Origin of the sequence: Vibrio taketomensis (assembly GCF_009938165.1) — a bacterium.
Classification (GTDB): domain Bacteria; phylum Pseudomonadota; class Gammaproteobacteria; order Enterobacterales; family Vibrionaceae; genus Vibrio; species Vibrio taketomensis.
This window is the reverse complement of the sequence record NZ_AP019650.1, coordinates 1,208,346-1,323,688: the sequence shown is the minus strand read 5'-3', so window position 1 is coordinate 1,323,688 and position 115,343 is coordinate 1,208,346. Positions and strand designations below refer to the sequence as shown.

The window sequence follows — 115,343 nt, the reverse complement described above, 5'->3', positions numbered from 1 at the left end:
AACAAGCCAGCCTAACTGTTCCTTTATATGGAGAGTCTGGTTCAAGCCCGGCAATCAATTGCGCTTCTAATTGTTGCTGCTTCTTCGCGTAGTCATACACTGCTTGACCTTGAGTGGTGATATCAAAACTTTTGTTGTTTCGCTCAATCAACAAATGTCCACATTCCCTTTCGAGTTTCTTTATGTGCTGACTGACCCCTGGTTGGGTCATAAACAGTTTCTCGGCGGTACGAGTAAAATGGCCAGTTTCTATCAGAGTGATAAACGTTTTTAACCAAACAGGGTTAAGCATGACGTGATTACCATAACAAACAATTATAGAAGTTAGGATAAACCATAACTGAGTTTGAAACGATAGGTTATTCAATGGCGTGCAAGTTTGGTATTAACTATCGTGCTTTTGATAGGGAAAGAGGGGAAATGTAGACAGTCACGCCCCAAAATAGGGGCGTAAATATGGTTACGACTTCGCTTGTTCTAAGGCATCAATGGCAAAAGAGAGCGCTTCTGTCCCCGCTTTGGCAAACTTACGCTCGGCTGGTGATAGCGAGGTATACATGAGAAACACCTCACTTTCATCGATGTGTGGTAAATGAATCACCAAGTCTTTGTATTTGTGCAGCCTATTTTGCGAGCGATGAATGAGCTCTTGCGTGTTGTTTCCTGATTGCTCAGCTTTGTCTTTAATTTCATTTAGCAAATGCGCAAAGAGTATTTGCAAATTGCAATGTTCATTTTCGCAACTTGCATCGGTGTGATTGTTATTTTTATCCATGTAATCATTAAGGTTATTTAGGTTAAGTGACTCAAAAAGAGACTATTTTCAAGCTGAGATGCGCTGCGTAAATAACCACTGGTTAACTTGGTCTACTAATTGCCTTAAATAGGTCAAATATGTCCGTTTCTGAAGGGGGAAAGATGATTGATCCTATCGTAAAGGTACTGATCGAGCGTCGTAAGGCAGCACATATGACGGGGCAGCAAATAGCGGAAATAGCGGGAATGAGCCTCAAGACTTATCAGCGAATTGAGCGTGGAGAATCAGATATGAAGTTGTCACAATATCGCTCAATTACACGCGCTTTAAACATGACTGATTTGGATGTTGCTTTAGATGTCAAAGAGGTACAGCCCATCACATCGGCCGATTTTTGCGCCGCTGCGCGTTTGCTTAGCCCTGAGGCGCAAGCGATATTGGTCCGTTTTATCATGCAAGTCGCGAGTCCAAAGCTGAAATAAATCGCCTCACTCATGTGGGCAAAAATCGCTTTTCCTATGCCTTGAATAGATGTTTTGCTTCCGTAGTAAATGGTCAGTACACTTCACCTTTAATTAGGTCAATTTTTAGGTGTAGTGTGGCTATTTGTTCTAATGCCGATTCGATTATTGTGCTCGACTTTGAAACAACCGGGCTTTCTCCACAGCAAGGCGATCGTGCCATCGAGATCGGTGCGGTTAAATTACACCAAGGTAAGGTCGTTGATCGCTTTCAGAGCTTAATGAACCCAGGCTTTCGCGTCAGTGGGTTTATTGAAAGCTACACTGGAATTTCTAACGCAATGCTGCATGGGGCACCCAGTTGCGCTGAAGTCATGGATCAGTTCGCTGATTTCATTCAAGGCAGTAATTTGCTGGCGCACAATGCGTCTTTCGACCAACGCTTTCTAGACGCGGAATTTGAGTTGATTGAGCGTAATTATGATGGTCAGTTTGCTTGTTCCCTACTTGTATCACGTCGACTGCATCAAGAACTGACGTCGCATAAACTCGGTGATCTAGTCAGTGCGCATCGCATTGATAATGATGGTGTATTTCACCGTGCATTAGCCGATGCTGAAATGACGGCACGTTTGTGGCAAATCCAACTTGATACTCTCAAAGTTAAATACCAGATCTCAGAACCAAGCTTTGAGCTGATGATGAAAATCGCTAAAACGCCGAAAGGAGCGATCGATAATCTGCTTCGAAAACAAGCTTTGCGTTACCAACCTCAAGCATAATTTGAGCGCAATCTAAGATCTCATTGCTAGTTATTGGCATATGCCAATAACTAGCAATATAGTGTGCTATCTGTTGACTAATATTCACCGATCAATCTTGATTGATTGCTCGCTTTGACGAATAGGTACGCCACTATGATTTACGCCATCCCTAGCCAAAATTTTGCCGTCGCCAACCATTTTTCTCGTTCACCGCATGTGGTGATTGTTGATGACCAAGCCCAGACACGCCACTTGATCGCCTTTGAAGAGACCCCGTCAACTTGCGGCCGTAAAAAACAGTGGATGCAAATTCTACAAAGCCACAAGGTGGAAGCTGTTGTGGTGCGTTCTATCGGTAAAAAAATGCTGCAGCGTCTGTTTGACCACAATCTCAAGGTACTGATGTCGCCACCAAAAGCACAGATCGAAGAGTTAGATTTTTCGCAACTTGATGTGGTAACGAGCATTGAGTATGGCCGCGAACCGCGTAAACAAGGCGGATGCTGTGGTCATAAAAAAAGCGCGACAAAACCCTCGTTGCTCTCCAGTCCACTTTCGGCAAGATTCGCTGCGATCAAAAGGATTATGAAATGACTTGGCTGCTGACGATTATTGGGTTTGTTGTGATCATTAGCCTGATGGCGATTGGTGTGATGTTTTCTCGTCGACCAATTGCAGGCAGTTGTGGCGGCTTAGCGCAACTGGATATTGAGCGTGAGTGTAACTGTGAAGAAGTATGCGATGAGCACCAAAAGACGCTGTATCAGATTCAAGAGCCGAGCGTTAAAGGTCAGTAGTCAGTTATTTGTTAAGCATTAATGCCTGACCTTCCACTAGGCACTGTGCCACTTTTTGACGCGCTCGTTTTACGATGTTGGCAAAGGTTTGTCTTGAAACCTGCATTTGTTTTGCTGCGTCTTGCTGACTCATTCCTTCCAAGTCAGCGAGTCGCAAAGCCTCTAATTCCTCAGCTAATAGCTCTATTTGCTGCAATTGAGGCATAGGTACGCCATTGGGCTTAAAACAAGAGTAAGGCGCTCTAGTACAGATTTGACGATGAATTTTAGGACGAGCCATAACCACTCCCATTTGGTAAGGGTAACCAATGACGTTTCAAATACCTGACAATCATACCCAATGTGTGGTGTGCCAACAGCCTTTTTTTTGCCAGCAATCGCTTGAATTTGTCATCACTGGTGAGTATCAAGTGCGAGCTGAAGTGTTAGCGACGCGCCAAGCGCAGGGTTTTACAGGTGTAATGCAAGGTGGTTTGATTACGGCGTTGCATGATAGTGCCATGCTGCACTGTCTGTTTGCTCACCAAATTTGCGCTATGACGGTTAAGTTAGAAACGCGTTTTCATCACCCCATCCCGCTTGGAAAACTGCTGGAGGTTGAGGCGCAATGGGTCAATACCCGTCGCAAGATCTATGAACTACAAAGCCAAATAGTGGTTGAAGGAAGAGTTTGCTCGACCGCTAAGAGTCAGTTTATTGAGTGCGAAAATGGAGAGAGGGGAAAATAAATGGCTCATATTGATTTTCCCGATGTAGACATCAATAGAGCCATTTATGGCATAAAACTCATACCTTAGCGGTTGCCTAGGTATCAACAGCCAAAGGTAGGATTATTTTTGAAGCTTCAGTTCGACTTCTTCACGGCTTGGAATGCCTTCACGACCACCGCGCTTAGTACATTTCACCGCTGCTACCGTGTTAGAGAAGATAATAGACTCACGAGTTGGCATCGATTCCGCAACGGCGACTGCCAATGCGCCGTGGAAAACATCACCGGCACCTGTTGTATCAACCACATCGACTTTTAGACCCGCTTGGTGCTGAATTTCGCCATTCTCAATCCAGTAACACCCTTTAGAACCAACGGTTACGTACACCATACCTTGGGTTCTTTGTTGTGCTGCTTTTAAACCTTCGATTGGGTCAGTAATGCCTGTAAAACGCTCTAGGCCTGGTTCAGAGAACGCAACGTGATCAGCAAGTTCTACTAACTCATCGATTGGATCCGGTGAAAGGTCAGCGTCTAGCACGGAAGGAATGTTGAATTTTTTTGCTTGCTCAAGTGCGTATTTTGCACCTTCTGGCCAGCGAACGTCAGTTAGGATCGTGGTGTATTTTGAAAAGTCTAAAGACTCTAATACTTTCGGATCACGGCTTAGAGAAGGATCTTGGAAGTTGATGATCATTCGCTCGCCTTCATCGTCAACTAAGATCGCTGAGAATGCTGATGATGCGCCTTCGATGCGTACGATATTTTCAACGTTTACATCGTAGCTGCTTAGCTCGGCAAGCATCGTTGTCGCAACAGAATCGTTACCTACACGGCCAATGAACTCAACTTGATGACCAAGCTTAGCAACCGCTACTGCCGCCGTTGCAGCTGGGCCACCGCCAACCTCGTAGTAATCCGTTGCTACGTACTTACCACCTACGGTTGGAAGCGTTGCAACACGCTGAATTCTATCTAGTACGGTAATACCTAAACATGCAATAGACATAATATTTCTCTTGTTCATAAACGTTATTGATTTAGGCGCAGTATACCTGATTTACGACATTGAGCTTTGCTAATAGTCACAAAAATTACTTTAAGTGACACATAATGACATTATGTGACATTGCTTACGTTTAGGTTCAGCCCACATTTGTTTGTGGTGTATTGCGGTGAGGTGGGCTGAATGGTTACTTGAGTATAGAAATATAAATAGTTAGCTTTCGACTTTACGGATAAAGGCCTCGCGTACGGGATCTGTGATATCAGAATTCCATAGTAGGCCGACTGACCACTCGGCATGCTCTCCGGTTAAAGGAATAAAACGGATTTGTGGTTGGCTGATCCGAGCCACACTTGCAGGAATGATGGTGTAGCCTAAACGCGCTGACACCAGTGCCAGTGCGGTGATCAAATCATGTGCCTCTTCAACCACGACAGGTCGCTGTTTTGCTTCCCATAAATAGGTGGCAATGTGCTTATTCAAGGTCGGGTTTTTGCTTTGGCTCAGCCCTAAATAGTTGTAGTGGCTGAGTGAGGCCCATAAATTGTCCAAGTTTATTTTTTCTTCTTCATGAATCGCGATCGCTAAGCGGTCAGAGAAGAGAGGAATGGCTTTTAAAGGGGCTTCAACAGGTAAACGGTCAAACCCGAGTTGCAACTGACCCAAACGTAATTCTTCAACTAGCTTGTGTGATGGGTAATCGTTAAGCGTAACGTGTACGTTAGGAAACTCTTGCTTAAATTTGGCGATGTAGTTGGGGGCTTCATGAAAGGAAGAAATACCAAAGCCGATATTAAGGTGGCCCGATGTACCCTCGGCAACAAAACTCGCCAAGCGTTGAAATGACTCAAACCCTTTTAAGACGCGCTTGGCTTCTGGCAGCAAAACCTTACCCATAGGGGTTAATTCCGCGCCATGGCGACCGCGATCAAATAATGCAACATTTAAGTTTTCCTCAAGGCGTTGAATCTTTTTCGTCAGCGCAGATTGAGTGATGTAAAGGTGTTGTGAGGCCACTCGAAAGTTCTTGTCTTCCGCGAGCTGACAAAAAGTGCGAAGTAAATCTATATCCATTCTAATTTGGAATCGAAAACTGAATTTTATTCATTATAACTAATCAAATATGTATTTTATAGTCATTTCATGTAAGAAAAACGACAAGTTCTAACATTTATAAGTTATTGAACTTTATGTATAACTTGCCGTTACCTTCAATCTATTACCAGATTGTTCGTCGAGAAATGAGCGTAGATTTGTTTATGAATGAAACTCTAGTTCAAGCATTAGGATTTGTAGCATTAGGTTTAAACCTATGCGTTTCATCCACAATAAATGATAACCGCATGCGCGCCCTCATTTGTTTGTCTTGCTTGACCTTTGCGGTTCATTACACCTTATTAGGCGCTTTGGTTGCTGGACTGAACTTATTCGTGAATTCTTTTCGCGCATTGGTTTCGGTCAAATATAAAGGTTACCACGTCTTCTGCTTATTCCTCATCGTGCAAATCGGCATGAGTATCTATTTCTACTCAGAGCCACGTGATCTATTACCTGCCATCGCGTCATGCATCAGTTGTTATGCCTTGTTTGTTGCGGAAGGTATGCGTATGCGAATCGCGTTTTTGATTTGCACGTTAACTTGGATGGTGAATGCGGCGTTAGTCGGTTCATACGGTGGGCTGCTTAACGATTTGTTCAATGCGAGCATGCTGACAATCACCATTTTTAGGTTAAGAAAACAACAAAAATTACAAGCTCAAACAAATTAGTTCCTATTTGTATCCACGGTTCTTGATGCTACTAACCCTACGAATCCTAGTTCAAGATCCGCACCAATAATGTATAAGGAAACAACATGAAGAAAACACTACTTGGTCTTGCCACTGCTTCAATTCTTGCAGCTGGTGCTGCAAACGCTGCGGAATACAAACTTACCATTCCACACGTAACGACAGCAGACAGCTACAACCACCAGTCGTTGTTAGTTCTTAAAAACTATGTTGAATCTCGTTCAAACGGCCAAATTCAAGTAGATATCTACCCTGCAGGCCAATTGTGTGCGAACGCGAAAGAGTGTATCGCTGGGGTACAAGCAGGCATGTTTGACTACTTCCAAACTACTATTCCTGAGCTCGGCAGCTTCTGGCAACCAGTAGGCGCATTTGACCTTCCATACTTGCTACCAAATGACCGCGTAGCAGAGTGTGTGTACGACAACGAACAACTTATTGCTGACGTACGTAAAGAGCTGATGCAACGTGCGCCAAACGTGCGTCTAATGGCGGTTTCTAACTCTGGTGGCTGGCGTAACATCGCAACCACTAAGAAAGAAGTGAAGGTTCCGGGTGACGTACAAGGTCTAAAACTGCGTACGGTTCCAGCTAAAACTCAGCAAGACCTAGTAAAAGCACTGGGCGGTGCACCAACACCAATCGCATGGCCAGAAGTATACACGGCGCTATCAACAGGCATGGTTGACGGTACTAAGAACGGTATCGTAGATATCATCATGAACAAATTCCATGAAAGTATCGGTTACATGATCCTTGATGGTCACGGTTACATGGGTGGCGCTTGGGTATTCAACGACATGAAATTCAAAGCATTCCCAGATGAGCTGAAACAAGTGGTTATCGATGGTATTGCGGCACAAAACCAATACCTACGTTCTTACCCTAAACACCGCGAATACGCAGCGTATGAAGAGTTTAAGAAAGCTGGCGGTAAAGTTTACAGCCCAACTGAAGCTGAAAAACAAGCGTTCATCACTGCCGCTGCTCCTGTAAAAGCTGAGTTCTTAGCAGCAACTGGCGCTGAAGGTGAGAAATGGCTACAACGTTTTGAAAATGAAATCAAAACGTGTGAAGCGAAGATCCAAGCTGATTACGACATTCAGTTTAAATAATTCTCAGGTACTTACTGTTTGACGCGGCCTCACAGATTACCGCGCGGCGGCAAACAGTAACCAACCAAATCCAGATATAAGCAAACTAGGCGCACGACTCTTGCGGTGAAAACCAAAAGTGCGCCCTTATTTTCTCTAAATTTCGGAAGCTGTTCGAATGAAACTTATCCAAACCCCTTCTGGCTTTACTATTAGCCATAAAAACAGAACTGTATTTGAACACTCACAAGTAAGCCCTGTGGTATACCTAGGTATCGGCCAAGGCACTTTTGACATGTACCGTGGTAACTTCGATATTTCTGATTACGTATCAGAGCGTCTGCCGCTTAAGAAGTTTTCTATCACTGAGAGCGCAGATCAAATCGTAGTGACTTTCAACCTTGACGGTGAAGCAGTACTAGAAGCGCGTATGTTTGAAACGACAGAGTCTCGTCTAAAAGTTGAATTCACAGCTCTGGATGAGAAATACAATCGTTTTTGGCTACGTGTAGCAGCGACAGAGTCAGAAGCGGTTTACGGTTGTGGCGAACAGCTAAGTTACCTAAACCTACGTGGTAAAAACTTCCCGCTATGGAGCTCTGAACCAGGCGTAGGTCGTAACAAGAACACTTACACCACTTGGCAAGCTGACGTCAAAGACAAAGCGGGCGGTGATTACTACACCACCAACTACCCACAACCAACGTTTGTTTCTGACAAGAAATACTTCTGCCACCTAGAAACGCGTGCTTACGCAGATTTCGATTTTACTCACGCTGAGTACCACGAGCTGCAATGCTGGAATATTCCTGAGTATCTACTGTTTGACGCAGAAGAATCATTCCCAGCACTGATGACGAACATCACAGGTGTATTTGGTCGTCAACCAGCACTCCCTGAGTGGGTTTACAACGGTGTGATTCTGGGTATTCAAGGTGGTACGGATATCACGATTGAAAAAGTAGAAGCAGCAAAAGCGGCAGGTGTTGAAGTTGCCGGTGCATGGTGTCAAGACTGGCAAGGCATCAAGATGACGTCATTCGGTAAGCGCCTACAATGGGATTGGCAGTGGAATGCAGACCTATACCCTGGTCTAGACACTAAAATCCATGAGCTAAAAGAGCAAGGCGTGCGCTTCCTTGGTTACATCAACCCATACGTTCTGGAAGACTTCCCGCTATACAACGAAGCGTTTGAAAAAGGCTACCTAGCTACAAAAGAAGACGGCTCTAAATACGTTGTCGATTTTGGTGAGTTTGACTGTGGCGTGGTTGACTTTACCAACCCTGAAGCCTGTGAATGGTACAAAGGCGTAATCAAGAAGAACATGATCGATTTTGGCCTTGATGGCTGGATGGGTGACTTTGGTGAGTACTTACCAACGGATTGTTCTCTATACAACGGCGTAAGCGCTGAAATTGAACACAACAAATGGCCTTACCGTTGGGCGAAAGTGCAACACGAAGCGATTGAAGAAGCGGGTAAAACTGATGACATTCTATTCTTCATGCGCGCTGGTGGCACCGGTATTCAAGGTTACTGTCACGCACTATGGGCGGGCGACCAATCGGTTATCTGGGAAAAAGACGACGGTCTAGCTTCGGTTATTCCAGCTGCGCTTTCTGCTGGCCTAATGGGTAACGGTATCAGCCATAGCGATATCGGCGGCTACACTACGTTACACGGTAACACTCGTTCTAAAGAATTGTTCCAACGCTGGGCAGAAATGGCGGCATTTACGCCAATCATGCGTAGCCATGAAGGTAACCGTCCAGGCGATAACCACCAATTTGATACAGACGCTGAAACGCTAGCTCACTTAGCGCGTATGACTAAGATTTACAAGCATCTTAAGCCGTACATCAAAGCAGCGGTAGAAGAGAACGCAACCCAAGGTATGCCAGTACAGCGCCCACTGTTCATGCACTACGAGCAAGACTCTGAAGCGTACCAAATTCAGTACCAATACCTATTTGGTCGCGATTTGATGGTTGCACCGGTGTACAACCAAGGTGAAACAGTGAAAGAACTGTACCTGCCAGAAGATGAGTGGGTTCATGTATGGACTGGTGAAACCTTCACAGGTGGCTGGGTGAGCGTTGACGCACCAATCGGTCAACCACCAGTGTTCTACCGCAAGCAATCTCAGGATGCAGAATTGCTAGCTGGCATCAAGCAATTCTAGTAGTACTCTAACAACTTGGCACCGCGAGTAACTTGCTTACTGCAATGACAAGTTGTCACGAAATGGGTTAGCCAGCCCGTCTTGGCTGGCTAACCAAATTCATTATTAAAACAACAATCAGTGCCATCAATTTTGAAGGTACTCCCCAAACTCGTTTGAACAAAATTTCTGGAATAACTATGGCTGATCTAATTTTAAATAATAAAGAGTCGTTCGTAATGGATTCAATCCAAGGCACTCTTTACACCTCTACTCTTGATAACCTAACTTTCCTCGACTTTGAAAATGACATCAAAGTTGTCGCTCGCAATGATTGGAACAAAGATAAAGTGGCACTGATCTGTGGTGGTGGCTCTGGTCATGAGCCAGCACACGCAGGTTTTGTGGGTAAAGGCATGCTAACGGCTGCGGTATGTGGCGACCTATTCGCTGCGCCAAGCGTCGATTCAGTACTTAACGCAATTTTGCACGTGACTGGCGATGCAGGCTGTCTTGTTATCATCAAAAACTACACTGGTGACCGTCTAAACTTTGGTCTGGCGGTAGAAAAAGCCAAAGAGATGGGCCGTAAGGTTGATCTGATCGTCGTCGGTGATGACATCTCTATTCCGGGCAACCCTCAACCTCGCGGCATCGCAGGTACATTGTTTGTGCAAAAAGTAGCGGGTTATGTGGCTGAAAACGGCGGCACGCTAGAAGAAGTAAAACAAGCGGCAATCGACGCACACCAAAAAACCGCTTCTATCGGTGTGGCACTGACTAGCTGTTCACTACCAGGTGAAAGCAACGACCGTATTGCACAAGGTAAAGCAGAGCTTGGCCTTGGTATTCACGGCGAAGCTGGCATCGAAACGATCGATCTGCCAAAAGCAAAAGATCTTGTGACCACTATGGTGAGCAAGCTACTTGAAGCGAAACCAACCACGGACAATGCGATTCTACTTAACAACCTTGGCGGCCTATCACCAATCGAGATGAACATTGTTGCAAAAGAAGTCATGGAATCTGAACTGGGTCAAAACACCAAGTTCATCGTAAGCGGTGCGCTAATGACGGCGATTGACATGAAAGGCTTCTCTATCTCAACAATTCAACTGACCGAAGAAATCGCTAAAGCGCTTGTTTCTCCAGTAGAAACAGCGGCATGGCCAGGTGCAGTTGCACGCCGTGAAGTGCCTGTGACTAAGTGCCAAAACCAAATCGCGAAGAAGGCTTACATGCCATCGCACGACCAAGAAACGGCACTTGTGCTAAGCAAAGTATGTCAAGCGATCATCGATATCGAGGGTGAGCTAAACCACCTAGATTCAATCGTTGGTGATGGTGATACGGGTTCTACCTTTGCAGCCGGTGCGCGCAAGGTATTGGCTCAACTCGAAGCAAACAATCTACCGCTTCAAGATAAAGCAAAACTGATGACGACGATTGCAGATTGCCTAACCTCTGTAATGGGTGGCTCTTCAGGTGTTCTACTTTCTATCATGTTCACTGCGGCGGGTCGTGACTTTGAACAAAACGGTTCTTTGCCACAAGCGCTACAAGCAGGTCTTGGTCAAATGATGGCTTACGGCGGTGCGAAACCGGGCGATCGCACCATGATTGATGCACTACACCCAGCACTAGAAGCTTGGGCACAAGACGGCTTTACTGCGGCAATCGCAGCGGCGAAAGCAGGTGCAGAAGCGACCGTTAATATGACAAGCGCGAAAGCAGGCCGCTCTTCTTACCTTAACAGTGACAGCCTAAACGGCACCAAAGATCCAGGCGCATTTGCGGTAGAAACAGTATTCAGCCAGTTCTAATCGGCACAAATAATTATATCGGGGCGCAAGCTGCGCCCTTCCAATAACGTCATTTTTTGATGACGAGAAACAGAATAATTTAAAAGGATTCCATCATGGATAACATCATCATCTCTCCTAGCAAATACATCCAAGGCGAAGGCTCACTAGACAACATCGGTAAATACGTATCGGTATTTGGCAAAAAGCCACTAGCAATCGCTGATGATTTCGTAATGGGCTTAGTACGTGACCGTGCGGAAACGAGCATTGTCGGTGAAGGTCTAGAAGTGAACTTCAATACCTTTGGTGGCGAATGTTGTCGCGTAGAGATTGAGCGTCTAATCGATGTGCGTAATGAGCAAGGCAACGATGTCATCATTGGCTTTGGTGGCGGTAAAACACTGGATACAGCAAAAGCGGTTGCTTACTATGCAAAAGTGCCAGTCGTTATCGTACCGACTATCGCATCCACTGATGCACCAACTTCAGCGCTAGCCGTAATTTATACGCCTGAAGGTGAGTTTAGTGAGTACTTACTATTCCCGCAAAACCCGAACATGGTCATTATGGACACGGGCATCATCGCAGCGGCTCCAGTACGCACGTTAGTGGCTGGTATGGGTGATGCGCTATCAACTTACTTTGAAGCACGTGCAAACGGCCTATCTGGTAAAGCAACAATGGCGGGTGGTGCACCAACTCGCTCAGCGCAAGCGCTAGCGAAACTATGTTACGAAACACTGATCGCTGATGGCGTAAAAGCAAAAGCAGCGGTTGAAAATGGTGTCTCAACCAAAGCGGTTGAGAACATCATCGAAGCGAACACTTACCTATCTGGTATCGGTTTTGAAAGCTCAGGTCTTGCGGGTGCACACGCAATCCACAACGGCCTAACTAAGCTTGAAGAGTGTCACCACCTGCTACACGGTGAGAAAGTGGCATTCGGTACGCTAACTCAGCTAGTACTAGAAAACGCAGCGCAAGCTGAAATCGAAGAAGTACTTAACTTCTGCCGCGCAGTAGGCCTACCAACTAACCTACACCAAATGGGCGTGAAAGAACTTAACCATGAAAAATTGATGGAAGTGGCAGAAGCATCATGTGCGGAAGGCGAAACTATTCACAATATGCCTTTCCCAGTAACAGCTAAGTCTGTTTACGCAGCGATTCTAACAGCGCATAAGCTAGGTCTATAAACCCTCTTGTTTGAGGTATAATAAAAGGCGTGAAACGGCTTCTTCGGAAGCCGTTTTTTTATGGCTGCAATCTAAGTGTCTAATTGATCTTTGTGCAAGCCAATCAGGTTATTTTAAGACCAGCGATTTATGATTGATAAAACTCAGCGGTGTTCGCCCTGTCTGTTTCTTAAAAAAGGCAATAAAGGCACTGTCAGAAGAGAACCCTAGCTGGTGGCCAACATCACTCACTTGCATTTCACGAGAAAGTAATTCAATCGCTTTGAGCAAGCGCCATTGCTGTTTCCAGTCTTGATACGACATTCCGGTTTCGGATTTGAATAAGCGCGTGATGGTTTTACTACTTGCCCCGATGGAGTTTGCTAGCGAAGTAAGATCCGGTACTAAGTAAGAATCCTGCATCAACTGTTCACGGAAGGGTTTGAGCCTGCGATGGGATGGTAAAGGCAGTTGGAAAGAGTGTCGTTTTGCCGCATAAAACTCCTCCCAAAATAGCGCCGTGGTTTTTGTTGTCTCCTCTTCAGGTTTATCCCATGCCCATAGTGCCATTTTATCGATAAGCGCTTTTAGTAAAGCATCGACTTCAATCACGGTAATCTCATGTGGGCAGTCAAATACCGAGCAATCGAAGTATAACGAGCGGTATGCAACGACATTGGTCATCATCGCTCGATGCTGGGTTGATGGTGGAATCCACACCGCTTTAGTCGGCGGTAAAATGCATAACGCATTGTCTAAAGCAAAGCTCATACACCCCTGAGGAGCAAAGAGTAATTGCCCTTTTTCATGATGGTGCATGCCTGAGTCATGTTTGCCTACGTCGGCTGCAATACCAATAACAGGGGCGTTTAAATGATCGGGATCGAATCCAATTTGCTGATCAATAATGGCCATTTGTCCGAATTTTGATGTTTTTGGTTTTTATGTTGTTAATGGGTAAAGGGTAGCCCCATTTATACTGCGCGCCAAGTTAATTAAGAATGAGGATTCAAGATGAATACCAAACCTTCATTAAGGTTGATGGTGGTAATGTTGATGTTTCCCCAAGTGGTAGAAACCATATATAGCCCCGCTCTAGGCTCGATTGCTCAATCGTTCGCAATCACTGACTCACAAGCCGCTCAGACGCTGTCGGTTTACTTTCTCGCTTTTGCGTTTGGCGTGGTTGTATGGGGAATATTGGCAGACAAATTTGGTCGACGACCAACCATGCTGGTGGGGTTACTGATTTACGCTTTTGCTGCTTTGGTGGCAATGCTGACTGATAACTTCGCTGTACTCATGCTTGCTCGTGCGCTCAGTGCCTTTGGTATTGCGGTTGGCTCGGTGGTCACACAGACCATGCTCCGTGATGTGTTTAACGGTGAAGAGCTCGCTAAAGTATTTAGCCTTATGGGAATAGGAATCGCCATTAGCCCTGTACTAGGTATGCTGCTAGGTGGTCAACTCACTGCGATTGCCGGGTATCACTCGGTGTTCTTGGCGCTTTTTGTGATGGCACTGATGTTATTGGGCTATAACCTGTTTAAATTGCCCGAAACGCGGCAAGAACCGCAGCCTGTAGCCTTGGTTCACTTGAGCTTTCGTATGCTTAAAGATAAACACATTTTGTACTCGGCGTTATTGGTCGCGCTCTACAATATTGCGCTTTTTGCGTATTACCAACTTGGTGCGTTTGCTTTTAGTGAATTAGGTTACGCTTCAGAGCAATTTGGCTACAGTGGCATTGCGTTAGGGCTTGGCACGTTGCTGGGCAGCTATTTAAATAAATCATTACTTGCTCGAAAAGTAGCGCAAGACGCTCGATTGCTAGTCGCAGCTATATTACTAACAATCGGTGCGGTTGGGGTTTATGCCCTGCAGGGTTCTATCTGGTTTGTGGCACCCATGATGTTCGTTGTGGTGGCATTTGGTATCGCGATCCCTAATGTATTGAGTGTTGCCTTGGTGAATTATAAGCAGCAAGTGGGCAGTGCAGGAGCATTGTTTGGGTTGTTGTATTACTTAATGATCGGCGGCGGTCTAGCGTTGGCTGGTGGCATTCAGCAGTTAGGAATCGTATTACTTGCTTGTAGTGTCGCGACGCTGTTGGTGACCGTCTTACGTAATAAAGGCAGTCGATGATAGTGACTCTAGGCTCTGGTCGCAGTGTTTACTTACCATGAATCTTAAAGCTGGCCATCAATCACCGATCTACAGAGACGAGTGTATCGTCTCTGTATTTACAGAACGGTAGATGCTGAATCTCACTAAGAGGCACAATGCATTTTAGTGAGAAACGAGTTTAAGCCAGCATGGCTTCTACTTGAGCATCGCTTGGCACTGAACCAGTATGAACAACCTTTCCGTCAATGGCGATGCCCGGAGTGCTCATGACTCCTGCTTGCATAATGGCCATCATGCTGGTTTCTTTACTTACTTCGATTTCGATGCCATTTGCTTGTGCAAAAGCCTGAAGTTTTTCCGCAGTGATTGTGCAATTTTTGCAGCCTGAACCGTATACAACGACCTTTTTCATATTACATTCCTATAAGATTAAACATATTAAAGAACCATCCGATCACTGACATAGAAATCAGCAGATAAACAAAAATCAGTCCAAGAAGCTTAAAAGTCATGACTTGTTTGAGCATGGTGAATTCAGGGATGCTCACCGCCACTGAACTCATACAGAATGCAAGCGTGGTTCCCAAAGGTAAGCCTTTGGCCAATAAGCTGCTCATAATGGGAATAATGGCTGTCGCATTGGTATACATAGGGATACCGACCAACGTTGCCGCAGGAACGCTCCACCATTGGCCTTGACCTAAATGTTGGGCAAACCAATCCGCAGGAACCATGCCGTGAATTAAAGCGCCGATACCCACACCGACAATTACCCATTTCCAAATGCGTTTGAAAATAGTCACCGCTTCATCCTGAGCGAAATCGTGGCGCTGCTTAAGTGATAGCTTCAGCGGTTGATGATTAATGGTACTAGGCTCCGTACTTTGCTGGTACATGCTGGCAAGTTCTGGAATGAGCCAGCGCTCGGCTTTAAACCAATCAATCACCAAGCCGCCAAGAATACCTAATGCCATCCCCACAACCACATACATGATGGTGAACTTGAGACCAAGCATACTGCCCAGCATCACCAACGCGATTTCGTTAATTAGAGGCGAGGTAAGCAAAAATGAAATGGTCACTCCAAGGGGAATTCGAGCAGAAACAAACCCTAAAAAGAGAGGGATAGAACTGCAAGAGCAAAAAGGTGTGATTGCACCAAAAACCGAACCTAAGAAATAGCCGAGAAAGCGATTTTTTCCTTGCAGATAATCTCTGACTCTTTCTGGGTTTAGCCCCGCCCTTAATAGCGCAATGACATAAATTAAAATCAGCAGAAGCGCGAATATCTTCGTCGTATCTTCAATGAAGAAATGCAAGCTGTTAGCCCATTTGCTTTCGGGTTGCATATTCAGCATCCCAAAAGTAATGAAATCAGCTAAGTGAGTGAATACTTCTAGCATCAGCAGCTACCACAAGTGCAAACATTTGGATTTTGTTTGGTATAGCTACACTCGATGAAATTGAGCACACAAGTCATTTCAAGTTTATAGAAAACGTTTTTGCCTTTGCGTTCAGAAGATAGGACTTTCACGTCTTGAAGTTGCTTCAAGTGGCGGGAAATCACTGACATATCAAGAGTCAGTGCATCATTGATTTCACAGACACATTTTTCACCTTCAGCGAGCAACATAATGATTTGCAGGCGAGCTGGGTGAGCGAGAGCTTTAAAAAAATCGGCTTGAATTGCGAGTTGTTGTTCGTTCATCGCTAACATCCTTGGTTCTAATCAGTAAGATAACATTTGCAGAATATTACAATTGTTTAATTCTGCAAATGTCGAATTTTGCAAACATAAGATTGTGCAAATGGAATGATTGGATACCAAAGATCAAATTAGCTTTTTAAACCTCGTTGTCACTTGTGCAAAATCTGCATAAGTGCTGTTCCGCTGCGCTAGTTTTTCTCCATTCTTTGCTCTCTATAATGCCCCTCATCCGCTGAGACGTACAAAATTTGTCAATTGAGAGAGTGAGTATGACGACGAAATATGAAAATGCAGTGCTAGATGACAGCGCTCTAATTGAAGGCTTGAAATCAATTAATCCAGTATGGGGAGATATGACCGTTCGTGTGGCCGGTGAAGCATGGGGTATGCCGCTTATCGATCAGAAAACCAAAGCGCTGATTAGTATCGCGATTGATCAAATGGCGCTTAATGTCACTGGTGAAGGGAACCCGTTTGGTGCACACGTTGATATGGCACTTAAGCAAGGTGTGACTTACGCAGAGCTTGAAGAATTGATCGTTTTCACATCGGTTTACACTGGCTTTAACAAAGGGGCAACCACCATGGGCGCGCTAAACAAAATCCGTCATGAACGAGGAGACATCTAATGGCGATTCCAGGACTAAAAAAACCGGATCATATTGGTTTCACGGTGCCGAATCTTGATCTAGCGATTGCATTCTTTCGTGATCATTTTGAGTTTGAATTGGCTTACGAATTTGGCCCGTTTGCTGCTGATGACAATTGGATGGCGGATCATCTAAACGTGAATCCACGTGCTGAAATCACCAAGATCGCTGTGATGAATGCTAAGGGGATCAACCTTGAGATCTTTGAATATGCAGACACGGTAGATCGTAACCAAACCGCACCGAATAACGCGGATATTGGTGGTCACCACCTGGCGTTCTACGTTGAGGACATGACGGCGGCAGTGACCTACCTGAAACAACAAGGTATTGAAGTTCTGGGCGAGCCAACAGTAATGACGGAAGGGCCAACAGAAGGTGAGTCTTGGGTCTATTTTATGGCGCCGTGGGGAATGCAACTTGAGTTGGTCTCATACCCAAATGGTAAAGCGTACGCTCGTCACTCATCTGTTGCTTTGTTTGACCCGCGATGAACGTTATTTACATTTTATTGATCGTGGTTGCCGGAATGGGCTTGTCTTTTGAGGCAGGCCTACTGGGACCGCTTGGCGAGCAAGTCGGTCATTTGTGGGCAACGCTAAGTATTTTTGGCGTTGGCACCGCATTGCTTTGGCTGATTCGCCATTTTACCCCGCACGGAAAATTTACGGATTGGAATTCGATTCCTAAGTGGCAACTGATTGGTGGCTTATTAGGGCCGATTTATGTGGTTGCGCTGACGTTATCCACGCCAATTTTGGGTGTCGCGATGAGCATGATCTGCGTGTTGTTAGGACAAGTAACCAAGAGCTTTGCGATTGACTATTTTGGCTGGTTTGCGATGCCAAAGCAAACGACCAACCCGCTACGGGTGCTGAGTTTAGTGTTTATCTTTTTAGCGCTTTGTTTTGTCTATTTAGGAGCTCAATCATGACCTTGATTATCATACTCGCGATTGCATCGGGTATGGCGCTCAGTGCTCAGGCGGCGATAAATGGTCAACTGGGTGCAAAAGTCGGCGTAATAGAAAGCGCTTTACTGACATTTAGTATCGGCACGGTCGTAACGAGTTTATTGATTTTCTTTTTTGAACCGAGCTATGAAGCAACATTGTTTACGGTGCCAAAATGGCAATTAGCCGGCGCATTATTTGGCATTGTTTACATGATCGTGATGGTCGCGGCAGTGCCAAAAGTAGGCGTTGCAATTGCAACGGTTTCGACCATTTTGGGGCAGATGATGATGAGCTTAGTGATTGATACACAAGGCTGGTTAGGCAACCCACCAATTGAACTCAATTATTGGCGTGTTGCTGCAATGGTCTGTATTGCGTGTGCCTTGTTATGTATTTATCTAGCCAACCGTCAAACGCAACGCTCAAGTAAAGCCGCTGCGTGCGACATAAACCCAACATCAACCGCTCAGACAAAGGATGCACTGCATGTCAGCTAAAACCTTAATGGTATTTTTTAACCTAAAACCAACCACTAACGAAGCTCAATATCTTGAATGGGCCAAGCAGTCTGATCTGCCAACCGTAAATCAGCTGACTAGCGTTTCCTCATTTGAAGTTTACAAGAGCATCAGTATGTTTGGTCAAGACAAGCCATCTCCGTGGGATTACTTTGAAGTGATTCAAATTGACTCGGAAGATGCTTTTATGAGTGATATTCAAACAGACGTAATGCAGAAGATTGTTGAGCAGTTCCAGTCATTTACTGAAGATGCGCATTTTATTGTCACGGAAAATATTCTCACGGCGTGATTGATAATCTAAAGACAAGTTATTTATTAGCTTGTCTTTTTTTATGTTTCGACCTTAGGCTTAGCTAACGCGATTAGGAGAATGCTTGTGAATTACGATGTGTCCTTGCTCGACATAAAACTGTTTTTGATGACGATTCAATATGGCAATTTTTCTGAGGTGGCTCGCCGTCAAGATATGACGCCCTCATCGGTTTCTCGCAAAATATCTCAACTAGAAGAGAAGGTTGGCACTAAACTATTACACCGCCATACGCGCTCCATATCATTGACGGATGAAGGGGCTGCATTTGGTAAGCATTGTGCAGAAATCATTGCACAGTATGAGCTGGTGGTTGAGCGTATAGAGCAGCGTGCCGACACGCCTCGTGGCACGGTTAAGTTAAGTGTCCCCGTCGCTTTTGGCCGATTGCATATTGCGCCCTATTTATCGGAAATATTAGAGCGTTATCCACTACTCAAAATAGAGATTCAGCAAACCGATACGTTTGTAGACCCCGCCGCAGAGGCGATTGATCTGATGATTCGCATTGGTGTACCTCAAGACTCTTCGCTGCGAATGAAAACCTTTGGTAAGCAGCGTTATGTGATGGCAGCAAGCCCCAGTTACCTTAAGTCTTATGGGGCGCCATTGGAGCCTAACGATCTTAAGCAACATAATTGCTTGGTGTTCAAAGGCACTAACGGTTTGCAGCGCTGGTTTATCGGGCGCGATAAGTTAGAACCGTATGAGGTTTCTGGCTCACTCTATAGTAATAATGCTGAAACGCTGGTGGCAGGCGCTGTTGGTGGCAGCGGCATTGTCGTTTTTCCTACTTGGTTGATCGGTGAGGAGCTAAAAAATGGCAAGCTGATCCCTGTGATGGAAGATTATCTCGTTTCGACCAGTTTAGAGCAGCAGTTGATCAGCGCTTTGTATCTCGATACTGATAACCTTGCCGCTAAAGTCAGAGTGGTGATTGATTTTCTCGCTGAGAAATTTACACATGCCAGTGATTCGACCTTGTGTTATTGGGATGTTTAGCTTCTGCTGTTTCCCATCGATAACGGGTCATTCCCGCAAGGGCGGGAATGTTTTAACGCTGAAACATTTGAGATCTGACGGACGTCGCTCCTAATGTTGTGATTCGATATGGCGCGCTTTTTTTCGAACTGATGAGTTTTTTACTCTTTAAGCGCTTAAATACCTCCATGGAGCAATCCGTCAGGATATGCCCTTCGCGGGAATAACAAAATATTTGACTGATTTTACTATTGTCACTGCGCACGTATTGGATTTCGCCACCTAGTGCGAGTACGTGTAGAACTCTCTGTTCGTGTTTTGAAATATTCATTGAATGTATCTCTAACTGTGTTGATGAAAGGGCAGCATTGTGCCCCTTCGCTTATTTATTCAACTTGTTCACTTGGGTGACCCCACATCAAAGGAGAGGCGTAAGGGCCTGTCACTGATGAGGTTGATTCACCGAGATTATCTAGCGCACCTGGTGTTAACTCTCTTGCGAACCAACATTCAAGAGGTGCAAGGGTTTTAACCGGCGGTAAGACGTTATGTGGCGTGTTATAGCGATTACCGTAATGGAAAGGTTCACCCATCACAAAGATCACATCAGCATCGAGTTCGCTTTCGGCTTGTTCCATTAGTCGTGTTGCGATTCCTTTACCTTGGAACTGAGGAAGTACCGCAAGCGGCGCTAATACATAACATTTCAGGTGCGGTGCTTTATCAATCGTGATTGGTGTATAGCAAGCGTGCGCCACACCTTCATACACGATGGAATAGCTTCCGTCGGCAATCAGCGCATCGGCAAATTCAGCATACAGTTTTGCATGTCGTTCATCATAAAGACCGCCTGCTGTTGCAAATGCCTCATATTGAATTTGATAGGGAGTGCTCATTCTATTTGTCTCTCTAATTATAAACCGACTGGTCAGTCGGTGATTTTGCTTTAAAAAAATCACGCATTGAGAAATGCGTGATCATCAGCGAAGTTAGCAATATTTTTTCGTAAACTCTTGCTTGATTTCGTTGATAGGGAAATCGTCGTTCAGCAGATAATTCATAGCAATGCCATCAATCTCGGCAATAAACATTTTGGTGATGACCGCCGGGTTTTCATACCCTAAAGCGTGAAACACCTCTTCTGTCGACACCTGCAATCCTCGGTATCTATCTTCGATCAAGTCAACCACGATAGCTCTGGTGGTCGGATGCACCATCACACTGAAGTTAAACTGGTACATCTTTCGATGTTCTGGCTTCATCATGCCTTCGAAAATCGAGTCGATTAATGACTCCATTCGAATCTCATTGGCATCAACATTTGCATCTTGTTGATCCGCTTCCTCGATGACAGATGTGATATGAACAAACACTTCTCTGAGCAGATCATTCTTGTTCTTGAAGTGGTGAAAGACGAGCCCTTTGGATACTTCTGCTTCTTCACAGATCAATGAAATCGGTGTTTTTTCAAACCCATGCTCTGCAAATAAGCGAGTCGCAACGTCAATAATGTTCTGTCTTTTGTCCATAGTGTTCACTTGTTGAAAGTTAACTGACCGTTCGGTCGGTTTGTAATTTAAGGATCGTCAATGATCTTGTCAAGCGTTTTGATGGATTGTTCATATGCTTGTCTGTCGAACCATAGCAAAGTAAGTGTTCGAGGTTTCTCTGGGGGTAAGTAAACCTCAAGATTAGGTTTGGTTGTCGACCAAAAGCGAAATATTTTCTTCGTTCGTGTTTTCTTAACCCTGCGTTAACTCGCCACCGCATATAGTCGCCAAAATTTGCCGATGTGCCCAACCCAATTGCGGTACATCCTCACGTCTTTATGAATGAATGTTGGAAAACAGATGCAAGCAAAAGGGTTTACGTTAATTGAACTGGTTATCGTTATTGTCATCCTTGGCATATTGTCCGTTACTGCGGCTCCGCGCTTTTTAAATCTGCAAGATGATGCGCGAGATGCGGCAATAAGTGGTTTGAAAGGGGCGTTTCTCAGTTCTATGGGGATAGTGTATAGCAAGGCGGTTGTCTTAGACGTTGAACATTTGAGTGAAACCAGTATCGATACCGATGCGGATGGTCGCGCAGATTTAGATATTGCTTATGGTTATCCAAAAGCGACGCTGGAGGACCTCTCGATAGTGATTGGTGGCTTACAACAAGATTGGCTGTATCGAACAGAGCCGATAAGCGGCGTGATTTATTTTGGCTTGTCAGGTTATGAGCAATCTTGTCTTAAGTATTCACAGGCGACTACATCGAGCGCCGCTGTTGCTGTCATTGTTGATAACTCAACAGAGTGTCATGACCTCATCCAGCCAAACTATCAAAATAGAATCAAGCAAAGCTTTACCGCAAGGATGCGTTTGTTTTGTTTGTGAATGATTTATTGAAACGATAAAAATAAATCATCAAAACAAGGTTTAACGTTAACTGAGCGTTAACCATCAAAAACTTAAAATATGAACCATATCACACACTGTGCCTCTTAAAGCAAAGGCTTTGAGACGGAATTTAACTTGTTAGATGGATGACAAGAAACAAGAGGCGAGTGAACCCAGGCTTGGAGCGACAACGGTCGTATTCCAACGGTTACTAAAGCATGAAGGTTTCTAATGTCTGATTTTTACTTGTTATACCAACCAAAGATGAACGACAACGTTATTGTTGGTCTTGAAGCATTGTTAAGACCCGTTAACGCGATGCAATCCGTACCAGAATACTTAGCCAATGTAACCAATACAGTGGCGTTGGATCTGATGGTGATGAAGCTATGTCTGAAAGACGTCGAGCAACATGGCATCAAGATTCCTGTTTCTATCAATATTCACCCAACATCTTTGTTGAACGATTATTTCGTTTTCAGTGCGATTAGGCAGTTAAAAGATCACCACATTGTTCTCGAATTGGTTGAACACCAAGACGTGGATTTGAATGATAAGTTTATTAATAACGTATCTCTGCTTAAACAAAACAACATCGAGATATCGATTGATGACTTTGGTAAAGACTTTGCGCGCACCGATCTCGCCTTAACGATTGGCGCAGATGAAGTGAAATTCGACCGTTCTTTGGTTCAAGACATCGAAACCAATTACAGCAAATTTAGACATTTATCTTTTCTTTACTCAAAAATCATCACCTTGTGTACTCGTAAAGTGATTTTGAAGGCGTAGAAAATCTGCGCCAGAAAGAGTTGATTGAATTGTTTGCTGAGAGCCCAGTGATTCAAGGTTTTTACTTTTATAAACCGATGCCGCTGGAAGAGATCGTTCAGTTAGAGAGCTTTGTTAATCAGGCGCCAGAAAGGCATTTAGAGGAAGCTCAACGTCTAGGCTTGGACTTGGATTACAAGCTCTATAGCTTCTTGGTAGAAAACGATGTTGGCTCACTCAGAGATGAGGCAGTAAACCGTTTTATTGAGCAAAACGATTTGTTGGGTTTGGTGCATAACCAAGACATCAACGTGACGCTGAAAAACTTGCGCGACATCTATTTCAATAATTCAACCATCATTGGTAATGGTGTGATGTCCTTGATTGATTCAACCGAAAAGCTGGTCATTATTCGTAACGAGCAAGGGGTTGTGATGTACGACAACACAGCGCACCGAGAATTGGTGGGAACGAGTATTGTCGGCGTCGATCCGCAAGACATCATCAGTGAGAACGAAAGCTATCGCCTGTGTTTAGAGAAAGATAAGTTCATCTTGTTTGATGACGAGTTGATGTTTCACAAAGATAAAGAGTTCTTTGATGGGGTTGAGTACGAGACCATTCGCGAGAAGATGGTCTACAACGATAAGAAATTCATCATTACCACCGTGTGCCCATCAAATGTGGGGCTAATGGATGTGAGCAAAGACGAGTTAACCAAGTGCTACACCCGATCGTTTTTAAAATACCAATTGAGCTCGTATGACGACCGTATCGTTGCGTTTTTAGATATGAATGGCTTTAAAGCGGTGAATGATACCTATGGGCATCGAGTTGGTGATGGCTGTTTGGTGGATTTCGCTTGTTTACTGAAATCATCACTGCGCGAGAAGGACTTGGTGATCCGCTATGGTGGTGATGAGTTTGTGATTATTTTTGATTCGTCCGCCTATGACGATATCGAAAACAGACTGAATTCACTGAATGCCAAGATGGCGTCTTACTTTGCGAAAAAAGGTTACGACTTATCGTTTGCTTATGGTCTCGCCAAAGTGAGTAATCACGATATCCATACGGCAATAGAAATTGCTGACAGAAATATGTACGCGGCGAAGCGTCAGATCAAACGCCAGCGAAGCGTTGATTTTGTAATTTAAGTGATTAGACAGGGACGTCTCAAATTTCTAGAGGTTTTATGAACAGTAAAGGTTTTACGCTGTTTGAGATGGTTCTAGTGATTGTAATTTTGGGCGTCTTGGCAGTGATTGCCGTGCCTAAATTTATGGGATTACAATCAGAAGCCAGAATCGCCACACTCAAGGCAACTCAAGGTGCAATCGACTCAGCATTTGCTTCGGCTGCGATGAAGTCACAGCTACCATCAGCGGATATTCAACCATGCCGATATCACAGCCAAATGCGTTGCTTGGTCGTAAACGGTCAACAAATTCGCCTAACTAACGAAGATAATTACCCTTGGTTTGTCATCTTTCCCGATGAAGCATTTGCGCAATTTAAGCAACTGGTTGATGCCGATGTCGCGCCGCTTAATGAAGATTATCATGGCGTTGCTGCCCTGAATTTTGAAACTGACTACGACGGTGGTTTTTGGATTTTTCCTCCATTTGATGGTGATTGGAATGAACTAACGGAGTTTCATTGCCGGATTCACTACACTCCTGCAACCGCTACGAGAACAGGTAAAAGTACAACAACCCTAGAGACTGAAGATTGTTAGTGATGGAATAAAGTAAATGGATGTAATACACAAACATATATTGTTGGTCGATGATAATATTGAGCTAGCGAAGACCATCATGGAATATTTTGAGATGCAGGGGATCAATTGTGACCATGTATCTAACGGCATGTTGGCCTTAAAACTCGCGCGCTCTGATGAATACGATTTGGTTATTCTCGATGTGAATTTACCGCAGCTATCAGGGTTGAGAGTCTGCGAAGAGATGCGTCTAGATGGAATTGATCTTCCGGTGTTGATTCTCACAGCGCGCAGCGGCCTGAATGATAAGCTCGCAGGTTTCCAAGTCGGCGCGGATGATTACATGATTAAGCCATTTGCGCTTGAAGAGCTAATGGCAAGGGTTCAGGTGCTACTCAAGCGCAGAAATGGCGCTCAAGCACAGTTTGTGGTTGATGATTTAGTTCTGGATCTGGAGAGCCGAACGGTGTTTCGAGGTGGGCAAGAATTAAATCTTTCACCCACTTGCTACGGCATTTTAAAAGTGATGATGAGAGCGAGCCCCTCTCCGGTAAGTAAAAGCAAAATAATACGTTTGGTATGGGGAGATGCATCACCAGAGAGCAATAGTTTGAAAGTGCACATGTTCAAACTTCGCCAAGCGGTTGATAAAGATCGCGACACCAAATTGATTCATACGCTACCCAATTTCGGTTATGTGCTGCGCGCAGAGCAGTAAAAATAGGATATGCCAGTGAAGATTAAAGAGAGCCTTAGAGTTTACGTCATCAGTGTTTCTGTCGCGTTGGGGATGATACTTGCGACAGTTGCAGGCTCTTACAGTACTTATAATCTTTACATTGGTGTTGATTTGGTGGTTAAGGGCGTGATGCTCATTAAGGCCGAAACCGAACACCCGACAGATGGCAAACCGATAATCAATTCTCCTTTCGTGATCACGTCAAGTTGGAATGACTTACCACTGATTTTCCAGTTAAAGTTCAACGAACATAGCATCAAGATGGGTGAGCTTTGTAAATCTACGGAAGTGTCCTACAGCGAAGATTTAGAACCTAATCGGTTTATCTATTTGTTGATTAAAACGGATGTTGCAGGGTCTACCAAATATGTGGCCGTGAAGATAAACAAAGATGAATTTGATGAATTGACCGATACGCTCAACATAAATTTATTGCCACAACTGGATTATATCTTGTTGTTTGTTGCCGTACTTTTGGCATTTTTCTTAATTGGTTTGTTCATCATTTTGCATAAAGTGACGAAGCCAGTAGAAGAGCTAAAATCTTGGGCGATGGGTATTCGAGAAAGTAGCGACTTAGCGACGATGCCTGACTTTAAGTTCTCTGAATTGAATATGATGGCTCGAGTCATTAATAACTCCTTGTCTGCGGTGCAAAAAAGCGTCAATAAAGAAAAAGAGTTTATTCGATATGCAAGCCATGAACTGCGCACGCCGATTGCCGTTATTCGATCAAACGCTGAGTTGATGAATAAAATGATCGCGAACGATATGCCTAAAGAGCGATTGTTGAAAAATCTGCAAAGAATCGAAAACAACAGTGTGGCGATGTCGAATTTATGCGAGAGTTTACTATGGCTCAACCATGAAAAATCCACCGAACTGAAAGAGACGATGACAAGTCTTGGTATGTTGGTGGAACAAGTTGTGAATGAGCAGCGTTATCTGCTGGATGGAAAATCCGTGGAAGTGGAAATTCACGTTGATAGCTATGAGTGCTTGCATCTTTCTGATATGTGTAAAATTGTGCTGACTAACCTAATTCGCAATGCTTTTCAGCATACGATCGAGGGGACGGTGGTCATCACTCAAAGTCATATGCAGGTTGAGGTTATAAATCAAGATGTGAGTAACGATCTGACCCATGAAACCACTGGATTTGGCCTTGGGCTAATGTTGATCAAACAAATCTGCGATAAGTACTTCTGGCACTATCAAGAGCAAGTACTGACAAATGGGCGCGTGGTTAAAGTGATATTTGCGTAAAGTGGGTAACGAATGTGAAGAAAAATGGTTTTACACTCATCGGGCTCGTCATTGTGCTCGTTATTCTGGCTATCTTGGCACTGCTAGCCGCACCTCGTTTTTCAATTACCAACGCGATTCTAAAGTTGCGATCATGGAAAGTGTCGCGGCAACAATGCAGTCAGGGCTCGAAATGGAGCATGCGCGTGTACTTGTTGAAGGTTTAGAGAATGGTGAGCAGGAAATTGCCATTAATGGCGTAATGATTCCGCTAAGAAATGGTTACCCAAGAGTCGATGGCAGTGATTCTTTTGATGAGATAAACCGACAAGTATTGGCGTGGTTAAATCTAGATGCTGTGTCACTCACCACCGCGCAAAAAGACCCGAGTGTGGCTGAGTTTTTTACCGACAAAAGCACACCAAACAATCATATTTATATTTTCTTTACCTCAGACTTAGACGCAAAAGCGTGAACTTTCAATGCCAAGTAAGGTATCAAAACGTGACTGGCCTGAAGTGCGTATTCAAACCTCGGCATGTTAAAACCCGCCACTATCTGAGGACAAAGCCAAAGCTTTTCACTGTGTGAAGCAGCTTTTCCTCATAGTTCGCATCAAGTGCGTGCCTCAATTTAAACATGTGTACTTTTAGGCTGTTGGTATCGGGTTGTTCGTCCCCCCACACCTTTTGGATCAAATCTTCTCGACTGATTGGGTTGGGTGTTGAGCGCAGCAACGCCTCGAGAATACGGTAGCCCGTCGGTGAGAGTTTAATTTCATCCATCCCACGCTTTACGTTGCGCTCTTTGACATTCATTTGCAGATCTTTGAGTGTGATGACGTTCACTTCACCACTGCGACGACGAGAGAGCACTCTGACTCGCATTAACAGTTCTTCAAAGGCGAATGGCTTCGTCAAATAATCATCAGCGCCTGCTTCAAATCCTGCAATTTTGTCATCCAATGAATCACGAGCAGTCAGCATAATGATGGGTACATCATTACCTTGTTCTCGTAATTTTTTACACACTTCCAAACCTGAAAAACGGGGTAAATTGACATCGAGAATCACCACGTCAGGGTGAGCTTTCACCATTACATCGAGGGCAGCGGAACCATTTGAGACGTGATCGCATCCAATACCCTCTAACTCAAAGTGCTCGATAGTCGTTTCAGCCAATTCAAGATTGTCTTCGACAAGTAACAACTGGAGTGTATTTGAGTGTGCCATAGCCATTTTCCTAAACAATGAGAGCATGTTATTGATTAGTAATAGATGTAACCGTATTGCAGTGAAGTAAATACACTAACCAAAGAGTTACACTTTGACAACTTAGAAATACGTATGCGTACCGTGATGGTGACGACCCAATTGGTGAATCGAATGTTTCAAAGGTATTTATTCCCGCTAATGCGGGAATCATGATTTGTAGTATGAATGATATTGGGTTGGATAGATTTGCTATCGGCTAGGGATATTGACTTGCCGAGCTCAAAGACAGAGTACAGGTCAGTTCATTCGCGTAATAAAGGTTTGTTCGTCATCGACAAACGCGACAAAGCCGCCGTGATAGATAAATACTCGACCACGCCCCTCCACAAGGCAAGCAAGCTGTGGATTCAAATCTTCTTCGTTATCCTTACTTTGAAACGTACCTGTATCGGTTATTCCTCCATCAAGTGAAGGTAAATATCCATAAGTGCGCTTGGCTTGATCAATCAGGCTCAGTTCACTGGCCGTAGAGAAGCAAGAGGGGATCGTTCCCGCATCCTCGATAAACATTGTTTTGAATTCTTCAAAGGCGGTAATCACTAGCCAGTCGATGCCATTTACATGATGGATAAACATAGATTCTCTCAATAATTCTGATGCGGTGATTTTATCACTATAAGGGGAGGACGTTGTAACGTTTTAGTGACTAAATGCGGTAACACAATGCCACCTCAAGCCAAGCCTATTCGACGAGATTTTTGTCGTCACAGTGCCGGTCTATTCTGTATTCACGTTGCCGAGAACGCTGCAACGTTCAATGATTAGCTCTTTCAGCCACACATGGCTAGGATCGGTATTAAAGTACTTGTGCCAAAATAGAAATAACGCTCCAGGCTCTAAGCTTATTGGTATAGGCTTCGCAATCAAAATACCATCCTCGATAATTTTCTTCACCGCGCTGTATGGATAGCACATAAGGAGATCGCTTTTCTGGCAAACGGTAATGGCGCTGCCTAGATCCGGCACATTCAAGGCGACATCAAGCTGTATATCTTTATTGTTGAGAAGGTCAAACAAAAGCCAACTTCCCACGCCTCCGGTAATCACATGTATATGACGAAATTGCAAAAATGTCTGTAGATTCCAGTCTAGTTTGGATGCAGGATGCTCCGGACGCATAAGGCAGACCGCATGGTCTCGCATTACCTCGACGCATTCTAGCTCTTTAGGGAGATGATGAACTTGGAGTTTCGCTCTTTCGTCAAATTCGACCATACCGATACCAAAATCAATATCTCGTTTTAATAAGCGCTCGAATGTGTCTTCATTCCATGTTTTTGTTTTTAAAGCAACCTTTGGTGCTTGGGTTAATGCTTCTACGGCGATGTTTGGATAAATTGAGTTGTATGCCGTTTCCACTAACTCTAGTTGAAATGATCGGGTACTTTCGAAAGGTGTGAACGCCTTTTCCCAATTCAACATTTCCACGTTGACGAGAATTTTTTGTATCTGTGGCGCAATGAATAGTGCTTTTGGCGTGGGTAACAAACCCCTAGCTGAGCGTTCGAAAAGAGGATCGTCAAACCATGTTCGAAGTCGAGTGAGCTGTTTGCTAACAGCAGATTGAGATAGACATAACCGCTGCGCAGCACGACTGACATTTTGCTCTTCCATTAGCACTTGAAAACAGAGCAATAAGTTCATATCACACTTTAGGAGGGTATTAATATTGACCACAATTATTCCTCAGATTCATAGTTTAATGGAAATATCGTCAATTCAAATCATACATTATTTTGGATAGATTAGCCGTCAAATCCACAAGTTAGAACCAGAGATATGAACTATTTAGCCCTGCCGAAAATTGATCTTCATTGCCATTTAGATGGCAGCGTTAGACCGGAAACGATTTTTGAACTCGCAGTAAAGCAAGGTTTGGCCAAAAAAGAGGATAAAGACGCCCTAGTAAGCGCTTTATCCGCTCCGGAAGACTGTCAGAACCTCGATGAATACATCGATTGCTTCGATTTACCAATCAAGGTTATGCAAACGAAAGACACGTTAGAGCGCATTTCTTTTGAGTTATTCGAAGATGCCGCAAATGAAAATGTAAAGTATCTGGAAGTTAGGTTTGGTCCATTACTGCATCAAAATTTGGGGTTAAGCATTTCCGACATCATTGAAAGTGTTGTCAGCGGGATGAAAAGAGCGGAGGCAATGTATGATATTCATGGTAACTACATTTTGTCTGTACTCAGAGGTATGCCCCAAGATCAGATCAAAGCGGTCATTGATGCTGGTGCTGCTTGGTTAAATAATGGTGTTGTGGCATTTGATATTGCTGGTGGTGAGAAGCCGGATTTCTGCGCTGATTTTCCAGAATTTACTCAATATGCCGCAGATAAAGGCTACCGATTGACCGTTCATGCTGGCGAACAGTGGTATGGAAAGAACGTTTATGATGCTGTTACTACTTTGAATGCTGAGCGCATTGGACACGGCGTTCATATGAAAGATCATAGCGACGCCTACTCAGTTGTAAAAGATCAGGCGATTGCTCTAGAAATCTGTCCAACAAGTAATGTCCACACCAAATGTATCGAGGCATTTTCGCATCACCCAATTGGCGAATTTTACCAAGATGGGATTGTAGTGACGATCAACACTGACAATAGAACGGTTTCTAAAACCACGATGACAAATGAGGTGAGAAAGGTTATCGAAACCTTCAAGTTGACCAAAGAAGATTACCAACAAATATACACCTACAGTGTAAATAGCTCTTTTGCGTCAGATGAGGTAAAGCAGCACTTACTACATTTCAATAATCAAATTAGTTTGTCATAAAGTAGTCTTGAAGCTAGGTATGCCTTGTATGAGTATACCTAGCGATTTAAAGCAGACACTTTTTAATTGAGCGATTCCATAAAACACTCGTGCCGAAAAGTGAGTTTGGAAGGTGTGAAAATGGGCTCAGTAATTATTGTCTACTAGGTTTATTTCGTTCGATAACGCTCACCGCTATTGCTAGAAATAGAATGTCCTTCACTAAGAAAAAATTGGTCACTAATACGCCGTCGGAGACCTTCCACGTGTTTGGCGTTGTCAGAAGAAAGCTTAAGGTAACGACAAAGATAAGTGCGGCCGCAATACCAGAGAAATAGGCTATTTTGGTGTACTTGATACCAATAATAAGACCAATAGCAACAATGATTTCAGTGGCTCCAATAAGATTGGATACGGCTTGAACGGAGATGAGGTTATACAACCACCCCATGGCGAAATGATTTTCAACCAGCGGCTGAATGAGTTTAGCTTCAGTCGGTGTGAATTTGTAAATTCCAATCCAAGCGAGAACCAGTGAAACGCCAAAAACACCGATTAGGTATCCGATGTTGTCTCTTCTAGTGTCGTCTCTTCTAACGTCGTTTTCTACAGCATGCATAATTTATGTACCTCATTGTTTGTGTGTAGGAAAAGACCTAAAGGACGATTAAAAAATTTCATTGATGGCGGTTATGTAACAAGCCAAGAGTGGACGGTGTTTAACAAAGGTTATCTTCCTTCGTTTTATTCTTATGCACTCATCATTTGCATCAGGATGTGTATACCCACAATGATGGAGTCTCGCGTTTATTGTTATGCTGTCGCGTTTGATCTAGCATGATAAAAACAATGACTTAACTTAAATATGTAGCAATTTTGGGAGTTCCCCTTTGACTTGCAGTCCGGAGAGCCCTCGTTTGTATTGCAATCTGACAAGCTAAGTGAATGAAAATAAGAGATAACGATTGACTATTGGGAGCTAAACTTCCGATAGGGTATTTGGCAATTAACGAAATAATTCGAATGAAAAGGGGGAAGATGATGAGGTTAAACGTTGGATGGGTAGTGCCGATATTACCTGTGGTGTTCCTCTCTACCTCCCATGCAGAAGAGAGTCGTTTTTCTGCCAATAGAGATAATTATTTATTGCCGGTTTACCACGAAAGCAAAGTAAATCAAGCCCGCTATGAACCGCTCAACCCAAATGGGCACGCAGCAAAAGATACCTTTGTTCAATTTCAATTAAGTGTGAAATACAAGCTGCTAACATGGGATGAACACGGTCTATTTGTTGGCTATACGCAGCGTTCAAACTGGGAAGCGTATGACGATTCCGCCTACTTTCGAGATCATGAGTACAATCCCGAACTCTTCTATCAATTGGTGTATGACATTTGGCAAGTCTCACTGGGCTTTGAACACCAATCTAATGGTGCGGGTGGCGATGAAGAGGTCAGTTGGAACCGAGCCTATGCCGATGCGAAGTGGCAATTTGATCAAGGCTTTTTACGCTTTAAGCCTTGGGTCAATGTGGGTAGCAAAAAATATAACCCAGATATTGTCGATTTCTTAGGGTATGGGGAGGTTGAACTCGGTTGGCAGCCATCTTCTAATCAGGAAATTAAGCTGACCATTGCCAACTTATTTACCGAAGACTGGGAGAAGGGGTTTTACCGTGTGTCGTGGCGTTTTCCGCTTTATCAAGGTTTGAATGGCTATGTCAAAGCTGAAACGGGTTACGGTTTAACGATCTCCAACTACAATTTTGATGAGAGTGCTTTAGGGGCAGGGTTTGCCTTCAATTTCTAAGTGAGACGCTGTCTCCCATGAAGTCGACTTAATTGACTACGAGTACCTAAACAAAAACGGCAGTGTGATGACTGCCGTTTGTTTAAAATCCACCAAAAATTTCGAAATGTCTAAAAACTTACATTTTTGAACACAAGCATAAAGCCCATGACGAGTAGGAAGCTATGCACAATCTTGTGGTAGTCGATCTTGTACTTCTGTAGGAAGTGGTAACCGATCATACCGCCTGCCAAACCAATTGCGAAAGCAGGTAGAGCAGAGATCACGTGTGAAACAACTTCGTCTGTAATCAAGCCTTCATTCCAGAAGCTTACGTTGGCACCAATCATTTGTAGCATAAAGAAGAACGCTAACGTTGATTTGGTTTGGTCCGCTGTCCAAGGCTGCATTGATGTGTAAGCAATAACTGGTGGACCTGACTCACCAACACTTGCTCCAAGTACGCCTGAGGTAAAACCAGCACCGATCGTTAGTGGCATAGAAGCCTCTTTAAACAAAGGCTTAGTTGCACGTAACGAGTGAATGCTTGAGATAATGAGCACCGCACCCATCGTCAACAAAATGTATTGAGACGGCATGCTTGCCAATAGTTTTGCCCCAACAAAAGAGGCTGGTACAGAACCCGCAAACAGGATCAAACCGGTTTGACGTTGAATTGAATGTCGCATTTTCCACACGATTGGTAGTGTTACCAACCAGCCAAAAATACCCGCAATTGGCACTGCCGTTTGTGCACCTACGATCAGAGAAAGTAGGGGAACGGAAACAAGTGCAGACCCAAACCCAGTAAGACCTTGTGTAAAGCCTGCCAGAGCTATGATCAACGAGATGAGAATTATCGTGGTGTCCATATATCCATTTGATAGAGCGTAGTGAATGAAGCGTCACTATAAATTTATTAGGATTAATTACCATTGCATCTGTCACATTTTGTTGTTTTTTGTCTATATGGTTTCGATTTGTGACCATCGCCCCAGACAAAATTGAGCGGTTTTTTATAATGGCTTGGTGTTTTAGGCCTTAATACGTCGTCAAAATGCCAATGTTTGAATCGCTCGTAGAAGACCAATCTCCAATGAGTAGGCGCGAGCATTGGCATTTTGATTCTATATTTCATGAGGTTAGCTATGGAAAACTTCCAAGCAGACAAAGAGAGCTTGTTTGAGCTAAAAACGACAGCGCACACCGATGCGATTGGTACTGAAGCCGTAGATAAGGTGTACGGCCTTGGTTATGAAGTAGGTCATGCTGATTGGTCTCCGTTCCCGCGTGTTAACCGCCTACGTCAAACATTTTTAGATAGACCATACGACATTGACGTAGAGAGATTACGTTTAGTCACCGAGGCATACCGTGATAACGATGCGATGCCGCGTATTCTTCAGTGTGCGATTGCGTTTGAAAACATCCTGCTTAACTCGACGTTAAACATCTATGATGAAGATTTGATTCTGGGTGAGATTGCCGCACCGGCAAAAGCATCACCGATTTACCCTGAGTTTTCAGTGGATTGGATCATCGATGAGATTCTTAACTCGCCGTTTGAAGAGCGTTCTAACGATCAGTTTTATATTCGTAATGAGCAAGATCGCGCAGAAATTTTAGAGTTATGTGCTTACTGGAAAGGTAAGAGTGCCAACGAGTTCATTACTGCGCATCTTGATGATGATCAGAAGAAAGGCTCTCACATGGGTGAGAAAGTCTTTCAGACCAATAACTACCACTTCGCGGGTATCGGTCACTTCGCGATGGACTTTAACAAACTGATGACTTTGGGCTACGGCGGCGTATTGCTCCAAGCGCAAGAAGCGTTCGCCAAGCTTTCAAAACAAGATCCAGATTACTGTGATAAGCGCGATTACTACAAAGCGACCATTATTGCATTAGAAGCGGCAATCAAATACATCACTCGTTATGCGCTGCTTGCTGAAGATATGGCGTTTAATGAAAGCGATGAAAAGCGTAAGAACGAGCTGCAAGCGATGTCAGCCAACTGTTACCAAATTGCGGGTGGTGTGCCCCAAACATTCTGGCAAGCTGCCCAGCTCTTCAACTTTGCGGTCACCATGACGCAAATTGAAGGCAATGGTCACTCGATTTCTTACGGTCGTATGGACCAATGGATGCTGCCGTTCTACACCAAAGATGTGCAAGAGAATGGCGTATCAAAAGAGTTTGTTCTAGAAGTACTTGAAGTGCTTTACGTGAAAATGAACAACCCAACCAAGCTTAAAGACAAAGGCACGGTAAAAGTACGTAACGGTCGCGGTTTTGGTGGTGAGAGCTTAACGATTGGTGGTGTGGATATTCACGGTAACGATGCGACCAACGATCTGACTATGTTGATGCTGGAAGCGTCAGCACATACTCGCATGATGAACCCTTGGGTGTGTGTGCGTCTGCATGACAAAACGCCAATTGAGCTAAAACTAAAAACTATTGAATGTGTACGCGCAGGTTACGGCCACCCGAAACTATTTAACGATGGCCCAGCGATTAAAGCGATGTTGGGTAAAGGCGTGACTCAGGAAGAAGCGCGTGATTACGCGGTAGTGGGCTGCGTTGAACCAACTATTCCTGGTAAAGAGCACGGCTGGTTAGATGCGGGTTACGTGAATACGGTTAAGATGATGGAAATGGTGATCAACGGTGGTCGCATTCTATCTGGCCCGAATGCGGGCATGCAACTTGGCCCTGATACCGGTAGTCTTGAAACGTACCAATCGTTTGAAGAAGTGCTTGAGAGTGTTGATAAGCAGTTTGCTTATTGGTGTGATCAGTTGTGCAGTTGCTTGAACGTAACTGACAAAATGCACCGCATGATCAAACCAACGCCATATATTTCTGCGTTCTTTGAAGGCTGTATTGAATCCGGTAAAGATATGACTTACGGCGGCGCAAAATACAATGGTACCGCGCCGCAAGCAGCAGGTATTGCAACTTGTGCTGACTCATTAGCGACGATCAAGAAGCTGATGTTTGATGACAAAAAATACACGGGTAAACAGTTACTTGATGCCGTAAAAGAGAACTGGGATGGTCATCAGAAGCTCTACGCTTTGGTGAATAGCTCGAAGATCCCGCATTACGGTAACGATATCGATGAAGCAGATGAGCTGTTCTCATTCATGTTTGAATGTTACTGCCGTCATATTAAAGGACGTGAAAACCCGCGTGGCGGCAAATTTAGCCCGGGTGTTTACACTGTAAACGCGAACGTGGGTATGGGCTTATACACCAACGCATCACTCGATGGCCGTAAGAACGGTGAGCCAATTTCTGACAACATGGGGCCAGTGCATACGGCAGGTGGTTCACACGATATTAGCGGCCCAACGGCGGTGATTAACTCGGTAACCAAAGTTGACCATAGCTTGGCGACTAACGGTACGCTGCTTAACTTACGCTTCCCTGAAGATGCGGTATCTGGCGTAGAAGGTCGTGATATTTTGCTGAGCTTTGTTGATGAGTACATTGGTAAGCAAGGTATGCACGTGCAATTCAACATTATGAGCTCAGAGAAAATGCGCGCTGCGCAGAAAAATCCTGAGCTATACAAAGACATGTTGGTGCGTGTCGCCGGTTACAGCGCTTACTTCGTTGAACTGGGTAAACCATTGCAAGATGATTTGATTCAACGTACTGAACTTAGGTTTTAATTAACCAGTTGTGATACCCAAGCTGCCATTTGTCACGTTATGGACGAATCGGTGGTTTGGGTATTTGTGTTTTTAAACAACGGTTGAGGTTAATTGTGTCAGACCTAGAATTGTTTTAAATATTCAGCGATTTACCCTTCATGATGGCCCGGTATTCGCACAGAAATCTTTCTCAAAGGGTGCCCGCTGCGCTGTGATTGGTGCGGAAACCCTGAGAGTTTTAAGCGTCGAATAGAGGTTGGGGTTTACCACAATAAATGTATCTCCACCGAGCATTGTGGTTCTTGTTTGGAGATTTGCCCGGACAACAAGATGTTGATTTACTCTGATTCGATGCTTAAGAGTATCGACCGTCATCAATGTACGGGCTGCTTGAGTTGTGTCGAAGAGTGTCCTTCAGAAGCGATCAAGCAATGGGGCGAGTATATGTCGGTTGAAGCCTGCATGGAGCTGATTCGCAAAGACCGAGGATTTTATGACCGCTCGGGTGGCGGCGTGACGGTATCGGGTGGTGAGCCATTGCTGCAAAGCGATTTTGTTTATGAGCTATTTAAAGCCTGTAAACAAGAGGGGATCCACACATGTCTCGAATCAAGCTTTTACGCAAACTGGAACCGGATAGAAAAGGTATTGCCTTACACTGATCTGTTTATCTCTGATCTCAAGTTAATGGATAGTGAGACTCATAAGCGTTATACCGGAGTGGATAATCGTAAGATTCACAAAAATATTAAATCGCTGACTGAGCTTGGCAAAGAGCTGATTTTACGTATTCCGGTGATTCCGAGTATCAATGATAATCAAGAGAACATCAGCGCGACCGCTGATTTCATTCAAAATGAGCTCAACGGGCGAGTCAATGTGCTGCAGCTGCTGAGTTTTATGCGCTTAGGCGAAGAAAAATACCAGTCGCTAGGTTTGCCATACAAAATGCAAGACCTGAAATTTGATCGTCATGAGTTCCAAAAGCAGGTGAGTGATATTGCCGAGTACTTCAACCAGCGTGGTATTAATTGCTGTGTTGGCACTAAAGAGCATGACGCCGCTTAGTTACGCTTAAATCACTCTCTTGTTTTGTTTAGATGACGAATACGGCTGTTCGTCATCTCTTTCACTTTAGCCATAACCTTTCTCATTTACTCAGTCTTTATTTTCACTCTCATTTTCATACAACAAAATAACCAATGCTCTCTTTGTCTATCTTGAGCATGATTTGCTGTGGCCGTGGCGACGCATTTTCTGGATAAAGCATGGATAGGTTGCATCATATTGTTGTTACAAATACTACAAAAAGAAGTTCAGCTCAATTTATAATCATAAAATTACTGAAGTAGACATAAAACAACAAAATGTGACAGGTGTAATGGTTGGGAATGTCATTTATGTTTATATTACTCCCAACTTACTTATCCGCGAACGTGAAAGGAATTAAAAATGTCTACGATTGGTTTTATCGGTTTAGGTCAAATGGGCACGCCAATGGCGCTAAATCTAATCAAAGGTGGTCACACTCTTAAAGTTTTCGATATCAATCAAGCTGCGGTTCAACAACTGGTTGAGCAAGGCGCAACAGCGGCAACATCACCAGCTGAAGCGGCACTAGACGCTGAGTTTGTTGTAACGATGCTGCCAAACGGCACACTGGTTAAAAACGTTCTTCTGGGTGAGAACGGCGTAACAACGACGTTAGACAAAAACGCGCTTCTAATTGATATGTCAACTATCCACCCGCTTGAAACAGATAGCCTAATCAAACAAATGTCTGAGCTAGGTTTTTCAATGATGGAAGCGCCAGTTGGCCGTACTTCTGAGCATGCTGTCCGCGGTGAACTTCTTATTATGGCTGGCGGTACGAAAGAGCAAGTTGAACGTGCTGCGCCACTATTTGATTGCATGGGTAACGAGACTGTTGACTGTGGCGGTGCGGGTAAAGGTATTCGCGTTAAGATCATCAACAACTACATGAGTATCGCACTAAACGCATTGTCTGCAGAAGCGGCAACCCTGTCTGAAGCTATCGGTCTAGATTGGGAAACATCAATGAAAGTGATGAGTGGCACCCCTGCAGGTAAAGGTCACTTCACAACAACATGGCCTGGCAAAGTGCTAGCTGGCGATTTATCTCCAGTATTCATGGTTGACCTTGCACATAAAGATCTAGGTATCGCACTCGACCTTGCAAACCAAGTTAACGTTCCAATGCCATGTGGTGCAGCTGCGCGTGAAATGTACAACCTTACTCGTGCAGCAGGCCGCGGCCGTCAAGACTGGACAGCAGTACTTGAGCAGTTACGCGTGAGCTCAGGTTTAGAGCCAAAAGTTAAGTAATAGCCCGATAGTGGTAGTTTATTAGCCTTAAGTGACATAAATCGAACACTATTTGACAAGGTTAAGAACGATAATTACTTACAAATACCATCTTAAATACCCAGCCTTTTAGGTCTTTTTAGACGCTAAAAGGCTGTTAAAGAATCTCAAATAAGCCTGTCAGCAAAATAAGAGAAGTCCATTTAGCATCACAATCGATACCTCTAAATTTTGCCCCCAACCCCTAATGTTTAAAGGGGTTGAGCGAAATTTGGTAATGAAATCAGCCAATAGCCATTTGTATAAATATGTTATTGAACAGGGCTTGCCTTGCAAATTTATTCAGAAGTCTATGGCAATTTATCAATTATTGAGCATTTTGTGATTGCGAGTGCATTTATGACAATTGATGTCACCAAACTGACAGGAAGTGTTATCCGGCTAACAGAAATAGACATCTTGGCTTGGTAACTTTGACCACAACGAAATAAAGGTCTTCATGACCGAATAGAATTAAGGAAGAAAACAATGCCTTACGTATCTGGTAACACAATGATTAATGAAGCGTGGAAAAACGGCTATGCAATCGGCGCTTTCACTGCTCACAACCTAGAAACGATTAAAGCAGTTCTACTTGCCGCTCAAGAAGAGCAATCACCAATCATGATTCAAATCGGTCAAAAAGCAATTAACGAAATGGGCATGAAGCCACTTCGCAACGCGATTGATTCATTGATTGAATACCACCAAATCACGGTACCAGTGTGTGTTCACCTAGACCACAGCCGCAAGTTTGAGCAATGCATGGAAGCGGCAACATGTGATTTCCAATCACTTATGTTTGATGGTTCTGCACTTGATTTCGAAGAGAACGTACGCATCACTAAAGCCGTTGTAGACGTAGCGAATGCGCTAGGCCTAGGTGCTGAAGGTGAGATCGGTAAGATCGGCGGCACAGAAGATGACATCACTGTTGATGAGAAAGACGCAATGATCACAACAGTAGACGAAGCACTAGATTTCTCTGAGCGCACTGGCGTTCACTACCTAGCTGTTTCAATCGGTACTGCTCACGGTGTTTACAAAACAACACCGCAATTGAAATTTGACCGTCTGTCAGAAATCAAAGAAGCAGTGAAAAAACCTATCGTTCTTCACGGTGGTTCAGGTGTTCCAGATGACCAAGTTATCGAAGCTGTGAAACGCGGCGTAGCGAAAATCAACGTTGACACTGAACTGCGTCAAGGCTTCATCGATGGTGTTCAAGCGCACTGGCAAGCAAACGCAAAAGACTACGTACTTGCAGACGTAATGAACACTGGTATCGCTTCGATGAAAGAAGTGGTTCGCCACAAGATTCGCCTGTTTGGTTCAAACGGCAAAGCATAACTAAAAAGTAATACAAGACACGGGTGCTGCTTACCTCGGCACCCTTTTTCCCGAAAGCCCTATATAAAAATGATGGTGATTCTATGCTACGTACCCTAGAAAAAGCATTGAATACAGTAACTACCCCCGTCGCGAAAGTACTGCGCCATGTCGCAGGTATTTTGCTTCTCGTGATGACAACGATGGTTGTTGCTCAAGTACTCTTCCGTTACGTGTTTAACGTGCCTTTAAGCTGGACAGACGAAGCGGCGCGCTTCTTGATGATCTACATGACTTATCTATGTCTTCCATTTGTGTACTTGGCTGACAAAAACATTGCGATGACGTTCGTGACTGAAATTGTAGAGAAGAAAGCACCTCGCTTGTTCTCACTATTCGGTCTAATTGGTCATATCTCGGCAATCATCGTATTTGCTGTTTGGATTAAGTTTGGCTGGAACTTCTACAACACCGGTTCTGTAATGGCTGACAGTCTGCCAATTCCAATGTACGTAATCTACATCATTCCACCTGTAATGATGGCAGTCACCATGGTTTATGCGCTACAGAAAAGCATTCAATGCATTCGTGGCACGCTAGGCGACTTTACTGACGTTTCTCAATCTCAAGCGACGGTTGCACTTTATGAGCAATCAGCAATTCAAGATACAAGTTCTGAAGCGGCTGACAAAGACGCGCAAATTGAACCTGCAGTAGCATCTTTAGAGGGCGTTAAATAATGGTTTCTCCAATCTTTCTAATTTATTTCTTAGTACTGCTTATTGTCGGCGTACCAGTACTATTCACATTGGGCTTATCTCCAATGATCACGCTGTTCCAAAACGACCAAATGTTGTTTGCGAACATGCTGTACCAACGTCTTTACTCTGGTCTAGATAGCTTCCTGCTGCTTGCTCTGCCATTCTTCATGTTAGCGGGTGAGTGTATGACAGCGGGTGGTATCACACCACGTATCATCGCGTTTGCTCAAACCATGGTACAGCATCTGCGCGGTGGTTTAGGTCACGTAGTTATCCTTGCGGCGACAATCTTTGGCGCACTAACAGGCTCAGCAGTAGCGGCAACATCAGCGATCGGCGGCATGCTTATCCCTGAGATGCAAAAGTACAAATACGATACCGGTTATTCAGCAGCACTGACAGCGGCGGCGACTGTACTTGGTAACATCATTCCACCATCAGGCATCATGTTGATCTACGCGTTCGTAATGAACACGTCAGTCGCTGCGATGTTCTTGGCAGGTGTGACTCCAGGCATCATTCTATGTATCGGTCTGATGATCATGAACCGTTTCCAAATCGCTAAGTACCCTCAAGTACAGCCAATGGAACGTGCGCCAGCAATGGAACGTCGTCAAGCATTCCGTCTTGCTATCGTACCATTAATGACGCCAGTAATTATTCTAGGTGGTATTTACGGCGGTATCTTCACACCAACAGAAGCAGCAGCGGTAGCAGTAGCATACGCAATCGTCGTTTCGCTATACATCATCAAAGCAACTAACGTTAAAGCGACATACGCACTATTTGCCAAAGTGGCAGTAAACGCAGCATCGATTCTGATCATCGTAGCAGCAGCAAGTGGTTTTGCGTCACTGATCAGTCTATCTGGTGTGTCGACCATGGTTGCTGACTTTATGGCTGGCATTACGAGTAACCCTTACTTGCTGTTTGCCATCATCAACGTACTGCTATTTATCATCGGCATGTTCCTTGATGCGGGCCCAGCTATCCTGATCTTCGCTCCAATTTTCGCGCCAATCATGACGGCTGCGGGTATCGACCCAGTTCACTTTGGTGTGGTGATGTGTGCAAACCTTTCAATCGGTTTGGCAACTCCTCCAATGGGTCTAGTACTGTTCGTCGCATCAGGTGTATCGAAAATTTCAGTGTCAGAAATCTCTAAGAAAATCATTCCATTCCTAATCGTTGAAATGGCAATCATCTTCCTGATTTCATTCTTCCCATCACTGGTAATCGGCCTACCTAAACTGGCTGGCATTATGTAACGGATTGAGTTTTAGCGGCACTGCGTCTGGTGCCGCTAACAAAAATTACCTATCTAGGACAAAGTTATGAAAAAGACACTATTAGCTCTAATGACCACGGCAGGTCTATTCGCAAGTGCAGCAGCAACCGCTGCGGTTGAATTCAACGTTGTGCACTTGACGTCTCCAGAGAGCTATAACCACCAGTCTCTACTTGTTTTCAAGAACCACTTAGAAACGCGTTCTAACGGCGAGCTAAAAGTAAACATCTACGGTTCAGGTCAGCTATGTGGTTCAGGTAAAGAATGTATTGCCGGAATCCAAGCGGGTATGTTTGATTACTTCCCAACGACGGTTTCGGAAATTGCTTACTACTGGAACCCAGCAGAGTCATTTGACCTACCATACCTACTGCCAAATGACCGTGTAGCTGAGTGTGTATACGGTAACGATCAGTTCATGTCTGAAGTGCGTGATAACGTACTGAAGAAAGCTCCAAACGTACGTTTGATGATGGTTGCGAACTCTGGTGGCTGGCGTAACTTTGCGACTAACAATAAAGAAATCCGTACTCCAGCAGACGTAGCGGGATTAAAAATCCGTACTGTACCAGCGAAAATTCAGCAAGATCTTGTTCGTGAGCTAAAAGGCGCACCAACACCGGTGGCATTCCCTGAAGTTTACACCGCGCTTTCAACGGGCGTAGTAGAAGGCACTAAGAACGGTATCGTCGATATCATTCAAAGCCGTCTACACGAAAGCTTGGATTACCTAACGCTTGATGGCCACGGTTACATGGGTGGCGCTTGGGTAATGTCTGATGCGAAATTCAATTCGCTATCTCCAGAGCTAAAACGCATCGTTCTTGACGCAATCAAAGGTCAGCAGCAATACCTAAACGCTTACCCTAAACATAACGAATACGCGTCTTACGAAACGTTCAAAGCGTCTAACGGTAAGATTTACAACCCAACTGAAAAAGAAAAAGAAGCGTTCATTCAAGCAACGCAACCGGTTATCGATGACTGGGCTGCAAATGCGAATGCGGAAGGCAAGCAGTGGTTGGAGCGTTTCAACAACGAAATCAAATCTTGTGAAGCTCAAATCGAAGCTTCTTACAAGCTAACCATGTAATACCAGGTTGATAAGTGTCAAGAAACACTTGGCACTTTCACCATCAGGAGAAAGTCGATGATCAACGATAAAGGCAATTTACAAGCTAAAGCTCAAAAAATCCTTAAAGCGATGGGCGGTGTAGAGAACATCGTAGCGGGCAAAATCGACAACTGCGCAACTCGTCTACGTATCCAAGTTAAAGATTTAGAAATCGTTAATGAAGGCTTACTACGTCGTCAAGGTGCACTAGGTTTTATTCGCTTGCCGGAAAACCAAATTCAAGTGGTTTTCTTTGATGTGCATAACCTAGCTGAAGAAATACGAACTCAAGCAGCAAACTGATAATCAAAACAGTCATTCTGCTGCCCAAGATAAAACCAAATTTACATTAGTAAAAGAAATACATAGGAAACAAATATGAAATGGATTAACACCAAATCTCATACCTCTTGGCTTGATACTGAAACAGATCGTATCTTTGAATTCGGCCGTCGCTCTGTCGTGCCAAACGGATTTGGTTGGGTGGGTAACAACGGTAACATTCGTGAAGAGATGGGCACACGCCTATGGATCACGGCACGTATGCTTCACTGTTACGCACTAGCACATATGGGCCGCCAGGTGCTTACGACCTAGTAGAACACGGTATTGCTGCACTTGAAGGTCCACTAAAAGACCACACTCACGGTGGCTGGTTCGCAACGATCGACAACTCTGGTGAAGGTATTGTTGACTCTTCTAAGCAAGGTTACCAACACGCTTTCGTACTACTAGGTGCGGCAAGTGCAGTGACCACTGGTCACCCACGTGCTAAAGCGCTTCTAGATGAAGCAATCACAGTGTACGAAAAACACTTCTGGGTTGAAGAAAAGCAAATGTGTTACGAGTCATGGGATCAGGCTTGGACTGAAACTGAAGACTACCGTGGCGGTAACATGGCAATGCACTCGGTTGAAGCATTCCTAATCGTTTACGATGTAACTAAAGATAAGAAATGGCTAGATCGCGCTCTAAACATCACTGAATTCATGATCAACAAGACTGCGAAGAGCCTAAGCTACCGTGTAAACGAGCACTTTGATTCAAACTGGAACCCACTACCAGACTACAACAAAGAAACACCAGCGAGCCACTTCCGTGCGTACGGCGGTACACCTGGTCACTGGATCGAGTGGGGCCGTCTAATCTGTCATCTACGTGCAACGCTACTAGAAATCGGTGCAGAGTGCCCAGAATGGTTACTAGAAGACGCGATTGGTCTATTTGACGCAACAGTACGTGACGCATGGCACGTAGACGGCGCACCTGGCTTTGTTTACTCAGTAGACTGGGAAGGTCAACCAGTGGTTCGTGAGCGTATCCGTTGGGCTCCAGTAGAAGCAATCGGTACTGCATACGCGCTGTTCGCGGTTACTGGTGAGAAGAAATACGAAGATTGGTACCGTACATGGTGGGATTACTGCCGTACTTACCTAATTGACTACGAAGGTTGTTCATGGTGGCAAGAGCTTGATGTAAATAACCAAGCGGGCACAAGCGTTGTATGGGATGGTAAACAAGACATTTACCACCTAATGCACTGTCTGGTGATTCCACGTCTACCGCTAACTCCAGGTCTAGCACCAGCACTAGCTGCGGGTCTACTAGATAAGAACATGCAGTAATTAAGTTTTAAATGGATGTAGTCCAAAGCCTCTCGAATGAGAGGCTTTTTTTATGCGCCAAATTCGTGGGTTACTGCATCAATCTTTTCCGCCTAGATCAGAAGAGTGATTGGCGATGCATCTCATTAAATGCAATTGCGATTAAACCGACATCAGTCGGCTTTTTGCGTAAGCAAGATGGACATTCAGCATAGCAATGAGTCAATGTAAACCTGACCGCAATTAGGTTAAGGAATGAAGATGATAATTGAGCACCGACTTGAAGGACTGGATAGCCAACCCATCACAACGATTTGTTCTCGATGTCAGGGAAGTGGTCAGGTTCCAAGTTTTGAGAGGAATCTATTTCGTCTACACTCAGCTACTGATGCCGAGTTGGCCGAAAATCAGGTAGTCGCGCTAACATGTCCTGATTGTGTTTGTGGCGTTTGCTTGACCGCTCACGGTAAAAAAATCGCTCAACAGTACGCTAAGTCAAAGCAAACCGAGTTTGTTGAATTTGGTAACAAAGCAAACGTTTATTGGGATAAATAAAGATATCCCGAAGTGCCATTGAGTTATTTAACCTTGCGTAAAACGCGTTTTGAAGAGATTGATTAGTGCGCCCGCTTGTTTTGTTGCAGGCGCAGATGTGGTTATTTTTTAAGTGGAATGTTGAAGTCGATAAATTGCGCGAACCCTACCGGGATCGATAGGTTAAGCGTTGAGCTATCGATCACTTGGTCGGTGCGAAGAGAGGTGGTGAAGGATTGCCCTGGCGCGAGATTTTTAAACTCAGCGCCGCCACGTACGTCTAGGTTTTTACCTTGCTCATCACTTAAACGTGCACGTGTTGCGTACACATGCATATAGCCTTCTTTTTGCGAGCCAAATTTATTTACGTTAGACCAGTTGACCAACTCTCCTTTATCCGTGCTTAAGTTTGTGACCTTCACATCAATGACGGTTTCGATGCTTGGTAACGTAAAGCATGACGAAGCAACGTGATGGTTAAGCTCAACATCCGTGATGGCATAAAGCAGGTTGCCGTTGGTTTTATGTAGCTGTGGTAACGATTGGTAGTACTGCTGTCGAGCCGCGATGTCTGCTGATACCCTGCGCTTGTTTTCTTCGATAATCTTTTGTTTTTTCGCTTCTTTTTCTAGTTCATTTTTGTATTCAAGGCGCTTTTCTTCCACCAACTGATTGTGTCGCTCTAATTTATCCGCTCGCTTAATAATGCTTGGTATCCAAGCGTTAAAATCTCGGTAGGCACGCATATCGTGCTCTGCGCAATCTTGGTGCTCTTTAGTCAGCTCTTGGTATTGGGTTTGATATAAATGCGCGAGTTGCTTCATTTGCTCGATAAACCCATGGTCGAGAATATCTTGGTCATGTGAAGTCAGCATTGGCATCATTGCAACATTACAACTGTTTATTTGTTGCTGAATCTGCGCTGCCGTATAGCGATGCTTGGATAGGTCAATATTGACGGAATCAAAACAGCTCGATGGTGAGACACTGAGCATAAATTCCAGTTGTTGTTTGGTGCTATCAATCTCGCGGGTGTCACAGCTTGGGATCTCACCGATTTGGCGAACCACCGAACAACCACTAAGTAGTGAAATAAGGCTTAAGGTTATAATTTTCTTCATGTATTACTTTAAATCGAACTGCTGATATCGAAAGGAAGTGAGCAGCAGCTAAGCTTGGATGGTCGTATACTCTAAATTTGCCGCGTTTTTATAGTACAACCTGCGCTTTGTGAAAAGAGTTTGTTTTGAAGTTTTATGTTTCCAAAAGCAAACGGCTTAAAAGCGTTTGGCTAAAAGAGCAACCAATAAGGTCGGTGTGTAACCATTGGTGTGAGAGGATGCAGACAGGTGATCATCATAATTAATCACCTATTGCTTTGCCGATAACGGGTATTTGGGCCAAGTTCGGAAAGGATCTTGGCACTTGATACCACCTAGAAGTGGGATTAGCTGATCAGCGGACGAATCACATCATAAAGTGCGTTGGCAAATTTCACCGGTTGAGCACTATCCCAATGAATCCCTTCGTTTTGGCTACTCGATACATACTCGCCAGCATTAAGAAAGTAACAACCAAGTTCTGCGCGCGAGCTTGATAGTGAGCAGGGAATTGACGTGATTTTTCTGCGCCGCCGTTAAATCCTTGAGCGGCAAAACCGACTTCATAAATAGGAGGAGGGCAGACAAATACGATATCACTGACCGTGCTGCTTAAGGCACCATTGTGGTGAGTGGCAAAATGTTGCGCTTGCTTGATGAGTTGCGCTGCACCGTGCGAGATCTCTTCAGCTGATAAGCTTAGGTGGGCTTGCAAATCGTTGGTGCCGAGCATAATTACCACGATATCGGGCTGATATTTTTCCAAACAAGGCAGAAAATAACCCAGGCCAGAATGCGGATTATGAATCGATTCGTGAAAACCGGTGGTACGCCCGGGTAAGCCTTCGTTAATCACCTGCCAATTGGTTGGTAGCATGGCTTCTAATAATGAAGTCCAAAGCAGTTCAGGCGCATAGCGACCACCAAGTTCTGGGATATAGCCCCAGGTATTGGAGTCGCCAAAGCATAATATTGTTTTCATTCTTCTTCCCTGCTTGCGAATGTTACCTCATGGCACAATGCCCATTCGCGCACATGTGTTTACGAGCGATGACGTTTTGCAACCAGAGTAAACTTATAGTCGCTAGATTTCACGTAGTTGCGGCTGTATTCAAATACGGTGTCATCAATTAAGTGACTACGCGTGCGCTTTTCAATAATCGGCAACGCCGGGTCAATACCGAGCAAGGCAGCAATATCACTAGGCGGAAGAATGGGGACAATTTCTTGCTCACTGCGATCGATGACTAAGCCTTTTTGTTTTTCGATATAGTCATACTTTGAACCTTGCATCACTTGATAAGTGAGGTCAGGGAACATCTCAATCGGCAGCCAAGTTTCTTCAACAGTAATAGGATTATCATCGACATAACGCACGCGCTTAACGTAGAAAATTTTATCACCTTCTGAGATATCGAGGTGTTCTGCGAGGGTTAAAGATGCGTTGCGGATCTCAAATGCTAATACATCACTACGAGTGACGGAGTCGAGGTGTGACCATTTTTCAGCAAAACTACTTTGCTGATAAATGTCGTAGTTGACTTTGTTTTGTTTAACGTATGTACCGCTGCCTTGTTTACTTTCAAGTTCACCGCTTTCCACCAATAGCTTAATGGCTTGGCGAACCGTGACTCGGCTGACCGAAAACTCTTCTCTTAATTGGGCTTCTGTCGGTAAAGCATTTCCGACTTTATAGTCTCCGGCACTGATCTTTGCACGAATTGCATCAGCGATTTGGCGATACATTGGCAATCTTGCCATACGTTTCCTCATGGTACTGGCTCTCGTGCTTACCACGCATGAGAGCAGCATTTTAAGCTATATTTAATCGTATACGAATTGGGTTCAATATGACAAGTAGTTGTTTGGTCTATTTTTGAATTTAGTAATACAACTATAATACATTTATTGATATAAATGAGATCCGGATCGCGGAACATTTGTATGTAATAGGTATTATTTGCTCATTGTTGTAGGGACAATAATAAATAATGTGACAATGGGACAACCGTTATGAACCTAACCTCTCTAACCAACCCATCGCTGATTAATCTTCAAACGACTTTTAATAGCCGTGATGAAGCGATCCGCGCGCTTGCCGATCAATTAGAACAACAAGGCAAACTGCATGATAAACACCAATATCTAGAAGCGGTTTTTGCTCGTGAAGAGCAAGGGCCAACCGCGCTAGGTGAAGGTCTTGCTGTACCTCACGGTAAAACTGATGCAGTAAAAGAAGCCGCTTTCGCTGTAGCAACACTAAAACAAGATATGAAATGGAAAGGCTTAGACGAAGATGAAGATGTCAATCTTATCTTCCTTATTGCTATTCCAAACGCTGAAGCGGGTTCAACTCATATGCATCTATTGACAGAGTTGACCACCACTTTGGTTGATGACGATGTGCGTGAAGCCGTATTAAAAGCATCCAGTGCAGAAGAGTTACTGGCCTTGTTTGACCGTCCAGATGACGTGGAAGAAAAACAAGACAACTTAAATACAAATGCACCAACAGTTGTATGTGTTACCGCATGTCCTGCTGGTATTGCGCATACCTATATGGCGGCTGAATATTTAGAAAAAGCAGGCAAAAAGCTGGGTATCAATGTTCATGTTGAGAAACAAGGGGCAAATGGTATTGAAGATCGCTTAACCGCTGAGCAGCTAAACAAAGCGGATGCTTGTGTCTTTGCCGCTGAAGTGGCGATTAAAGAGCTTGAGCGTTTTGATGGTATTCCTCGCGTAGAAGTACCGGTTGCCGAGCCAATCAAACACGCTGAACGCATTCTAAACGAAGCGCTAGAAGCGGCGAAAAACGGATCTGGCGCAGAGCGCGCAATCGCAACTGATGCACCGAAAAAACGCAACTCTTGGAAGACCGATGTGAAACAAGCATTGCTTTCAGGTATCTCGTTTGCGGTTCCATTGATTGTGGCGGGTGGTACGGTGCTGGCGATTGCGGTTCTGCTTTCTCGCATTAACTCAGACATGCTAGCGCTTTATAACGAAGCGGGCAGTTGGCTGAACATGTACCGCAAACTTGGTGGCGGTCTACTGGGTACGTTAATGGTACCAGTACTGGCTGCATACACCGCTTACTCATTGGCGGATAAGCCAGCATTGGGTCCTGGCTTTGCAGCGGGTCTTGCCGCTAACCTAATCGGAGCCGGTTTCTTAGGCGGCGTTGCCGGTGGTTTGCTTGCTGGTTACTTCATGCGCTGGGTGAAAGAGAACGTGCGTGTTAGCCCTGCGTTTAACGGCTTCCTGACTTTCTACCTCTACCCAGTACTTGGCACGTTAGTTGTTGGTTCATTGATGCTGTTCGTCGTCGGTAAACCAGTGGCATGGCTAAACCAAGGTCTGACAGATTTCCTAAACGGTTTGTCTGGCACTAACGCCATCATTCTTGGTGCAGTCATTGGTCTGTTCGTTTCATCTGACTTAGGTGGTCCAATCAACAAAGCTGCTTACCTATTCTGTGTGGGTGCAATGGCGAACGGTAACTTCGCGCCATATGCAATCTTCGCATCAGTAAAAATGGTATCAGCCTTTACGGTGACGTTCTCAACCATGCTTCGTCCTCATCTGTTTAAAGATTTTGAAATCGAAACAGGTAAGTCAACTTGGCTATTGGGCCTTGCAGGTATCACTGAGGGTGCTATCCCAATGGCTATTGAAGATCCAGTACGCGTAATCGGTTCATTCCTAGTCGGTTCTGCAGTTTGTGGTGCCATCGTGGGTGCAGCAGGCATTGGTCTACAAGCGCCAGGCGCAGGTATCGTGTCGCTATTCCTACTGGATTACAGCGCAGAGATCGGTGCATTTGGTGCTGGTGCAATCTGGCTAGGTGCCGCTCTAGTGGGTACCGCAATCTCGACCACAATGTTAATCGCATGGCGAGCTCACGCGATAAAAAAGGGTCAGTTTAACGCTCAGGTTGCGACTTCAAACTAACGCTTAACAGCATGAGGCATGGCTCTGCCGTGCCTCAGAAAGGTCTGCTGTTAAAGGCAGCAGATTTTTCATACTTAATCCCAAAAAATTTCAAGTTTTCAAATTTCGAGTCTCTTTACTGACCAAGTAAATCGCTCAATAGGTAATACAGTTATGACTACATCACGCGTTCATATTACTCCACACATGCACTGGGATCGTGAATGGTATTTCACAACGGAAGAGTCACGCATTCTTTTGGTAAACAACATGGAAGAGATCATGCAGCGTCTAGAAAATGACCCTGCATACAAATACTACGTACTTGATGGTCAAACCGCAGTGCTAGAAGATTACTTCGCCATCAAACCTGAGAACAAAGAGCGCGTGAAAGCGCTGGTTGAAGCGGGTAAGTTGATTATCGGCCCTTGGTATTCACAAACCGATACCATGCAAGTGTCTGGCGAGTCGATTGTACGTAACATGCTTTACGGTATTCGTGACTGTCTTGAGTTTGGTGATGCAATGAAGATTGGTTACCTGCCAGATTCATTCTCAATGAGCTCGCAATTACCTATGATTTACAACGGCTTTGGTATCAATCGTGCAATGTTCTGGCGCGGTTGTTCAGAGCGCCATGGTACCGATAAAACCGAATTCGTATGGCAATCAAACGATGGCAGTGAAGTGACTGCACAGGTGTTACCACTGGGTTATGCCATTGGTAAGTACTTACCTCAGGATGAAAAAGGTCTACGTGACCGCCTAGACAAATACTTCCCAGTACTTGAAAAACCATCGGTGACCAAAGACATTCTGTTGCCAAACGGTCACGACCAAATGCCAATTCAAAAAGACATTTTTGAAGTCATGGACAAACTACGTGAAATCTATCCTGATCGCGAGTTTGTAATGAGTCGTTACGAAGAAGTATTTGAGCGCATTGAAGCTATGCGTGACCAACTTGATACGGTAAAAGGTGAGTTTAACGACGGTAAATACATGCGTGTTCACCGCACGATTTCATCAACCCGTATGGACATCAAACTGATCCACGCAGAAGTTGAGAATAAGATCGTCAACATTTTAGAGCCGCTAGCATCTATCGCTTGGAGCCTAGGTTTTGAATACCACCACGGCCTGATCGAGAAAATGTGGAAAGAGAGCATGAAGAACCACGCTCATGACTCGATTGGTTGCTGCTGCTCAGACAAAGTACACGCTGAGATCCTAAACCGTTACATCCTTGCCGATGATATGGCGACCAACCTAATCAACTTCTACAAGCGTAAGATTGTTGACCATATGCCAGCGCGTGAGGGCTGTGACAAGCTAGCACTATTTAACCTATCACCATATGCACGTGAAGAGGTGATCAATACCACCATTACTCTACGTGCTAATGAATTTAACCTGTTTGATGAAAACGGCAATGCGATTGAATACTTCATTCAAGACCAACGTGTCATCGACCCAGGCAAGATTGACCGTCAGATCGTTCACTACGGTAACTACGATCCGTTCATCGAATATGACATTCAGTTCAAGCTTACTGTTCCAGCGATGGGTTTCACTACGCTGCATATTGAAGCGCATAGCAAAGGTAAGCAGAAAGTTGCAGAGCAAGGTGAATACGTTCTAGAGAACGATTTCTACCGCATCAATGTTAACGACAACGGCACCCTAACGATTTTCGATAAAGAGACGTTACACACTTACGATCAAGCATTGCGCATCGAAGATGGTTCAGATGACGGTGACGAATATGACTACTCACCATCTCGTAAAGAGTGGTTGTTGTATTCTGATGAGTTTACAGCGCAAACCGAAATCAAACACGAAGGTTTCCAGTCAGTTGCGAACATCAAGCTGCGCATGGCAGTACCTGCGAACTTGCAAGAGCGTGAAGAGCGTAGCGGCCAAAATGGCTTCCTAGATGTGGATTGCCAAGTGGTACTGAAACAAGGTAGCCGCCGCATTGAAGTGCGCATGGAGCTGGATAACCAAGCGGATGATCACCGTGTGCGTGTGCTTATCCCAACGCCATTTGTTTCTGAAACTGTGGTGGCGGATAACCAGTTTGGTTTGATCACTCGTCCAACTAACGATCCTGCGATGGAAGTTTGGGAACAAGAGGGCTGGAAAGAAGCGCCAGTGCCTGTATACCAGCTAATGAACTTTGCGGCGGTTGAGAACGCAGCTGGCGGCATGGCTCTGATGACTAACGGTCTGCGTGAGTTTGAAATCATTTCAAGCAAAAACAACGAAGAGCGCGATACTTTCGCTCTGACATTGCTGCGCGGTGTTGGCACTCTGGGTAAAGAAGAGTTACTGCTGCGTCCGGGTCGCCCTTCTGGCATTAAGATCCCAACGCCTGACTCGCAAACGCGTGGCAAGCTAGTGTGCAACTTTAGCCTGTTTGGTTACCAAGGTGATCACATCAGTGCAAACATCATGGCTGAGTCTCGTGACAACGTCACGCAAATTCAATGCTACAACAAGATCCCATACAACGCGATGAAGCTAAACGTGGGTGAGCAAGACAAGCCACTCACATACAGCTTGCTTGAAAAAGAGCAACGTGGCGCAGTGTTGAGCGTGCTGAAGAAAGCAGAAGATGAGCAAGGTCTTGTGATTCGCGTTTACAACCCAGCAGAAACGGGCGAGCTAGAAGATGGCGTTTGCTTTACTCAAGCTGTGAGCGCATGGCAAGAAGTGAGCATGGATGAGAAGCCGCTAACGGAATCTCAAACCCAGACAAGCTTTGGCACTTTGAAACCATGCCAAGCTAAGTCATTCCTAGTGAAGTTCTAATCTCACCATTGTTTTCAGAAATCCGCCTCAAGTGATGCAGATTAAGCATCACTTGAGAGGCTCTCATTTTAGGGTAAGGCGATAAATTGCTTTGCCCGCAGCTTTAAAGAGAATCTCGTTATGAATCAGGCATTATTCAAACTTGATAACGTCATTCAGAATTACGTTTGGGGTAGCCAAACAGCGATTACGGAACTGTTTGGCATTGCCAATCCAAGTAATCAGCCACAAGCTGAGATTTGGATGGGTGCACATCCAAATGGTTGCTCTAAGCTGGCTGATAACGGCATGCTCCTTTCGGACTTCATCGCTCAAGATCCAGTGGGTGTACTGGGTGATTACACGGTAGAGCGTTTTGGCGAATTGCCTTATCTGTTTAAGGTATTAGCGGCCGACAAACCACTGTCGGTTCAGGTGCATCCGCCGTGGTAAAGCTATCGCAGGCTATGAAAAGAAAACTCGCAGGGTATTGATCTCGCAGCGGGTAATCGCAACTACAAAGATGCCAACCATAAACCAGAGTTGGTGTATGCGCTGACATTTTACAAAGCGATGAATGGCTTTCGACCAATCAATGAAATCGTCTCGCTATTTAACCGCTGGATTGAAACGCTGCGCAGTGAGATCGACGCACCTCGCAGATATGCTAAGTAAAAGGTTTAAGCCAGTTCTTTGCAGTAGTGATGAATCTTAGTGGTGAGCGTAAACAACAAGCGCTGGCGGAACTGCACCAGCCATTGCCGGACGAGCTAAACCGCTCAAGCTCGTGAAGCCTTTGCGCTTATTGCTGAATTTAACCAAGAGTATGCCGATGATATCGGTTTGTCTTCCACTAATGCTTAATGGTTGAGCTTGAGCCGGTGAGGCGATGTTCTGCATGCTGAAACACCACATGCTACGTCAAAGGTACGGGTTTGGAGATCAGGCCAACTCTGACAATGTGTTTGCGGGTTTGACGCCAAAGCATATGGACGTCGCCGAGCTGATTGATAACACCAAGTTTGTCTCGATTGACCCGCAGCACATCAAGCTAACACCTTACCAAATGGAAAACAAAATTGGTTATCCAATTCCCGTGGATGACTTTGGCTTTGAAGTGCTGAAATCAAGTACGGAAGTAACATCTCAGTATGTACGCGGCGCAGAAATTCTGTTGTGTGTTGAAGGTGAAGTTAGCGTGAGCGATGGTAAACAGAGCATGACGCTGAAATCGGGCGAATCACTGTTTGTGTGCAGTAACGCTCGTCGCTATCAATATCAAGGTAACGGCACGTTAGCTCGCGCGTTTAACTAGTATTGAGCTCGAGTCAGCGGCTTAAAAGCTCGTTACTCAATTTTCCCCTAGGTTGTGTACCAACGTTAGTCACCGCTCCTAAAGTAGAAAGCCCCAAGGTTGATGCCTTGGGGCTTTGTGTTTAGCTTCGATAAAACACCGCCAGCCACACGGTTGGTTCATCAGGTGATGTCGCTTTACTCGGTGCTTTGATGTGCTGGAATGTTGAGATGATCACCTGCGTTAAGTGTAAAGACGTCACCATTGTCATATTCAATCACGCCAAAGCCACTCAGAACTAATACCCATTCATGTTCTTCTTGATCGTACCAACCCTGCTCTGGAGAACTTTGTCCATAAGAAACGATGCGCTCGATACGTAGGCTTCCGCCTTTGAGTATGTCGGTAAACTCTTCATGGTCGAGTTTGTCGGCAATATTGGCAAAGAAATTGTCCATCGGCATGTTGATGTTCCTTATCGGTGGGGCTTGATTAAGCGCTCAATGTCGCCAGTCGTGGTGATGGGTTGCCAAGCAAAGAATTTATGCTCGGCAAGCTCAAGCATTGGCACATCTTCATAAGTATCGCCATAGGCATAGATGTGCCGAAAACTTTCAAGCGTTTGACCTTGCTGAGCCAGAGATTGTTTGAGCAAACGGACTTTGTTCTCTAGGCTGCAGTCACCATCGACATAAGCACCCGTGTAGCGGTTATGTTTGATAGCCAGCTGGCTACACACCAGTTTAATACCTTGTTGCTGGCACCAAATGTTCAGATAGGGGCTGAGTGAGGCTGAGACCACATAGATCTCATCGCCATTGCGCTTATGCCATTCAAGTTGCTGTTGTGCTTCTGGGCGGATGACCGATGGTAAGTAATGGTCAACAAAGCGCTGGGCTATCGCATCGAGCTCATCACAACGGCGATACCCATAGGCGATGCGTGAGAGAATCGGGCGAGTAAAACGCAGGTAACCATCCGAGTTTGTACAGCGCAACTACGGGCGAGGCAATGATCCCTCCAATAATCAGGCGAGATTTAGGCGTGGCAAAATAAAGAAACCTGGTGAACGCGTCTTGATTTGTGATGGTGCCATCGAAGTCAAATAGTGCGAGATTCATGATGATGGACTTGTTTGCCATTTGCGGCGTTTGTTCTCTCTTTGGCCACAAATGCTTGTTCAAGGTCAATATCATAGCGATTTGCTATTGAGCACAGATAGATAAATATATCGGATAGTTCATCGCCGATTTCACCCACCTTTGATTGAGGGTCGATCAATCCCTTCTGCTTTACGAATCGCTTTAAAGAGCTCACCAATCTTCTCACCCAGCAATAAACATTTTTCAACGGAGGCTGATTGGCAAAGCCACGTTCTATCTCCACCGCTACATAGTGTTGAAAGTCAGCTAAGGTTGGGGAGGATTTTAGCTCTGGCATGATGGTCTCAAAATAAGTAGAGTCATGGTGACTTGAGTATAAATTGCCTTAATTTATTTCTCATCAAAATAATAAAGGCGCAGTTGTCAAGGTATTTATTGATAGTTCTAATATCAGCAATCGATTGGTAGAAATAAGTTTTAATAGTGTATCGATTGTGATGCGTATTTAAATCACGCACATTTAGCTTGTGTTTTATACAAGCAATATTGCAACTTAACATCCTGTAATAACGCATTTCAATATCACAAACACTGTTAATTTAATTATGTCAGCACGTTAATACTTTATGCTGCTGTGAAATATCATTGTAATAGCCTACGATTTTCAACCATAGACTATTCTCGGTGATTAGGTGCCCTGTTCACTTAAGGACTAAAGAAATGAAAACATATGAACAAAACTGGGACTTAGAAAACAATATTACAACTGATGCAAGTAACTGGGCGCAATATCGTAATGATATGCTCGGTGCATTTCCTGCCTACCAAAATGAGAAATCCGATCCTCTCGCCAACGCCATTAATCGCGCCGTTAAAGCGCTAGACCAGCTTCGCCCAGATGCTGAAGGCCCTGCTTTTCTTGGTAAAACCCAGCACTAACTATCGACTTCGATCATGTTAAACGAATCAGTATGCCAGCGGTTATGAGCACCACTGACAAAGTGATTGATGAGACGATTGAGCTGTTTGAAGGTTTACCAAACTCACCCATTGACGATGTAACGTTATTCCGCAAGCGAATACTGCTCCATCGTTGCCGCCGTTCTATCCGAAATCTCGCCTAATATTCTTGAAGGTGAATATTCATGGAACGCATAACCGCGCAGAACTAGAAAGTGGCATGCTAGGTAACCTATTTGGTTGGAACTCGAAAACACGGGCTGTTTGTATACTTATGGTGGCTCAGGTTGTTGGACTTACCATGTGAAATACGCTCTTAGCCGTGTGCTTAGAGATTCACGTCAAAAGGTGCGTACTGACGCGAAAGTGATCGTTCTCACCAAGCTCACTATACCATGCTTAACAGTACCGACTGGATGGGTCTTGGTATGGATAACATCATTAAAGTGCGTACTGATGTTCATTCCAACGCAATGGATCTGGAACATTTAGAAGAAATTCTAAAAGAATGTCGTGACAACGATATTCCTGTTGCCTCAGTGGTTTGTACTATGGGTACTACTGACGCAAACGCATTTGATCCGGTTGAAGGTGTGCGTAAATGGACAAATACCCAAATAACCCTGAAAATATGGTAAAGCGCTACTTTACTGTGACTCAGTGGTGGTTTGGGCATGGGCGACGTTCAAAGAGTATGATTTTGAAGCAAACCCACTTCAATTCTCCAAAGAAATCATTCCATCACTAAAAGCGAATGCGCAAGCGCTATCTGGTGTGCAATATGCAGATGCCATTGGTGTCGACTTCCACAAAGTAGGTTGGTCTCCATATGCAAGTAGCTGTTTTGTATATAAAGATAGTGAAGAGTTTGAGACACTACTTAAACGTCCTGCTCTGCGTATTTACAACCACGCTCACCATATAATCCATTGGATTACACCCTCGAAGTGTCTCTCGTGCGGCAACGGGCTCATTAGCGGGTTGGGCAACCAAAATACTTCGGTTACGAAGGCTTCCAAGCGATTCTTGGTGGTATTTTAGAAAATCAATACTTCCTACGTAACGTGATCGCTCCCACACAGAAACCGTGTGTGTGAACTCAGAAGATCATGGTTTGGTTACTTTGTTTCGTGCATACCCAGACGGTGTTATTGCTGAGGAGCAATATAGAAAAGAACTTTATATCCTGCTTATAAAGAGCAGTTGGTTGAAAATAACATGTTGACCAAAGCGATCGGTGACAAACTTTATCACTGGTTCCGAAGGCAAACAAATTAACGGTAGATACACGCCATATATTAGCTTTAGCACAGGCTTCCGTGTGGCTGAATATAATGTGATGATACCGATCCCGACGCTTATATTTTCGCTCTGAAAATATTCCCAATGAATGTGCATATCACCCCTGAAATTATGCGCTACGCAATTGATTGTGTGTTGTTAGAGATGAAGTTCTTCTGAACGCTAATTCATCGGTAATAACGTGCCAATAACTCGCTTATTGGCACGAGTAACGTATCCATTCAACTTTATGATTGCGTAGTCAGCGATGTGGTTTGTCACTGCCTAGTTCTTGTGGGTATGGGCACTTCATCAACCTAACCGCAACTTGAAGCTGAATGGGTATAGCTGTTAACTGTGATTTAAGGGTTAACCTATGTCTGAAAGTACTTCAGCCACGACTAGCTCAACCAAAACTAAGCTAACGGTGGCAACTCTTGCGGTTATGAATGTCACTACGGTAGTCAGCTTGCGTGGGCTATCCTCAGAAGCGGAATATGGCACCACCGCTGCATTTTATTATATCTTCGCTGCTCTGTTCTTTTTAATTCCTGTGGCTTTGTGCGCCGCAGAACTTGCAACCGGTTGGCCGCAAAAAGGTGGCGTGTTTAACTGGATCAGTAAAGCATTTGGTCACCGTTTGGGCTTGGCTATTTATCTTCAATGGCTGGCGACCACAATTTGGTTTCCAACTGTGTTAATTTTGCGGGTGTGGCGCTGGCATTTATCGGCCCTGATCAAACTTTTTGACCAAGCCTTGGCGGCTAACCGGTTTTATAGCGGTGCCGTGGTGCTGGTGGTGTATTGGTTTGCAACCTTTATTAGCTTAAAAGGCGTCAGTACAGCATCGAAAATCAGCTCTCTAGCGGGCCTTATCGGTACGATTATTCCTGCTATTCTGCTGGTCACATTGGCTGCTATCTACATAGCCAATGGCAATCCGGTGCACTTTGATTTCTCCATGCAGCACTTTTTCCCTGATTTGAGTAATTTCAATAACTTGGTTTTAGCTGCGAGTATCTTTTTGTTCTTTGCCGGTATGGAAATTAACGCCGTACACGTCACTGAGGTTAAGAACCCATCGAGAGACTATCCGCTAGCGATTATCTCCGCGAGTCTCTTTACCGTGCTGATCTTTATTTTCGGTACTCTATCTATCGCCACCATCATCCCAAAAATGATATTAACTTAGTGCAGAGCTTATTGGTCGCTTATGACAAACTGTTTGCACACTTTGGTTTAGGTTGGCTAGGTAATGTAACTGCTGCAGCCATTGCGTTAGGGTACTTGGTCAAATCATTGCGATTATTTCTGGCCTTCTGCGGGTATTCTGCAGGTGGGTAAAAGGCTATTTGCCTTTGTCACTGCAAAAAGTGAACAAAATGGCGTGCAAAGAAATATTCTGATGTGCCAAGGTGCGATTGTGACCATCCTTGTGATTGTGATGACCGTATTACCTTCAGTACAAGCTGCGTATCAAATGATCAGCCAATTGGCGGTAATTTTGTACCTTGGCATGTACATTATGCTGTTCCTTTCCGTGATCACTTGCGTTACAAAGAACCGGACACACCAAGACCATACAAACTTCCTGGCGGAAAATTTGGCCTTTGGCAATTGCAGGGACAGGTCTGATTGGGTCGATTCTTGCCTTTGTGTTGAGTTTTATTCCTCCATCTCAAATCTCTACGGGTTCGCCTTCATACGTCGGTATTTTGGTGATTGGCACCGTCGCCTTTACGGTGATCCCATTTGTTATTTATGCCTGCCGTAAACCAAGTTGGGCAACTTCAACCAATGATTAACGAGTCGTGATAACGAGGGCTTTATGTTTAAGGCCCTCATCACTGGAGAGAGTAGAAATGAATACTGTTAAAAAAGCTCGCCCCAACTGAATAAAGGTGCGGTTGCCAAAATCAGCGTGTTGACGTTTGCCGTAATGAACATCACCACGGTACCAGCACCAGAGGGTTAGCGCCAGAAGCCGAGTACGGTTTGACATCGATTTTTATTACTTATTTGCGGCAGTGTGCTTTTAGTACCCGTGTCTTTAGTGGCGGCAGAGCTCGCGACCGGTTGGCCACAAAAGGTGGGGTATTTAATTGGATTAGTGCGGCATACGGAAAACGAGCGGGTTTTGTTGCCATTTATCTACAGTGGCTGGCGACAACGATTTGTTTCCCAACCATGTTGATCTTTATTGCGGTATCGATAGCCTTTATCGATAAAAGCCCCAACAAATTGCGGCCAATAAGTATTACATCCTGTCTGTGGTGCTCGGTATCTACTGGTTTCAACACACCACCTCTAAAGGGATCAAGTCTGCGGCGAGAATAAGTGCTGCTGCAGGGATTATCGGTACGCTTATTCCATTGCTTATTTTGTTTGTTAGCGGCATTGCTTATGTGATGGTAAAGGCAATGTTGAATTCCTGTGTCAACCAGCCAGTCTGTTTCCAGACTTCCATCAATTTCACAGTTTAGTGCTCGCTTCAAGCGTGTTTCTGTTTTACCCGGTATGGAGATAAATGCCGTTCACGTGCAAAACATGGACAATCCTTCCAAAAACTACCCAATAGCGATTGGGATTGCCTCTGGTATGACAGTGCTCTTTTTAGTGTTGGGTACACTCATCATCAGCGCAGTGGTTCCTCACGCCAAAATTAATCTGGTTGAAAGCCTCTCATTACCTACGACACCATATTTAGTTTCTTCCATATGCCGTGGATGAGCAAGTCATCACCGCCGCGATTGCGATTGGTGTGTTCGGGCAAATTACCGTGATTGTAGCTGGCCCATCAACCGGGCTATTTCAAGTCGGTCAAGAGGTATCTGCCTCCTAGGTTGCAAGGCAGTAATCAGAACGGGGTACAAATGCCGATTTTGTATGTGCAGGGATTGATTGTTAGCATACTGTCGTTGGTGTTGATTGTGTTGCCTTCGGTGCAATCTGCGTTTCAGATTCTTGGACAGTTGGCATCAATTCTTTATTTAATTATGTATTTGATGCTGTTCTCTGGAGCGATTTATTTACGCTATAAATCGCCACAAGTGAATCGGCCTTACAAAATACCATTTGGCAATCTAGGGATTTGGGTGATTGGTATGCTGGGGCTAGTTTCAAGCTTTGTGGCACTAAGTTTGAGCTTTCAGCCACCCTCACAAATCAATACCGGCAGTGCATTTTCCTATATTGCCATTCTGGTGGTGTTGACCTTGGTGTTTTTGCTGATTCCGATATGGATTTATCAAAATCGCAAACCTTCTTGGATGAGCAATAAACAGTGATGGAGAGGGACTTAAGGCTCGATTGTGGAGCCTTAAGTTTCTGAAGAAATGGTATCAGCAGCCAGAATGAACCACATCTAACGCCATGGTATTGTCGGTGCTAGCAGGGTATAGATGAGGTAGCATTGAGTATTTTCATCGCTCACATTACCGGGATACAAAATCCACCAAGGTTATTAGGGTCGGTTCTGAGCCCAAAGTTGGATGTGTTGCCTTGTCCAAATTCGACTAACTCTATGTTGGCGATCGCACTTAACTCGTCAATGGCTTGAGCTGGAGTACTGGTAAAAAATGGATTGCCATCAACAGAGTTTTGCTTAATGGTGACACCATTTATCGTCAAACACACATCATCAGAGCATTGCGATAGATCGGCACTCGGCACAAGGATTTTGGATTGAAACAAAGTAAAGGCTGAGACGATGCTCCCTTTGACGCCTTGTAATGTCGATTGCTTAGCATCGGATTGTAAGTTTAAAAATCTTGGTGCTGCGGTGACGGCTAAAACCTAGAACAACGATCACGACAACCAATTCAATTAATGTAAAACCTCTTTGCTTATTCACGATTTACCCTCGCATTTGGCAGCAAAATTACACGAAAACCTCAACAACAAACGCTAAGTAACAAGCAATTTGTCGTGAGCTAGATGGTGTAGGAGTGGTGGATAAGACCGAGTTTAGTCAAATGCTATTTTTGTTATTTAGACGTCGGTCTGCTCGCCGACAACTTACCCGATTAGACAAAGTAGGCGAATGTTTGTTGTCAAAAATGTGAACGCTTTGTCGGTAAATGTTATCAACCGGAAGGACGCACATGCCGTGATAAAATGCGCTTAGCTTCTTGTTTGACATCCTCACGTTTTCGCCAAGACCACAATCGTTCGCGAGCCCCTTTCGCGCTTGCTTCGATATCAATCACAGGATTGAGGTAAGGTGAATCAGGTTGAAGTTGATACATTACCGCTTCCATCGGCGTTATCTTCCAGGGTTCAAAGATTAATGGAGCAGGAAGGAGCGCCAATTCTGGTACCCATTTGCGGATAAAACCCTTCTTCGTCATGATCTTGTGCTTGCTTTGTGGGGTTATAGATGCGAATCGTGTTGGTCCCCGTCACACTCGCTTGCATCTGAAATTGAGGATAATGAATGCCCGGCTCAAAATCGAGGAATAGCTGCGCTAGGTGCGTGACGCCATCACGCCAATTCATATTCAAATGATGAGTCAGAAAACTCACCAGCATCGCTCGCATACGAAAATTGATGTAGCCAGTATGATGTAAACAACGCATGCATGCATCAACCAGCGGGATGCCAGTAGTACCGTTTTTCCACGCGTTGAGTGTGTGCGCATTTTTGTCACAGTTTTGACTGAGGAGTGCATCATAGGCTTGATTGACGCAACGTTGTTCCATCTCGCACTCAGATTCGAATTTCTGCATAAAATGGCAGTGCCAATGGAGCCTCGATGAGAGCGCGATCAGACTGCGACGAAATCCCGCTAACTTCCAGTTTTGTAGCAAAAATTGGTATACCTCGCGTAACGAAATGTTCCCCTATGCCAAATAAGGAGAGAGGCGAGTACAAGCGGTTCTTGATGCTTCTGGCTTAGAGATACAGCGGTAATAATCTTTGCCACGTCGTTGGAAGAAATCTTCCAGTGTTTTCCATGCCACATCGCTGCCGCCAGTCTGCATGCCTTGGTGCTTATTTAGATAGCTGTCTGGTGGTGTAAATTCGAGGTTAAGCTGTGCGGCGTCTAGGCTGATGAATGTTTTTTTCTTGAGTACCACCAGTTCAATCGGTGCTCGCATTATATTTTGCCAATGTTTATCCCAATCAATACGATTTTTAGCGCCTCGAATGACGGCGCCTTGAGGCGTCTGTTGCCAGCGAATACCATTAGCTTTAAACCATGCCGCCATGGTTTGGTCTCGCTCAAAGGTGCACTTAAGCCCGATTTCTTGATGGGAGAACACGCTGTTGATATGGAAGTGAGCGTGAAGGGTACGAAATACGTCAAGCGCATTGCCATACAGAATAGCGATGTGGTGTTGTTGAGTGTTTAGTTTGGTGTTGATGTGTTGCAATGATTGCCACACAAAGCGCCAATGACGTTCACTGTAATGCATCATTAAGTAGCATTGGTTCGAATATGTACACCAGTAGGGTGGGAATGTTCGATGAAACCGCGTGTTTTAGTGGTGTGTGATCCGTGAGTCTGAGATCTCGTTTGAACCATACAATGTTTATCGTTTGCATTGTTACCCTTTTGCGTTTGTTCGTTGTACGCAAGATAGGCGCGAATATCTCACTCAAGGCGGATTTAAAGGGAGTCAGCAAATAAAATCCCACGCTAGGTGGGGATTGAAATCAGTCAGAGATTATTTCTTTGCTGGAGCATGGCTTTCTTGCCACGCATGCTCTAGACCTTCAAGTTCAGGGAACTTCGAACGGTCGAAAGTTGGTGTTTTACCTTTTTCAATTGCGTTTCGTAATCCCTGATCACTTTGATTGCCAGTTTTGACAGTAGAACTAGTGCGATAATGTTAGTAATCGCCATCAGACCCATAGACGCGTCAGCTAGGTTCCAAACCACAGGCAGAGAAGCCACAGAGCCAAACATTACCATGCCTAGTACACAAGCACGGAAAGCCATTAAACCTTTCTTGCTGTTGCCGTTTAGGAACATAACGTTGGTTTCTGCGTAGCTGTAGTTCGCAATGATTGAAGAGAAACAGAAAAGAATGATCGCCGCAGCCATGAAGTAAGTGGTCCATGAACCTAGCTCATTAGTTAGGCTTGTTGCAGTAGACCGATACCCGATGCCGCATCTGGCTGGTCCATCACGCCGCTTAGCATGATCATTGCCGCTGAAGCCGTACAGATCACTAGCGTATCAACAAACACGCCTAGCATTTGTACAAAACCTTGTGACGCTGGGTGATTTGGGTTTGGCGTTGCGCTTGCTGCTACGTTTGCTGCAGAACCCATACCCGCTTCGTTTGAGAACAAACCACGTGCGATACCGCTTTGCATTGCTTGTGCTACGGTGTAAGCCACACCGCCAACTGCTGCTTCTTCCCAGCCAAATGCACTCTTAACAATCAGTGCTAGGACAGCTGGAAGTTCAGTGATGTTCATCACCACAATAATCAATGCAATCAGTAGGTAACCCATCGCCATAACTGGCACGATGCTGGTTGATGCTTTTGCTACTTTTTGTAGGCCGCCCATGATAATGAATGCTGAGAAGGCAACAATCACCACACCAGTAATGGTTTCATTAAAACCGAATGAGTGGCTGAGAGCGTCAGTGATGGTGTTTGCTTGAACCGCGTTAAACACTAAACCGAAAGCGATGATCAAAAAGACTGAGAATAGTGAGCCCATCCAGCGCTGGCCTAGGCCTTGTTCCATGTAATAAGCTGGACCACCACGGTATTGACCGTCGATGTCTTTTACTTTGTAGATTTGCGCTAGCGTTGATTCAACAAATGCCGTTGCCATACCAAACAGCGCGATTAGCCACATCCAGAAGATAGCGCCAGGGCCACCGACAGTCAGTGCTACAGCCACACCTGCCATGTTACCTGTGCCCACGCGAGCAGCCATAGAAGTACAAAACTTGGTAAGAGCTTAATCCGTTATCAACTTCACGACCACTTTTAAGGATTTGTGTCGCATGTTTAAATTGACGAAGCTGGATAAAGCCAAGACGAACGGTGAAGTACACACCGACAATCACGAGAAGGTAAACCAGTACCTGACCCCAAAGTACGCCGTTGATGGCGTTGACTACGCTGCTTAACCCTGTATTTAACGCAGCTAGCCACGATTCATTGGTAGTATTCATATTTTTCCCATATATGAGGTTCTATTAAAATCAGTAATAGAACGAATGGGGATCTCCTTGCTCAACTCTTGGTCGTTCGTATTGTTTTGTTTTCCCGTGATAGTTTTAATTACCAAAGGGAACCACCAGAGCGAGAATGATCTTTACTGTTAATAAGTCCTTAACGTTAAAGATCGCGGCGAAACTATCATGAAATCTCAGCGATATTTAGTTTGGAATATGTAACATTTTGTAAATAATCGGATACATTGTCCTGATAACGGGCTTTGACGGCAATATTTGCATCATTATGAATTTTGGGGCTTTTATCATTTAATGAGAAATAGCAAACGTTTGGGTGCCTGATTTCATAGTTTGAATTCCGATTAGAAAGAATGGAATTGAAAAGATGAAATTGTGTTTAGTTGAATTTTGTGCAGGTTTGTGAGCGAGTTTGCTAGTAACACTAATCAATGTAGATGTGATGAAGATGGAGACGCGGGTATGGAGACCTTAATAAATGCAGATTTTAGCCAACGAGTGGTAATTAGACCTAGTGATTATCAATGGGTCAATTCTCCGATGCCAGGCGTGACGCGCATGATGCTGGATAGGGTCGGCAGTGAGGTTTCGCGCCACATCATTGGTACGTTATCAGCCCATAGCGAATTTTCTTCTCATATCCATGGCGGCGGCGAAGAGTTTTATGTTTTAGAGGAGTGTTTTCTGATGAGCATGGTGACTATCCTGCAGGCAGCTATACGTAACCCAATAGGCACTTCTCATACACCAAGAATTGGCTCTCATGGAGCGGTAATTTTTGTCAAATTGCATCAGTTTGATCAACATGACCAACAACGGGTCAATATCGATACCAACAGCCAGTGTTGGCAACAGGGGCTGGTGAATGGTTTGCAAGTGATGCCGCTGCATAGCTTTGGCTCTGAGCACATATCACTCGTTAGCTGGGCGCCTAATACCCAGTTCAAAAGCCATCAGCATTGGGGCGGAGAAGAAATTTTGTGCTGTCTTTATATGATGAATATGGTTCTTATCCTCAAGGCACATGGATACGTAGTCCTCACCTTAGCCAACATTGTCCTTATACATTGAATGAAGGGGCGTTGATTTACGTAAAAGTAGGGCATCTCAATAGTATTGGGAAATTAGGTTAGCTGGGTTTGATTTGATGTGGAATGTCGATCGATATCATATGTCGTTACAAACTCCGTGCTTTAATCCTTTACATCTGAAGCAGAGCGATGAACACTTCGTCACGGAATGTATTATCAGCCTTTAAAGTAGAATTAGTTCAAAAATTATGAATAACACGACAACCAAAAGTCGAACTCTATTCGAAATCTTGTTTAACGTCTTTATCCCATCATTTATCTTGATGAAGTTCAGTGGCGAAGAACACCTTGGTACTGCAATGGCCTTGGTGGTTGCGCTGCTTTTTCCTGTTGTTTACGGTGGTATGGACCTTATCCGCAGCAAGAAGGTTAACTTTATCGCCATACTGGGTTTCGTTAGTGTTACTAACCGGTGGTATTGGCCTGTTAGAATTAGATACCCGTTGGTTAGCACTTAAAGAAGCGTTGATCCCGGTTTAATTGGTTTAGCGGTATTAGGCTCAACGTTTACTCGCTACCCATTGATGCAGAAGATGATTCTTAACGATACGGTTCTGAATTTAGCGCTTATCACTGAGCGCCTAAAAGAAAGTGGTAAGTCAGAAGCGTTCGATCGTTGTCTAATGTCATCGAACTACATGTTTGCCAGTACTTTCGCTTTTTCTTCGGCGATGAACTACTTCCTAGCGACTTGGATTGTGACTAGCCCAGCAGGCACTGCCGCTTTTAACGAAGAGCTCGGTAAGCTTACGCTATACAGCTACCCTATGATTGCGATTCCAAGCATGATTATGATGTTAGGTATTTTCTACTACGTATGGCGTCAAATTCGTGCCATGACTTCACTAGAGACGGAGCAAATTTTCCATCTCAAATAGTATGGTTTATTGCACTTATTAAAGTGAATGCCAATTTAATTACCCGCGCCCAAAGTGATTCACTTTGGGCGTTTTGCTATCTGGCCGAGACAAAGCGGGGGAATAGGCGGCCTCCTTAATCTTCTGTGAAATGCACCGCATATTTTATGCAAATGACATTTATCTTATTTCTACTCTTGAGTCTCAAGATTACATTGAGTTTTAGCTAATTTATTCTAATAAAGGTCTTACCCAATGGCTTACCTCGAACTTAATGGAATGTGGTAGCCACTTGCCACAGCGCCCTGATATCAATATTCCTATGTCACTTCCGGAGATAACGTCACAGCGTTGCTGGAGGCAGATTTAATCCCCAACCCTACTTTGCCGATAATGAAAAACAGACTCGCTGGATAGAAGAGTGAATGGCACCTTTCACGCCAGTTTGAAGTTGATGCGCACGTTAAATGCCAAACAAATTATGTTGACGTTAACTCGCGTCGATACACTGGCGACGTTCTACAAACGGTGAGCAAGTACTGAACTGCGGCAATATGTTCGATCAGTATCGATTGGACATAAAATCATTCTTAACATTGGGTTCCAACACGATTGAAATCCACTTTGATCGAGTTGATTTAGCGGGCTTAGAGCGCGCGAAAAAGCTGCCATTTGCTATTCCTTCTGCAATGGGTAATAACCAAATCCCCCACATGAATTTGATTCGCAAAACTCAATGTCATTCGGGTTGGGATTGGGGTATTTGTTTGATGGTGTCAGGCATATACGATCCGATGAAGGTCGATGTCATTGATGATCTATGGCTTAAAAACTTCTCAACCGAACAAGTGTGGCAAGATGACGGCAGCGTGGTGGTGCAAATTGTGGTTGAAATTGAGGTGGATAGCCCTCAGTTGGTCACGGTAGAACTTGCCGATGAGCCCACGTTATTGAAGCGGAAGTGAGTGGCTACTATTGTTTGAGTTTGATATTCAAGAGCCTTTGCGCTGGTGGCCGGCTGGTTATGGCGAAGCACACCTTTATTCGATTCTGTGAGTTGTGGCGAGCAGCAATTGACTCGCAAGATAGGTTTACGCCAGCTCAGTCTTAATACTCAAGCGGATGACATTGGTTCGGCAATGGAGTTTGTGGTTAATGGTGTGCCAATCAACGCCAAAGGAGCAAACTGATTCCTGTCGATGCTATGCCAAGTAGAGTGAACAGCGTTACCGCAATCGCCTGTGCGGTTGATGCCAACATGAATATGATTCGTGTGTGGGGAGGCGGCAGTATGAAAGTGACACCTTCTACAATCTTTGTGACGAACTGGGTCTGCTGGTTTGGCAAGATATGATGTTTGCTTGCTCGCTCTACCCGTCAAATGACGCGTTTCTTAAAGAAGTGGAGCATGAGCTGCGCTTTCAAATTCCACGCTTAAAAGAGCATCCATCGATTGCGTTGTGGTGTGGTGACAATGAAGTAATTGGTGCCATTGGTTGGTATGACGAATCTAAGCACAACAAAGTCAAATATACGGTTAACTACGATCGCCTAAATCGTATGATCGAACAAGTTATCGCGCAGCAAGACGATTCACGCCGCTTCAAGTTCTCCATGTAACGGCGAGTTGGATTTTGGTGATGCATGGCATGATGATAGCAAGGGTGATATGCATTTTTGATGTTTGGCATTCTGGCAAATCCTTCAATGCTTATCTTGATATCAATCCCCGTTTTTGTTCAGAATTTGGCTTCCAATCGTGGCCATCATTTGCTGAAACCAAAACCTTCGTGCCTGAGCAAGATTGGAATGTCACGTCGCCAACGTTTGAGCAGCATCAGAAGAACCCGCGTGGCAATAGCATTATCACTGAAATGTTTACCCGCTATTTCCGCTTCCCATCGGGCTTTGAGCACATGCTGTATCTCAGTCAAGTACAGCAAGCGATGGCGATCAAAACCGCGTGTGACCATTGGCGAGCGATTTCACCGCTTTGTCGTGGCATGTTGTACTGGCAGCTCAATGACACTTGGCCGGTCAGCTCTTGGTCGAGCTTGGAATACAGCGGACGTTGGAAGCAATTGCATTACCATGTGAAACGCTTTTTTGCGCCGCAGTATCTGGTGTTTTCAGAGCATACCGGAAAGCTAAGCCTGCATTTACTTAATGATGGCAAAGACGCGACATGTGTGAGTGCTTGTTTGCAATGGGTTAATTGGTCTGGTGAAGTGCAGCAAAGCTGGCACATAGAGCAAACTGTCGCGAATGACAGCAATACCGTTGTGTGGCAATTAGAAGATGGCATCGATCAAGCGGCGCTAAAATCGGGCTTTTTCCATGTCACGGCTCAAGTGGGTAATGAGACCTTCAGCAATACGTGGTTTGCGACTCATGAACTGAAATCTCTACCAATGCAAAAAGCGAATATAGAGGTGAGTATTGAGGGCAATCAAATCACATTGACCGCCGATAAGCCAGCATTCTTCGTACATTTAGAATGTGACAGCGATGGCCGCTTTAGTGATTCAAGCGTGACCTTGCTGGCCAACCAAGCTAAGACAATCGAGTTCTTGGGTGAGGATGTGCAAGCAATGGCAAGCAGTTTACGCGTCTACCATTTGATGCAGTAGGTGAAATAGAGAGGGAGACAGAGATGTCTCCCTTACCTTTATGTTTCACTATATTTTATTGTATAAAGGGAAATGCTTCCCCCATTGATTGATGAATCGATATTCAAATTGATACCAATACCTATATTGTCCAACCATTGCCACTTTGTCGGGCGGTTGATAAGCCAACCAAAAGATATTTCGTAATAATGACTGGTATCGAGTTCATCATTGAGTGTTGATGAGAGATCGACCCGTTTGGTGCCTAAAAAGAGCGTTTGTTTTTGAGCAAGTATGTCAAAGTAACCGGTGATTTCATTGGTCACATACGCACCTTCAGGGTTACCAATATTGCCATTGTTGGCATCGCCCCATGTATATCCGTAGAAATAGGTCCATTTCGATTTTAAATCCCAGCGTCCCCAGTTTGTTTCCTGCCGATAATTAAAACTCAGGCTGGGCTCATAGACATTGGCCCACGCAGAAACATTGAATACACGATCATCGAGAAAGAATTCGATTAAGCGCGAGACATCGCTATTGGGCTTAAAATCGTTTTCGTAATACATCAGGTGGGTGGAGATTTGAGGAGTAATCGAAAACTGCTCGCTAACGCTATAGACATACCCATAGCCGAGGGCGAGTCCGATGGTGGTTTCTTTGAGAGCATCTTTGGGTAATTCTTCGCTCAAAAGTGTTACGTCGATATCAGAAGAGATCGCGTAAGCTTTCATCATGAGTTTATGTTTATTATCGCTATTTTGAATGGAAAACTCTTTGTTGAAAGGAAGGATATAGATGGATTTACTTTTTCGTTCTTCGAGAGATTGTTCGTTACCGATGATATCGATATCGGTATTAAAAATTTCATTTGGGTCAAAACTACCAATACCAAATTCAACCGCATCAGAACCGATAATAAAATACCAGCGGCGAAGCGCTGTTGAAGAATGTTTTGGATGGCGCTATCTAAATCATCCGCACGAACTTGTTTCGTGACACTCGCAGTAGTCAAAAATATCGTCAGCCAGATCGGCAGCTTTGTTGAGTGTTTTACTTTGTTGGGGTAGCAATCCATACGATGTTTGACGCGAGTTATCCCTCTTTAGTGATGTGGGTTCACCTACTCATGTTCTAAGGCGCTTAAAGGCATCACATAAGTCGATGATTTCACCAATAGCCTAGCATTCAAACTTGGCCTTATCCATATGAACACAAGGAGGAAGTGAGAGATTATTTGTCGTAAAAACGAAAAAATCCTGCCTTTGCATCAAAGGCAGGATTGAGGAGCTAAAGTTTGGGGGCGTTTAGCTTAAGGAATCACTTTGTCTTACAGACCACGTTTATTGCAGTACAGACCGTAGTAACCAATGTAAGCAAAACATAGTGCCGGTAGGATAAACGCTAGCTGCATGTTGCCGCCTAGAGCGTCAGACATCATACCCATTAGAGGTGGAACGACAGCACCACCACCGATAGTCATAACAACTAGCGAACCTGCGAATGAGGTGTCTTTACCCAAGCCTTTTACACATAGACCGTAAGTTGTCGGGAACATTGGTGACATGAACAAGTTAGAAGCGATCACGGCAAACAATGACAACTCAGATGGGTTTAGCGCAGCGAAGGTAATCAAAGAGAAGTTAATGATACCGTAGATGCCAAGTAGCTTAGATGGCTCGATGCGTTTCATCATTGCCGTTGCAATTGCTTTACCCACCGCATAGATCACAAGACCAGCCATCAGGTAGTTTGCCGCCGCGTGTTCCGTCATACCTTGGTAGATCATTTGTGCAAAACGAATAGTGAACGACCAGATACCAACTTGTGCACCTACGTATAGGAACTGAGTCATCAAGCCTTTACGGAAGTGAGGGATTTGGAATAGGCGCGCAATAGAGGCTTTAACGTCAACTTTCTCTTCTTCTTTGGTCGCAGCTTCCGCAGGGCGACATGCAGGGAATTTAAGGAATGCGAAAACAGCTGCCAAAATCAGTAGGAAAATACCCATGTAGATGTATGGCGACACCACTTGGCCAACCATTTCAGCACGAATCGCATCAGCCGCTTCAGGTGCCATTGCCAATAGTTCTTCGTGTGATGCATCAGACTCACTGAATACCAGTTGCTGACCGATAAAGATACCTAGGAAGACACCAACAGAGTTGAACACTTGTGAAAAGTTAAGACGCTGGGTAGAAGTATCAATGTTGCCCATTAGCGTAGAGTAGGTATTACAAGAGGTTTCTAGGAACGCTAAACCAGAAGAGATAACCAGCAAACAACCTAGGAATGCAGCGTAAGTCATCATGTTTGCTGCTGGAATAAACATGAAACAGCCCAATGCGTAGAGGCTTAAGCCCACAACGATAGCGGTTTTGTATGAGTATTTTTTTACGACGGTTGCGGCTGGCAGTGCAAATGCAAAGTAACCAAAGAAGAACACGGATTGCACAAGAGCTGATTGCGTATCAGACAGTTCAAAGCCCTTACGGAATTGAGGAATCAAAACGTCATTCAAGCTCGCCGCAATGCCCCATACAGAGAATACAAGACAAACTAAAATGAATTTTACCCAAGGTGTTTTCGGAAGGTAACAGCTGGTGTCTAACTCAGCTGCAACGTTTTCAACGTCATTCGACGATGTGTTGTTTATCGAAACAGATGCCATATTCAACCCTTTATTAAGTGATGTTGTTTTGTGATTTTTGAACAAGCGAACGCAAAGAAACTCGAGTCAATAATGAACGTGACCGGTGTTATCCAAAAGTAATCCAAAAAAATCAAATGTGATTTTGATCCTAAATTTTACATTTTCAGTGCTTTTGGTGCCGAAAACAGCATGAAAACGTATTTAATCCGAAAAAAAGAGAAAACAAAGTGACAAAAATCACTTTGTTTAAGCGCGAACCTCATCCCCTGTGATAGCCATCAATTTGTCTATTTTGACCCATTTTATTTGCACTGGATGACTTTAACGTCGCGGTATGACAAACAAAGCACTCGGGTGAAAACAAATGAAATACAAAAGCATTAAAGATTTAAACGCTTCAGTAATGGGGTTTGGCTGCTGGGCAATTGGTGGTACTTGGAACAATGTGACCGACGAACAATCTATTCGCACCATCAAAGAGGCGATTAACGTTGGGATTAACTTTTTCGATATTGCGCCAATCTATGGCTTTGGTAACGCCGAGAAAGTACTGGGAAAAGCACTTAAGGGTGAAAAGCGTGATGCCATTAATATCGCGACCAAATGTGGCTTACTATGGGATGCGAACGATCTCAGTCGTCCTGCACAAAATAACTTAACCAAAGCCAGTATTATCAAGGAAGTCGATGACTCGCTGACGCGTTTGGGTACCGATTATATCGACTTATACCAAGTGCATTGGCCAGATCCAAACACCTCGATTGAGGAAACCGCCCTGGCATTAGCAGAGTTAAAACAAGCGGGAAAAATTCGCCATATTGGCGTCTCGAACTATTCATTAGAGATGACGCGCGAAATGCAGCAATATGTTGAGGTGGCAACGTTCCAAGGGTTGTACAACTTGTTAGAGCAGAATCCGACCTCTTACCACAATATTCCTCTTGAATATCGAGCTCGAGATGAAGCGCTGCCATTTTGCCGCGAACACGACATCAAGTACCTCCCGTACTCGCCATTAATGCAAGGCTTGTTGGTGGGGTCACTTAAGCTTGAGGGGAACTGGGACAAAAATGACTCGCGTGCAGCGAATCCAAAGCTTAATGGTCCGGCGTTTGAGCCTTATTTCTATTGTGTTGAAGAGCTGAAAGCGCTGGCAAAAGAGGCGAATATTCCTCTAGCACACTTGGCGCTGCATTGGTTGGTGGAGCAACAAGAAATTGGCTCTATCATTGCCGGTGCCTTCACCGAACAGCAAGTGCGTGAGAATGCCGCTTTTGTTGATTCGGCCTGTTCTTCAGAGCTACTGACTCGCGCGGAATCGATCGTTACAAAATGGAATCTTGATTAACGCCCAGCATCATGGTGAAAAGGCCGCTAAATTAGGCGGTCTTTTTCGTTTTGGTGTTATTTAGGGCGTTTTTCTTTCGCTTTTCTGTTTTAGAAATTGGATATCAAAAATCTGAGTGATCAAGATCACTTAAGTGTGCAATCTAAACGGTGTTTCTGCGACATCATCACGAAGGATATTTTCGTCGGTTTTATCGCAAGTTGGAATCGATTGTAATGGCTCCATCAGTTAAAACATGACAGGAAAATTCCAATGAACAACGTTTGCCGCAATCTAGCAAGAATGATCGATTTGAGTGCAGTTCAAGCACAAAACACTAAGTCAGACATTATCGCGTGTGCTGATCTTGCTAAGAAATACAACATCATCTCTCTACACGTGCTACCAAACTGGGTACCAATGCTACGTGAAGAATTAGTCGGCTACCCTGAAGTGCTAATTGGTGCGCCAATTGGTTACCCTTCTGGTGGCGTAGCGACGAGCACTAAAATTGCTGAGATCCATCAAACTATTGCCAATGGTGCGAGCGAAATTGACATGGTATGTAACGTAGGTCGTGTATTATCTGGCGATTACGATTACGTAGAACAAGAGCTGAATGCCGCGGTAAAAGCCGCTTACCCAACGCCAATCAAAACCATTCTAGAAACGCATTACCTAAATGAAGAGCAAATTCGCAAAGTGACTGAGCTTGCGGTCAATGCAGGCATGTCTTGGGTGAAGACCGCGACAGGCTGGACGGCAACAGGTGCAACGGTTGAAAACTGCGCAATGATTGTTGACCAAATCAACGGTCGAGCAACGCAAGTGAAAGCTTCAGGTGGTATTCGTTCTCTTGAGCTTGTGAAACAACTTTATTCAGTGGGTGTACGTCGTTTTGGTTTGAGCTTAAAGACCGCTCAAGAAGTGCTAGAACAGCTAGAAGCGAACCCAGAACTGTTTGCTGAACTTGATTACTAATAATAAAAATCCTCACAACGGTTCAAGTTGCTGCGGCGTAGGCTCTCTGCAATCTTACGGTATCGCTGAATGATACCAAACGATTGTTCAACGCCGCTATTGAGTGACTTTAAGTTGTACGGGTGAAAAGGTGCGAGCAAATCGCACCTTACACAATAACGAAACAAGGCAGGTCAATATGAAAGATATCGTTTTAGCGATTGATGTCGGAACAGGCAGTGTACGTGCTGCGCTTGTTGATCAAACTGGACACATTATCGACATCGTTCAAAAAGAACATGATCAAATTACCCCTCACATTGGTTGGTCAGAGCAAAGCCCTTCCTCTTGGTGGCAAGGTGCCACCAACTGCACTCGCGAATTACTTTCAAAACATGCAGATAAGTTAGCGCGTATCGCGGCAGTCGCTTCATGCGGTCAAATGCATGGCACGGTATTACTCGATGCTGAGGGTGAATTGGCGATCGACAGTGCGATTTTATGGAATGACAAACGCACCGAAAGCGTTGTTCAAGAATTCAAAGCTCGTACTCAGCCAGAAGAGTTGGCGAAGATCGTCAACAACCCTCCAACGACGGCTTGGTCAGGTTTCAAACTCATGTGGGTGCGTGAGAACCTTCCTGAAGTGTGGAGCAAAATAGCCAAAGTCGTGATGCCGAAAGATTTCATCAACTACAAATTGAGTGGCACTATCGCGACCGATTATAGCGAAGCCTCTTGCTTCTACTTGATGGATCATCACACTCGCGAATACAGTGATGCCGTGTTGGAATTGACTGGTATTCCTCGTGAGATTTTGCCAAACATCTACTTAGCAACAGATGTCATCGGTGAAGTGACGGAAACTGCTGCGCAAGAAACCTTAATCCCACAAGGCACACCTGTGGTTGCGGGCACTTCAGATTTTGCCGCGACGCTACTTGGTTCGGGTGTACATAAAGTTGGTCAAGCCTCGGACAGTACAGGGACTTCAACACTTATCACCGTGGTAACGGATACGCCTTCAGACAATCTACTGCTCAACAACCTGCATCTTGCGAACCCTGCTTGGGGAACATTTAGCATTCTCGATGCGGGTGGCGATGCAATGCGCTGGGCAAGATTGGCGCTGCAAGATAATGCTATCTCTTACGCAGAGTTAGTGGAATTAGCGAAACAGTCACCGGTTGGCGCTAACTCGCTTATTTTCTTGCCTTACCTAACGGGCGAGCGTAATTCCAATAAAACCAACTCTCGCGCTCAGTTTTTTGGCTTAGCGCGTAAGCATCGAGCAAAAGATCTCTATCGCGCGGTGATGGAAGGCGTAGCCTTTGCCGCTAAGCGCAACATTGACTTGATGAACAGCAATGTGGATTACTTTATTGCTTCAGGTGGTGGTGCGAAAGACGATTTTTGGCTGGAGATTAAAGCCTCAATTTACAACCGACCAATCGTCAAAACGAAAGCAGAAGAGAATGGCGTATTAGGCTGTGCAATGATCGCGGGTTTGGGCGTTGGTTTGTACCAATCTATCGAACAAGCGGTAGAGCAAACCGTGCAATTTGAGCGTGAAATCTTACCAAACCCTGCTTGGGTGGAGTTCTACGCCAAAGAATATGAACTGTTTAACGCGCTGTATGAGCAATCGCAGAACTTTTACGATGCGCTCGATAATCTCGATTCTCTGGCATAACTCTTAAGGAAAAGAAGATGAAATTAACGGATTTTGCAGGCCATATTGGTATTCCTGTTTCGAATATTGCCACCAGTGAGAAGTTCTACCAAGATGTCGGTTTTAGCGTGGTTGAGCGTCATAGTTTGGAATCGGGTAAAGGGGGGAACAACCACATTGCTTTTCTCGCCTTTGGCAAAACATTGATTGAATTATACCAATTGGATCAAGAGCCAGTCGCAGGTAAAGCGGGCGCGATTCATCACTTTGCTATTGGGGTTGAAAACCTGGCCGAAGTAAAAGCTAACCTTGCTGACAAAGGCATTCCTCTCGCGGTGCCAGACACTGATTTACCGTTTGGTGAAAACGGCGTGACCTACATTATGATTGAAGGTCCAAATGGTGAAATGATAGAATTTGACCAGTTCAAATAACGAATGAAAACAAAAGTGGGCTTGCCCACTTTTTTTTGGATGGAACCATGTTTGCAGAAGAACGACACCTACTAATTCTTGAAGCAATTGAGCAGTTTGGCAAAGTGACGGTAGATGATCTCGCAAGCCAATTTTCTGTTACCAAAGCGACAATTCGTAACGATTTAAAAAAACTTGAAGCCAAAGAGCTGTTAGACCGAACCTATGGCGGTGCGATGTCGAAGAGTAAAATTCAAGTTGAAGTTAATTCTGATTCCCGCAGTGATACCAATAAAGTCGACAAGATTCGCATCGGTAAAAAATGCGCGGCCTTAATTCAGCACAATCAAGTGGTGTTACTCGATACCGGAACCACCACGGTGCATATTGCCAGTGCCTTAAAAGACAAGAAAAACCTTACCGTGATCACCAACGATTTTGAGATCGCCAAGATTTTGGAACTGTTCGACGGTATTAAGCTCTACTTTTTAGGTGGTTTCGTTAAGAACCAATACCACTGCACCTATCACGATTATTATGATGCGGTGTTGAAAACGCTTAACGTTGATATTGCATTTATCGGGGTTAACGCGATTAACCCACAAGGCGCATTTGCCGCCGATATCTCACTGGGTAAAACTAAACGTTTGATGTGTGAGCAAGCGACACGCGTGGTAGTATGTTGTGATGGCGAGAAATTCAATAAAAAATCACTCTCATGTTTTGTGGATTTGAAAGGCATCAATTCAATTGTCACCAATCAATTACCAAGCAATTATTACGAATACAACGACATAGAATTTGTAATCGCGGAATAAACCGAAAGATAGATATCTCTCTCAAATAAAATGAAATTAGTCACATAAATTGTGTGGATATTGAGCCATGCTTAGATGACTTATCATCAACCTTATATTTGGTGGGGATATGCATGGAGTGATCCGAAAAATGACATGGCAGACGATGGGGCGGTAATCCCGCCGATTCAATGCCGTTCGTAACCTGACTTCAGGTTTACCTTAGAACTGAGTACGCATTGCTGCGTTAACTCCGTTCGACGTGTCATTTGTAAGGAGGCTCTATGCCCATCAATAGAATCCGCAATATCGCTTTTGTCGGCCAAACGGGAACGGGTAAAACGACTTTAATCGAAAAGCTGCTGTTTACCTGCCAATCCACCACTCATTTAGGCTGTGTCGAAAAAGGCGATACCGTCACCGACTTTGACGATCAATCTATTCAATATCAACACAGTATCGAAGCGACACCCGTCGCCCTCAGTTGGCAGGAACACCGTCTCAATATTATCGATACTCCCGGGCAAAATGAATTACTCGGACGAACGCTGAGTGTCTTTCCCGCTGTAGAAACCACCGCATTAATCATTGACCCACAATTGCCCATCAACCAAACCTCTGAACGTATTTTTGCTTTTGCTAAAGATCGGCAGATGTGTCAAATGATCATCATCAACAAACTGGATAACCATGGCGGTCAGTTAGAAGCGCTGATGGAAAGCATTTTTGAACATTTTGGTGATAATTGTTTGCCGATCAACTTGCCATCGGCCGATGCTCAATCTGTGGTGGATTGCTATTTTGAACCACAGACAGAGCAAGCGACTCTGATCTCTAGTGTTGAAGCGACACACGAAACCTTGATTGATCAGGTCATTGAGGTTGATGAAGAATTAATGGAGCTTTATTTAGAGCAAGGCTCTGAGCTGACACCTGAACAACTGCACGATCCATTTGAGGAAGCTCTGAGAACAGGCCATGTAATTCCAATTTGTTTTGTCTCAGCTCAAACTGGGGCTGGTGTGGAGTTACTGTTGAGAACAATGGCTGAAATCATGCCCATGCCAAATGAAGGTAACCCGCCACTGCTAGAGAAAAACGGTAAAATGATTAAAGTGAACTGTGACACCTTAGAGCACAGTGTGGCGCACGTTTACAAGGTGAGTGTTGACCCTTATATGGGTAAGCTCGCTTATTTGCGTGTCTATCAAGGCGAAATTCATGCGGGTAGCCAACTCTATGTTGGAGAAAGTAATAAAGCGTTTAAAGTTGGGCATCTATATCAATTGCAAGGCAAGAACCGCACTGAGATTAGCAAGGCGTTAGCCGGGGATTTCTGTGTATTAGCGAAAGTAGATGAGCTGGAGTTTGACGCTATTGTCCATGACTCGCATGAAGAAGATGGCGTAAAACTAAAAACATTGAATTTCCCAGCGTCGATGTATTCATTATGTCTAAAACCGATTAAACGTGGTGATGAGCAAAAACTGGGGGATGTACTCAACAAAATCGTCAGTGAAGATCCTTCTCTTCGCGTTGAACATCGCGCGCGTACCAATGAAACCATTTTAAGTGGGCAAGGGGAGTTCCATCTGAAAATTGCCTTAGAAAAAATGGCCAGTGTATATAAGCTTGAAGTGGAAACGTCGACCCCAAGTGTTGAGTACTTTGAAACCATTACCAAACCGGCTGAAGGGCATTACCGTCATAAAAAACAAAGTGGTGGCGCCGGGCAGTTTGGTGAAGTGCAATTGCGGGTTAAGCCACTAGAGCGCGGAGGCGGCTTCCAATTTATCAATAAAGTCGTGGGTGGCTCTATTCCAACCTCTCTTATTCCTGCGGTAGAAAAAGGCATACTGCAAGCATTGGAGGAAGGGGCGATTTCAGGCAATCCGATCAAAGATGTTGAGGTTACGGTTTATGATGGTAAGTACCATTCCGTAGATTCAAAAGAAATTGCGTTCGTGATTGCAGGTAAAAAAGCATTCTTAGACGCTATCCATAATGCCGATCCGATAGTACTTGAGCCGATAGTACAATTGGAACTATGCATACCAACGACTAATGTAGGGGACGTGTCTGGTGATCTTTCTGCAAATCGAGGCTTAATTGAAGGAACGGAACCCGTTGATGGTAATTTTACGCTATTACGAGCGAAATCTCCGGCCAACGAGTTACAAGATTATGCGCGGCGATTACGCGCGATAACGGGCGGAGAGGGCAGTTTTAACATGTCGTTGAGTCACTATGAGCCGGCACCTCCTTTAGTGCAAAAACGAGTCTGTGAGCAACCAGTAGAATAGGTCGACTACGATTCCAAATAACAAACCCCCAAGCCCAAATAGGCTGGGGGTTTTTGTTTATTCAAGCAATCATTGAGCGCTTGCTGTCTCGGCTTGTTGATTTTGCGAGAGCTGACGAGCAGCTTTGAATACGAACATGGTGATGATCACAGGCATCAACCACGATAAGTTTTCATTAAACAATGGTAACCATTGTTGGCCAAACGCCATGATTGAGCTAGGCAGTTTACCCACGATCATAAATGCATCTAAGGTGCCAAACAGTGCAGCGATGGTAACAGTAAAGGTTTGGCTTTTAGAGATAGTACGTTTGCCGTTAGTCGATTTATTCGGTAGCAAAACCACAACCATCACGAGTGCAATCGCCATTGGGCACAGAATCAGAATGAGCGGTAAGCTCACTTGAATCAGTGTTTCTAGGCCGACATTTGAGATGATGGCCGTTAATAGGGAAATACCCGCTGCACTGAGCGCAAACTTCACGCCATACGTGTTTTTCAGATAGTGGGCGTTTGCCGTTGTGATGCCTACCGTGGTTGTTAAACAGGCCAGCAGCGTAATCACCGCTAACATCACTTTACCAACGAAACCAAACTGACCCACAGCATACGCCGCTAGAATTGCACCGCCGTTGCTCGCATTGGCTGCGATATCAGAAGACGTCGCACCTAAATAACCCATCGATAGGTAGCATAGCGACATCAACAGCGCATAAATTGCGATGATAACAGTGATATTACGTTGGCTTGATTCAGGTTTAGAGGCGCTCGCCGTGCGAACAGCATTGATGATTACCCAACCAAATACTAAGGCAGCAAGGGCGTCGAGCGTCATATAGCCTTGAGTTAAACCATTTATGACTGGCGCTTTTTGGTAAGTGTCGATGGCCTCAGAAGCATCACCCAACGGGTTAAACAGCGCAAACAGAGTGAGTGCAGTCAGCATAAGAATAAGCGCTGGCGTCATTACCTTGCCAATGTAATGCACCAACTGACCAGGTTTAAGTGCAAGTAGTAGTGTCAAACCGCAGAAAATCGCAGAAAACAGCAGTAGGCCATTGCCGGAGTAAAACGGTTTAATCCCCATTTCATAAGCCACGGTTACTGCACGAGGCAGTGCAAATGCAGGGCCGATAGTGATGAAAATCAGCATCCAGAAACTACGGTCCATCCATTTTGGTAGGCCAGCAGCAAGATGCTCAACACTTGGTAGACGCGACAAAATCAGTAGTGCGAGTGCAGGCAAACCAACCGCAGTTACCAGAAAACCTGCGATTGCCAATAACCAGTTGTCGCCGGCTTGTTGCGCCATCAATGGTGGAAAAATAAGGTTACCAGCGCCAAGAAACAAGGCGAAGGTCATAAAACCAATGGCGGTAAGCTCTCTTCTGTTCAAACTAATTACTCCCTTTGAGTGTTAGGTCAGTTTGCTGGAAGAGTCGAAAGAGGGTGAGTTCTGTATTCGTATCCGCCAGCACCGCTGACGAATAAGTAAGTCGTCAGCGTCAGATAATGACGATAACGACAGAGACAAGTGTAGCCGCACCCGAGTGGGGAGCAGTGTCAGAAAGCATCTGATTGTAATGAGTATTTAGCAACATCACTGATACACTTGTTAATAAAAGATGATTTAAATTAGAACGGAAACCCCAGCGTGTAAAGCGAATTTTACACCAAATTTAATTATTTTTGCCAATTATAAAACTGTATTCATAGTGAGATATGGTTATTGCATCCGTGCAATAACCACACATTTAGCCTTTGATGGCACGCTCGGTTTGATGGATAAACAAGCGTTCTGCGTCTTCTTTGGTAAGTATTAACTGCATTTTCTCTGTGAGGATTTGGTATAGCAGTTCGGCTGAGGTAATCACCAGCTGTTCTTCACTGCCATTTTGATCGTTATATGCAAAATACTCTAATCTACGTACCAAATTTCTACTTTTAGCAGCAATGTTTGACACAACTAAGTTGTTCACAAAGTTGCTTTGCGGGAACTGATGGGTGACGAAATGGCTCGCATCGCAGTCACTTTCGGTGGTTTCACTTAAATCGAAGCGATACAACGTACGCCAGTTTTGTTCATACCACTGTTCAATGCGATAGTGTTGTTCTTGCTGAACAACCACTCTTACTTGGTTTTGATGCCAACTATAGGTTTGGTTTTCGAGCGCCAGTGCTTCTCGTGGGGTATCGACACCAAAGCCGACATCAACCACATATTGTTTGCTATTTATGGTGAGCAGCGTAAAGCGATGTGAGCGGCGGTTCAACTCATTGCCATCTAACAGTACACGGGCAAGGATAGGGCGTACCTCGTACCCAAGCTCCTCAAGTGCGAGTTGCATCAGCTTGTTATGTTCAAAGCAGTACCCGCCTTGGCGCTTGGTTACGAGGCGATCCACAATCGATTCAATATCCAGTGGCAGATCTCGTTCGAGTACGACATTGACACTGCTAAACGCAAACAAGCTTTGATGTTTGGCAATCATATAGTTGACGCGTTCTAAGCCCGTCAGCGGGTTTGGAATATCGAGCGCGGCTAGGTAGTGCTTAATTGGGGTATTCATGGCTAACTGTAAGTCCATTATTTCAGTGGTTATGCGTTGGCTGGTGCCAAAGCTTGTTCTGGTTTTGGTAGTTTTGATGGTTTTGTTGTTGTCAGAGCCGCAATAAATGCACTCAATTCACCGGGTTCAATCACGACCTTGTCACCACCACTTGCATGCAACTTGCCAGCGTAGTGCATATCAAAATATCGGAAAAACTTAGCAAACATTTGCTCAAACACTTCACACATTTGCGGTGATGCCGAACTGGCGATCACAAAGCCACACTTGCCCGCTAAAGCACGTCCTTTCGGTTTAAGGTGGCTGACATCGGTTAGCTCAGTAATGCGGTCAAACAGTTGTTTCATCGGTGCCGTCATCGCTGACCAATAAACCGGTGAGGCAAACACAATATTGTCAGCTTGCAGCATTTTTTCAACTAAAGGATAAAAATCATCCACCGGATATTGATTTTGATAGTTGTAGGCAGAGATAGTTAGCTTATCGATGTTAATCACTTCAATTTCGCTGTACTTAGCCACATTTTCAACCACTTTCGCGGTATTGCCTTGTGGATTGGCGCTGGAGAATAAAACCAGTGTCTGCATGTTAATTTCCTTGCGGGTAAAGACGACTGGAACGCACTTTAAAACCTCAACTTAACTTGAGGTAAAGCGTTTTTTGAAAGATTTTTTAACTGAGAGCGAAAAAGCGTGTTGGAGCGCTGAAAGGCGATAAAAAAGCCTCAGAATGACTCTGAGGCTTAATCGTGGTGATTATTGTTGGCTGGTTGGTAATACTCGTTTGAGAATATCGGCCAGTGTGACGACACCAATCATGGCGCCATTTTTGCGCACCACTGCGAGCTGCACGCTCGCTTTACGCATTAGTGCTAGCGCTTCGTAAACCGGAGTCTCAGCATCGAGAATATACGCATTGCGCGCCACTTCTTTTGCCGCTTTGTCGACTGGTTCAAGCAGAGTATCTCGTACGTGAACCACCAGTGGTTTTAGCCCTTTTGAGCCAAATAGCAAAATGCGTAAGTGTCCAGATTCCATCGCAATCGCACGAACTTCGGCAATCGTGGCATTTTGATCAACATGCGCCATCACTTGCCCTTCAGTTACTAGGCTTTCTACCGCAATCGAGCTGAGGTCAATCAGACTTGATAGCTGGCGTTGAGTGTCTGGTTTGAGCGTGCCAACGGCACCGGAGTGCTCGACTAACTGCTTAATCGTGTTGATGTCTTGTCCGCCGACAGCGGCACTCTCAACTGGCTCGACTCCCGATGCTTTTACCAAGCGGTTGGCAATGCGGTTGATCCAGTTTAGCAGCGGGCGAAGCGGCCACACATACGCACGAGCAATAACACCAATCGCCAACGCCGATTTTTCTGGGTGGGCAATTGCCCATGATTTTGGCGCCATTTCACCGACAACCAGATGCAGGAAGGTGACAAAAAATAGCGCCAGACCAAATGCGGCACCATCGGCCAGCCAATCAGGTAATCCGACCGCAAGGAGCACTGGGCCAAGCCATTGGTCGACGGCAGGCTTAGTGACTGCACCAAGTGCAAACGTACAGAAAGTAATACCTAATTGAGCACCTGCAAGCATTAAGGTTAGATCGTTCATGCCACGTAATGCAGCGCGTGCTGAGGCACTTTCAAGTGCCATCTCTTCCAATCGATGTCGACGGGCACCAAGTAAAGCAAATTCAATAATGACGAAAAATCCGCTTAATACGATAAGAGCTACGGTCAGTAGAATGACAATCAAAGCGTCGTTCATTGCTCACCCTCCAACATTGGTTTTTCTACCAGTTTGACTCGAACTTCAGTGGGTACATGGCGCTCAATACGCAATACATCGACCTCTAGTTGACGCAAGATAGGTTCACCCGCAGCGAGCTCAGACGGATCGATTGGCAAGTCGATCGTCACTTTTTCTCCGGCTTCTGGTAGCGCACCACGTTCAGCAATAAGTAGCCCAGCAATGGTCTCAACGTTTTCTCGTGGTAATTCGTAGCCGATGGTACGAGTTAACTCATCGAGATGGACATCGCCTTCCATTAGCCAGCTATCGCTGCCTTCAGCGACCATGGTTTCACCTGTGGTCAAATCATGCTCATCGGTGATTTCACCAACGATTTCCATCGCCAGATCTTCAATGGTCAATACGCCAGCAAAACCGCCATATTCATCAATGACACAAGCTAATTGATTGGTTGAATCCACTAACTGCGTTAGGGCATTCGGTAGGCGCATCAATGTCGGCAAAACGGTGACAGGACGCATAATGGAAGCGACGGTTAAATCCGTTTCACCCGCGTCGATTTTTTGCAAGATATCCGCTAAGTGAACCACACCCACCGGTGCATCATCGTCATTGATCACTGGGTAACGCGTATGAGCACGGGCCATCAGTGGGATAAGTTGGTCGATGGTGGTTTCTGGCTCCACCCAGTCAACTTGCGAGCGCGGCACCATCGCGTGTTCAACGTCTTGTTCAGGGAAATCGAGGATTCGGTCCATCATCAAAGACAGTTCAACCGGTAAGTCACCACTATCACGAGAGTTAGCGATGATATGGTGCAAATCTTCTTCTGATGCGCTGACATCCAGATCATGAATTGGCTCGATACGTACCGCACGCAGCAGTAAGTTTGCCGATTTATCAAAGAAACTGATAAACCAACCAAATACTGAGAGATAAATCAGGGTCGAGCGAGCTAACAAGCGTGCCATTGGCTCTGGATTAGCAATAGCAAGGTTTTTTGGGTACAGCTCGCCAGCGATCATCTGCACGATCATCGCAATACCTAGCGTTGCTAAAGTACCGATTGTGACGCCGACTTCTAGTGAGAAGCCAAAGCTTTGTAAGATCAGTCCCATGGACTCGCCAACTAATGGTTCAGCCACAAAACCTAGCACTAGGCCAGTGACGGTGATACCAAGTTGAGCGCCCGACAGCATAAAACTGGTGCGTTTGGTTACAGAGAAAGCGCGCTTGGCAGATTCATCACCAGTGGCGGCTAAGGTTGCTAATCGAGAGCGATCGACGGCCATATAAGCGAATTCTTGAGCAACAAAATAACCGTTCGCAAAAATTATCGCCAAAATAACCACAATGCCAAAAAGCAGAGTTAGGTAGGTTTCTATCATTGTTGTTTCCGCCTTTTAACGAGTGAAAGGCTGTAATATCCGACACATTTGTTCAGACTAGGGTCCACAAAGACTTCCTCATATATAAAACACGCGAGGAGTATATTTCGGCCTAATTTAACTCGTCTAGCGAATAATAGTTTGCTGAGTACTTAGATTACGAGTCTGTATTGGTTATCGAAATGAGCCAAAAAGGATAAGGGCTAATAGCGGCGGGCGATCTCAACCATCTAGCGTTCGCTGGGCGAAGGGATTTAAGGTGATTCGAGTTACTGCTGGTTACAAAATTGTACCTGAATCAATGTGCTTCAGTTGCCAGCTCGTTAGTGAAAACGTGGGTGTGTGACTGTTCTCTCATTTGCCAGCGTCAGTATTTCATTCGTCTATCACACTTTTATTGCTGCGCTCTGCAGTTTGTAAACAATGTTATCTCTTACTTATCTTGGCTAATCCCACCTGCAATTGTCGTCACACTTTTTTTTAACCTCTCTGATACGCTCGACTTAAATATTCAGCGAATCCTTCGATGTCTTTGAAACGGAATGTATTTAAAGGACATGTTATGCAAATCAGTAAAATTGTGGCAATGATCATCACATCACTCACTCTTGGGGCTTGTGGTGATGCAGAGCGAGTGAGCTTCACGGCGATTGATGGCTATCTAAGTAATGCCGAAGTCTACCTCGATACCAACCAAAATGGTGTTGCAGAGGCCGATGAGTTAGCCGGGACCACAGATGCGAATGGGCAAATAGAACTCGCGGTCAGTGCGTTAAATTCTGCCGTTATCATTCGTATTGTCGCAGGGCAAACCGTGGATAGGGACTATAGCGGCACGGCACTGCGCAGCTATGAAATGATCGCTGATGCGGGAAATACTGTGGTTACGCCATTTACCACCTTGCTTCACTTTGATAGTGCGATGTTGTCGCCATTATATGCCGATGCGGATTTGCAACTGACGGAGGATTTACTGACTAGTGACTACGTTGCAAAGGCAGATCAAGGTGATGAAATAGCGATTGTTGCTCATATTTTGGGGCGCAGTGTAGCGCTTACGCTGCAAGAGTCTCTCGCTGGTAATTATGGTAGTGATGCTACCGCTAATAACAATACGGCGATCCATTTACAGCGACACCTTACTAAGCTGATCGAAATTGTAAAAGATCAAATTGCGTTGGCGGGGGACGTAAAAAAAATCAGCGATCTTGTCGTAGTGGTGAAATTGGATAATCAAGGCAAGGTTATTCAGCAAATTATCACCTCGACCTCGGATAATAATGTGTTTAGAAAATATGCGATTAACGATACCGGTATTACGCAATGCGACACAGGCGATGGCAGCAAAGTTGATTGCTATGATGAGAGCGGTGAGCTAACTCCCAACGTATTGCCTGGGCAAGATGGGTTAGTTGGAAGAGACAGTAATAGCAAGCTAAATTCCAATGCGGACGGTAGCGCTGGTTTTAGTTTTAGTAAAATTAGTGCGAGTGGTGAGGTTTTGCCTGTTGAAGCCACGCAGTGGGACTGCGTGCAAGATAATATCACCGGCTTAATGTGGGAGGTAAAAACACCTCCAGGTCAAGGTGGTTTAAGAGATGCCGCTCATACTTACACTTGGTATAACGACGATGAAAATGTTAATGGCGGCGGAGCGGGCGTAGAAGGTGCTGGAGATTGTGAGAGTGGGAATTGTGATACCTCACAATATGTGGTTGCGGTTAACCAAGTAGCGTTGTGCGGACATACGGATTGGCGCATGCCAACGCTTGTGGAACTTAATTCGCTGGTTGATTTTGGGCGCATAAAACCCGCGATTGATGTTGCCTTTTTCCCCAACACAAAAAAAGGCTATTACTGGGGTTCCAATACCATTTTGGTCTTGAGCCACCCTCATATCGTGCTCGTCGTTTCATTTAACGATGGCAGTGGTTGGGGCTTAAACAAGTTGTGGGATAGAGCCGCTGTTCGTTTGGTGCGAGCCGGACAGTAATCGTTTTTTTTGGATTAACTGTGATTAGGTTTGAATTTGTTTGCTAGGGGTAAACGATGAAATCGATTATTTATGGCCTTGGGTTGGCATCAATGAGCTTGCTTGTCCAACCCGTTTTAGCGCAACAAGTGTGTCTAGACAATGCCATACCAACGACACCGACAACGCGTTTTGTGATGAACAAAGACAGCCAAGGGGCTGAAGATGGCACCGTGACCGATACGAAAACCGGGTTAATGTGGATGCGCTGCAGTGTTGGCCAAAAGTGGGATGCCGCAAATAGGCGATGTACTGAAGAGACACTGGTGTTTTCATGGCAACAGGCTCTTGTGCAAGCCGAATCCTATCGCTCAGGTCCTATCGAGGAGACTGGCACTGATGACGGAGTAGCGGCATATGACGATTGGCGCTTACCGAACGTCAAAGAGCTTGCCAGTATTATTGAATCGACATGTAGTCTCCCTGCAATTAATGTAGAGGTATTTTTCATCGACATGGATACGGATATTCGTTATTGGAGTTCCTCGCCTACGCTGGCGACGTTGTTGGTGCATGGGCGTCGATTTTTGTTCGGCCACAACTTCGATCAAAGCCTCGAAAGCGAATATGACAGACGAATACTTTTGGTGCCGACAGTAATTGGTTTTTGGGTAAGCTTGCAACTCTTGAAGTGAGTGCGATGGCTTTTCAATACGGAATGTCAGTGAGGGTGGTTTATATTTTAACCCCAAGGTGATGGAGTGCCTGCTGGCACTGCAGCGCATTTTCAAATTGAATTGCGGCCATGCCGATGGCTTTGGCGCCTTCTACGTTGTGTGGCATATCGTCGATAAATACACACTCTTTGGCGCAAAGTTGATGGCTTTCGAGTAAAATTTGATAGATCTCAGATTGAGGTTTTAAGTACCCCACTTCGGCCGAAATTACGGCGCCATCAAATAGCGGCCAGAAGTCATATTGCTGTTTTAGAAAGGCGACGATTTCATGCACGTTATCTGATAGCGCATACACGCCATAACCCGCCGCTTTGACTCGCTTAATCAACTCTACCGAACCATACAATTCAAGCTGAGTTTGCTTTACATAATACATCAGCATATCCGCTTGTAATGCGGACAACTCAAACTCTGCTTGCAAAGCGGTTTTAAGCTCTGCCTCACTGAGTTTGCCAAGATTAATATCTCGCCACAGTGTTGATTGAAAAATTTGTTTAGCCAGAGTTTCCGCGCGAGGTGAGTCACCAAAGGTTAAGCGGACAATTTCCAGCGGGGCCCAGCGAACGATGACATTACCGATATCAAAGATGACATGCTTAATTTGGGTTTGTGGCTGCATCATTCGCTCCTATTGTTTTTACAATCAGTTCAAATCCTATTTTCTCACAATGACGAATTCGTTCTGAGATCGCAAACGCATCGTAATAGAATTATTGGTTGCACATAGTGTTGTCGGCAACGGTTTTCGAACAAATTTGAACACTGTAATTTCAGCTTATAAGTTGTTACCTTGCAGGGTGAGACAATAAATTGCAGTAATGCAATGGAGATGGAATCGAGTATGGCGAGCAAAAATAAGATCATTCGCTACGCAGCGATCGATGCTCAAACATTGTTTGATAAAGAGCATCAATTGATAGAACAAGTGAAAAGTAATCAACTCGATCAAGTATTGCTGCTGTGGCAAGCCAGAGAGCCAACATTGGTTCTACCCGCCGGTAAAAAATGGCCAGTGAGCGATATGTTAATTGAATCGCTTGATGATACAGGGTGGCAGCTCACTGCGCGTAAAACTGGCGGCGCTCCCGTGCCGCAACTGCCAGGTATTATTAATCTTTCGCATATTTATCATTGGCCACAAGATAAACCCTACGATATTAAAGCCGCCTATCTGCAGCTTTGTGATGTATTAATCGAATTCTTTAAAGGGTTGGGTGTTGAGGTTGCAGTGCACGCGACACCAAATTCTTACTGTGACGGTGACTATAACCTCAATATTGGTGAGCAAAAAATTGTCGGTACGGCTCAACGAGTACTGTTGCAAAAAGGGGGCGGCCAGGTGGTGCTATCGCAAGCCTGTATCATCATTGATGCCAATGCCGAAGAAATCGTGAAACCGGTGATTTTATGTAATCAAATCTGCGGTAATACCGCACAAATTGATGCGTATGCCCATACCAGTTTGTATCAACATATCGAACAAAGACCCAGTGTCGATAATTTATTTCAAGCGTTGAGCAATGCATTTTTGCAGCATTCGCCACACTAAAACAAGGATGAAGATATTTAAGTCGCAGTGATCAATGAGCTAATTTTATAAAATCGAGCCCTTAGTGCATTATTAGACCAGCTAATCTCATCTTATGGAAAAATGGTGTAATTATATTACGAAAATAATTTGACTTGCGTCACATTAAGGTTAATATTTGCACTGTCTTTTGAAAATTGATTACATAAGGTCGAGATTATGAACTCAGCACTTTTATCAATGTCGGACACTGAAATAACTACTCAAGCAGAACCGCAACATGTTCAGCAAGTTTCTGTTTTAGAAGAAGTATTGACGCTTGCGGCTATGTTTCTATCTACATCAGCAGTAGTTTTGTTACTGACTCTACAATGGGTTTAGTAACCAGCCTTTCATGGATTTGAAAATGATGCGGTAATCAACCCACTCTTATGGTTGTTATTAAATGAGTGATGCGTTGATTGCTGTATCGATAAATTCCACTAATCCTTTTTGCCTTTCTTAAATAAAAAAAGCCACCCTAATAAGGATGACTTGGAAAGTGAAATACTCAAACACTTGAACATTGTTTTAGTCAGTGAACTCAACTCGCCTTATCTAAAGAAGGATCACTTGGCTTTTTTGGTAGTGTTTTTGACTCATTGATCGATTCATCAACATTTGGTTCAGAGAAAATCTCCGCAACGGCATTGCGCTCAAGCTCACCTTGAAGTTGACCCTCTTCATCAACCACAGGTAATGAATAGTCGGATGAAATGGTTTCTGTTAGCACTTCTTCGATCGCGGTATCTGGTGAGACAACAGGCACTGATTCATAAATTTCTTCGTGCCAATCTTCACAACTGTCGTCTGCAACGGCATCGATGAGGCTCTCCTGAGTCACGAGTCCTTGATAGCCTTCATCTGTCACGTGGTAACCATAATCATGTTTAGAACGCTTCATTTGCAGTAGAGCTTCTTCAATGGTTGAAGCGGTAATACGCAATGCGGGTGGTTGCATGACGGTTTCTACCGTTAATGCTCGTGCTCGATTCACATCTTTTACAAAGGCTTCGACGTAATCATCGGCTGGCGAAAGTAAAATTTCATCCGGTGTGCCTTGTTGCACCAACACACCATCTTTGAGTATCGCAATACGGTCACCAATACGCAGTGCCTCGTCGAGGTCGTGCGTAATAAAGATAATCGTTTTATGCAGTTTCTGTTGCAGTTCAATCAGCTGATCTTGCATTTCACTGCGGATCAACGGGTCGAGTGCTGAAAAGGCCTCATCCATCAACAGAATTTCGGCATCGGTCGCCAAGGCACGAGCTAAACCGACACGCTGTTGCTGACCGCCTGAGAGTTGGGCTGGGTACTGTTTTTCATAACCAGTAAGGCCAACTGTATCAAGCCAATTTTGTGCGCGCTTATAGCGCTCTGCTTTTTCGATGCCTTGAATCTCTAATCCATAAGCGACGTTGTCGATCACACTGCGGTGAGGCAACAGGCCAAAACGTTGGAAAACCATCGACATTTTATAGCGACGAAACTCTTCCAACTCTTGGCTAGATAGCTGCATCACGTCTACGCCTTCTACCACGATCTTGCCTTCTGTAGGATCGATCAAGCGGTTAAAATGACGGATAAGTGTCGATTTACCCGAACCAGATAAACCCATGATGACAAAGATCTCACCTTGGTTGATGTTGAGGTTAATGTCTTTTAGACCGACGGTATGTCCGGTGTTGGCTAACACTTGTTCTTTAGTGTCGCCGCGTTTTACTTGCTCCATCACCGTGTGTGGTGCGCGACCAAACACCTTGTATAGTCCGGTGATTTCAATCAGTGGTTTAGTCATGCTTGAGATCTCCTAGGTGGGCTTGAGTACGTTTCGCGTAGGCTTGAGAGGCTCTATCAAACAGTATCGCCAGCGCCACGATGGCAAAGCCGTTAAGCAGACCCAGAGTGAAATATTGGTTGGTGATGGATTTCAATACTGGCTGACCAAGGCCAGCAACACCAATCATAGAGGCGATCACTACCATTGACAGCGCCATCATAATGGTTTGGTTGATACCTGCCATGATGGTTGGCATCGCAAGCGGTAACTGCACGCCAAACAGACGCTGTTTTTTGCTGGCACCAAAAGCGGTAGCAGCTTCAAGCACTTCTTTATCTACCAAGCGAATGCCAAGGTTTGTGAGGCGAATCACTGGTGGAATCGCATAGATCACCACGGCAATCAGCCCCGGAATTTTACCTAGACCAAGTAGCATCACTACCGGAATAAGATACACAAAGGCTGGCATGGTTTGCATGATATCCAGTAAGGGAGTCACTACCGATTGAACGCGATTGGAGCGTGCCATGGCAATGCCAATGGGAATCCCCAGAATTATTGACAGTAGGGTACAAACCGTAATGATGCTCAGGGTGCGCATGGTGTCATCCCACATGCCAAAATAGCCAATTAACATCATGGATACGCCGCAACCAAGGACTAGTTTCCATGAACGGCTAGCAAGGTAAATTAAGCCACAGCACACTGCGAGGACGACAAACCAAGGAGTGGCAAGGAGCAGTTTTTCAAACCACACCAGAAATGAAAGTAGCGGATCAAACAGCGACTCGATTAAGTCACCGTATTCGCGGGAAAAGTCGCGATAAGCGCCGTCTAATGCTTTACGAATGGCTCGCAAGTCTGCGCGTTCCATGGCGGGAAACTCGCTTAGCCAGTTTTGGTCAGACATATGAAATTCCTTATCATTGCTGAAGCGGCCTAAGCCGCTTCAGAACTACAGATGTAAGTACAGGTCTGTATGTGAATATTGGTTGGATTAAAGAGCTTTAGAGACCTTGTCTGCGACATCAGCAGGTAGCCATTGTTTCCAAGTTTCAGGAGAGGTTTCAAGGAAGTGGAACATTGCATCTTCACCGCTTGCTTGGTTGTCTTCCATCCATGCAAGTAATTGGTTCATTTGGTCATTGGTGAAGCCACGCTTGTTCAAATACTCTTGAACTTGTGGCGAGCGAACGGCAAATTCTTCTGTCACAACCGTGCTGACTGGTGATGGCGGATACATAGTGGTTTTAGGATTGTCACAATCTTCCTGGCTTACGCAGTTCACGTATTCATCAAGGTTGACGCCTGAACCAAAGTCCACTTTTACCATGTCGTATTTGCCTAAGATGGCGGTTGGTGCCCAATAGTAACCAAACCATGCTTCTTCACGCTCGTACGCTTTAGCGATTGAACCCGATAAACCAGCGCTTGAGCCAGGGTCTACAATGGCAAAGCCAGCATCAGCGAGATTCATGGATTTGAAAAGGTTGCCGGCACTGATTTGACAGTTCCAGCCTGCTGGGCAGCTGTAAAAAGCGTATGCATCCGGATCTTCAGGATGTTCAAATAACTCAGCGTGCTTTTTCACGCCTTCAATTGTCGCGATCTCTGGGTATTGATCGACGAGGTATTTAGGAACCCAAAAACCTTCTTCACCGCCTTCAACCAGTGCTTTGCCAGCATAACGTAAACGCTTTTCAGCAACACCGCGATCGAGTGATTCTTTGAGGGCATTGGTCCACATTTCAGGCGCAATATCTGGCTGACCTTTTTCAACCATTGAAGCGCCTGTTGGCATAGTATCACCGGGAACGAGTGAAGCATTACAACCGTAACCTTCGTTGAGAATGAATTGATCGAGGTAGGCAATTAGACTGGCAGAGTTCCAATTCATTTCAGCAATGGTGACATCCCCACATTCGTTTGCTGATACTTGAGTTGTGGCAAGACCTGCCATTATCAAAGACGCTAATTTAAGTTTCATTTCGATATCCTTTCTAAATTTTACTTGTTACCCACCTGACTATTTGCAGCTTCATGCCAGTACAGATTTGGGTAAAACGGAGAGCATTACGATGACGAAATTGGCTCTCGTTACATCATAAGACTATAGGAATGTTAGTTAGAGTTCAAACTATTGTGTGATTCAGGCTTAACCACATCTTATTTTATAAATATCGCTAAATACCTATATAAACACATTGAATAGCTAGGTTTGAATCGATGTAACCGCTTTTGAATGAAAGTGGCAGTGCAAAAAATGGGTCTATTAATTAGAATTCTAATCATTTAGCTTTGATCGCAAAATTGGGAAGTTATTTTTGAAAGGTTATTGAGTGAATTGTTCATCGAGTGAAGAGTTCACTTGGTTTGCAGCCATCGTGAATGATTTTTGCAAACCAAGTCGTTCAATCGTTGAGGCTTTGATTAATCTGTTGACCAAACGTTGCGTAAGTCAGGCCAACCCCAGTTGGTTAGCGCCACATCTTTGAGTACACCATGAAACCTTAAGGTTTGGCGGTGGTGGAAAATTGGGCTTAATAGGTGTTGATTGATAAGCGATGTCGCAATTGGTTCTAATGCTGAAAGATAATCCTTCAGAGCGGTCTCTTTACGCAATTCTTTGAGCGATTCTGTTAACCAGCCTTGCGCTTGTGGGCCAATGCTGGCTTGCAATATTGGATTATTAAACAGGCTGCAAAATGCCGAGGAATGGCGATTGTCATCAAGGTTGATGTTGTGAACAATGACGCTTTCTTTCAACTGATGAGTTTCTGATAAACGGTTGAGCTCGCGAAACGAATAGACATTCACTTGAACATTGATCCCTTGATGGGCAAGTTGATCGGCAACTGCATGGGCACAATTGACGAGGGCGTTGTAATCATACACGGCAATACTTAACTGTTTTGGCAATTGAGTAGGGAGTGACTCACAACGGGCGACCCCTTGCCAATCGGGTAGCAAATTTGCCGCATGTTCACAGGCAAAAGCTCTTTTGTTATCAATCAGCTGTTGATGAATGCTTTGTGGCGTTAATACCGTTGATAAATAGGTTTGTTGTTTCAGGTTTAGCGGGGCTTCACTACGTTGGTTAAACAATAAAAACATGCAGCCATCTTCAATGCGAGTTTGCTGCATCGCATCAGAGCGTTCATCTAGCTCCGAGCTTAAGTAATGATGGCAAGGTTGATCACTTTGCTTCTCTGGGTGGTTAGTTTCAATTTGCTTGTGTTTGAGCTCGCGTTCATCAATTTGCCAGATTGTTACGAGATCGGTCAACGCTCGACAAGCGAAATAGCGATCAAATGCTTGAAGGCTGAGTTTTGTATTTGAGTGCTCAATCACTTCAAATACACCGCTACCCACAATGGCACTCGAATGATTCGGATCAAGCTGCTCCAAAGGTTGAATTGAAAACTTAATGCCAGAAAGTAACCCAGCAAAGCCTTGATCGGGCTCGTTCAGAGTAAACACGACTTTGTTGTTTAGTGGGGCTGAAGCGCGAACCAAGTGATTCAAATCGGGTTGGTAGTGTTCCAGTTTGGCTAACTGGTTAAAGAGTTCAGCGACGCTATGCGCATCGATTGGGCTACCATCGTGAAACACTAACCCTGGCCGCAAATAGAATGTCCATTCCAACGCCATTTCATCGTGATGCCAATGGTGGGCAAGTTGCGGCTGCAATTCACCATCAAAATCGCTGCTCACCAAGCAGCAATAAATTTGACGTATTAGATAGCGTTCACTGGAGCGGTGCCGTTGGTGTGGCACGAGTTTTTCAAATGGTCGTTTATAGGTGAGCTGAATATGTAAACGGCCTTCTCGCATGCTAGCACCAGATGTGCTTTGAAGAAGTAGACCAAAAGCGCGCTCATCATTGTCTAAAATCGACAACGCTTTTTCATACTTACCCTGTTCGATGCGTTTGGTTGCAAGTTGAGATTTTAATTGGTTTAACGCCAAGTTAAGCCTAAGTGTTGAGCGTTGATTACGACCCACTTTAGGCTCCCAACTTAACCAATCCAGTTTATGCATTTCACCCAGTAGATTGCGTGCATGGCGGGTACTGGTAAAAAGTGTATTGGCCACATCGGCGAGTGCGATTTTGATTTCCTGATCAATGCCTAAAGGCGTTAGCCTTGTGTAGTAACGCAGAAGATTCAAATCAGACATAGGGTCCATTCTCTAAATTATTTGTGTACCAATGGCCTTGTTCAACACATTGGGGTATATGCGGAACAAACTAAATAAAATTGGTCACTATTTCTTTTCCTAATATTGCCTGACAATAGCACTAGCTACTCGATAAGCTCAAGTCATTGAGAGGTTTCTTAGATTGCATATTGAGAATTCAGCCATTGACTGAGTGGATGTTGAGCGGTGGAAGATGGGAAAGGAATAGAAAAAGCAGTAGTGGGCCGATATGCTCCTACCCCCGAGAAAGATTCTCACTGCTGCTTTTTGTGTGTCTTTTGTTTTGTGCCTGTAACCGTTAGCGCTGTTTTCGGCGATGGATGATCATCGCAAGCATTAAACCAAATACCATCGCGACGATAGACCAAACCAGAAGCTGGTGGTTGGTGTAGAACGTCGCAATTTGGTGCAGATGCGCAAAAATGTAATTGCTACCAAAGCTAAAGACGGCAACCCAAATCGTGGTTGCGAGTGCATTCCCTAAAATAAACTCTCTTAGCGGCATTTTGGCGATGCCACAAGCCAACGGCATAAACTGCTTCATCCCCTCAATAAAGCGACTGATAACCAAACATGCTGGGCCGTATTTCTTGATTGCGTGTTGCAACTTTTTGAATTTCTCACCCGAGATGTAGCCTTTCTTATCTAGCCAACTTTCAAAGTAGTATCCAAGCAGATAGCCACAAGTGTTACCAAGGAAACAAGATAGCCAAGAAACTGTGATTACCATAGGAAAGTGCATAACGCCGCGAGAGGCTAAAATGGATGCGGCAATCATCAGTGATTGTCCCGGCATTGGTACACCAATACCTTCAAGGAAAATGCTGACGACTAACGCAAGGTAGCCATAATGGTCGAGTACTGGTGACATAGCATCGAGCAGCTGATTGATGTGTTCCAATAGAAGCTCCCGTTGTTCAAAAAGGCTGTAATACTCCCGCTTTCACTTAGAATCAACAAACCGATAGGATTTCAGATTAAAAATGACATGTCGCTGATATTATTGGTCATCCTTTGGACAAATCAGGCAGCATTCTTCTCCTAGTTTAGTCTGATTGTCTGCCTTGAGTCATTTTCTTCTCTTATTCAACCATTCTCTTACGCATCAAAGACAAATTTTATTTGCCAGTTTAAAAATTCACTATCTATGCTTAGGTTCAATTGTCGCTGATTTTCTTGGCATTGAACTGGATGTTTTTGTCATCGTCGTCGGAACAATCTCGCCTGTTAACTAACGCGGCACTCTTTTGGTTGTCTTTTTGACAGCGTTTTCGAGACGAGGAGCGTCTATGAGTAGTAACAAAATGGGGTTAATGGGGTTAACCACCATAGTGACCGTCAACATGATGGGTTCGGGCATCATTCTACTGCCTTCCAGTTTGGCTGAAACAGGGGGGATTGCGCTGTTAGCGTGGGGGATAACGGCGATCGGCGCGTTGTGTATTGCTTATGCCTTTGCCAAGTGTGGTATGTATTGCCAAGAATCCGGCGGTATGTCCGCTTACGCTCAACGAGCGCATGGTAAATCCAGTTTCTTTGTCGCCTCTTACACCTACTATGTGTGCCTAGTGATCAGTGCCGTTGCCATTGCGGTTACTTCAGTGGGTTATCTTGAATCATTCATCCCATGGCTGAAAACCAGCCCGATGCATAACTTCATCGGCGTGGTCTTAATTCTAACGTTGACGCTGCTTGCTAATATGCGAGGGGCAAAAATCACCGGTCAAATATCTTCGATCACTGTATGGGGGGTCATTGTCCCCGTACTTGGTGTGTCAATTATCGGTTGGTTTTGGTTTGATGCTACAACCTTCAAAGAGGGGTGGAACCCTCACGATGTGTCGATATCTAAAGCGATGTCTTCGGGGATAGCGTTGACCTTGTGGGCATTTTTGGGAATTGAATCTGCTGGTGTTAACTCAGGTGCGGTTGTTAATCCAAAACGTAATGTGCCACTTGCGTGTATGCTTGCGACCATCTTCTCTGCGGTGACGTATGTTGCCTCAACTACGGTCATTCAAGGCATTGTACCGAATACAATGCTTGCGGCTTCTGATGCGCCATTTGGTTTAGTGTTTGCGCAGATGTTTAACCCATTTGTCGGGCAAGTGATCACTGCGATGGCGGTTGTGGCGTGTATCGGTTCTCTACTTGGCTGGCAGTTTACTAACGCGCAAGTATCCAAAGCGGCAGCGGATATGCGTTTGTTCCCGAAAATGTTTGGTGAAACCAACCGCTTTGATGCGCCGGTGAAAGGTATGTTGATCATGCTGGCATTGGAAATCATTTTGGCGGTGATGACCATTTCGCCAACGCTGGTGAAACAGTTCGATGTGCTGGTGGATCTGGCGGTGTTTATCAATATGGTGCCTTACATTCTCTCATTGACGGCGTTGGGCGTTATTTTGCGCAATGCGAACGTCAGTGGTTCAGAATACAACACGTCAATATTTGTCGGCTCTATCGCCGTGGTTTACAGCATTTATGGCGCGTACGCCACTGGTCAAGAATCGATTTTCTACGGCACGCTGATCATGCTGTTTGGCTACTTCTTCTATGGGTTTATTGCCAGTCGAGATGCCCAGCCACTGCCTGTGGAGTCATCCCCAAGTTCAGAAGAGCAAAATCAATAATCTGTTTTGACCCGTTCAATTTTCATGAAAAGGAATAACAACTTATGAGTAATCACGGAAAAAAGAAACATGCGTTAATCTTTAACGATTCGGTCAAAGCAGGGGTGATAGAAAACGCCATCAATCGCTTAATTGATGAGTTTAAATCAGAAGGTGTCGATGTCACCGTTGCGACCTCTTTGATGATTGCTATTCAATTTTTAACGCCAATATCGCCGTGGATTGTTTTCTGCTGACTTCGCAAATGACAGGACGCCAAGCGGAAGAGAACGAAAAATTCTTCAAATTGATTGATAAACTTAATCGTCGTCAACAAGGCGTGCCAGTATTCTTACTTGCTGAGCGTAAAAAGATCACTTTGTCGGTCAGTCGTGAATTGATGTCACGAGTTGATGAGTTTGCATGGGTGATTGAAGATACCGCAGATTTCATTGTCGGGCGTGCCGTGGCAGCAATGGAGCGTTATCGAGATCAGCTACTGCCACCGCTAATGAATGCGATGATGAATTACGATGATGTGCATGAGTATTCTTGGGCAGCGCCGGGCCACCAAGGTGGGGTCGGCTTTACTAAAACACCAGCAGGTCAACGTTTCCATCACTACTATGGCGAAGGGCTATTTCGTACGGATATGGGGATTGAGCGTGGCTCGCTAGGTTCTTTGCTCGATCACACGGGCTACTTTGGTGACAGTGAAGCGTTTGCAGCCAAAGTATTTGGTGCGGATAAATCCTACTCATTGGTGACAGGAACATCCGGTGCCAACCGCACCATCATGCAAGTATGTATGAAAGAGAATAGCTTAGCGATTTGTGACCGTAACTGTCACAAATCTATTGAGCAAGGCTTGATGCTAACAGGGGCTCGCCCTGTTTACATGCTCCCAACACGTAACCGTTACGGCATTATCGGGCCAATTTACCCCGATCAAATGGAAGCGGCGGCACTCAAACAACGAGCGGCGCAAAGCCCGTTAACCAAAGACTATGCTGAGCAAGATGCGGTGTATGCGGTGATCACGAACTGTACTTATGATGGTTTGTGTTACAACGCCAAACGAGTGCAAGACATTCTCGCTCATAGCAGTAACCGGATTCATTTTGATGAGGCGTGGTACGGGTATGCTCGCTTCAATCCGATTTACCATGACCACTTTGCGATGCGTGGTGAGCCTACTGAGAGCGAAGACCAACCAACAGTATTTGCAACGCATTCCACCCACAAATTGCTCAATGCGCTTTCACAAGCGTCCTACATTCATATGCGCCACGGTAAAGATACGATTGATTTCCAGCGTTTCAATCAGTCGTACATGATGCATGCGACGACTTCACCGCTGTATGCGATCAGCGCATCCAATGACATTGCGGTATCGCAAATGTCTGGCAATCGAGGTTATTCACTGACTCAAGAAGTGATTCATGAAGCGGTCGATTATCGCCAAGCGATGGGGCGTTTGTATCGTGAGTTTGAGCAAGATGGCGACTGGTTCTTCAAACCTTGGAATGCCGAAATCTTTACCGATCCTCAAACCGGTGCGCAGGTGCCATTTGAAGATGCCGATCCACAACTGCTCGCTTCGACTCAAGATTTCTGGGTTATGAAGCCAGGCGATGCATGGCATGGCTTCAAAGACATGCCTGCAGACTGGTGTATGCTTGACCCAATCAAAGTGAGTATTCTTGCTCCGGGTATGGGTGAAGATGGCACCTTACTTGATACCGGTGTGCCTGCAGCGTTGGTGACTCAATATCTGACTCGCTTTGGTATCGTACCGACACGAACCACAGATTTTCAGATCATGTTCTTGTTCTCAATGGGGATCACCAAAGGTAAGTGGGCAACATTGGTCAACACCTTACTGCACTTCAAGCAGCACCATGACGATAACTCACCACTGAAGTTAGTGTTGCCGGAGTTAGTCGAAAACTACCCAGAGGTGTATGGCGAGATGGGCTTGAAAGAGCTTAGTGTGAAGATGTTTGGTTACCTCAAACAACACACACCATCAGATAAATTGAATGCGGCTTACTCTACGCTTCCTGAAGCGAAAATGACGCCACGCGCAGCGTTTGAGTCCATTGTGGATAATAATGTTGAGATGGTGCCATCGAATCAATTGCAAGATCGCATTGCGGCTAACGCTGTGATTCCATACCCACCGGGCATTCCGATGTTGATGTCAGGGGAGAGTTTTGGTGACAGTACCAGCCCCCAAATTACTTATCTGCGCAGCTTAGAAGTGTGGGACAAAGAGTTCCCGGGCTTTGAGCATGAAACGGAAGGGACGGAAGTGATTGATGGGGTGTATCACGTAATGTGTGTGAAAAAGTAGCCTCGCTATTTTAAGTCAATAGGTACAACAAAGGGCGCATATGCGCCCTTTGCTTTGTTTGCTGTATGTAGGCAGTGAAATTTGAAAACTTACAGCGTTTCAATCGCATCAAGCAGTTGACGATTAAACTCTTCGTGCGTCACTTGTGCCGTTTCCATATCAAAGTTGTCGTAAAAACTTGGCAGTGAAATGCTTGCTTTTACCTCGGCTGCAAAGTAAGGCGCAGAACCTGAAGCTGCCGCTAGTACGCTGCTTGCACCACCAGGGCCTGGTGATGTTGCTAGCATAAGCACAGGTTTACCTTGGAATACTTTCATGTCGATGCGTGAAGTCCAATCAAACAGATTTTTGTAGGCGGCAGTGTATGAACCGTTATGTTCTGCAAATGAAATCACGATGATGTCAGCTTCACCAATGGCGCTAAAAAACTGTTTTGCTTGCTCAGGTTGACCCAATTGCTTTTCACGTTCATCACTAAAAATTGGCATTTCTAGTTGGTCGATATCCAACATAGTGATTTCCGCGTTTGGAATTTGTTTCTGCTGCGTAGTGAGCCAGTTGCTGGTTAATTGAGTTTTTGTTGTTGCTTGCGCCAAATGCTAAAACTTTCATCGTTGATTCCCCTCGAATTGGTTGATGAAGCTAGTTTAGTTTTGTTCCATTCTTTTATTAATAGGGTAACTGTAATTATTATTTCCATATGACTTGTAATAGTGGTGACCAATGATGCCAGCACAGACCAATTTACTTGATGGAATGGTGATTTTTAGCACAGTGGTCGAGCAAGGTAGCTTTACCAATGCAGCCAATCTTACTGGGCACTCTACCTCTTATATCAGTAAAGAAATAAACAAACTGGAGGATAGACTAGGGGTGCGCTTGCTGCACCGTACTACTCGTACTCTCAGTTTAACGCCAGAAGGCGAGCATTATTTTCAGCAAAGCCGGCAATTGATCGAGAGTGCTCAAGAACTTGAGCAAGCAATCAGTGGCCAGCAACAAGAGCCGAAAGGGGTACTGAGAATCAGTTGTCCCATCAGCTTTGGTGCGCAGCAATTAAGCCCAGTTCTGGCCAAATATATGCAGCTTTATCCCAAGGTAAAGGTTGAGGTTTTTGCCAGTGATCACCGAGTTGATCTGATTGGTGAAGGCTACGATGTGGTGCTGCGTTCATCAGCAACGGTTGAAGATTCGAGTTTGATTAGCCGTTTGGTGCAGCGTTCATGTACGCGAACCGTCGCTTCTCCTGCTTATCTTGAGCAATTTGGCGTACCTAAACACCCAAGCGAACTCACTCGTCACAAATTGCTGTGTTACAGCAACCATAAAAACCCATATGTATGGAGTTATGTCGATAGTGATGGCTCACTAATCAAAGTCGACGTCACCAGTGTCGTGACCACCAATAGCCCAGAAATGGAGCTGAGTTTAAGCATTTTAGGCCAAGGTATTTGCCGTTTGCCGGAGGCTTTCGTTCAACCTGGGTTAAACAGTGGTGAGTTAGTGGAATTGTTTACCGATTTACCAGTACATAAAATTGAAATGTGCTTGGTTTACCCAAGTCGCAAACATATGTCGACCAAAGTGCGCCGCTTTATTGATTTAGTGGTTGAAGAGCTTCGAGACGAAGTATAGTTTTGTTGAAGATAAGTTTGCTCACTAGCAAAAAGGATCGTTATGAATATCGAGCACTTAAAGTTATTTGTGCGTTTGGCTTCTACTCACAACATTAGTATGGCGGGCAGCGAACTGGGCCTCTCTCCAGCGGTTGCAAGCGCCCACATCAACAAGCTAGAAGAAGGTTTAGGTGTGCGTTTGGTGCACCGTACCACGCGTAAAGTCTCTCTCACTCAAGAAGGCGAGGCATTTCTGCCTCATGCAGAAGATGTGCTGGCGAGTGTTGATGCTGCGAAAGGGGCGATCGGTGTAGGGCAAGCTTCCCCGAGGGGGACATTACGAGTCACAACCCCAGCATCATTTGGTCGCATGCACTTGATGCCAGCACTAAAAGATTTTCTCAAAACGTACCCAGACTTAAACGTGGATCTGCGCTTTTCTGACTCAGTTTTGGATCTGGTTGAGGGTGGTTTTGATATTGCCATTCGTATTTCCGAGCTTAAAGATTCGACGCTGGTGGCGAAGAAAATCGCTGGCGATCCACGAATTGTTTGTGTATCCCCAGAATATCTCGCGAAGTATGGTGAACCGAAACATCCGCGTGAGTTAGCCGATCACAACTGTGTATTGTTGATGGGAATGGATCAGTGGACATTTGAAACGCCGGAAGGCCCAGTTACGATTAAAGCGAAAGGTAACATTCGTGTTGATAGCGGTGATGCGATGCGCGATGCAACAGCGAATGGACTAGGCATTTCGATTAACTCAAAGTGGAGCGTTTACAAAGAGTTTGCCAGCGGACGATTGGTTCAGGTGCTAAAAGAGTACCCGTTGGTCTCGAATGCAAAGGATTTAAAGCCGATCCAAGCCCCGTCCCGCCATTTATTGATTACTTTGCCGAGTTATGGTAATCCTCCATTTAGCAAAGAGGCTCTCGTAATGAGAGCCTTTTTCGTTACTGGGTTTCAGTTATTTTTCCGTACGGACAAACATGATGGTTAGTGCAAAAGACAGAGCAAAGACACCGACAACCCCAAGCACAGCTTGAATGAAGTTTTGTGTGCCGCTTGCCAAATATGCTGGCAAACTAAAGATTGATGACAGAATGTAGCTGGTTAGATGCGTATCAATCGTTACCGATACCGCACCCATGATGCCTGCCGCCAAACTCGCCATAAATAGTGCTTTAGTGTACTTGGTTAGAATCCCGAATAGCGCTGGCTCAGTGATGCCAAGAATGGCCGTGATACCAGAACCAAGCGTTACCGTTGATTGCTCTTTAGACACGCTGCTGCGTTGTTTGTACCACATGGCAATAGTTGCACCCGCGATAGCAATGTTACCCAGACACATAATAGGCATCAGTAGATCTTTGCCGTACAAAGCGAAGTTGTTCAAACTGATTGGTGTCATGCTGTGATGGATACCCAACACGATAGTAATTGGACGAGTTAGACCAAAAATAAAGCCGGTTAGCGTTGGAGAGATCTCAAGTAGAGAGCTTACCACCCAGCCTGCGCCATTACTTAGCCACATACCTGCAGGTGCGACGAATGAAAGCACCACGACTGATGTTACGGTAAAGGCCAGCAACGGTGTGAATACCGGTTTCGCTGAGCTAGGTACGAAGCGATCAACAAATGGTGTGATCTTAGAGAGAACCCAAACCGCAAGAATCGCAGGCACGATAGCACCACCGTAACCAAGCAGTTCAACAGGTACCACACCAAATACGTTAAGCTCTGGGTTTGCGCCAGCTTCTTTTAGTGCGGCGGCTTTTTGTACCAGCGCTGGTGAGAGCATTGCTGAAGCCACAGCCAGAGCGATGTACTCGTTGACCTTAAATACTTTCGCTGCCGAGAAAGAAACGAGCATCGGCAGGAAGAAGAACACGGCAGTTGAAATCGAGCGGAAGAAGAACACCGTATCCGAGCTTTCTGAAATGACGTTGGTTGCAATCAAACCAGATAGCAGACCCATTAGCATGCCGGCACCAGCGATAGCTGGTACGACAGGGCCAAAAATACCTGCGACGATTCGCATCGCATTTTGGAATAGCTTGCCTTTTTCTGCATCCATCTCAACTGACTCAGTTGCCTGCGCAGCACCAGATAAAGCGTTGTACCACTTTTCGACTTCCACACCGATCACGACTTGAGTTTGTCCTTGGGCAAGAACGACACCTTTTACGCCTTTGATACCCTCAATGGTCTCTTTATTGGCTAATGTTTCGTCAGCAAGTTTAAAGCGTAGGCGAGTCATGCAGTGGGTAATGTTGATGATATTGTCGCGACCACCAAGTGCATTAACGAGTGCATCTAAATGCGTATTTAGCTCATTATTTGTGCTCGATGTTGTTGCATGTGCAATTACATCGTTATTCTTTTCTGTTAATTCCATGAGAAACCTCAAGCTTCACTAATTTATTGAATTCATCATATCGGCCAGTGAATTTTATCCAATCGAAAATAAAGAGATTTATGTCACACAAAAGGCTAAATATTAATTTTGCGGTTTTTTATCATTGGTTTGTTTTCTAACCCCAAAGTAAAGCGAAACGAACCAGTTGAAAATTGACGAAAATACCTATTGAAATGTGCCTATTTTCAAGTTTATATAAATGTAGAAACCCGTTTTGAGTTAAAATTATGACAAAAGATATCATTTCAAATATCGAATGTATTATTACGAAACCAGATAGACACAATTTAATAACAGTCATCGTCGAAACAGAATCGGGTCTGACCGGTTACGGTTGTGCTACTTTTCAACAGCGTCCACTTGCTGTAAAGACGATGGTGGACGAGTACATCAAGCCACTCATGATTGGTCGAGATGCAAGTAACATCGAAGATCTATGGCAAATGATGATGGTTAATGCCTATTGGCGCAATGGTCCGGTGATCAATAATGCCATATCTGGTGTCGACATGGCATTGTGGGATATCAAAGCGAAGCGTGCAGGCATGCCTTTGCACCAGCTTTTTGGTGGCAAGTCTCGTGATGCGATTGCGGTTTATACTCATGCAACGAGCGACACGATGGAAGGCTTATATAAGCAAGTTGATGAATATTTAAGTCAAGGCTATAAACACATTCGTTGTCAATTAGGCTTTTATGGTGGCGTGCCTGATAATTTACACGCGACAGAGCAGCCAACTGCGGGTTCTTATTATGATCAAGACCAGTATGTTGAAAATACGGTTGAGGATAAGCAATTACGAATTAAATATAAAACCAGTTTCATATATTGCATGATGTACATGAACGATTATTTCCTAATCAAGCGTTACGATTCGCTAAATTAGTCGAAGAGTATAACCCATTCTTTATTGAAGATATTTTGCCGCCAAATCAAACAGAATGGTTGGATAATATTCGCAATCAAACTTGTGTATCTTTAGCATTAGGGGAATTATTTAATAACCCTGAAGAATGGAAGTCAGTGATCATCAATCGCCGCATCGATTTTATTCGTTGTCATGTGTCACAAATTGGTGGCATCACACCAGCGCTTAAGCTTGGTCATTTGTGTCAAAGCTTTGGGGTGCGTATTGCTTGGCACTGCCCGCCAGATATGACTCCAATCGGTGCAGCGGTGAATACTCACTTGAATGTGCATTTACATAACAGCGCTATTCAGGAACATGTTCACTATAACGAAAATACGCACAAAGTATTTCCAAATGCAGCTGAGCCAAGAAACGGTTACCTATATGCGGCAGAAATACCGGGGATTGGTGTCGAGATGGATCGCAGTGCAGCACTTGATTTCCCTGTGGAATATCGCCCACATGAGTGGACACAAAGCCGTTTACCAGATGGTGCGATTCATACCCCATAGTCCGCAGAGCCAACTCGTGCAGCCAATGTGCGTTGGCAACCGCGTTTAACCGAGTTAAGCAAACAATAAATCGACCGCTTGTTAGCGGTCGTCTTGATCTCGATGCAGTAAGCTCTCGTTATTGAATTTTGTGTGATAAGTGCATTGATAGTTAATATCGAGAATCTCACTGACCACAAACACTTCGCCAGACTTTAAAAAACCACGATTGGTAATACTCATTGCCGGAGTCGAGCGTTTACATTCCAAAAACTGTGCATCTTCACTTGAAACACTAACGGCTTGGTAAGTCGTGAGGTAGCTATCAATTTCAAGCCCAAGTGATAAGGCATATTTTTGCAGCGAGTTTTCCACGTTGCTGTCAGTTATTTTCGGGAACAGTTTTACGGGTAGGCGAGCCTGTTCAAGCTGAGTAATCTTGTTTTGAACTAAACGGAGCCTTTTGATGTTCCATAAATAGTCATTCTCACCAATAGAGAACACTTCCATTTCGTGCGGAGTGGGTAATCGCTTACTGAGCTTGAGTTTTTTATAGGCAATCTCGTCAAACTTGTTTTCCGTGATTGAGTTGTAAATTAGTGGCGATTCCATAATGGAGGTATTAACGAAATACCCTGAACCGACTTTGGCTTTCACCATACCGATCGCTTCTAATTTTGATAGTGCCTTTCTTACTGAAAATCTTGGAATGTCGTGACGCTCGGAAAGCTCGCGTTCTGACGGGAGTTTGTTGGTAATCGCTCCCTGACAAATCTTACTAACGATGTCTTGAACGAGCTGTTGATACTTTTTCAATGGTTTTCCCTAAATGAGCAATGCCACTTCGACCATTTTAAACAATATCGGCATACAAACCTACATGAAGTGGTGTGAATTCTTCGTTCGAAAAGCGAACTCAGAGAGGCAAACATACTTCATTGAAGGCGATGCGATACAGTCTTGTAGCTATTAGCGTGGAATGCCAATAGCTACTTTTATATGGGCTGATTTCAGGCTGGTAACTCGAGGCTAACTACCAAGAGAAGGTTTGAATCACGTTCTCTTTTGCCATTGGGTTGTTCTTAATCGCATCATTGACGTTGCCTAAGAACCAATTGCGTGAGTCGAGTAAATAACCTTTGTGTTGAATTAGATTATTGCCGTGATCGCCCCAATAGAAGGTATCAATATTCAGGTTTTCCAACAGATATTTTTCTTCTTCGAGTACTTGCATTTGGGTTGGCATAATAAAGCGCCCTGCCTGTACATCGCGTTCCATTTCCGTACCAGGTTGAACGGCTAATGCCATCGGCGCAATATGTTCCGGCTGCATGATGTTCAAAATATCGGTGGTGGCGATAATGTGTTCTTGCGAGCGTTCACGTCCGCCTAAACCAAAGATAAATGAGAGCAACATTTCAATGCCGGCTTCTTTTGCCATCGCCATGCCTTCGATCGCTTGCTCTGGTGACATACGTTTTTTGATTTGATCCAAAATCAAACGATCGCCAGACTCCAAACCCGAATACGCCATGTTTAACCCGGCATCGACCAACTCTTTTAGTTCGGCGGGTGTTTTGCGGCGAAAATCGTTCAGTCCGCTGTAAAGTGAAATACGCTGACATTCAGGAAACGTCGTGCGCAATTTATCTAAGACTTTAAGTAGATAATCGGTTCGCGCAGCCATTACATTGCCATCGATGAGGAAAATTGACTCAACATGCGGATAGATTTGTCGCGCTTCATCAATATCTTTAAGCACGTCTTCAATGTCACGTACTTTGAAGCGTTTATCATCAAACATGCTGCAAAAAGTACAGGTATTGATGCTGCAACCTAGGGTCACTTGAATCAAAATGCTGCGTGCTTCAATCCATGGTCGATATACTTTGCCCTCGTAGTTCATAGTGTTTCTCCAGCGTGAATAATAGCGATGCTGAACAACTCAGATGTATCGCTTAAGGCTATAAAGTACTTGCCATAAGGCTGGCAAGATTCAATGAGGGCAGTCTATCAATTGTATTTGATGTTGATAATTGACATTAAATAGGAATGACTTTTAGTTTTATTGATAATTAATTGTGGAGGAATGGAAGAGGTACTCGCAACAGCGATAAATTGCGAGCACCGTAAGGTGGTTCTATCAAGCCTGAGGCGCCACCATTGAATGTAGTGCAATAACGCCATTGCGCCGTGAGCATAGAAATAAGTTTCGATTAAGCCAACACTGGTTTTATGAATTGAAAGCAGCGTTGGTGCTACGCCGGATGAGCCACAATATACCAAAGTGTACCCGTAACCAGCGCAAGCAGCAGGCGCAAGCCCAAACCTTCAACGGTCGCCGCTAAGCCCGCAGGATGAGTCTTAGGAAGCGTGAATTGGCGTAATGTTTGAATATCCGCCTTAATTTGTGAAAAATTGCCTGATAACCAAGGATACATATCTGCGATAGTGCGACGTTTGAGTGCTTTGTAGATAAACAGCAAGCTAATGGGCAGGAGCAATAATCCGCCATAGACATGCAGCTTCGCAACTTGATTGATACCACTCAAATTGTGTCGGCGTGGACGTGCATAAAGTTTGATGAAATGATTTGGGTTAAAACCCATATAAGAACCAACGCATGAAGCGCTTTTCTATGAGGAAGGTTCGCAAAATAGCTCTTCGATCCCTTGTTTAATACGCGACAAACTCATTCTTGCCTCTTGTACCGTGTTCATTGCTCGGCTATTTCCGTTGAAGTTGGTATCCAAGTCACCTTAAGGATAGCGCTTCCTGACGTTATTGAGTCTAAGTCAGTAGGGAGGAAAATGTCAGAAAACTAAGAATGCAGCTTTGCTGTGAATCTCGGTGTAAAGGGTTAGAAATGAAAACACCCAGCTGTGAGCTGGGTGTTAATATTCGCTTGGCGATTACGCGAGACGGGTGATCAATGATTCGATAGAAGCAATGACTTCTGCCACTTTGGCGTCATCAAGCGCTTGGCTATGAGGCTGAGCGAAGGCTTCGATATCGTTATCGTAATATTTGCCGTGTGCGTGATTAAACTCATCGGATAATGCAGCGCGAACAAGAATATCGGCACCTTGGTTTAAATCCCCACCGGCAATGCCGTAAGCATCTTTCACCATCTTGCTACCAAGAAATGACTTTGGATTCACTGAAACGATCATTGGACCATTATGTTGATTAGCCAACCCTAACGCTCTTGACCACATGGTAAGTGCTAACTTACTTTGCGCGTAAGCATCCCCATCACCAAGCGTACGATGACCTTCAAGTGCATCAATGTTAACAGGTGCTTGTGCCGCTGAAGAGAGGTTTACGACGCGCCCGCTTGAGCTAAGCAGTGGTAACAACTCTTTGGTTAAATAGTACGGAGCGATAGTGTTCACGACAAAACGTACGTCCAAGCCATCGTCGGTAATGGTGTGCGGCGTGCTGTAGACACCTGCATTGTTGATTAGCACATCAATTTTACCGAAGCGCTCTGCGATTTCTGTCACCATCGCAGTCACAGCTTTTAAGTTCGATAGATCAGCGACCACAGATTCAACTTTTGCGTTGCCGTGGAGTGCTTGCAGTTTGTTCACCACATCTTCCACCTTGGCTGCGCTGCGGCCATGTACGATAAGGTGATGGTTTTGTTCAACCAACATTTTTGCGGTTTCAAAACCAATGCCATCGGTAGCGCCAGTAACTAGAATAACTTTTTGCATATTGAATTCTCACAAGTTGATTGAATCAGGATTATCCCTGTGCATTTAGGCCTTCAAGCAAAGCATGATGACTCACTGAGCCGGCAGTGCGGCCTGCTAGATGCGGTGCATATTCTGGATCTTGCATAAAATCGAGTGCAGCTTGGCGAGAAGGCCACTGGATAATAATGCGCAGTGCTGGGCTTTCTCTATCACCTTCTAGGCGTTCGTGTACGCTAGTTTTCGCAATATATTTACCACCATGTTTTTCCACCAAACGATTTGAGTTTTCAACGTAAGTTGGAATCCAATCTTGATTGGTTGGGGTGACTTCAAGCACTGAGTAGTAAACAGACATCGCATTTCTCCTAGATATTGCTGCGTTGAAGTAATTAGCATACGTGATTGAGCTTAGATGATAAGCGCCTCTATTTAGGAAAGACTTTTTAGATTTGGTTGATAAAGAGAAGTAAGTACAAAATTCACCTGAATAAAGGGGTAATTCATGTTCGGTTGCGTTTTATGATGCATTCATCTCTAGGTTGAATGAGAAATGTTTAATGTTGTACTTATGAAACTTGTATAATCTTCCGCCTTTAAAACCTGTCCGATTAACATAAACCCATCTAAGGTCTATATATGATCTTAGGTTGTTTAATTTGCTGAGTATTTCATGACGCTCAAAGAGATCCTTCAAATTCGTAATGTGCGCTATTTCCTCATGTTTAGGTGTAGCTACTTTGCACGCTTTTATTACCCTGTGTTCACCCTTCTTTATTTAGATTATGGGTTAACCCTCTCCCAGTTTGCCATGCTTAATGTCGTGGGCAGCAACCATTGTATTAGCGGAAGTGCCATCTGGTGCCTTTGCGGATACGTTAGGGCGCAAAAAGCTGGTGGTGCTATCTTCCATTGTGATGCTAATCGAAATTGCGATGATCGCCTTTGTTCCTACGGGGAATCCCACTTTTGTATTTATCGTATTTTTGATTAACCGAGTATTAAGTGGCTTGGCTATGGCACTAGCCAGCGGGGCTGATGAAGCGTTGGCTTACGACACACTAAAAGAGCAGGGCAAAGAAGAGTTGTGGCCTCGAGTGCTACAAGTTCAACTCCGTATTGCCTCCAGCGTGGGCATCTTTGTCACTTTGGTTGGTGCGGCGATGTATGACGTGAATTTTATGGCTAAGCTATATCAATTGTTGGGATTCACAGCCCCTGAAACCACACAAGATATTATGCGTATCCCGGTTTATGCCACACTGTTTGTTGCGATGATCGCCATTTATGCCGCAGTGAGCATGAGGGAAGAGAAGAAGGTATTGCCAAGTGACAGTACCAAAATGTCGACGACCATAGAGAGCTTAAAACTTACACTAAATACCGCGAAATGGGTGCTATCAACGCCTTACGTGTTGTTTATTTTGCTTTACTACGCTTTGTTTGAACATACGTCACGGATGTTCTTAACCATGAATAGTCAATATTACCGAGCGATTGATATTCCGATCATCTATTTCGGTCTTATTGGGGCAGGGGTGAGCTTACTGCAGATTATTTTGGCTGGTAAAAGCCGTCGATTGGCAGAAAGTATGGCACCAAAAACCTTTATTTTGATGATGGGGTTCGCCACTATGGCAACCTACTATTGCATCAGTTTGGGCTGGCCGATTTATGGTGTGATTCCCGCATTGGTCTTAATCTTCATTATTATGACGATGAACATCTTCATCAGTTATCACTTAAACAAGAATACAGAATCACATAACAGGGCAACCGTACTGAGCTTTAAGGGACTGATGTTTAACCTTGGCTATGGGTCAATCGGTATTCTGTATGCCTACTATTACAAGTTGGTCTCTGAGAATTATACCGAAGCCCAGATCGCTGAACATATTGATTTTATTGCCTCGCTATCATCGTTTTTTTATTACTTTACCGTCTTATTTGTTGTTGTCAGTGTGGCTTTTTATCTGAAAGACAAGAAACAACCGATATTCTGAACACTCGACTAAAATGACTTAAAAGCTCTCAGGTGTATGTCGAATCTGAGAGCCCTCCCTCTTTGCCTACATGATTTTGAACCTATTGCATAGGATGTGGAAACAATATAGTTCCAATTTTAGCCTTATAGTTGGCATGGAAATTTATATTAAAAATCATTGTCTTAAATGCCAATTTTGTAAGCGATATATAGAATCTTAATGCTCAAAGAATGCACGTTTATTTATTTGTTTTTTGGTGGGAGTATCTGGGCATAGCAATTAACTAGAATAATAATCAGCAAATTCCGAAAGGGAGATATGTTATGAAAGAACAAGATAAAGTCATCACCATCGTAAACACTCACAGTGAAGCAGAAGAGATTGTTAAAATGCTTCAAAAAGAGCAATACGATGTTTCAAAAATCTCAATTTTGGGTAAAGGCTATCATAGCGAAGAACATGTTGCTGGTTTCTACAATACAGGCGACCGTGTAAAAACTTGGGGTAAAACTGGCGCATTCTGGGGCGGCCTATGGGGCGCGCTTGTTGGTGCCGGTATGTTTTGGCTACCAGGCGTGGGTGCGCTGATGGTTGCAGGCCCAATTGTTACCACCGTTGTCGGTGCAATTGAAGGTGCGGTAGTGACTGGTGGCGCAGGTGCCATTGGTGGTGCACTTGCCAGTATCGGTATTCCTAAAGACAGCATTGTTAAATACGAATCTGCGATTAAAGCTGACAAATTCCTAGTGATTGTACACGGCGATGCAGAAGATACAGTGAAAGCTCGCGCTATTTTAGCTGACTACGAAGCAGAACACATCAAAGCTTAAGTTACCCTACCTAAACACTTAAGCGCAAAGGCAGCCTCGGCTGCCTTTTTTCATATCTATGGTTTGACATTATTACAAATACGTAATAGTTATTTGTAATTGTCGGTCATTATCATTTCAAAAGACATCAATATAATGCCTCCCAACAGTTTTCGTGTGATAGCCGAGTTCGGTTGTCGCCATTCAAATTTTAGTTTTAAACGGGGGGAGTACGATGTCAAAGATCGTTGTTGTCGGTGGCGGTGCCGCTGGACTTGAATTGGTTACTCATCTTGGAAAGAGTTTTGCCCGTAACAATCAGCATCAAGTTGTATTGGTTGAGCCTGCAAGTCATCACTATTGGAAACCACGCTTGCATGAGATTGCTGCGGGTACGTTTGACGATGAACTGGATGCCGTGAGCTATTTACAACACGCTTATTGCAATCATTACCAATATATTCAAGCGTCAATGAACTCGCTCGACAGACAAGCCAAAACGATTGAGATTCGCGATGCTCAAGGTGAATTATCACAAGTAGAATATGATTATCTTGTGATTGCCGTTGGTGCTGTGAGTAATGATTTTAAAACGCAGGGTGTGAGCGAGCATTGCTTGTTTTTAGATTCTGCTAGTCAAGCTAAACAGGCTTGGGAGCAAATCAACCCATTACTAAAAACCAAGGGTGAGCACCACATTTCGATTGTTGGCGCTGGTGCAACCGGTGTGGAGTTGGCGGCGGAGCTGGCAAAAGTTAGCGCCAAATTAGAACGTTACCGAGAAGATACCAAACTCAATATTAGTCTGATTGAAGCGGCAGACCGTGTGTTGCCTGCGGGCCCTAAATCGATGTCAGCCAAAGTTGAATCTGCATTAGAAAAGCTTGGCGTCAATGTCCGTACTGATCTACGCATTCAACGTGCTCAAGATGGAAAGCTGGTTACAGCATCGGGAGAAATTATTACTTCCGATCTGCAAATTTGGGCTGCAGGGATCAAGTGCGCCGATTGGTTAACGCAATTAGATGGTTTAGATACTAACCGCATTAATCAACTGAAAGTCGATGCGACCTTACAAACCACTCGTGATGATGCGATTTTTGTCATTGGCGATAGTGCAGAATGCCCACAACCGGATGGCAGTTTTGTGCCACCTCGAGCTCAAGCCGCTAACCAAGCTGCGGGTCATTTAGCTGTGCAGCTTAAGCGGCTGCTAAAAGGCAAAGCGATCAAACCATTTGTGTTTCATGATGGCGGCATGCTGGTGGCCATTGGTCATGATTACGCTGTTGGTACTTTGATGAATAATAAGCTGGTTTTGCGTGGTCGCTTGGTACGTAACCTTTACGACACCATTTTCAGACTGCATCAGCGCATTTTGTTTGGTTGGGGAAGGGTGACTGCTCTCGTGGTGCTTAAACGTGTCAAAGGCTCGCTCAATCCTTTCTACAAACACAACATTTCTTAGTCTTAGAACTTAACTATTGAGAAGTGCACATGCACTTCTCGGCTTTTTATCCGCTCTATTCGGAACATTTTTATGTGGAACAAATTACGTTCATCACTGCCATTACAACTGGTGGTTGCCGCAATTTTAGCTTGGTTTGTTGCGAACCTATTGCCAAACCAGTTTAGCGTGGAACACCAAAATTGGATGCAGTTTATCGCATTGGGTAAGACGCTCTATTTGGGTTTGCTTAAAATGGTGGTCGGCATTGTTGTGATGCTGTCATTATTACAAGGTATTACCAGCATTGGCTCAACCATGCGTTTGAAGAAAACAGGGCGTACCACCATTCTGTTTTATAGCTTTACTAGCGCGATTGCTATTTCGTTAGGTCTAGGTGTGTCTCTGGCGTTACCTGATTGGCAGCCATTAACCACGGCAGTACCACTTGGTGACAATGTCAGTTTGATTAGCTCGGAAGCGACAGGTGGTGGTGCTATTGCTTCTAAGCTGCTCAACATGGCGTTAGTAAACCCATTTGCAGCGCTGGCTCAAGGCAACTTACTGGCGATAGTGGTGTTCTCGTTTATTCTTGGGATCGCACTGCTTTCAGCGCTTCCTGCAAAACATGCATTGTTCGATGTTATCGCTGGGTTCAATACTGCCGTGAATAAAGCGGTGAGTGTGATAATTCGCCTTGCGCCATTGGCTGTATTTTCAATTGTATTTGAGTTTACGTTGGCTGGCAGTGCAGGGCTGTTTAAACAGTTATTGATGTTTGCAATGCTGGTGTTTGCGCTGACTATGTTTCATGGTTTGGTTGTGCTGCCGAGTATTGCCAAGGTAGTAACGGGCATTAGCTATAAACGTCTGTTTAAAGCAATATCGGCACCAATGGCGATGGCGTTTGCTACGTCATCAAGCTCTGCAACGTTACCACTTTCAATGCAAGTTGCAGAGAAAGAACTTGGGGTATCACAGAGTACGAGTAGTATGGTGTTGCCACTTGGTGCAGTGATGAATATGGATGGCACGGCACTGTTTGAAGGTGTCGCGGCAATTTTCCTTGCCCAGTTATTCGGTGTGGATTTAACCACTTCTGGACTGGTGATGATCTTTATTATGGCGATGGTTTCTTCTGTTGGTGCGCCGGGTATGCCATCAGGCTCGATGTCAGGCATGCAAATGGTATTGCTTGCAGCGGGCATTCCGTTAGAAGCGATCGCCATTCTACTGATTATCGAACGCCCGCTTGATACGTTCCGCACTGCCGTGAATGTGGAAGGGGATTTAATCGCCTCTCTAGTTGTGGATAAATGGACTTGTGACGAAATGAAAGGAGAAGCGGCATCGAGACGATACGCCGCCCAGGAATGTAGAGTGAATTAGTTACAGAGCGCAAATATAGACCCGCCCATTATCCTCTGTTGGGCGGGTTGTGAGGCTTTAGAAGGCTTGGGGAATCGAGCAGAGAGGAAGTGGGTAAACGGTCTTTGACTAAAAAATGAAAATAATGCTGTTATTATTTGTACAACTATGTATAGTAGCCGAGCTCTGATCAAGAGTTGTTTGAAGATAAAAATATATAGTAAGTTTT

The 115,343-nt window shown here is 44.6% G+C and carries 106 protein-coding genes and 14 pseudogenes (1 of these 120 only partly in view); 69 read left to right on the top strand and 51 right to left on the bottom strand.

The features are described from left to right. Positions 1-292: the start of a LysR family transcriptional regulator gene (locus Vt282_RS19820; RefSeq protein WP_162064507.1), read on the bottom strand. 599 nt of this gene lie to the left of the window's left edge; the window shows 292 of its 891 coding nt (coding positions 1-292); it begins with the start codon at positions 290-292; its stop codon lies beyond the left edge, outside the window. 168 nt (positions 293-460) lie between these two features. Beyond that, positions 461-775, bottom strand: coding sequence for a hypothetical protein (locus tag Vt282_RS19815; RefSeq protein ID WP_162064506.1), 315 nt, complete (start codon positions 773-775; stop codon positions 461-463). Positions 776-918: 143 nt separating this feature from the next. Here Vt282_RS19815 and Vt282_RS19810 point away from each other — a divergent pair, with 143 nt between their 5' ends. From Vt282_RS19810 to nqrM, 4 genes are all read left to right on the top strand, one after another. Then, entirely contained in the window at positions 919-1,239 is a 321-nt protein-coding gene (locus Vt282_RS19810; protein ID WP_162064505.1) for a helix-turn-helix transcriptional regulator, read from the top strand. Between the two features lie 122 nt (positions 1,240-1,361). Then, positions 1,362-2,000, top strand: coding sequence for a 3'-5' exonuclease (locus Vt282_RS19805; protein ID WP_162064583.1), 639 nt, complete (start codon positions 1,362-1,364; stop codon positions 1,998-2,000). Between the two features lie 135 nt (positions 2,001-2,135). Next, the gene (locus Vt282_RS19800) at positions 2,136-2,576 is read left to right on the top strand and encodes a NifB/NifX family molybdenum-iron cluster-binding protein (protein WP_162064504.1); all 441 of its coding nucleotides are present in this window, start codon (positions 2,136-2,138) and stop codon (positions 2,574-2,576) included. Further along, positions 2,573-2,779 carry a (Na+)-NQR maturation NqrM gene (gene nqrM, locus Vt282_RS19795; RefSeq protein WP_162048601.1) on the top strand — a complete coding sequence of 69 codons (207 nt, stop codon included), beginning with the start codon at positions 2,573-2,575 and terminating at the stop codon, positions 2,777-2,779. The genes Vt282_RS19800 and nqrM overlap by 4 nt, the downstream gene beginning before the upstream one ends. A gap of 4 nt (positions 2,780-2,783) precedes the next feature. Here nqrM and Vt282_RS19790 read toward each other — a convergent pair whose 3' ends face one another. Then, positions 2,784-3,059, bottom strand: coding sequence for a DUF134 domain-containing protein (locus tag Vt282_RS19790; protein WP_162064503.1), 276 nt, complete (start codon positions 3,057-3,059; stop codon positions 2,784-2,786). Positions 3,060-3,087: 28 nt separating this feature from the next. On the opposite strand from Vt282_RS19790, the gene Vt282_RS19785 reads away from it, so the two are divergent. Beyond that, positions 3,088-3,507 (top strand): PaaI family thioesterase, encoded by a 420-nt coding sequence (locus tag Vt282_RS19785; RefSeq protein WP_162064502.1) that lies wholly within the window; start codon positions 3,088-3,090, stop codon positions 3,505-3,507. Positions 3,508-3,609: 102 nt separating this feature from the next. Here Vt282_RS19785 and Vt282_RS19780 read toward each other — a convergent pair whose 3' ends face one another. Together Vt282_RS19780 and Vt282_RS19775 are read right to left on the bottom strand one after the other, a co-directional pair. Beyond that, on the bottom strand, positions 3,610-4,497 hold the full coding sequence (locus Vt282_RS19780; protein WP_162064501.1) for a PfkB family carbohydrate kinase: 888 nt from the start codon (positions 4,495-4,497) through the stop codon (positions 3,610-3,612). A 210-nt stretch (positions 4,498-4,707) separates the two neighbouring features. After that, positions 4,708-5,568, bottom strand: coding sequence for a LysR family transcriptional regulator (locus Vt282_RS19775; protein ID WP_162048597.1), 861 nt, complete (start codon positions 5,566-5,568; stop codon positions 4,708-4,710). A gap of 167 nt (positions 5,569-5,735) precedes the next feature. On the opposite strand from Vt282_RS19775, the gene Vt282_RS19770 reads away from it, so the two are divergent. The 5 genes from Vt282_RS19770 (at position 5,736) to Vt282_RS19750 (ending at position 12,543) form a co-directional block, all read left to right on the top strand. Beyond that, a complete protein-coding gene (locus Vt282_RS19770; RefSeq protein ID WP_332057991.1) occupies positions 5,736-6,263 on the top strand; it encodes a YgjV family protein in 528 nt (175 codons plus the stop codon). An 86-nt stretch (positions 6,264-6,349) separates the two neighbouring features. After that, positions 6,350-7,399 (top strand): TRAP transporter substrate-binding protein, encoded by a 1,050-nt coding sequence (locus Vt282_RS19765; protein ID WP_162048595.1) that lies wholly within the window; start codon positions 6,350-6,352, stop codon positions 7,397-7,399. Positions 7,400-7,556: 157 nt separating this feature from the next. Further along, positions 7,557-9,563, top strand: coding sequence for an alpha-glucosidase (locus Vt282_RS19760; protein WP_162064499.1), 2,007 nt, complete (start codon positions 7,557-7,559; stop codon positions 9,561-9,563). Positions 9,564-9,742: 179 nt separating this feature from the next. Then, positions 9,743-11,365, top strand: coding sequence for a dihydroxyacetone kinase subunit DhaK (locus Vt282_RS19755; RefSeq protein ID WP_162064498.1), 1,623 nt, complete (start codon positions 9,743-9,745; stop codon positions 11,363-11,365). 95 nt (positions 11,366-11,460) lie between these two features. Beyond that, positions 11,461-12,543, top strand: a complete 1,083-nt coding sequence (locus tag Vt282_RS19750) for a glycerol dehydrogenase (protein WP_162048592.1) — start codon at positions 11,461-11,463, stop codon at positions 12,541-12,543. Between the two features lie 108 nt (positions 12,544-12,651). Here Vt282_RS19750 and Vt282_RS19745 read toward each other — a convergent pair whose 3' ends face one another. Then, positions 12,652-13,437 (bottom strand): AraC family transcriptional regulator, encoded by a 786-nt coding sequence (locus Vt282_RS19745; protein ID WP_162064497.1) that lies wholly within the window; start codon positions 13,435-13,437, stop codon positions 12,652-12,654. A gap of 99 nt (positions 13,438-13,536) precedes the next feature. On the opposite strand from Vt282_RS19745, the gene Vt282_RS19740 reads away from it, so the two are divergent. Further along, positions 13,537-14,667: a multidrug effflux MFS transporter gene (locus tag Vt282_RS19740; RefSeq protein WP_162064496.1), complete on the top strand. Its 1,131-nt coding sequence runs from the start codon at positions 13,537-13,539 to the stop codon at positions 14,665-14,667. A 160-nt stretch (positions 14,668-14,827) separates the two neighbouring features. Here the strand turns inward: Vt282_RS19740 and Vt282_RS19735 are convergent, their stop codons facing one another. From Vt282_RS19735 to Vt282_RS19725, 3 genes are read right to left on the bottom strand one after another with little or no spacing between them, the layout of a single operon-like run. Further along, complete coding sequence (locus Vt282_RS19735) at positions 14,828-15,061, bottom strand: thioredoxin family protein (protein WP_162064495.1); 234 nt, start codon at positions 15,059-15,061, stop codon at positions 14,828-14,830. A gap of 1 nt (position 15,062) precedes the next feature. Further along, positions 15,063-16,052, bottom strand: a complete 990-nt coding sequence (locus Vt282_RS19730; protein WP_162064494.1) for a permease — start codon at positions 16,050-16,052, stop codon at positions 15,063-15,065. Next, complete coding sequence (locus tag Vt282_RS19725; RefSeq protein ID WP_162064493.1) at positions 16,052-16,357, bottom strand: ArsR/SmtB family transcription factor; 306 nt, start codon at positions 16,355-16,357, stop codon at positions 16,052-16,054. The genes Vt282_RS19730 and Vt282_RS19725 overlap by 1 nt, the downstream gene beginning before the upstream one ends. Positions 16,358-16,626: 269 nt before the next feature. On the opposite strand from Vt282_RS19725, the gene Vt282_RS19720 reads away from it, so the two are divergent. The 6 genes from Vt282_RS19720 (at position 16,627) to Vt282_RS19695 (ending at position 19,795) form a co-directional block, all read left to right on the top strand. Then, positions 16,627-16,986, top strand: coding sequence for a carboxymuconolactone decarboxylase family protein (locus Vt282_RS19720; protein WP_162064492.1), 360 nt, complete (start codon positions 16,627-16,629; stop codon positions 16,984-16,986). Then, positions 16,986-17,501, top strand: a complete 516-nt coding sequence (locus Vt282_RS19715) for a VOC family protein (RefSeq protein ID WP_162064491.1) — start codon at positions 16,986-16,988, stop codon at positions 17,499-17,501. Before Vt282_RS19720 ends, Vt282_RS19715 begins: the two co-directional genes overlap by 1 nt. Further along, positions 17,498-17,941 (top strand): DMT family transporter, encoded by a 444-nt coding sequence (locus Vt282_RS19710; protein ID WP_162064490.1) that lies wholly within the window; start codon positions 17,498-17,500, stop codon positions 17,939-17,941. The genes Vt282_RS19715 and Vt282_RS19710 overlap by 4 nt, the downstream gene beginning before the upstream one ends. Next, positions 17,938-18,459, top strand: coding sequence for a DMT family transporter (locus Vt282_RS19705; protein ID WP_232055247.1), 522 nt, complete (start codon positions 17,938-17,940; stop codon positions 18,457-18,459). The genes Vt282_RS19710 and Vt282_RS19705 overlap by 4 nt, the downstream gene beginning before the upstream one ends. Next, positions 18,449-18,772 carry a hypothetical protein gene (locus tag Vt282_RS19700; protein WP_162064489.1) on the top strand — a complete coding sequence of 108 codons (324 nt, stop codon included), beginning with the start codon at positions 18,449-18,451 and terminating at the stop codon, positions 18,770-18,772. The genes Vt282_RS19705 and Vt282_RS19700 overlap by 11 nt, the downstream gene beginning before the upstream one ends. 87 nt (positions 18,773-18,859) lie before the next feature. Beyond that, entirely contained in the window at positions 18,860-19,795 is a 936-nt protein-coding gene (locus Vt282_RS19695; RefSeq protein ID WP_162064488.1) for a LysR family transcriptional regulator, read from the top strand. Positions 19,796-19,847: 52 nt separating this feature from the next. On the opposite strand, the gene Vt282_RS19690 is transcribed toward Vt282_RS19695, so the two are convergent. The 3 genes from Vt282_RS19690 to Vt282_RS19680 form a co-directional block, all read right to left on the bottom strand. Next, on the bottom strand, positions 19,848-20,105 hold the full coding sequence (locus tag Vt282_RS19690; protein WP_162048581.1) for a YjhX family toxin: 258 nt from the start codon (positions 20,103-20,105) through the stop codon (positions 19,848-19,850). A 55-nt stretch (positions 20,106-20,160) separates the two neighbouring features. Next, positions 20,161-20,670, bottom strand: a complete 510-nt coding sequence (locus Vt282_RS19685; RefSeq protein WP_162064487.1) for a GNAT family N-acetyltransferase — start codon at positions 20,668-20,670, stop codon at positions 20,161-20,163. Positions 20,671-20,763: 93 nt separating this feature from the next. Continuing rightward, positions 20,764-21,303 (bottom strand): TetR/AcrR family transcriptional regulator, encoded by a 540-nt coding sequence (locus tag Vt282_RS19680; RefSeq protein WP_162048579.1) that lies wholly within the window; start codon positions 21,301-21,303, stop codon positions 20,764-20,766. A 321-nt stretch (positions 21,304-21,624) separates the two neighbouring features. Here Vt282_RS19680 and Vt282_RS19675 point away from each other — a divergent pair, with 321 nt between their 5' ends. The 7 genes and pseudogenes from Vt282_RS19675 to Vt282_RS21900 form a co-directional block, all read left to right on the top strand. Continuing rightward, positions 21,625-22,158, top strand: coding sequence for a prepilin-type N-terminal cleavage/methylation domain-containing protein (locus Vt282_RS19675; RefSeq protein ID WP_162064486.1), 534 nt, complete (start codon positions 21,625-21,627; stop codon positions 22,156-22,158). Between the two features lie 234 nt (positions 22,159-22,392). Further along, positions 22,393-22,953: an EAL domain-containing protein gene (locus Vt282_RS21145; protein ID WP_232055246.1), complete on the top strand. Its 561-nt coding sequence runs from the start codon at positions 22,393-22,395 to the stop codon at positions 22,951-22,953. 29 nt (positions 22,954-22,982) lie between these two features. Next, the gene (locus Vt282_RS19670; protein WP_232055245.1) at positions 22,983-24,089 is read left to right on the top strand and encodes a GGDEF domain-containing protein; all 1,107 of its coding nucleotides are present in this window, start codon (positions 22,983-22,985) and stop codon (positions 24,087-24,089) included. Between the two features lie 38 nt (positions 24,090-24,127). After that, complete coding sequence (locus Vt282_RS19665; RefSeq protein WP_162064485.1) at positions 24,128-24,670, top strand: type II secretion system protein; 543 nt, start codon at positions 24,128-24,130, stop codon at positions 24,668-24,670. Between the two features lie 16 nt (positions 24,671-24,686). After that, complete coding sequence (locus Vt282_RS19660; protein ID WP_162048576.1) at positions 24,687-25,370, top strand: response regulator transcription factor; 684 nt, start codon at positions 24,687-24,689, stop codon at positions 25,368-25,370. 15 nt (positions 25,371-25,385) lie between these two features. Continuing rightward, a complete protein-coding gene (locus Vt282_RS19655; protein WP_162064484.1) occupies positions 25,386-26,657 on the top strand; it encodes a sensor histidine kinase in 1,272 nt (423 codons plus the stop codon). A gap of 14 nt (positions 26,658-26,671) precedes the next feature. Further along, a pseudogene (locus Vt282_RS21900) lies at positions 26,672-26,779 on the top strand (prepilin-type N-terminal cleavage/methylation domain-containing protein); the annotation flags it as partial. 411 nt (positions 26,780-27,190) lie between these two features. Here the strand turns inward: Vt282_RS21900 and Vt282_RS19645 are convergent. The 3 genes from Vt282_RS19645 to Vt282_RS19635 all read right to left on the bottom strand — a co-directional run bounded on the left by Vt282_RS19645 (position 27,191) and on the right by Vt282_RS19635 (position 29,587). Further along, positions 27,191-27,868, bottom strand: coding sequence for a response regulator transcription factor (locus Vt282_RS19645; protein WP_162048574.1), 678 nt, complete (start codon positions 27,866-27,868; stop codon positions 27,191-27,193). A 279-nt stretch (positions 27,869-28,147) separates the two neighbouring features. Beyond that, entirely contained in the window at positions 28,148-28,486 is a 339-nt protein-coding gene (locus tag Vt282_RS19640; protein WP_162064483.1) for a cytosolic protein, read from the bottom strand. A 141-nt stretch (positions 28,487-28,627) separates the two neighbouring features. Beyond that, complete coding sequence (locus tag Vt282_RS19635) at positions 28,628-29,587, bottom strand: LysR family transcriptional regulator (protein WP_162064482.1); 960 nt, start codon at positions 29,585-29,587, stop codon at positions 28,628-28,630. 102 nt (positions 29,588-29,689) lie between these two features. Here Vt282_RS19635 and add point away from each other — a divergent pair, with 102 nt between their 5' ends. Beyond that, complete coding sequence (gene add / locus Vt282_RS19630; protein WP_162064481.1) at positions 29,690-30,697, top strand: adenosine deaminase; 1,008 nt, start codon at positions 29,690-29,692, stop codon at positions 30,695-30,697. A 133-nt stretch (positions 30,698-30,830) separates the two neighbouring features. Here add and Vt282_RS19625 read toward each other — a convergent pair whose 3' ends face one another. After that, positions 30,831-31,295, bottom strand: coding sequence for a DUF417 family protein (locus tag Vt282_RS19625; protein ID WP_162064480.1), 465 nt, complete (start codon positions 31,293-31,295; stop codon positions 30,831-30,833). Positions 31,296-31,714: 419 nt separating this feature from the next. On the opposite strand from Vt282_RS19625, the gene Vt282_RS19620 reads away from it, so the two are divergent. Further along, a complete protein-coding gene (locus Vt282_RS19620; protein ID WP_162064479.1) occupies positions 31,715-32,485 on the top strand; it encodes a phospholipase A in 771 nt (256 codons plus the stop codon). A 110-nt stretch (positions 32,486-32,595) separates the two neighbouring features. Here Vt282_RS19620 and Vt282_RS19615 read toward each other — a convergent pair whose 3' ends face one another. Next, entirely contained in the window at positions 32,596-33,336 is a 741-nt protein-coding gene (locus Vt282_RS19615) for a sulfite exporter TauE/SafE family protein (RefSeq protein ID WP_162048570.1), read from the bottom strand. Positions 33,337-33,612: 276 nt separating this feature from the next. Here Vt282_RS19615 and hpfG point away from each other — a divergent pair, with 276 nt between their 5' ends. From hpfG to Vt282_RS19565, 10 genes and pseudogenes are all read left to right on the top strand, one after another. After that, positions 33,613-36,144: a (2S)-3-sulfopropanediol dehydratase gene (gene hpfG / locus Vt282_RS19610; protein ID WP_162048569.1), complete on the top strand. Its 2,532-nt coding sequence runs from the start codon at positions 33,613-33,615 to the stop codon at positions 36,142-36,144. 153 nt (positions 36,145-36,297) lie between these two features. Beyond that, positions 36,298-37,194: a (2S)-3-sulfopropanediol dehydratase activating enzyme gene (hpfH, locus tag Vt282_RS19605; protein ID WP_197740119.1), complete on the top strand. Its 897-nt coding sequence runs from the start codon at positions 36,298-36,300 to the stop codon at positions 37,192-37,194. Between the two features lie 384 nt (positions 37,195-37,578). Next, positions 37,579-38,472, top strand: a complete 894-nt coding sequence (gene yihU, locus Vt282_RS19600; protein ID WP_162048567.1) for a sulfolactaldehyde 3-reductase — start codon at positions 37,579-37,581, stop codon at positions 38,470-38,472. Between the two features lie 507 nt (positions 38,473-38,979). Then, complete coding sequence (locus tag Vt282_RS19595) at positions 38,980-39,840, top strand: class II fructose-bisphosphate aldolase (protein ID WP_162048566.1); 861 nt, start codon at positions 38,980-38,982, stop codon at positions 39,838-39,840. Positions 39,841-39,923: 83 nt separating this feature from the next. Further along, complete coding sequence (locus Vt282_RS19590; RefSeq protein WP_162064478.1) at positions 39,924-40,559, top strand: TRAP transporter small permease; 636 nt, start codon at positions 39,924-39,926, stop codon at positions 40,557-40,559. Next, positions 40,559-41,848 (top strand): TRAP transporter large permease, encoded by a 1,290-nt coding sequence (locus Vt282_RS19585; protein ID WP_162048564.1) that lies wholly within the window; start codon positions 40,559-40,561, stop codon positions 41,846-41,848. Before Vt282_RS19590 ends, Vt282_RS19585 begins: the two co-directional genes overlap by 1 nt. Positions 41,849-41,914: 66 nt before the next feature. Then, the gene (locus Vt282_RS19580; protein ID WP_162048563.1) at positions 41,915-42,961 is read left to right on the top strand and encodes a TRAP transporter substrate-binding protein; all 1,047 of its coding nucleotides are present in this window, start codon (positions 41,915-41,917) and stop codon (positions 42,959-42,961) included. A 57-nt stretch (positions 42,962-43,018) separates the two neighbouring features. After that, complete coding sequence (locus Vt282_RS19575) at positions 43,019-43,285, top strand: PTS transporter subunit EIIB (protein WP_162048562.1); 267 nt, start codon at positions 43,019-43,021, stop codon at positions 43,283-43,285. A 75-nt stretch (positions 43,286-43,360) separates the two neighbouring features. Continuing rightward, positions 43,361-44,607: pseudogene (locus tag Vt282_RS19570) on the top strand (AGE family epimerase/isomerase). Between the two features lie 234 nt (positions 44,608-44,841). Then, on the top strand, positions 44,842-45,141 hold the full coding sequence (locus tag Vt282_RS19565) for a hypothetical protein (protein WP_162064477.1): 300 nt from the start codon (positions 44,842-44,844) through the stop codon (positions 45,139-45,141). A 101-nt stretch (positions 45,142-45,242) separates the two neighbouring features. On the opposite strand, the gene Vt282_RS19560 is transcribed toward Vt282_RS19565, so the two are convergent. The 3 genes from Vt282_RS19560 to Vt282_RS19550 all read right to left on the bottom strand — a co-directional run bounded on the left by Vt282_RS19560 (position 45,243) and on the right by Vt282_RS19550 (position 47,981). After that, positions 45,243-46,241, bottom strand: coding sequence for a hypothetical protein (locus tag Vt282_RS19560; RefSeq protein WP_162064476.1), 999 nt, complete (start codon positions 46,239-46,241; stop codon positions 45,243-45,245). Between the two features lie 373 nt (positions 46,242-46,614). Beyond that, the gene (locus Vt282_RS19555; protein ID WP_232055244.1) at positions 46,615-47,202 is read right to left on the bottom strand and encodes a GDSL-type esterase/lipase family protein; all 588 of its coding nucleotides are present in this window, start codon (positions 47,200-47,202) and stop codon (positions 46,615-46,617) included. A gap of 59 nt (positions 47,203-47,261) precedes the next feature. Then, positions 47,262-47,981: a GntR family transcriptional regulator gene (locus Vt282_RS19550; protein ID WP_167515617.1), complete on the bottom strand. Its 720-nt coding sequence runs from the start codon at positions 47,979-47,981 to the stop codon at positions 47,262-47,264. Positions 47,982-48,233: 252 nt separating this feature from the next. Between Vt282_RS19550 and mngA the strand changes: the two genes are divergently transcribed. The 3 genes and pseudogenes from mngA (at position 48,234) to manA (ending at position 53,621) form a co-directional block, all read left to right on the top strand. Beyond that, positions 48,234-50,174: a PTS 2-O-a-mannosyl-D-glycerate transporter subunit IIABC gene (gene mngA / locus Vt282_RS19545; RefSeq protein ID WP_162064475.1), complete on the top strand. Its 1,941-nt coding sequence runs from the start codon at positions 48,234-48,236 to the stop codon at positions 50,172-50,174. Positions 50,175-50,327: 153 nt separating this feature from the next. Continuing rightward, positions 50,328-52,967: a mannosylglycerate hydrolase gene (gene mngB / locus Vt282_RS19540; protein ID WP_162064474.1), complete on the top strand. Its 2,640-nt coding sequence runs from the start codon at positions 50,328-50,330 to the stop codon at positions 52,965-52,967. A 120-nt stretch (positions 52,968-53,087) separates the two neighbouring features. Further along, a pseudogene (gene manA / locus Vt282_RS21895) lies at positions 53,088-53,621 on the top strand (mannose-6-phosphate isomerase, class I). Positions 53,622-53,657: 36 nt separating this feature from the next. On the opposite strand, the gene Vt282_RS21890 reads toward manA, so the two are convergent. Then, positions 53,658-53,846, bottom strand: coding sequence for a hypothetical protein (locus tag Vt282_RS21890; RefSeq protein ID WP_415663460.1), 189 nt, complete (start codon positions 53,844-53,846; stop codon positions 53,658-53,660). Between Vt282_RS21890 and Vt282_RS21885 the strand changes: the two genes are divergently transcribed. Continuing rightward, a complete protein-coding gene (locus Vt282_RS21885) occupies positions 53,845-54,261 on the top strand; it encodes a cupin domain-containing protein (protein WP_415663459.1) in 417 nt (138 codons plus the stop codon). The genes Vt282_RS21890 and Vt282_RS21885 overlap by 2 nt on opposite strands. A 121-nt stretch (positions 54,262-54,382) precedes the next feature. Here the strand turns inward: Vt282_RS21885 and Vt282_RS19530 are convergent. The 3 genes and pseudogenes from Vt282_RS19530 to Vt282_RS19520 form a co-directional block, all read right to left on the bottom strand. After that, a pseudogene (locus Vt282_RS19530) lies at positions 54,383-54,698 on the bottom strand (cupin domain-containing protein). A 17-nt stretch (positions 54,699-54,715) separates the two neighbouring features. Further along, positions 54,716-55,237 (bottom strand): HAD-IB family phosphatase, encoded by a 522-nt coding sequence (locus Vt282_RS19525; RefSeq protein WP_232055243.1) that lies wholly within the window; start codon positions 55,235-55,237, stop codon positions 54,716-54,718. A gap of 104 nt (positions 55,238-55,341) precedes the next feature. After that, positions 55,342-55,680, bottom strand: coding sequence for a nucleoside triphosphate pyrophosphohydrolase family protein (locus Vt282_RS19520; protein ID WP_232055242.1), 339 nt, complete (start codon positions 55,678-55,680; stop codon positions 55,342-55,344). Between the two features lie 383 nt (positions 55,681-56,063). Between Vt282_RS19520 and Vt282_RS20275 the strand changes: the two genes are divergently transcribed. The 6 genes from Vt282_RS20275 (at position 56,064) to Vt282_RS20045 (ending at position 59,389) form a co-directional block, all read left to right on the top strand. Continuing rightward, a complete protein-coding gene (locus Vt282_RS20275; protein ID WP_197740108.1) occupies positions 56,064-56,282 on the top strand; it encodes a hypothetical protein in 219 nt (72 codons plus the stop codon). Positions 56,283-56,314: 32 nt separating this feature from the next. After that, entirely contained in the window at positions 56,315-56,467 is a 153-nt protein-coding gene (locus Vt282_RS20270) for a hypothetical protein (RefSeq protein WP_197740107.1), read from the top strand. A gap of 231 nt (positions 56,468-56,698) precedes the next feature. Next, on the top strand, positions 56,699-56,941 hold the full coding sequence (locus Vt282_RS20265) for a hypothetical protein (protein ID WP_197740106.1): 243 nt from the start codon (positions 56,699-56,701) through the stop codon (positions 56,939-56,941). A 22-nt stretch (positions 56,942-56,963) separates the two neighbouring features. Continuing rightward, positions 56,964-57,344 carry a hypothetical protein gene (locus tag Vt282_RS20260; RefSeq protein WP_197740105.1) on the top strand — a complete coding sequence of 127 codons (381 nt, stop codon included), beginning with the start codon at positions 56,964-56,966 and terminating at the stop codon, positions 57,342-57,344. A 616-nt stretch (positions 57,345-57,960) separates the two neighbouring features. Beyond that, the gene (locus Vt282_RS20050) at positions 57,961-58,776 is read left to right on the top strand and encodes an amino acid permease (RefSeq protein ID WP_162064473.1); all 816 of its coding nucleotides are present in this window, start codon (positions 57,961-57,963) and stop codon (positions 58,774-58,776) included. Positions 58,777-59,194: 418 nt separating this feature from the next. After that, on the top strand, positions 59,195-59,389 hold the full coding sequence (locus Vt282_RS20045; RefSeq protein WP_162064472.1) for a hypothetical protein: 195 nt from the start codon (positions 59,195-59,197) through the stop codon (positions 59,387-59,389). Here the strand turns inward: Vt282_RS20045 and Vt282_RS20255 are convergent. After that, complete coding sequence (locus Vt282_RS20255; protein ID WP_162063747.1) at positions 59,386-59,586, bottom strand: hypothetical protein; 201 nt, start codon at positions 59,584-59,586, stop codon at positions 59,386-59,388. The genes Vt282_RS20045 and Vt282_RS20255 overlap by 4 nt on opposite strands. Before the next feature lie 145 nt (positions 59,587-59,731). Beyond that, on the bottom strand, positions 59,732-60,079 hold the full coding sequence (locus Vt282_RS20250; protein WP_197740104.1) for a hypothetical protein: 348 nt from the start codon (positions 60,077-60,079) through the stop codon (positions 59,732-59,734). 294 nt (positions 60,080-60,373) lie between these two features. On the opposite strand from Vt282_RS20250, the gene Vt282_RS20245 reads away from it, so the two are divergent. Next, positions 60,374-60,871, top strand: a complete 498-nt coding sequence (locus Vt282_RS20245; protein WP_332057990.1) for an amino acid permease — start codon at positions 60,374-60,376, stop codon at positions 60,869-60,871. A 142-nt stretch (positions 60,872-61,013) separates the two neighbouring features. On the opposite strand, the gene Vt282_RS21130 is transcribed toward Vt282_RS20245, so the two are convergent. The 5 genes and pseudogenes from Vt282_RS21130 to Vt282_RS21110 form a co-directional block, all read right to left on the bottom strand. Continuing rightward, on the bottom strand, positions 61,014-61,277 hold the full coding sequence (locus Vt282_RS21130; protein ID WP_232055306.1) for a hypothetical protein: 264 nt from the start codon (positions 61,275-61,277) through the stop codon (positions 61,014-61,016). Between the two features lie 5 nt (positions 61,278-61,282). Beyond that, positions 61,283-61,437 (bottom strand): annotated as a pseudogene (locus tag Vt282_RS21125) (prepilin-type N-terminal cleavage/methylation domain-containing protein); the annotation flags it as partial. A 232-nt stretch (positions 61,438-61,669) separates the two neighbouring features. Next, positions 61,670-63,132: pseudogene (locus tag Vt282_RS21540) on the bottom strand (cryptochrome/deoxyribodipyrimidine photo-lyase family protein). 163 nt (positions 63,133-63,295) lie between these two features. After that, positions 63,296-64,458 (bottom strand): annotated as a pseudogene (locus tag Vt282_RS19480) (alanine/glycine:cation symporter family protein). A 1-nt stretch (position 64,459) separates the two neighbouring features. Beyond that, the gene (locus tag Vt282_RS21110; protein WP_232055240.1) at positions 64,460-64,726 is read right to left on the bottom strand and encodes a hypothetical protein; all 267 of its coding nucleotides are present in this window, start codon (positions 64,724-64,726) and stop codon (positions 64,460-64,462) included. A gap of 483 nt (positions 64,727-65,209) precedes the next feature. Here Vt282_RS21110 and Vt282_RS19475 point away from each other — a divergent pair, with 483 nt between their 5' ends. From Vt282_RS19475 to Vt282_RS21535, 4 genes and pseudogenes are all read left to right on the top strand, one after another. Continuing rightward, on the top strand, positions 65,210-65,818 hold the full coding sequence (locus tag Vt282_RS19475) for a cupin domain-containing protein (RefSeq protein WP_269472639.1): 609 nt from the start codon (positions 65,210-65,212) through the stop codon (positions 65,816-65,818). Continuing rightward, positions 65,776-65,880 carry a cupin domain-containing protein gene (locus Vt282_RS21395; protein ID WP_269472668.1) on the top strand — a complete coding sequence of 35 codons (105 nt, stop codon included), beginning with the start codon at positions 65,776-65,778 and terminating at the stop codon, positions 65,878-65,880. The genes Vt282_RS19475 and Vt282_RS21395 overlap by 43 nt, the downstream gene beginning before the upstream one ends. Positions 65,881-66,026: 146 nt before the next feature. Then, positions 66,027-66,716, top strand: a pseudogene (locus Vt282_RS19470) (VC0807 family protein). Positions 66,717-66,950: 234 nt separating this feature from the next. After that, positions 66,951-69,325 (top strand): annotated as a pseudogene (locus Vt282_RS21535) (beta-mannosidase). 38 nt (positions 69,326-69,363) lie between these two features. Here Vt282_RS21535 and Vt282_RS19460 read toward each other — a convergent pair. After that, positions 69,364-70,221, bottom strand: a complete 858-nt coding sequence (locus Vt282_RS19460; protein ID WP_269472667.1) for a Solitary outer membrane autotransporter beta-barrel domain — start codon at positions 70,219-70,221, stop codon at positions 69,364-69,366. Between the two features lie 413 nt (positions 70,222-70,634). Beyond that, on the bottom strand, positions 70,635-71,975 hold the full coding sequence (fucP, locus tag Vt282_RS19455; protein WP_162064471.1) for an L-fucose:H+ symporter permease: 1,341 nt from the start codon (positions 71,973-71,975) through the stop codon (positions 70,635-70,637). Positions 71,976-72,321: 346 nt separating this feature from the next. Between fucP and Vt282_RS19450 the strand changes: the two genes are divergently transcribed. The 6 genes from Vt282_RS19450 to fusA all read left to right on the top strand — a co-directional run bounded on the left by Vt282_RS19450 (position 72,322) and on the right by fusA (position 79,429). After that, positions 72,322-73,305 carry an aldo/keto reductase gene (locus Vt282_RS19450; RefSeq protein WP_162064470.1) on the top strand — a complete coding sequence of 328 codons (984 nt, stop codon included), beginning with the start codon at positions 72,322-72,324 and terminating at the stop codon, positions 73,303-73,305. 252 nt (positions 73,306-73,557) lie between these two features. Beyond that, positions 73,558-74,265 carry a deoxyribose-phosphate aldolase gene (gene deoC / locus Vt282_RS19445; protein WP_162064469.1) on the top strand — a complete coding sequence of 236 codons (708 nt, stop codon included), beginning with the start codon at positions 73,558-73,560 and terminating at the stop codon, positions 74,263-74,265. Positions 74,266-74,443: 178 nt separating this feature from the next. Beyond that, a complete protein-coding gene (locus Vt282_RS19440) occupies positions 74,444-75,937 on the top strand; it encodes a xylulokinase (RefSeq protein WP_162064468.1) in 1,494 nt (497 codons plus the stop codon). 17 nt (positions 75,938-75,954) lie between these two features. Further along, positions 75,955-76,350 (top strand): VOC family protein, encoded by a 396-nt coding sequence (locus Vt282_RS19435; protein ID WP_162048540.1) that lies wholly within the window; start codon positions 75,955-75,957, stop codon positions 76,348-76,350. Positions 76,351-76,397: 47 nt separating this feature from the next. Continuing rightward, a complete protein-coding gene (locus Vt282_RS19430) occupies positions 76,398-77,147 on the top strand; it encodes a DeoR/GlpR family DNA-binding transcription regulator (protein ID WP_162048539.1) in 750 nt (249 codons plus the stop codon). A 263-nt stretch (positions 77,148-77,410) separates the two neighbouring features. After that, entirely contained in the window at positions 77,411-79,429 is a 2,019-nt protein-coding gene (fusA, locus tag Vt282_RS19425) for an elongation factor G (RefSeq protein ID WP_162064467.1), read from the top strand. A 69-nt stretch (positions 79,430-79,498) separates the two neighbouring features. Here the strand turns inward: fusA and brnQ are convergent, their stop codons facing one another. From brnQ to Vt282_RS19400, 5 genes are all read right to left on the bottom strand, one after another. Next, positions 79,499-80,824 carry a branched-chain amino acid transport system II carrier protein gene (brnQ, locus tag Vt282_RS19420; RefSeq protein ID WP_162064466.1) on the bottom strand — a complete coding sequence of 442 codons (1,326 nt, stop codon included), beginning with the start codon at positions 80,822-80,824 and terminating at the stop codon, positions 79,499-79,501. Positions 80,825-81,182: 358 nt separating this feature from the next. Next, complete coding sequence (locus tag Vt282_RS19415) at positions 81,183-81,998, bottom strand: arylamine N-acetyltransferase family protein (RefSeq protein ID WP_162064465.1); 816 nt, start codon at positions 81,996-81,998, stop codon at positions 81,183-81,185. 29 nt (positions 81,999-82,027) lie between these two features. Further along, positions 82,028-82,585, bottom strand: coding sequence for a flavodoxin family protein (locus Vt282_RS19410; protein ID WP_162064464.1), 558 nt, complete (start codon positions 82,583-82,585; stop codon positions 82,028-82,030). Positions 82,586-82,753: 168 nt separating this feature from the next. Next, entirely contained in the window at positions 82,754-83,767 is a 1,014-nt protein-coding gene (locus Vt282_RS19405) for a CNNM domain-containing protein (protein ID WP_162064463.1), read from the bottom strand. After that, entirely contained in the window at positions 83,764-85,140 is a 1,377-nt protein-coding gene (locus Vt282_RS19400) for a hemolysin family protein (RefSeq protein ID WP_162064462.1), read from the bottom strand. Before Vt282_RS19400 ends, Vt282_RS19405 begins: the two co-directional genes overlap by 4 nt. Positions 85,141-85,702: 562 nt before the next feature. Between Vt282_RS19400 and Vt282_RS19395 the strand changes: the two genes are divergently transcribed. Further along, complete coding sequence (locus tag Vt282_RS19395; protein ID WP_162064461.1) at positions 85,703-87,133, top strand: Lcl C-terminal domain-containing protein; 1,431 nt, start codon at positions 85,703-85,705, stop codon at positions 87,131-87,133. Positions 87,134-87,189: 56 nt separating this feature from the next. After that, positions 87,190-87,807, top strand: coding sequence for an Lcl C-terminal domain-containing protein (locus Vt282_RS19390; RefSeq protein ID WP_162064460.1), 618 nt, complete (start codon positions 87,190-87,192; stop codon positions 87,805-87,807). A 40-nt stretch (positions 87,808-87,847) separates the two neighbouring features. Here the strand turns inward: Vt282_RS19390 and Vt282_RS19385 are convergent, their stop codons facing one another. Continuing rightward, complete coding sequence (locus Vt282_RS19385; RefSeq protein ID WP_415663458.1) at positions 87,848-88,471, bottom strand: HAD family hydrolase; 624 nt, start codon at positions 88,469-88,471, stop codon at positions 87,848-87,850. A 219-nt stretch (positions 88,472-88,690) separates the two neighbouring features. On the opposite strand from Vt282_RS19385, the gene Vt282_RS19380 reads away from it, so the two are divergent. After that, positions 88,691-89,398 (top strand): lipoate--protein ligase family protein, encoded by a 708-nt coding sequence (locus Vt282_RS19380; RefSeq protein WP_162064459.1) that lies wholly within the window; start codon positions 88,691-88,693, stop codon positions 89,396-89,398. A gap of 562 nt (positions 89,399-89,960) precedes the next feature. Here Vt282_RS19380 and Vt282_RS19375 read toward each other — a convergent pair. From Vt282_RS19375 to Vt282_RS19355, 5 genes are all read right to left on the bottom strand, one after another. Continuing rightward, complete coding sequence (locus Vt282_RS19375) at positions 89,961-91,217, bottom strand: quaternary amine ABC transporter ATP-binding protein (RefSeq protein ID WP_162064458.1); 1,257 nt, start codon at positions 91,215-91,217, stop codon at positions 89,961-89,963. Continuing rightward, on the bottom strand, positions 91,210-92,109 hold the full coding sequence (locus Vt282_RS19370; RefSeq protein ID WP_162064457.1) for an ABC transporter permease: 900 nt from the start codon (positions 92,107-92,109) through the stop codon (positions 91,210-91,212). Before Vt282_RS19370 ends, Vt282_RS19375 begins: the two co-directional genes overlap by 8 nt. 87 nt (positions 92,110-92,196) lie before the next feature. Continuing rightward, entirely contained in the window at positions 92,197-93,186 is a 990-nt protein-coding gene (locus tag Vt282_RS19365) for an ABC transporter substrate-binding protein (protein WP_162064456.1), read from the bottom strand. Positions 93,187-93,629: 443 nt separating this feature from the next. Next, positions 93,630-95,378 carry an SgrR family transcriptional regulator gene (locus Vt282_RS19360; protein ID WP_162064455.1) on the bottom strand — a complete coding sequence of 583 codons (1,749 nt, stop codon included), beginning with the start codon at positions 95,376-95,378 and terminating at the stop codon, positions 93,630-93,632. Between the two features lie 319 nt (positions 95,379-95,697). Beyond that, on the bottom strand, positions 95,698-96,300 hold the full coding sequence (locus tag Vt282_RS19355) for a DedA family protein (protein ID WP_162048525.1): 603 nt from the start codon (positions 96,298-96,300) through the stop codon (positions 95,698-95,700). Positions 96,301-96,688: 388 nt separating this feature from the next. Here Vt282_RS19355 and potE point away from each other — a divergent pair, with 388 nt between their 5' ends. Both potE and adiA read left to right on the top strand, forming a co-directional pair. Then, positions 96,689-98,032 carry a putrescine-ornithine antiporter gene (gene potE / locus Vt282_RS19350; RefSeq protein WP_162064454.1) on the top strand — a complete coding sequence of 448 codons (1,344 nt, stop codon included), beginning with the start codon at positions 96,689-96,691 and terminating at the stop codon, positions 98,030-98,032. 44 nt (positions 98,033-98,076) lie between these two features. Beyond that, positions 98,077-100,367, top strand: a pseudogene (gene adiA, locus Vt282_RS19345) (arginine decarboxylase). Positions 100,368-100,456: 89 nt separating this feature from the next. On the opposite strand, the pseudogene Vt282_RS19340 reads toward adiA, so the two are convergent. Then, a pseudogene (locus Vt282_RS19340) lies at positions 100,457-100,979 on the bottom strand (NADPH-dependent FMN reductase). A gap of 111 nt (positions 100,980-101,090) precedes the next feature. Here Vt282_RS19340 and Vt282_RS19335 point away from each other — a divergent pair. Both Vt282_RS19335 and Vt282_RS19330 read left to right on the top strand, forming a co-directional pair. Beyond that, positions 101,091-102,002, top strand: coding sequence for a LysR family transcriptional regulator (locus Vt282_RS19335; protein WP_162064453.1), 912 nt, complete (start codon positions 101,091-101,093; stop codon positions 102,000-102,002). Between the two features lie 42 nt (positions 102,003-102,044). Continuing rightward, a pseudogene (locus Vt282_RS19330) lies at positions 102,045-102,986 on the top strand (LysR family transcriptional regulator). On the opposite strand, the gene Vt282_RS19325 reads toward Vt282_RS19330, so the two are convergent. Continuing rightward, positions 102,954-104,384, bottom strand: a complete 1,431-nt coding sequence (locus Vt282_RS19325) for a PTS transporter subunit EIIC (protein WP_162064451.1) — start codon at positions 104,382-104,384, stop codon at positions 102,954-102,956. The pseudogene Vt282_RS19330 and the gene Vt282_RS19325 sit on opposite strands and share 33 nt — an antisense overlap. A gap of 248 nt (positions 104,385-104,632) precedes the next feature. On the opposite strand from Vt282_RS19325, the pseudogene Vt282_RS19320 reads away from it, so the two are divergent. Continuing rightward, positions 104,633-105,828: pseudogene (locus Vt282_RS19320) on the top strand (enolase C-terminal domain-like protein). 81 nt (positions 105,829-105,909) lie between these two features. On the opposite strand, the gene Vt282_RS19315 reads toward Vt282_RS19320, so the two are convergent. The 5 genes from Vt282_RS19315 to Vt282_RS19295 form a co-directional block, all read right to left on the bottom strand. Further along, positions 105,910-106,623 carry a GntR family transcriptional regulator gene (locus tag Vt282_RS19315; protein ID WP_162064450.1) on the bottom strand — a complete coding sequence of 238 codons (714 nt, stop codon included), beginning with the start codon at positions 106,621-106,623 and terminating at the stop codon, positions 105,910-105,912. Positions 106,624-106,840: 217 nt separating this feature from the next. Beyond that, positions 106,841-107,713 carry a radical SAM protein gene (locus Vt282_RS19310; RefSeq protein WP_162064449.1) on the bottom strand — a complete coding sequence of 291 codons (873 nt, stop codon included), beginning with the start codon at positions 107,711-107,713 and terminating at the stop codon, positions 106,841-106,843. A 352-nt stretch (positions 107,714-108,065) separates the two neighbouring features. Further along, complete coding sequence (locus tag Vt282_RS21090; protein WP_232055236.1) at positions 108,066-108,416, bottom strand: hypothetical protein; 351 nt, start codon at positions 108,414-108,416, stop codon at positions 108,066-108,068. A gap of 303 nt (positions 108,417-108,719) precedes the next feature. Further along, complete coding sequence (locus Vt282_RS19300) at positions 108,720-109,526, bottom strand: SDR family NAD(P)-dependent oxidoreductase (protein ID WP_162064448.1); 807 nt, start codon at positions 109,524-109,526, stop codon at positions 108,720-108,722. Between the two features lie 31 nt (positions 109,527-109,557). Beyond that, positions 109,558-109,863 (bottom strand): DUF1330 domain-containing protein, encoded by a 306-nt coding sequence (locus Vt282_RS19295; protein ID WP_162064447.1) that lies wholly within the window; start codon positions 109,861-109,863, stop codon positions 109,558-109,560. A 315-nt stretch (positions 109,864-110,178) separates the two neighbouring features. On the opposite strand from Vt282_RS19295, the pseudogene Vt282_RS19290 reads away from it, so the two are divergent. The 4 genes and pseudogenes from Vt282_RS19290 (at position 110,179) to Vt282_RS19275 (ending at position 115,135) form a co-directional block, all read left to right on the top strand. Then, a pseudogene (locus tag Vt282_RS19290) lies at positions 110,179-111,508 on the top strand (MFS transporter). Positions 111,509-111,813: 305 nt separating this feature from the next. Continuing rightward, positions 111,814-112,320 (top strand): general stress protein, encoded by a 507-nt coding sequence (locus Vt282_RS19285; protein WP_162048514.1) that lies wholly within the window; start codon positions 111,814-111,816, stop codon positions 112,318-112,320. Between the two features lie 214 nt (positions 112,321-112,534). Further along, positions 112,535-113,767 carry an NAD(P)/FAD-dependent oxidoreductase gene (locus Vt282_RS19280; RefSeq protein WP_162064446.1) on the top strand — a complete coding sequence of 411 codons (1,233 nt, stop codon included), beginning with the start codon at positions 112,535-112,537 and terminating at the stop codon, positions 113,765-113,767. A gap of 72 nt (positions 113,768-113,839) precedes the next feature. Next, positions 113,840-115,135 (top strand): dicarboxylate/amino acid:cation symporter, encoded by a 1,296-nt coding sequence (locus tag Vt282_RS19275; RefSeq protein WP_162064445.1) that lies wholly within the window; start codon positions 113,840-113,842, stop codon positions 115,133-115,135. Positions 115,136-115,343: the final 208 nt, after the last annotated feature.

Coding starts and splice junctions, on each gene's coding strand:
- Vt282_RS19765 (WP_162048595.1), top strand. CDS start 6,350: ATGAAGAAAACACTACTTGGTCTTGCCACTGCTTCAATTCTTGCAGCT.
- Vt282_RS19380 (WP_162064459.1), top strand. CDS start 88,691: ATGGCGAGCAAAAATAAGATCATTCGCTACGCAGCGATCGATGCTCAA.
- Vt282_RS19780 (WP_162064501.1), bottom strand. CDS start 4,497: ATGTCTATTGCATGTTTAGGTATTACCGTACTAGATAGAATTCAGCGT.
- Vt282_RS19410 (WP_162064464.1), bottom strand. CDS start 82,585: ATGCAGACACTGGTTTTATTCTCCAGCGCCAATCCACAAGGCAATACC.
- Vt282_RS19705 (WP_232055247.1), top strand. CDS start 17,938: ATGACCTTGATTATCATACTCGCGATTGCATCGGGTATGGCGCTCAGT.
- Vt282_RS19755 (WP_162064498.1), top strand. CDS start 9,743: ATGGCTGATCTAATTTTAAATAATAAAGAGTCGTTCGTAATGGATTCA.
- Vt282_RS19325 (WP_162064451.1), bottom strand. CDS start 104,384: ATGGAATTAACAGAAAAGAATAACGATGTAATTGCACATGCAACAACA.
- Vt282_RS19640 (WP_162064483.1), bottom strand. CDS start 28,486: ATGTTTATCCATCATGTAAATGGCATCGACTGGCTAGTGATTACCGCC.
- Vt282_RS19385 (WP_415663458.1), bottom strand. CDS start 88,471: ATGATGCAGCCACAAACCCAAATTAAGCATGTCATCTTTGATATCGGT.
- potE (WP_162064454.1), top strand. CDS start 96,689: ATGAGTAGTAACAAAATGGGGTTAATGGGGTTAACCACCATAGTGACC.
- Vt282_RS19715 (WP_162064491.1), top strand. CDS start 16,986: ATGGCGATTCCAGGACTAAAAAAACCGGATCATATTGGTTTCACGGTG.
- Vt282_RS19790 (WP_162064503.1), bottom strand. CDS start 3,059: ATGGCTCGTCCTAAAATTCATCGTCAAATCTGTACTAGAGCGCCTTAC.
- Vt282_RS19770 (WP_332057991.1), top strand. CDS start 5,736: ATGAGCGTAGATTTGTTTATGAATGAAACTCTAGTTCAAGCATTAGGA.
- Vt282_RS19365 (WP_162064456.1), bottom strand. CDS start 93,186: ATGAAACTTAAATTAGCGTCTTTGATAATGGCAGGTCTTGCCACAACT.
- Vt282_RS19685 (WP_162064487.1), bottom strand. CDS start 20,670: ATGAGCACTCCCTATCAAATTCAATATGAGGCATTTGCAACAGCAGGC.
- Vt282_RS20270 (WP_197740107.1), top strand. CDS start 56,315: ATGCCAGCGGTTATGAGCACCACTGACAAAGTGATTGATGAGACGATT.
- Vt282_RS19615 (WP_162048570.1), bottom strand. CDS start 33,336: ATGGACACCACGATAATTCTCATCTCGTTGATCATAGCTCTGGCAGGC.
- Vt282_RS19390 (WP_162064460.1), top strand. CDS start 87,190: ATGAAATCGATTATTTATGGCCTTGGGTTGGCATCAATGAGCTTGCTT.
- Vt282_RS21090 (WP_232055236.1), bottom strand. CDS start 108,416: ATGGGTTTTAACCCAAATCATTTCATCAAACTTTATGCACGTCCACGC.
- Vt282_RS19580 (WP_162048563.1), top strand. CDS start 41,915: ATGAAAAAGACACTATTAGCTCTAATGACCACGGCAGGTCTATTCGCA.
- Vt282_RS19735 (WP_162064495.1), bottom strand. CDS start 15,061: ATGAAAAAGGTCGTTGTATACGGTTCAGGCTGCAAAAATTGCACAATC.
- Vt282_RS19310 (WP_162064449.1), bottom strand. CDS start 107,713: ATGAACTACGAGGGCAAAGTATATCGACCATGGATTGAAGCACGCAGC.
- Vt282_RS19710 (WP_162064490.1), top strand. CDS start 17,498: ATGAACGTTATTTACATTTTATTGATCGTGGTTGCCGGAATGGGCTTG.
- Vt282_RS19275 (WP_162064445.1), top strand. CDS start 113,840: ATGTGGAACAAATTACGTTCATCACTGCCATTACAACTGGTGGTTGCC.
- Vt282_RS19295 (WP_162064447.1), bottom strand. CDS start 109,863: ATGTCTGTTTACTACTCAGTGCTTGAAGTCACCCCAACCAATCAAGAT.
- Vt282_RS19660 (WP_162048576.1), top strand. CDS start 24,687: ATGGATGTAATACACAAACATATATTGTTGGTCGATGATAATATTGAG.
- add (WP_162064481.1), top strand. CDS start 29,690: ATGAACTATTTAGCCCTGCCGAAAATTGATCTTCATTGCCATTTAGAT.
- Vt282_RS19815 (WP_162064506.1), bottom strand. CDS start 775: ATGGATAAAAATAACAATCACACCGATGCAAGTTGCGAAAATGAACAT.
- hpfG (WP_162048569.1), top strand. CDS start 33,613: ATGGAAAACTTCCAAGCAGACAAAGAGAGCTTGTTTGAGCTAAAAACG.
- Vt282_RS21890 (WP_415663460.1), bottom strand. CDS start 53,846: ATGCAGAACATCGCCTCACCGGCTCAAGCTCAACCATTAAGCATTAGT.
- Vt282_RS19375 (WP_162064458.1), bottom strand. CDS start 91,217: ATGACTAAACCACTGATTGAAATCACCGGACTATACAAGGTGTTTGGT.
- Vt282_RS19400 (WP_162064462.1), bottom strand. CDS start 85,140: ATGATAGAAACCTACCTAACTCTGCTTTTTGGCATTGTGGTTATTTTG.
- fusA (WP_162064467.1), top strand. CDS start 77,411: ATGCCCATCAATAGAATCCGCAATATCGCTTTTGTCGGCCAAACGGGA.
- deoC (WP_162064469.1), top strand. CDS start 73,558: ATGAACAACGTTTGCCGCAATCTAGCAAGAATGATCGATTTGAGTGCA.
- Vt282_RS19430 (WP_162048539.1), top strand. CDS start 76,398: ATGTTTGCAGAAGAACGACACCTACTAATTCTTGAAGCAATTGAGCAG.
- Vt282_RS20255 (WP_162063747.1), bottom strand. CDS start 59,586: ATGTCAAACCGTACTCGGCTTCTGGCGCTAACCCTCTGGTGCTGGTAC.
- Vt282_RS20275 (WP_197740108.1), top strand. CDS start 56,064: ATGAAAACATATGAACAAAACTGGGACTTAGAAAACAATATTACAACT.
- Vt282_RS19450 (WP_162064470.1), top strand. CDS start 72,322: ATGAAATACAAAAGCATTAAAGATTTAAACGCTTCAGTAATGGGGTTT.
- fucP (WP_162064471.1), bottom strand. CDS start 71,975: ATGGCATCTGTTTCGATAAACAACACATCGTCGAATGACGTTGAAAAC.
- Vt282_RS19280 (WP_162064446.1), top strand. CDS start 112,535: ATGTCAAAGATCGTTGTTGTCGGTGGCGGTGCCGCTGGACTTGAATTG.
- Vt282_RS19745 (WP_162064497.1), bottom strand. CDS start 13,437: ATGGCCATTATTGATCAGCAAATTGGATTCGATCCCGATCATTTAAAC.
- Vt282_RS19435 (WP_162048540.1), top strand. CDS start 75,955: ATGAAATTAACGGATTTTGCAGGCCATATTGGTATTCCTGTTTCGAAT.
- Vt282_RS19625 (WP_162064480.1), bottom strand. CDS start 31,295: ATGCATGCTGTAGAAAACGACGTTAGAAGAGACGACACTAGAAGAGAC.
- Vt282_RS19475 (WP_269472639.1), top strand. CDS start 65,210: ATGGAGACCTTAATAAATGCAGATTTTAGCCAACGAGTGGTAATTAGA.
- Vt282_RS19680 (WP_162048579.1), bottom strand. CDS start 21,303: ATGGACAAAAGACAGAACATTATTGACGTTGCGACTCGCTTATTTGCA.
- Vt282_RS19370 (WP_162064457.1), bottom strand. CDS start 92,109: ATGTCTGACCAAAACTGGCTAAGCGAGTTTCCCGCCATGGAACGCGCA.
- mngB (WP_162064474.1), top strand. CDS start 50,328: ATGACTACATCACGCGTTCATATTACTCCACACATGCACTGGGATCGT.
- Vt282_RS19690 (WP_162048581.1), bottom strand. CDS start 20,105: ATGAATATTTCAAAACACGAACAGAGAGTTCTACACGTACTCGCACTA.
- Vt282_RS19335 (WP_162064453.1), top strand. CDS start 101,091: ATGATGCCAGCACAGACCAATTTACTTGATGGAATGGTGATTTTTAGC.
- Vt282_RS19440 (WP_162064468.1), top strand. CDS start 74,444: ATGAAAGATATCGTTTTAGCGATTGATGTCGGAACAGGCAGTGTACGT.
- Vt282_RS19520 (WP_232055242.1), bottom strand. CDS start 55,680: ATGCCAGAGCTAAAATCCTCCCCAACCTTAGCTGACTTTCAACACTAT.
- Vt282_RS19285 (WP_162048514.1), top strand. CDS start 111,814: ATGAAAGAACAAGATAAAGTCATCACCATCGTAAACACTCACAGTGAA.
- Vt282_RS20050 (WP_162064473.1), top strand. CDS start 57,961: ATGTCTGAAAGTACTTCAGCCACGACTAGCTCAACCAAAACTAAGCTA.
- Vt282_RS19720 (WP_162064492.1), top strand. CDS start 16,627: ATGACGACGAAATATGAAAATGCAGTGCTAGATGACAGCGCTCTAATT.
- Vt282_RS19725 (WP_162064493.1), bottom strand. CDS start 16,357: ATGAACGAACAACAACTCGCAATTCAAGCCGATTTTTTTAAAGCTCTC.
- Vt282_RS19590 (WP_162064478.1), top strand. CDS start 39,924: ATGCTACGTACCCTAGAAAAAGCATTGAATACAGTAACTACCCCCGTC.
- Vt282_RS19760 (WP_162064499.1), top strand. CDS start 7,557: ATGAAACTTATCCAAACCCCTTCTGGCTTTACTATTAGCCATAAAAAC.
- Vt282_RS20265 (WP_197740106.1), top strand. CDS start 56,699: ATGCTTAACAGTACCGACTGGATGGGTCTTGGTATGGATAACATCATT.
- Vt282_RS19575 (WP_162048562.1), top strand. CDS start 43,019: ATGATCAACGATAAAGGCAATTTACAAGCTAAAGCTCAAAAAATCCTT.
- Vt282_RS19395 (WP_162064461.1), top strand. CDS start 85,703: ATGCAAATCAGTAAAATTGTGGCAATGATCATCACATCACTCACTCTT.
- Vt282_RS19675 (WP_162064486.1), top strand. CDS start 21,625: ATGCAAGCAAAAGGGTTTACGTTAATTGAACTGGTTATCGTTATTGTC.
- Vt282_RS19730 (WP_162064494.1), bottom strand. CDS start 16,052: ATGCTAGAAGTATTCACTCACTTAGCTGATTTCATTACTTTTGGGATG.
- Vt282_RS19750 (WP_162048592.1), top strand. CDS start 11,461: ATGGATAACATCATCATCTCTCCTAGCAAATACATCCAAGGCGAAGGC.
- Vt282_RS19800 (WP_162064504.1), top strand. CDS start 2,136: ATGATTTACGCCATCCCTAGCCAAAATTTTGCCGTCGCCAACCATTTT.
- Vt282_RS19565 (WP_162064477.1), top strand. CDS start 44,842: ATGAAGATGATAATTGAGCACCGACTTGAAGGACTGGATAGCCAACCC.
- Vt282_RS19810 (WP_162064505.1), top strand. CDS start 919: ATGATTGATCCTATCGTAAAGGTACTGATCGAGCGTCGTAAGGCAGCA.
- Vt282_RS19360 (WP_162064455.1), bottom strand. CDS start 95,378: ATGTCTGATTTGAATCTTCTGCGTTACTACACAAGGCTAACGCCTTTA.
- Vt282_RS21110 (WP_232055240.1), bottom strand. CDS start 64,726: ATGAATACTACCAATGAATCGTGGCTAGCTGCGTTAAATACAGGGTTA.
- Vt282_RS19585 (WP_162048564.1), top strand. CDS start 40,559: ATGGTTTCTCCAATCTTTCTAATTTATTTCTTAGTACTGCTTATTGTC.
- Vt282_RS19550 (WP_167515617.1), bottom strand. CDS start 47,981: ATGGCAAGATTGCCAATGTATCGCCAAATCGCTGATGCAATTCGTGCA.
- Vt282_RS19740 (WP_162064496.1), top strand. CDS start 13,537: ATGAATACCAAACCTTCATTAAGGTTGATGGTGGTAATGTTGATGTTT.
- Vt282_RS19405 (WP_162064463.1), bottom strand. CDS start 83,767: ATGAACGACGCTTTGATTGTCATTCTACTGACCGTAGCTCTTATCGTA.
- Vt282_RS19785 (WP_162064502.1), top strand. CDS start 3,088: ATGACGTTTCAAATACCTGACAATCATACCCAATGTGTGGTGTGCCAA.
- Vt282_RS19665 (WP_162064485.1), top strand. CDS start 24,128: ATGAACAGTAAAGGTTTTACGCTGTTTGAGATGGTTCTAGTGATTGTA.
- Vt282_RS19415 (WP_162064465.1), bottom strand. CDS start 81,998: ATGAATACCCCAATTAAGCACTACCTAGCCGCGCTCGATATTCCAAAC.
- nqrM (WP_162048601.1), top strand. CDS start 2,573: ATGACTTGGCTGCTGACGATTATTGGGTTTGTTGTGATCATTAGCCTG.
- Vt282_RS19700 (WP_162064489.1), top strand. CDS start 18,449: ATGTCAGCTAAAACCTTAATGGTATTTTTTAACCTAAAACCAACCACT.
- yihU (WP_162048567.1), top strand. CDS start 37,579: ATGTCTACGATTGGTTTTATCGGTTTAGGTCAAATGGGCACGCCAATG.
- Vt282_RS19595 (WP_162048566.1), top strand. CDS start 38,980: ATGCCTTACGTATCTGGTAACACAATGATTAATGAAGCGTGGAAAAAC.
- Vt282_RS19300 (WP_162064448.1), bottom strand. CDS start 109,526: ATGCAAAAAGTTATTCTAGTTACTGGCGCTACCGATGGCATTGGTTTT.
- Vt282_RS19645 (WP_162048574.1), bottom strand. CDS start 27,868: ATGGCACACTCAAATACACTCCAGTTGTTACTTGTCGAAGACAATCTT.
- mngA (WP_162064475.1), top strand. CDS start 48,234: ATGAACCTAACCTCTCTAACCAACCCATCGCTGATTAATCTTCAAACG.
- Vt282_RS21885 (WP_415663459.1), top strand. CDS start 53,845: ATGCTGAAACACCACATGCTACGTCAAAGGTACGGGTTTGGAGATCAG.
- Vt282_RS19555 (WP_232055244.1), bottom strand. CDS start 47,202: ATGAAAACAATATTATGCTTTGGCGACTCCAATACCTGGGGCTATATC.
- Vt282_RS19620 (WP_162064479.1), top strand. CDS start 31,715: ATGATGAGGTTAAACGTTGGATGGGTAGTGCCGATATTACCTGTGGTG.
- Vt282_RS19775 (WP_162048597.1), bottom strand. CDS start 5,568: ATGGATATAGATTTACTTCGCACTTTTTGTCAGCTCGCGGAAGACAAG.
- Vt282_RS21145 (WP_232055246.1), top strand. CDS start 22,393: ATGTCTGATTTTTACTTGTTATACCAACCAAAGATGAACGACAACGTT.
- Vt282_RS19560 (WP_162064476.1), bottom strand. CDS start 46,241: ATGAAGAAAATTATAACCTTAAGCCTTATTTCACTACTTAGTGGTTGT.